Origin of the sequence: Spirosoma taeanense (genome assembly GCF_013127955.1) — a bacterium.
GTDB classification, from domain to species: domain Bacteria; phylum Bacteroidota; class Bacteroidia; order Cytophagales; family Spirosomataceae; genus Spirosoma; species Spirosoma taeanense.
Genome location: NZ_CP053435.1, coordinates 4,030,001 through 4,145,343 on the forward strand (window position 1 = coordinate 4,030,001; position 115,343 = coordinate 4,145,343).

A 115,343-nucleotide genomic window follows, 5' to 3' on the forward strand; every position below is an offset into this window, starting at 1 on the left:
GGCTGATTTGCCGAACTTGGTTCCATCGGCTTTCGTGATTAAGGGGGTTGTCAACGCATAGGCCTGGTATTCTTCCCGGCCTTCCTTACGTCGGATCAGTTCAGTACCAGTTGTAATGTTTCCCCATTGATCAGAGCCGCCCATTTGCAGACGGACGCCTTTGTTCCTGTACAGCCAGTAAAAGTCGTACCCCTGCAGCAACTGATAGGAAAACTCCATAAATGACAGACCGGTCTCCAGTCGCTTTTTCACCGAATCTTTGGCAACCATGTAGTTGACGGTGATGTGCTGACCGGCCTCCCGTAAGAAATCCAGGAAGGTCATTTCCTTGAACCAGTCGTAATTGTTGACCATTTCAGCAGCGTTTCCCCCAGACTCAAAGTCAAGGAAACGGGAAAGCTGTGCCCGAATGCCTTCCTGGTTACGACGTAGCGTCTCTTCGGATAAATAATCCCGCTCTGTAGAACGCCCCGATGGATCGCCGATCATGCCGGTAGCGCCACCCACCAGCGCAAATGGTTTATGACCGGCTCGCTGCAAATGAACCAGTAGCATGATTGCCGCCAGATTTCCGATATGGAGCGACGCAGCCGTGGGATCGAAGCCAATGTAGCCGGCCGTCATTTCTTTCTGGAGTTGTTCTTCGGTACCGGGGGTCATGTCATGCAACATGCCACGCCAGCGGAGTTCTTCGATGAAATTCATAGATAGAAAGAGCGAATGAGTGAAAGAGCAAAACAGTGGTTGAAGCAGACCTGACGCTTGCTCACCTGTTGGCTCGGGACTCTTCAAGGTTGTAAAATTAATGGTTTACGGTAAAAGCAGGGAAGAATCACCGTAACTCAGAAAGCGGTATCCCTGCTCAACGGCTTCCTGATAAACCTGTCTCCAGTCATTCCCAATCAGCGCGGTAATGAGCAGAATGAGTGTAGAGCCGGGCTGGTGAAAATTCGTTACGATTCCTTTACACAGCTTAAACGAATAGCCGGGGGTTATATAGATGCCCGTGTGTGCGACAATGGATTCCTGATTGCGGTTGACGAGATACCGCTCGATGGCCGCCAGCGCGTCTTCTGGAGCAGGTTGCTGATCGGGGGGGAGTTGATAGGCGTAATGCTGATCCAGTTGAAACGGATCGGGTTCCTGCCGCAGGCATTTGACACCCATCCAGTACAAACTTTCCAGCGCCCGCATCGACGTTGTACCAACAGGAATGATTCGACCGAGACTGGCTGACAGATTCTGTATATTCTGCCGGGTGTAAACGACCTGTTCGGTGTGCATGTGATGCTGGCGAACGTCTTCCGTTTTAATCGGCTGAAACGTTCCCGCGCCCACGTGCAGGGTCAGATAGTCGTGCCTGATGTTCCGTTCGGCGAGGGCATCGAACACGGCGGGCGTAAAATGCAGACCAGCGGTCGGAGCAGCAACGGCCCCCTCCTGCCGGGAGTAGATCGTCTGATACGTATCGCGGTCAGCGTCGGTGGCGTCACGTTTCAGATAAGGCGGCAGAGGAATTTCGCCCGCGTACTGAATCAACTGCGCGAATGTCAGGTCGGCAGGCTCCCAGCTCAACCGAACGGCCGACTGCCCGTAGTCCTGCCAACTGGCGGTCAATCTGACTTCGCCAACGGACGTAACCAGGGTTGTTTTGAGAGTTTCAGTCGGTTTCCAGCGTTTGCGATTTCCAACCATTCCCTGCCAGACCGCCGAACCGGTGGTTTCCATAGCCTGACTGATCGGCTGGTTATTGGGAAAGGGACTCAGCAGAAACAGTTCAATAACCGCTCCGGTAGGTTTTGTAAAATGTAGGCGCGCCGGGATAACCTTGGTATTATTAAAGACCAGAAAGCTATCGGGCGGCAGCAGGTCGGGCAGGTCGGTAAAGTGGGCGTGGTCAATACGTCCGTTCCTATAAACCAGCAGTCTGGACGCGTCACGCTGGGACAACGGAAAACGAGCAATGCGGTCGTCGGGCAGGTTGTACTGAAACTCGCTCAACGCAAACTCCTTCGGCTCAGGCATCGGCACTAGGTTTTATGAACAAACGGATTGGCAAGGCAGCCAGCACAATAACCAGGATGGCCGTACTGAGCGGCAACAGCCAGGCATAATCTACCTGCTGAATACCCCGATCGGAGCGATTCAGGAACGAGAGTACACTCAGACCCAGGGCCAGAATCGTATTGATAGCCGCCATCAGGGCATAGAACCAGTTCGTAACTACCTCATTGAGTTCTGAACGGTGACTGGCCCAAACGCTGTGGTGGGGAACCGGAATCTGCGCCGTTGGCAACCGGAGAAACAAACGGGCAACCAGATTAATAAGCGTGTTATTAATCAGAAACAGGGCAACCGCAATATAGAATATCGTTTCGCGGTCGACGTATTGAATCGCAGCGCCCCGCTCATCGAAACGAACCGCTACCTCGCCCGGATAGGAAATATAGCTGTTGAACAAGGCAAACAACAGTCCGATAATGGAGAGAATACGCCAGACACGGACAAAAAAAGTACCAGCTTTCATTATTAACGAGTGAATGAGTGAATGAGCGAATTGTTGACCAAGCTCATTAACACCCCATGAACTATATATTGGTTTTTAAAATCAGGGCGCAAAGGTACGGCCTGAACAGGGGAATTCCGTTAGCTTAGCCGTTTGTCGAGTAATTTGGTTTAGGTAGTGTTATGAAGATTTACACAAAAACAGGCGACAGCGGCCAAACGGCGCTGATTGGTGGCCGCCGGGTGAGTAAAGCCGATTTGCGGATTGATACGTATGGAACGGTTGATGAACTGAACTCCTGGATAGGTCTGGTTCGGGATCAGTCGGTGAACGCCGGGCGTAGAGAGTTGCTGAAAGAAATTCAGGACCGTCTGTTTACGGTCGGGGCCGAACTGGCGACCGATCCCGAGAAAGCGCCGAAACGCGCGATGCCCGCCGTCGTGCCGGACGACGTTACGCTGCTCGAGCAGGCGATGGATGAGATGGATGCTGCCCTGCCCGAACTGCGGGCTTTTGTCTTGCCGGGTGGCCACGAAGCTGTATCCTTCTGCCATCTGGCCCGGACGGTATGCCGCCGGGCCGAGCGGCTGGTCATCGCGCTAAACGACGAGTCACCCGTTGATGCGCTGGTCTTACAGTACCTCAACCGATTGTCTGATTACCTGTTTGTGCTGAGCCGGAAAATGACGCAGGAGTTAAAGGCCGAAGAGGTGGCCTGGCAGCCGCGCGTATGACTGTAAAATAAAAGTTGTTAAGACAACTAAACTAACTCAATCTAATTATTTAGCTTTGTCGCAGGTCGCTCTTTTGCGGCCTGACTTATTAACTAATACGTTGATTATGACGACGGACGCCTTGCAGATTGAATTGCGGAAAGCGGAACGCTCACGCATTCAGGAGGTGGATTTTAACCATCTGCCTTTCGGAAAACATTTCTCGGATCACATGTTTGTGGCCGATTTCATAGACGGTCAGTGGCAGAATCAGATGATTGTGCCCTTTGACAACTTTACGCTAAGTCCGGCCCTGTCGTCGCTGCATTACGGTCAGTCTATTTTTGAAGGCATGAAAGCGTTCAAGAGCGAAGCTGGCGAAGTACAGATGTTCCGTCCATATGCCAATTTCGAACGCATGAACGAATCGGCCCGGCGGATGTGCATGGCGACGCTGCCCGAAGAGGTGTTCATGGGTGGCCTGGAGGCTCTGCTCCGGATAGATGCCGACTGGGTTCCTACGCAGCCAGATAGCTCGCTCTATATTCGACCGTATATGTTTGCGATGGATACATTCCTGGGCGTGGCTCCCTCGAAAACGTATCGGTTCTGCATTTTCACCTGCCCGGTTGGCGCTTATTACTCCAATCCGCCTAAACTGAAGGTAGAAACCGAATACATCCGTTCGGCACCGGGCGGGGTGGGTTACGCTAAATGTGCGGGGAATTATGCCGGTTCGATGTATCCAACCTTGCTGGCGCAACAGCAAGGGTACGACCAGTTGATCTGGACCGACGCCCGTGAACATAAGTATATTGAGGAGTCGGGTACGATGAACATCATGTTCATCATCGACGGCAAACTCGTGACCCCAGCCACTTCGGATTCAATCCTGAAGGGCGTTACCCGCGATTCGATCATACAGATTGCCAAAAGCTGGGGCATGACTGTTGAGGAGCGGCTTGTTTCGATCGATGAAGTTATCAGCGGTATCGAAACCGGTCGGTTGACCGAAGCCTTCGGGGCCGGAACGGCAGTTGGTTCTTCGCCTTACTCGCTCATTGGCTACAACGGCAAGGATCATATGCTGCCCGAGATTGCACCGGAAGAATCCTTCGCGGTGCGGGTCCGACATTATCTGAGCGATCTGCGCACCGGCAAAATCGAAGATACGTTCGGCTGGATGCACACGATATAACCTATTTCAATACGTAAACAGGAAATCCCGGCTATCAGTCGGGATTTCCTGTTTATAGCCGTTTCGTATTATATCCTGAAATATACTGGGCAGTAAGTTCAATTTATACAAGAATAATTTATATTTCGTCGACTTCCTTCCGAACTCAACACCCTTACTCCATGAAGCGGCTCTTACCAATAGTGTTGGCGTTATGTACAATCTTACTACAGGCAAACGGGCAAACCGTTGCCGTAGGGCCCTACAAAATTTATAAAGACGGCAACGGCCAGATTCTGACAACGTTTGATGTGTATTCTTATGGAACAAGTTCGATTATTTCAGCGGCACATAATGAAGTAACTTATTTAGGTAGTCCCTTTCTCACGTTCCCTATTTGGCAAAAGGGAGCTATTCGACTAGACAAAGGGAGCGAAGAACTCGCCTGTGAACTAGCTTACAATCTGGTCACTACAGAAGTTTTTTGTCGGTTTGCAAGCGGCCAGAAAGAGCAGGTCATTGCGCCTGAATTCTTTACGATTCATGGCGTTACTTATGCCCGTCAACTGAATAAACTCGCCGGTGTTGACTATAAACTATACACGTCGATCAAACACGATGGCCCGACAAAGTTGCTGGAGAGCCCAGGCAGTAAGCTAAAATCGATTAGATACATCAATACAGGATATGGTAGAGATCCATCGATAAAAGGGGTTTACGAGCCGCTAACCAATTACTATATTCAGAAAGGGTATGCCCAGCCTGAAATCATAAATCTCAGGAAAACATCAATCTTATCGGTGCTATATGACAAAGCTGAGCAGCTCCGAAATCGAATATCCAAAGAAAAACTGAGCGTTGATGAGGTTATCGGTCTCTTAACCTATTATGACTCATTGGTTACCGCTGACTTCACAGACAAGTCTGCGTTAATGCTTGATCCAGTATTCACAAAGGCCTTGCACCATAACCTTACCTATCCGGCCAGTGCACAAAATCAGGCAATTTATGGCCGCGTTTATGCAGCATTCGACATAAACGAACAAGGCTTGATCAGGAACGTAACTATTTTAAGTCCCGAGAATGCCGGGTATCGGTTTGACCTTATTGTCAAGAAAGCGCTTCAAAAGATATCTCCGGTTGATCCGGCTTTAAACGGTAAATACATCCTGCCAGTTGCCTTCACCTATACGAACACGAACGAAGATGGGGAATCCTATATCCCTGTTAATCGGCTCTCCGGCGACCGGTTATCGGGTCGACAAGTTTTAGAAGAATACATCGTACCCGCGGTTGTTGCTAGGCCTTCTGTTACAGCCAGAGAAGTTTGGGGATATTATAAGTAACGTAGCTACTCCTATAGACACAACTTCTGACCTGGAAGGTTTTTGTTAGAAGATGCCTTTGCAAACAGTTAACTTGTGCAAGATTGGCTCGCTAGCTATCGAACAACTCACTTATCTCTTTTACTTCGCCGATGCTGCCGTAGAACTGCTTCCGGGTGCAATTCTGATTTTCAGGCCGAAATCCTTTCCTTTTGAGACATCTGTCAACGTAATGCTCTCACCTTTGGGTCCGCTCCATACGTTTCCTCCGCTGCCGGGTTTTGGTGTGCCGTAGCGGCTGGTAAAATACGAATTCAGTTCGCGCTGGTAAGCATCTACCGATGCGCGGTTATTGAGAAACAGATCTGCTTCAATGGCCGAGACCTTCCCATTTTGGTGATAGTACAGCACATCGGCAGATTCGAGATTTTTGAATTCGATTGTATAGCCAATATGCTTCTGATCACTTTCAAAAGCCTCGCCTTTTTCCAGTGCTTTTACGTTGGCGAGGTCATCGCCGAGGTTGACCCCACGCCAGTGGCTGTCGGGGGTCAGGCCGAGGTTCGCAACGTGCTCGGCGGAAGTCGTAATCCCGGCGCTTTGTGAATCAGCCTGGGTAGTCGCCATGGAGTCCGGTGCCTGCGAACTGGTCTGTTTACGTGAGTTGCAGGCCTGCTGCGCCAGGAAAAGAACAGGAATAAAGAAGCATAGTAAAGTAATTTGTTTCATGGTGTTTCAGGTCGTTGATTGACCCGCAAAGGTAATGCGCCAGCTAAGCAGAAGGTTTTGTCGACACCCGAACGCCCTATAATTCCTGCGCCAGGTTAAAGAAGAAACCGGTTTTGCCTTGTCCGTTGATTGTTCCGCTAAAGCGAAAAACCAGATTATAGTACGTAACAATGTCCAGGCTCATGCCTGTACCAACGAGCAGCCGATTTGCCAACCGGCTTTGGTACTGCTCAGCCACCGTACTGCTGACGTAACCCGCATCGCCAAAGGCCGTCAGGTAAGCCGCAATCGGCAAGGTGTTGAACTGGCGTATGCGCAACCAGTCGAGCTGCTTTCGAACGTTAAACAGTTGGTAACGTAAACTATTCCGCCAGACGGTCGTTCGCTGTCCATCAACGACAAACAACTCGTAGCCGCGCACCATATCGAGCGAACTGCCTAATCCACGCAGGTTAAAATACGGTTGCCGACTGGGCCAGGTTAACCGGCCACGCAGGCCCGTAGCGGCATAGAATCGCCCGCCCAGCGACCAGTATCGAGTGGCCGACGAGGCCACTTCTGCGAACCGAAAACTGTCGCTGGGCAGTAGTCCCGATACGCCAATACCCGCCGAAAACAGAACGCCCTGCAGGGGATAGACCACATTATCACGCCGGTCGTAGCGATAGCCGTAGCCTATGGCCAGGTACTGCTGCCGGGTTCGGCCATCCAGAAAATAGTCCGGGTTGAGCCGGGCGATCGTATCGGCGATTGTGTTGCGGGTATAGCGCGCATCGAAGCTATGATAATGATACAGGCCGCGCCGATGGGTCAGTGTCAGGCCGGCATACATGCGTTCGCGCAGCAAAGCTTCTGACCTGGCATAAACCCACTTATCGGCCCGCGTACGGTAGGGAATTTCCTTGTTGGTCTGATAGCCAAAATCAACCCGCATACCAATTTTCTGGGCCCGGTCTATGTAGGGCCGGCTATACGAAACAATCGTGCGCGACAGAAATCCCCGTTCAAGAACCAGTTGCAGGCGGTCATTATTCCCCGTCACGTTACGGTAGCTGAGTCGCCCGCCGTAGATCGTTCGGCGCAGGTCACGGCCCCGGTCGTACCACCATTCGTTGAAATTCCGGTCGGCCAGATCAAACACGGGGTAAGCAATCAGATACCAGCGCTCCTTCATTGCGACCGTCAGATCGAGCTGAGCCAGCTGGGTCGTATCGGCGGACGCAGTAACCTGAGTAAGTAGGTCTACCGTCACGAAAAGGTTCGTGTTGTTGATGTTCCGCTGATCCCAGGCAGTGCGGCCCGGCAAATCGCCCAACCGGACGGTATCGCCGGTATGGAGCGTCATTTCGCGCAGGATAATCCGGTCGCGGGTTCGGTAGTTGCCCGTCAGCGTAACGGACCGCACCACCACTGAACGCGTTGAATCAACCGGTTCGGTCGCCAGAGCGTTCTGAACCAGAAATAAACTACCCAAAAAGACCAGTGCAGCGATAAGCCGACATTTCGCAACCATGTTCAAAAATACGGCTTTTCAAAAAAATAAGACAAAAGAATCTCTATATCCTGCAAAGGACTCTGTATTATTGTTATTCATTTATTAAAGCTAATCCGAACGGTTTAATCAGCACGCATATGCAAACCGAAAACATCCAGAAGCCAGCCAGAGCTGTTAAACCAAGGCTCAGTTTCTGGCAAATCTGGAATATGAGTTTTGGCTTTTTTGGCATTCAGTATGGCTTCGGTTTGCAGCAGGCTAATATGAGCCCGATTTTTCGCTACCTGAACGCCGATGAATCGTCTATTCCGGCGCTCTGGCTGGCGGGTCCGATGACGGGACTATTGATTCAGCCGATCATTGGTGCCATGAGCGACCGGACCTGGTCTCCGCGCTGGGGTCGCCGAAAACCTTACTTTCTGATTGGGGCCATTCTGGGCAGTATTGCACTTATTCTGATGCCCAACTCGTCGGCTTTGTGGATGGCGGCCAGCCTGATGTGGATTCTGGATGCGGGCCTGAACGCGTCGATGGAGCCATTCCGGGCCTTTATCGGCGACAAACTGCCCGTTGAGCAGCGTACCGTCGGGTTTGCCATGCAGAGCTTTTTCGTAGGGTTTGGCCAGACGCTGGCGAATCTGATGCCGCGTATTTTACCGCTGTTCGGACTCACGATGGTAGCAACCGGAGCCAACGCCATTCCAGATATTACGCGCTGGTCATTCTATATCGGGGCGGTGGCCATTGTGGCGGCCGTTCTCTGGACCATGTACACGACCGACGAGTACCCGCCCGACGACATGGCTGAGTTTGAGCGCGAGAAGCGCGAAGGTGGTGGGGTTCTGTCGGCCTTTGGCGAAGTGTTTCATGCCCTGCGCGATATGCCCACGACCATGAAGCAGCTCTGGTGGGTAAAGTTTTTTACGTGGTACGGCCTGCCGCTCATGTGGCAGTACCTGTCGCTGGCTATTTCGCGCCATGCGTTCAATGCCCCTACGCCCCAGTCGCCCGGCTTTGAACGCGGTATTGAAGTCGGCAACGACTGTTTCGCTCTGTTCAACATCGGCTGTTTTGGCGTTTCGTTTTTCTTACCGGCCATTGCTAGACGGCTGGGTCGGCGCGGCACGCACGCGACTTTCCTGACGCTGGGCGGGTTAGGCTTCCTGTCCATGCTGACGGGTGAAGACAAAAGCGTGTTTCTGTTTGGTATGGCTCTGGTGGGTCTGGCATGGGGCTCTATCCTGTCGATGCCTTACGTCATGCTGTCAACGTCGGTGCCGGGCGAGCGGATGGGAGTTTACATGGGAATCTTCAATGGTTTCATCGTAGTCCCGCAGATTGTCAACATGGTTACGGTTCCGTTTCTGTACAACACGCTGCTTCAGGGCGACCCACGTAATGCACTGGTTCTGTGCGGAGTTTGCTTGCTGTTAGCAGCCGGTTCCTGCTTCCTGGTTAAAGAAACACCCCGAAGCGAAGCGGCCGCCCTGCCGGTTAATCCGGGTGGTAATTAATGTTCAATCTGTTCCTTACTTTTGTCAATCTGTCCGTTTCTTGCCTTAACGTTGGGGAATAGACAGCCTGATAGCTTATTGATGGAAAACGCTGCCCGCCCTTACGCTCTGCTTTCTGTGGGCGAACTTCTGGCCGACTTCATTGGCCACCACGTATCGCCTAATCTGCTCGATTCACCGGATTTTCGGCGCTACCAGGGCGGAAGCCCGGCCAACATGGCGGCTAATATGGCCCGGCTGGGCAACCAGACGGCTTTGGTCGCCTGCGTTGGTAATGATAACATAGGCCGCTTTCTGACCCGATCGGTCAGCGAAGCCGGGGTTGATGCTCAGTTTATTGGCGTAGACCCCGATGAGCCAACCAGCATTGTTATTGTCTCACGTACCGCCGGAACGCCGGATTTTATCGCCTATCGGACTGCCGACCGTCAGATCAAGCCGGATCAGTTGCCCGACTCGCTGCTGAGCCAGGCGCAGATATTCCACACAACCTGCTTTGCCTTAAGCCGTCAGCCGGCTCAGGCTACCATTGTAGAAGCTGCCCGGCGCGCCCGCCAACTGGGCTGTCAGGTCAGCGTTGACGCTAATTATGCACCCCCTATCTGGCCCGACCGCGATCAGGCATGGCGTGTCCTGACCGATTATTGCTCGGCTGGCGCGCTGGTGAAAGTAAGTGACGACGACATAGCGCGGCTTTACGGTCAGAAGCAGTCGCCGGAAACCGTATTTGCCGATTTTCACCGCATGGGCGCGTCGGTGATCTGCATGACGCTGGGCCCCGATGGGAGCATTGTATCCTATGATGGTGGGGCTAAACAGGGGCAGATAGCGGCTAAGAAAGTGGACGTTGTCGATGCAACCGGCGCAGGCGATGCTTATTGGGCGGGCTTTCTTACGGCTTATCTGGACGGCCAGACGCCGGAACACTGCGCCCATGCTGGTGCCGTAATGGCCCAGATGAAACTCACCCGGCAAGGTCCTCTACCCTCATTCGTAGATCGGCAGCTGCTGTATTAAGCTGATTCGTACCGGCATAAAAAAAGGGGCCAGCCGCCCCTTTTTGGTTTTTACAGGTATCAGGATCTGACTTTTTTCGGGCGTTCCGGTGAGGGTAGAACAACCGGGTTCTGGTAGCTACGAATCAGGAAGTAAACGCCCAGCAACACCGCTGGAATGCTCAGAATCTGGCCCATGTTCAGCGCCATATTGTTCTCAAAAGCAACCTGGTTCTCTTTCAGGTATTCGTATAAGAACCGCAGGGTGAATATCCAGATTAGAAAAATACCGAGCATGCTGCCGCGTGGAGTCCGCTCTTTGTAACGATTCCAGAACCAGAGCAGCAGAACGAACACGACCAGGCAGGAAAGCGACTCGTATAGCTGCGCCGGATGGCGGGGAATCTTCTCATACTCCGGGTTATTGATGAACACAAACGCCCAGGGCACATCCGTTGGCCGGCCAACGATTTCGGAGTTCATCAAATTCCCGAAGCGAATGCAGGCCCCGGCCAGCGCTACCGTGATGGTAATGCGGTCAGTAACCCACAGAAACGTCTGGCCCGTAGCGCGACTTGACTGTCGGCGTGAATACAGCCAGAGGCCAATCAGAATACCAACTGTAGCGCCGTGGCTGGCCAGTCCGCGATAGGGCGGCAGAATTACCTCCAGTGGATTTTTAAACAGCACATCGGGTTCATAGAACAGGAAATGGCCCAGGCGAGCCCCCAGAATCGTGGCCACCACCATATAAATCAGCAGCGAGTCGGTATCGGCAACTGGTTTGTTTTCTTTTTTGAAAATATGGGTCATGATCTGCATCCCGATCAGAAACCCTAAGGCAAACAGCAGCCCATACCAGCGAACCGAGAACGAGCCAATGTGAAAAATTTCGGGATCCACATCCCAGATGACGTATTGCAGCATAGCAAGCTATCGTTCAGAATCGTTTTTTATTGCCCCCGTCTGCCAGAACGATGGCGGGCAAAGATACGGATTGCGGGATAGTTTTCCGGCTTTTTAGTGTTTGGGTATTTATGATGAGGACTATACTGATTGGTCTGGTACGCGTTTACCAGGCCGTCGTTTCGCCGTATTTTCCGAATGCCTGCCGGTATACGCCGACCTGCTCGCAGTTCACCATTGAAGCTATTCGCAAACATGGCGCTATCCGGGGCGGCTGGCTGGGTTTAAAACGCATCAGCCGGTGTCATCCATGGGGCGGTCATGGCTATGACCCTGTTCCTTAGCGTACCGTTTGCAGACTGTCAATTTGTCTTTATTCATCCGAATTTGCCCGAAAGTTGCTGGAGTCCTGGCAACTAATTCACTAATAGCTATTCCTGATTATATGGTCAATATTACCGCCGATAACAAGCTCAAACGCCTGATTGTAGTGGGCGATCGGGTTCTGATCAAACCCAACGATCCAACTGACCGCACCGCCAGTGGTTTATACCTTCCGCCCACTGTACAGGAAAAAGAACAAGTTCAATCCGGCTACGTTATTAAAGTTGGACCAGGCTATCCGATTCCAGTGCCGACCGAAGACGAGCCCTGGAAAGAAACCGAGGAAAAAGTAAAGTACATGCCGCTTCAGGCGCAGGAGGGCGACGTAGCGCTGTATCTCCAGCGAAACGCTATTGAACTGCTATACGAGGGCGAACAGTACGTCATTGTTCCCCAGGCATCTATCCTGATGCTCGAACGCATGGAAGATTTAGCGTAAAATCTGCGGCTTATTAACCGCGTTACTCAAAACACTATGCGACACCGCTGGTTGATAAGTCTGACAGTAATTTTACTCGGACTAATTCTCGTTATGGAAAGCATAGCCAACCAGAAAAAATCGCTCAAGGCGATACTGGACGAAAAGAAAGACCACCGGCGCGTGTTGCTGCTTTACGGCCGCGACGACGCCCAGCACTACCTTCTTGAGCAGCAGGAAAGCCTGAACGAGGTCAGAGACGAACTAAACGAGCGGGAGATGGACGTGCTCGTGATTGTGGCGTCAACCCTTCAGGAGCCCGACCGCCAGTTTTTAATGCAGCATTACAAGCTCGTACCGTCGGAGGATTTCATAGCCTGGCTGATTGGTAAGGATGGCGGCATCAAGCAAACCTTTAAAAAACCCGTAGCTCCGCAGGAGGTGTTCAAACTCGTTGACGGTATGCCTATGCGGCAGCAGGAAATGAAAAAACAGGAGTAAACCTATCGGGTCGGGCAGTACGTATCTGCGCTGCCCGACCCGGTAAGGCTTTATTTTCCAAATTTGCCTTCCTCCGTAATTCCTTTCCACGTATCGGTGCGGAAGGGTACGGCCGGGAAGGCTTCTTTATTATAGAGGTTTGCCTCACTATTGTCGTCAGCCCAGCCATACCGGACCGCTACCGGCGCAGCTACTGAATCGGCCCATACTACCACCGAATCGCCTTGCACCTCAGCTTTGGCGTAATGAAACGTTTTGTCGGCCCCGGCTACCTCGAATCCTTTCAGATACCCGTATTTATCTTTTGCCATTAGACCGCTGCCTACGTTTCGGAACGTAAGCACGGCGCGATTGCCCTGAACAGCCAGTTTATCGAACATCGGCCCAGCACTAACACCCGTTTTTCCATATACAACCCGCATGGCTTCGGCAGCCAGCCGTTTGCCTACGTCCTGTTTATTACGGGGGTGAATATCGTTAGGTTCGCCAATATCGGAGGTTACGGCCATGCCCGTGTTGGGTAATTGAAGCGTCATCGTCTGAGCTTCGCGGAGTTCGGCCCAGCTGCTGCCCCGCTGGCTATTGCCGTTACCGGCATTATAACTTGCTAATTGCACAAACAGAAACGGGAAGTCGCTGCCCCAGCGCTGCCGCCAATCCTGAATCATGATCGGAAACGCCCGGCGGTACTGATAGGCTCGTCCGGCGTTTGATTCACCCTGATACCAGATGGCACCTTCAATGGCGTAAGGAATCAGCGGGTTGATCATGGCGTTGAACAGTTGCGTCGCGTACGTATTCGGGCCGGGCTTGAAGGATGACGGAAACACCTGCTCAACCCGGTACTGCCACTGCCCCGCCAGCGGTAGATCCAGCCGTTCGCCGGACAGTTTGAGTTGTTCGGGCGGACCCGCCAGCCCTCCGGCCCCACTGTTGTCTACGACCCGCACGGCGATTACGTTCCGGCCGGGTTTCAGCAGTCCCTCGGGCAGATTGTACGAACGGGGCCCAATTCCCTTTGTGCTGCCTACCAGCTGACCATTTACGTAGGTAGAGTCCCTATCGTCAATGGAGCCTGCCTGCAAAGTCATTTTATTCAGGTTGCTTCCTTCCGGAATCATCACCTCGCGCCGAAACCAGACAACACCGTCCAGGGTTGGTAAACCACCCCACTCCCAGTCGCCGGGCTGATTCATGGATTTCCACTGGCTGGCGTCGAAGGTTGGGTCGGTCCAGCGGGCCGGTTCGCCAGCTGTAGGTAAGCCGCCCTGCTGCTTTTCTAACAACGCCTGCGTGCGCTCTTTTCCGCTCTGAATCACTTCTTCATACGTAGCGGGCAGTTTCTTAGCTACGGCCCCCAGCTCACTGTCCTGATTCATGGCTTCGCGGCTGGTCCAGGTTTCGGAGTGCGTACCACCCCAGGACGTATTGATCAGGCCAATCGGTACGTTGAGTTCCTGCTGCAGCTGCCGGGCAAAGAAATACCCCACGGCCGTAAAGCGAGGAGCTGTTTCGGGATTGCACACGGCCCATTCCCCTTCGATATCGTCTTTGGGCGCCAGACTAATGTCTTTTTTCACCAGCAGTTGCCGAATCTGCGGGTAGTTCGCGGCTTTTATCTCTTCCTTGGCATTGTTGGCAGCCGCCAGCGGCCACTCCATATTCGACTGGCCGGAGCAGATCCAGACCTCTCCACTCAGTACATCGTCGATGGTAATGGTGTTCGCTTTTCCCTTTACCAGCATCTGATACGGCCCACCGGCTTCCATAGGATCGAGGCTGACCTTCCATTTTCCGTCTTTTCCCGCCTTCGCCGTTTTTGTTTGATTATTGAACAGGACCGTTACTTTCTCGCCTGCATCGGCCCATCCCCAGACCGGCACCGGTTTCCGGCGCTGCAATACCATGTGCGAACCGAACACTTGCGGCAGACGCACATCGGCGAAAGCCCCCTGTACGACCAGCACACTTAACAACAAAGCACTCCATTTAAAACCTTTCATTCGTGTTCACGATTTATTAATACTTGTCAGGATGATAGATTAACGAATAGGTCAAAGGTAATTGAACATCGTCTGTCCTGATAAAGCAAGGCTACTAAAAAAGACCGGTCGGCCTTTTTATTACTACCAGCCAATTATTTTATAACGGACGTGGCAGACGAACGCATTCTGATTACCGGCGCAACAGGCAATGTGGGCCTGGAAACCTTGCGTGCGTTAATGACTCATCCCAATAAAAGCCGGTTTGAAGTCCTAGCCGGGGTTCGTAATCCGGCTCTGGCACAGGCGGCAATGAAGGTGCAGCCGGACGGCTTTGCCCGGCTTGACTTCAGTAACGAACAGCTATTTGATGCGGCCCTGGCGGGTGTTAACCGGGTGCTGCTGGTCCGCCCCCCTAAGCTGGTCGACATAGGCCGTTATTTCAAACCCTTTGTGGAGGCCATGCAACGCGCCGGGGTCCGGCAGGTCGTTTTCCTATCAGTGCAGGGCGTTGAAAATAACCCGGTAGTTCCTCATCATAAGCTGGAGAAGCTGATTGTCGAAGCGGGCTTAGGCTTTACGTTCCTCCGCCCAGGCTTTTTCATGCAGAACCTGTGCAGTGCTCACCGAGATGAAATTCGATTACGTAATGAAATTTTTGTTCCGGCCGGCAACGGTCGTACCAGCTTTATTGACGTGCGCGACGTAGCGGCCGTGGCCGCGCTGGTTCTGTCGAGCCCCACCCGTGAACACCTCAACCGGGGTTACGAACTAACCGGTTCCGAAGCCTTGACCTATGGTGAGGTAGCCCAGATTCTGAGCAGAGTTCTGGCACGTCCCATTACCTACCGCGATCCGTCTATTCCGCAGTTCATCTGGCGAAAATGGCGCAAAGAGCACGTCCCTCTGGGATTTACGATGGTTATGGTCGCGTTATACACTGCCTCCAAACTGGGGAAAGCAGTCAGCCAGACCAGCGAAACCGAGCAGTTGCTGGGTCGGCGACCAATTCTGTTGCGGGATTTTGCAGAAGATTACCGGGCAGCCTGGCAACCTTAACTAGTTATAAAGCAATTCTTACAACTTGATTCGCCCCTTACCCTGCACATCGAGTGCATTGGACAGGTTGCGTCGGACGGCGTACGTATAACGGAGCGTTACGCCATAGCTCATACCTGAGCCGGTGCCCTGAAGTTGAGCGTACTGCGGATCTCGTCCACTGGCCTTGTACGTTACGTCGGTCGTTAGCGAACTACCCAGGCCCCAGTATTTCCGAACGGCAAAGCCCATATCAAATTTATCGCTCAGCCGGACATTGTATTCAGCACCTACCTCGGCCAGACCTGTTGGGGCGGCATTCACATTCGTTTGGCCCAGAATCCGCAGCGTGTCGGGTTTTTCGCCTTGTCGATACCGGTAACTATAACTGGCCAGTGAGAATCCGCCTTTGTTCTGACCACTGTTTGGAATGAGCCATAAGCCCGCGCTCAGCCATAAACCCGACCGGCGCCACGGTCCGCTGGTTGACAGAACCATTCGTCTCGCCCGCAGCACAATCCCTTGCTTATCATTGGTATAGGGGAAACTATAGGCAAAATAACCATTTCGTACGCGAGCTTCTGTGTGGATTGGCATTCGGGCGTAGCCGCCTTCTATGGCCCATTGTTCACGGTAAGTCCAGCCAACCAGCGCGCCAATGCCGGGCTTCGTGACCCGACTACTTCCCAGTAGGCCGTTATAGGAGTTATCCAGTTGAGCGCGGTCGGTACGCACAAACCCGCTGAGCGCTACGTACCAGCGGTCGCGCGTATAAGCTCCGCCATACCGGTTAAGAATCCGGTTATACTGGCTTTGCTGATCCGGCAGACGGTAGTAGTCTGTCATTTGCTGCCCAAAGGTGGGCAATCCAGCCAGGCCCAAAAATAAAAGGAAGAGGTAGCGTTTCATCATGAGGCAGGGCTGGTTTCTGTTTTTAATATAACCCGCTTAAGCGGTTGTCTGTTAATAATTTACGAGCAAATTAATGCATTTGTTGCAAACAAGACACGTTTCTCCCTCAAACCGTTGCTTCGAGCCGGGACGGTACACTAAAAAAATAGCCCAAACCTATTCTATAAGGTTTGGGCTGGAGAAATTTAACCAGTTACTGGCTATAAAATCAGATCAGACTGCCGACCCGAATTAGCTGTTGTGCTTCATAACCGGCACCGACACCGTCATATTATCCCAGGCAATAGTAATGCTGTTGTTTGAAGGCGTAATCGTCAGTTTTTCGATGGGAGTCTTGTTCATCGAAACCGGTACTTTCACCATAGCGACATCCGTGCCTTTGGTTTTTTCATAATCATAGGCTCCCCACTGGCCTAACGTACCGTTCAGGATTACGCTCCATTCTTTCTCACCGGGAATGGTGAACAGCGTGTAGGTTCCAGCCTTAACCATCTTACCGCCGAACATAACGTCGTTTTTGAACGTCACTTCGGTAGCGTTGTTAGCGCCCGTCCGCCACACCTTTCCGTATTTTTCCAGACTGTTCGAGCCTTCTGCCCCAAAAATTACCCTTCCTTTTTTGGAAGGCTGTCCATAGACGACCGTAATGCTTCTATCTGGGCTTTCGGCCGTTATTTTCGGACTCATCGGTGGCTTCTTGTCCTGTGCTTGTACCAGCGATACCATGGCAAACAGGAGGGTAAATACTGCAATCAGGTTTTTCATGTCTAAAAAATTAAATGGTTTGATTACACGTCATATACGTCGCAAAGTAAACGATAGTTTCATGAGAGTAATATAAACATTGACGTAAAAAGCTGGTATTTTTACATCTCTCCTGGCATGTTTGCGTGCCATTTTTCACTCCAATCGTCCCCTATGGCTGCGACTTATTTAAGCAAACGAAATCTGCATTTCCTAGTACACGAAGTATTCAAAGCCGAGGAGCTGGCTCAATATGACTACTTCAGTGCCCACGATCGTGAAACGTTCAACCTGGTGCTTGATTCGGCGATTTATATTGCCGATACCGTTATGCATCCATACCTGAAGGAGGTTGACCGAAACCAGCCCGAGTTAAAAAACGGGCAGGTGACGGTGCACCCTAAAGTAAAAGAGTTCCTGCGGGCCATGGGCGAGGCCGGACTGATTGGTGCGGGATTTTCCTTCGAGCAGGGCGGTCAGCAGCTTCCCCAAATGATCAGTTCGCTGGTTGGCTTCATTCTGATGGCGGCTAATAACGGCATGATGTACACCGGGCTGACCTCGGGAGCCGCGCATCTGATTACGTCCTTCGGCTCGCCGGAACTCAGCGAATTTTACGTGCCGCCGATGATGGCCGGAGTCTGGCAGGGTACGATGGCCCTTACCGAACCACAGGCCGGTTCGTCGCTCTCCGACGTAACGACATCGGCCACGCCCCAGCCCGATGGCAGCTACAAAATCAAAGGTCAGAAAGTGTTCATCTCGGCGGGTGATCACGACGCCGTTGAGAACATTGTGCATCTGATGCTGGCCCGCATCGATGGCGCGCCTAAAGGCACCAAAGGCATTTCCCTGTTCGTCGTACCCAAGTACCGGCCCGACGGGAACGGCGGTTTTGTCGACAACGACGTTACGTCGACGGGTGTGTACCATAAGATGGGTCAGAAAGGTGTACCGGCCATGCACCTGACCATGGGCTCGAATGACAATACCGTCGGTTACCTTGTTGGCGAACCGCACCAGGGCTTACGGTATATGTTCCAGATGATGAACGAGGCCCGTATTGGCGTGGGCATGACCGCAGCCGCCATTGCGACAGCGGCTTATTACGCAGCCCTGCAATACGCCAAAGAGCGTCCGCAGAGCCGACGTCTTAACGAAAAAAATCTGCTGGATGCGCCCCAGACGCCGATCATCAACCACCCCGACGTACGCCGGATGCTGTTGTTTCAGAAAGCCGTTACGGAGGGCTCTCTGTCTCTCCTGCTTGAAGCGGCCCGGCTTTATGATATCAGCCGCGTAGCGGAAGGCGAAGAAAAAGAAAATGCGTTTCTGATACTGGATCTGCTGATGCCGGTCGCTAAATCGTTTCCTTCTGAGATGGGCGTACAATCGGTCAGTCAGAGTCTGCAGACGTTTGGCGGCTACGGATTCACGGAGGATTTCCCGGTCGAGCAGCTTTACCGCGACATCCGCATTACGCCCATCTATGAAGGGACAACCGGCATTCAGGCGCAGGACCTGCTGGGCCGGAAGATGACCATGCAGGGCGGAAAAGCGCCAAAACTGCTCTTTGCCGAAATTGGCAAAACCATTGCCGAAGCGAGCCGATTCGACGACCTGAAACCCTATGCCGACCAACTGACGGCTGAACTCAAGCGCACCCAAGACGTTATCGCCAGCCTGATGCCGCACGCGCTGAAAGGTGATACTGAGCGCTATCTCGCCGACGCTACGCTGTTTTTAGAATTGTTCGGGATTGTAGTTGTGGCATGGCAATGGTTAAAGCAGGCCGATGTTGCCAGACAGGCGCTGCTGACCCAAAATCCGCAGGGCGATGATCTGGCGTTTTACGAAGGAAAAATCCATACGATGAAGTTTTTCTTCCACTACGAAGTGCCTAAAACGCTGGGACTGGCGCAGCGCCTTACCGATACGGAGGTCCTAACGATTGTCTCGGAAAAGGAACTGGCACTTTAACCGAAGGGCTTCCTGATACCTTCAGGGAAGCCCTTCGGTTAGCCTGAATCTGCATAAGCAAAACCAGACGTTGAATCAGGGAAATAACGGGATGAGGGTTCATATCGCTCACTGAACAAAGGCAAATTCAGTAGTCAGCGCAAGGGCAAACCGATGATTTTTAGGGTTTATCAACTGAATCATTCTTAAAAGCAGCCGGGAAACCCTTACCTTTGAGGCTTCAATCACCCGCGTCCCGCAATGCCGCTGATTGCTCCATCCAGTTACCAGCCGCCTGCCCGTTTATGGAACGGCCACCTGCAAACCATCATTCCCTCGCTGTTTCGCAAGGTTGCGGTTCCTTACGTCCGCGAACGCATCGATACACCGGATGATGATTTTCTGGACCTGGACTGGGCATACGGACACCAGATGCCGGATTCAGAATCTGGTTCAAAAACGCTGGCCATTCTGACCCACGGCCTAGAAGGCAGCTCAACGAGCCCGTATCTGGTTGGCATGGCGAAACATCTGGTTCAGAACGGACTGGATTGCCTGGCCTGGCATTATCGTTCGTGTAGTGGCGAACTGAACCGACAGCAGCGGTTTTACCATATCGGCGAAACGGGTGATCTGCACTTCGTCATCAACTATGCCCTCTCAAAAGGGTATCAGCACTTATATCTGCTAGGTTTCAGCGCGGGCGGCAGCGTTACGCTGAAATACCTCGGCGAACAGGGCGAACACACCAACCCGGCCATCCGGAAAGCCGTTGTTTTTTCCGTTCCCCTTGATCTGATGGGGTCGGCCCGGCGGCTCGAACAGTGGGACAGCCTAGTGTATAACTATCGGTTTAACCGGACGCTTAAACGGAAGGTTCTGCAAAAGGCGGAGGTAATGCCGGGCGTTTTTCCGACCGCACAGGTCCGGAAAGCCCGCAGCGTTCGGGAGTTTGACAATCTGTTTACGGCCCCCATGAACGGCTTCCGCGACGTAACGGATTACTATACTCGCAGTAGTTCCCTGCAGTTTATTCCGAAAATCACCGTGCCGACGCTGATTGTGAACGCCAGGAATGACCCCTTTTTATCGCCCGAATGTTTTCCAACCGATCTGGCGCGGGAACTCCCGAACGTCTGGATGGAGTTTCCGGAGCAGGGGGGACATTGTGGCTTCCCACCGAAAGAAGGTACGATAAACAGCACATACTGGTCAGAAGAACGCGCAGCAGTGTTTCTGACCAGCCCAACGTTATCCCCGGACAGGCGTCCGGGGCAATTGATTAACTAAGTAAACTATCAATTGCTCCGGACATGGCTCCGGGGTCCTGAATATGCTCACCAAAGCGCCCGAACAGACTTACTACATCATTGATTTCGACAGCACCTTCACAAAGGTAGAAGCCCTCGACGTGCTGGGCGAAATCTCGCTCGTGGGTCGCCCCGACCGCGACGATGTCCTGAATCAGATCAAAGTCATAACCGACCGTGGTATGTCGGGCGAGATTTCGTTTACGGAATCGCTCGACCTGCGGCTGAACTTACTGAAGGCGCATCGCGATCAGCTGCCCGCGCTCATCGAAACATTGATGGGTAAAATCTCCGACTCGTTTCAGCGGAACAAGCAGTTTCTGACGGAAAACGCCGAACAGATTTACGTTGTCTCGAATGGTTTCCGGGAGTTTATCGTGCCGATTGTTACCTCGCTGGGAGTGCGGGCCGAGAACGTATTTGCCAATACGTTCGTGTTCGATGAAACGGGAAGCATTATCGGGTTCGACCGCGGGAATCCTCTTTCGGCCAATGGCGGCAAATCGCAGGTTATTCGCAATCTGAACCTCGACGGTGAGGTTTATGTGATCGGCGACGGTTACACGGATTACGAAATTAAAGCGTCGGGGCTGGCGAATCGCTTTTACGCGTTTACGGAGAACGTGATGCGCCCCCGCGTCGTTGAAAAAGCCGACCATGTAGCGCCCTCGCTTGATGAGTTTCTGTACCATAACAACCTGAGCCGCAGCCAGTCGTACCCAAAAAGCCGGATCAAGGTGCTACTTCTGGAGAATGTTCATCCGGCTGCCATACAGCTTTTTGAGCAGGAAGGCTTCAACGTTGAAATCCGGAAAGGCGCCCTCGACGAGGATGAACTGATCGAAGCTATTCGGGACGTATCGATTCTGGGTATCCGGTCGAAAACCATGGTGACGCGCCGGGTGCTGGAGCAGGCCAACAAATTGATGGCTATCGGCGCCTTCTGCATCGGCACCAACCAGATTGATCTGGAAGCCTGCACTGAAAAAGGCATCGCGGCTTTTAACGCACCCTACAGCAACACCCGCTCGGTGGTTGAACTGGCCATTGGCGAAATTATCATGCTGATTCGCAACATTGTGCCGAAGAGTAATTCGATGCACAAGGGCGTCTGGGATAAATCGGCCAAGAACAGCTTTGAGGTTCGCGGCAAGAAACTCGGACTGGTCGGTTACGGGAATATTGGCACGCAGCTTTCGGTCGTGGCCGAGGCTCTCGGTATGGAAGTGTATTTCTATGACATCGTCGATAAGCTTGCGCTCGGCAACGCCCGCAAATGCAAATCACTCGATGAACTGCTGGCCGTTTCAGATATTATCAGCCTGCATACCGATGGACGTAAGGATAACAGGAACCTGATCAGTTACCGAGAATTTGCGCTGATGAAAAACGGTGCCATCTTCCTGAACCTTTCACGCGGTCATATTGTGGACATTCCGGCGCTGGTGGATGCGCTGGAACGCAGCAAGGTGGCCGGAGCGGGCATTGACGTATTTCCGCAGGAGCCGAAAACCAATAACGAAGAATTCATTAACGCACTTCGGGGTATGCCCAACGTAATCCTGACACCGCATATTGGTGGCAGTACGGAGGAAGCTCAGGAGAACATCGGCAACTTCGTACCGGGCAAACTGCTCGAATACATTAACAACGGCAGCACCTACGGCAGCGTTAACTTCCCCGAGCTGCAGCTGCCGCTGCTGAAAGGCGCTCACCGGTTGCTGCACATCCACGCGAACGTACCGGGTATTCTGGCCCAGATGAACAGTATTTTTGCAAAATACCACATCAACATCCACGGCCAGTATCTAAAGACCAATGAGCAGATTGGGTACGTAATTACCGATGTGGACAAAGAATACGCCGAAGCGGTCGTAGAAGAATTGAAAGGCATCGACCACACGATTAAGTTCAGACTGTTATATTAATGAGCGAAAGAGCGAATGAGTGACCGAGTGAATGGAGCAGCTAATTGCTCTTTCACTTATTCACTCGTTCGCTCTTTTCTTCGTTCTCTCTATGAAATACACCTACTTTACACCCGGCCCGGCCGAACTTTATCCGACAATCTACGAACATCTGCAAACGGCGATAGACGAGCAAATCGGCTCGATTTCTCACCGCAGTCAACGGTTTCGTGACATTTATAAGTTTGCGGATGAACAGCTACGGACGTTGCTGAGTATCCCCAGCACACACGGCATTTTCTTTACCGGCTCGGCATCGGAAGTTTGGGAACGGATTCTGTTCAACTGCGTCGAACACGAAAGTTTTCACCTGGTCAACGGCTCCTTTTCCCGCAAGTTCTACGACTACGCCAACGCCCTGCACAAGTTTGCGCACTTGTTCGAGAAGCCATTCGGCGAGGGTTTCGACAGCACCGAAATCGAGGTGCCTGACTATGCCGAACTAGTAAGTCTAACGCACAATGAAACCTCCTCAGGTGTGCAGATGCGGCCAACCGAAATGCACAAGCTAAAGCGGAAATACCCGAAAAAGCTGTTCTGTGTCGATATGGTTTCATCGGCTCCCTACCCCGAGTTGGATTTCAGCCTGATTGATTCGGCGTTTTTCTCCGTGCAGAAAGCCTTCGGCATGCCCGCCGGTCTGGGCGTCTGGATTGCCAGCCAGACCTGCCTGGAAAAAGCCGAACGGTTACAGAAGTATGATTCAATGATCATTGGAGCGCACCATACCCTGCCAACACTCTGGAAACATTACCAGACTTTTGAGACGCCCGCGACCCCGAACGTTCTGTTTATCTATCTGCTGGGGAAAATCGTTGAAGACTTCAACAAAATTGGTATTGATACCCTGCGTAAGCAGACCGACGAAAAAGCCCGAATGCTTTATAAATTTCTGGATAGTTCAGATGCCTATGAGCCCTTCGTGAAACAGGAGCGGCATCGTTCACAGACAGTTATCGTCGCCAACACCAAAGAGCCTTCGGCCACCGTCATTGCCAGAGCTAAAGAAGCCGGCATGGTGGTTGGCAGTGGTTACGGTAAATTAAAAGACTCGCAGATTCGGATCGCTAACTTCCCCGCGGTATCGGCCGAACAGGTGAACGCCCTCATCGAGCAACTGAAGCGGTAACGTACAACCCCATCGTTAGTTTCCGACAACGCCTTTCTGCCCCGCCAGGAAGGCGTTTTTTGATTGGGTTTCACCTGGAAACCGGCCTGGTTACGGTATAACCTTATCAACCAGTTTAGAGTTAATAGAGTAGTGAATCTATAGACAGAATCTATTAACTCAACGACGATGAAAACTTTACTGAAAACATTGGCTCTGCTCTCTTGTCTATCCCTGGCGGGGTATGGACAGAACGGGCCGGATTCAACCCGAAGTAATCGACCGCTACTTGACGAAGACACTAAACAGGAAGCGCGCCAGAAAGCAGCTCAGGTAGAAGAGCGACTGGATGACGAACTGGAGCGCTCGCGCAACTACCAGCAGACCCATCAGCTAAGCTGGTTTCAGCCGGGCACTATTTTCGCCGGGGCCGGAATTGGCTTAGGGGCCGCCAACGGCCAGGCCTACACCGCTATCAATACGCGCGTTGGCTACTTTTTTCAGCCCGGATTTGCGGGTGGACTTCGTTATGATTTCGACCGACTGGTTGGCAATAAATACCATTCCCGTCAAGTCGGTATCTTTGCCCGGTACTACCCTTTCCGCACCCGAATCAGCAGCTTTTTAGGCGCGAGCCTAAACTCAGGCCGGGAATTTTCGTCAACGATTCCGGCGGATACAAAGTCGCGTTATACGAGTGTTGGTCTTGAAATTGGTCTAATGGCCTGGATTCTTCGCCGGTTAGGTGCTGAAATAACGTACGAAGGCAATTTTTATAACAAGATTGACCCAACCGCCAGCCGTGGCAAAGGCGGCCGGCTCAAGTTTGGTGTCAACTACTACTTCGGCTCCGTCGGAAGCCGGGGACTGCGGGTCGATCAGTAAAACCGTATTAAACCGTAGACGGCTACGTTTTGCGACGTAGCCGTTTTTGTGTTTCAATCTGACATTTTACGCTCTAATCCGGGTCTGTTCCAGGACATGCAAAGTCCAGAAAATAATTATCAATTAACTGTTAATCAATGTCTTACACAACGATAATATCTTCAACACTGGGATTTTTAAACGCGGCTGGCGTGTTATATCTATGCCTGTTTATGCTATAGTTTGTAGCCATATTCAGGCCTATTCAACGTCTATGACACTTGAACACCCAGTTGCTCTCCAGCCTCTATCCACCCGACCGGAGCCACTCGTTAAGTCAGCAAAATTATGGATGCCGAAGCGTGTCGTCTTTACGGCCGATGCGCTTAAGGAGCCATTTGGGCAGGCTATCTACGAACGGGTTTCTGCCTTTAACCTGCCCATCGAGATTGCCAGGAATAACCGCATTACAGGTCTGCGCGGGGCCGACGAGCGGGAGACGTACCGAATTGCCAAGAATACGCTGGCGGTAGTTAACGCCCCGCCGAGCGCCTTCCGGTTGCAGCCCATTCCCCCTTCAGCCGACTGGCAGATGAACCTGGCCGAAGGCTGCCCGGCCCATTGCCACTACTGTTATCTGGCGGGTAGCCTGGCCGGTCCGCCGGTTGTCCGGGCTTACGCGAATCTGCCGAAGATGCTCGAACACACGGCAACGTACGAGGGCACCTACCCGCCCAACCGAAGCTGGCAGGGCACCGATGCCAGCCGCCCGACTACGTTTGAGGTGAGTTGTTATACCGACGTCTTGGGCATTGAGCACCTCACGGGCAGTCTGGCCGAATGCATCCGCTACTACGGCACCCGCGAGAAAGGCCAGCTTCGTTTCGTCTCTAAATACAATCAGGTAGACAGCCTGCTCGATCTGCCGCACAACGGTCAGACCCGCGCCCGGTTCAGCCTCAACGCCGAATCGGTTGCCCGGCGACTTGAAGGTGGTACAGCCTCCATCGAAGCTCGTCTGCAGGCGATGCGGCAAATGGCGTTGCCGCGCGAATTGGGGGGCGGTGGCTATCCCATCGGTGTCGTGCTGGCCCCGATCATGCTCATCCCGGACTGGCGCGAACACTACACCGATCTGCTTGACCGGATTCAGGCTGTACTCGACTTTCCGTGTGATCTGACCGCCGAATTTATCAGTCACCGGTTTACGCCCGGCTCCAAAGACGTACTGCTGGAGTGGTATCCGAACACGTCGCTGGAAATGGACGAAACTGCCCGCGCCGAGAAACGGAACAAGTTTGGCGGCACCAAGTACGTGTACCGGCCGGAGGAGATGAAAGCGATGAAGGCGTTTTTCTTTGCCGAATGGGCCAAGCGGTTCCCTAACGCGCCAGTGCTGTACTGGACCTGATAGACCCCAGGGCACCGGCCGGTGCCCTGGGAGCAGTTCTACCACACCCTTGCCTGCTGTATTTCGGGTTTATATAACTTCTGACCCGGCTTTACGTTAAAGGCCGCGTAGAACGGCGCAAAGTTGGTTAGCGGGCCGTTGACGCGGAACTTGGCGGGCGAATGCGGATCGGTTGCTACGCCAACGCGCTCGGCCTCGTCGCGGATTTTAATCCGCCAGACTTGCGCAAAGCCCAGAAAGAACCGCTGATCTGGCGTAAAGCCATCAATTTTATCGGTGCTCTGGCCCTGCTTCGTCAGCTTAAATGCCTGATAAGCCAGCGTAATTCCGCCCAGGTCGGCCAGGTTCTCGCCCAGCGTCAGGCGACCATTGAGGTGCAGATTATCAAGCACCGTGTAGTTGTTGTACTGGTTGACAACGGCCTGAGTCTTGGTGTTGAACCGCTCGGCGTCCTGTTTTGTCCACCAGTCGCGGAGGTTGCCATTGGCGTCGTACTGCCGTCCCTAATCGTCGAACAGGTGCGTCATTTCGTGACCAATCACCATACCAATGCCGCCATAATTGATGGCATCGTCGGCATCTTTGTCGAAGAACGGAAACTGCAGAATCCCGGCCGGGAACACAATCTCGTTGTTGGTCGGGTTGGCGTAGGCGTTTACGGTCGGTGGAGTCATGCCCCACTCAGTCCGGTCAACGGGTTTATTGATCTTGGCGAAATCTTCCCTGAAATGATGTTTACGCGCCTGCTGAACGTTGCCGTAATAATCATCGCGCTTTACGTCTACATCGGAGTAATCTTTCCATTTGTCGGGGTAGCCGATTTTTTTGACAAATTTGTCTAGTTTCACCAGCGCTACCTTTTTGGTTTCCGGTGCCATCCAGTCGAGTTTTTCAATCCGCGCCCGATACACTTTCTGCAGATTATCGACCAGGGTCAGCATTCGCTCTTTGGCTTCGGCCGTAAAGTATTTTTTGACCCACAACTGCCCCAGCGCTTCGCCCAGCGACGCATCTACCCGACCGGCTATCCGCTTCCAGCGTTCGGGCTGTTCGGGCTGCCCATACAGCGTTTTGTTATTGAACTCAAAACTCGCCTGCTCAAATGGCTTGCTCAGTAAGTTGGCATTGTTGTCCAGCAGATCAAAGACCAGCCGATCTTTCAGAACGTCGATGGGCGTGGTGGGCAACATCCTGTCCAGGGCCTGGTAGTAAGCAGGCTGTCCCACCAGAACCGTATCAATCCGGGACAGTCCCATCGTGTTCAGCAGCGTCCGCCAGTTCAGGTTCGGCATCTGGCGGGTCAGGTCGGCCACGGCCAACTTGTTGTAGTTCGCCACCGGATCACGCAGGTCAGCGGGCGATTTATGCGATTTGGCTAGCGCCGTTTCAAATTCCAGAATGGCCGTGGCTTTTGTCCGGGCCGAAATGGAATCAGCCCCTACCAGGGTAAATAACTTCGCAACGTAATTCACAAAAGCCGCCCGAATCTTGCGGGTTGGCTCATCGGTTTTGGTGTAGTAATCTTTCTCGGGCAACGAAAGTCCGGCCTGCCCGAAGATGATGCGATTGATGGAACTCTGGCGATCGTCGGCTCCGACGTAAAGCCCGATGAATTCGCCACCCCGGTTGGTTTCGTCGGCCGCGATATAGTCCAGAACGCCTTTATAATCGGTGATGGACGCGATTTTCGCCAGTTCGGCTTTTATGGGTTCGTAACCACGTTTGTCGATCGTGACGGTATCCATACCGCTGGCGTAAAAATCACCGACTTTCTGCTCTACGCTGCCGGTTTTGGCTTCGGCGCTGGCAGCTTCTTCGAGAATACCCTTTGTCTTGAGCTGATTATCGTCATAAAGCTGGTAGAACGATCCCCAGCCCGTCTGGTCGCCAGGAATCTGTGTTTTCTTTACCCAGGCGCCGTTAGCATAGGAGAAGAAATCATCGCCGGGACTAACCGTCGTGTCCATCCCGGACCTATCAAAAAAAGTAGTACGAGCAGGGGTGTCGGAATTCTTCTGGCAGGCAACGACACCGAGCAGACTCATACTCAGCAGCGCCATGCATTTTGAACTAACCATCATGGTTTTTAGTAATGTCAGGAATTAAGTAGTTTTGGAGTAAAGATAACGTCTGCTTATTTATGAAAAACATACTCTTTATCGCCTGCCTGCTTGGTCTGTCTTTTAGTGCGCTGGCGCAGGACAACATCAGCTACCACGGCAAGAAAATTACGCCGACGGGTGCCATTCCGGCTACGCAACTGGCCGCCAAAATGGGCAGTAAAGATCAGATGCCTGCCAAAGTGGAAGGTACCGTTGAGTCGGTCTGCAAGGTAAAAGGCTGCTGGATGAAACTGAAAACCGGCGACGGTCAGACCATGCGCGTAACCTTTAAAGACTATGGCTTCTTTGTTCCGAAAGATATTGTCGGCAAGACCGTAGTTGTTCAGGGCAATGCCGAAACCTCCGTTACGCCCGTTGATGAACTGCGCCATTATGCACAGGACGCCGGCAAGTCAAAGGAAGAAATTGAAAAGATTACAGAGCCCGAAAAAGCGCTCACATTCGTAGCCGACGGCGTAATCGTAAAAAAATAGCATCCAGATTCCAACTGTCCGGGAGTGGTTGCGGTCTTTTTAAAAATGACAGCAATCATATGTTACCATTCGCAAAACGAACTGCCGGTTTTCTCATTGCCGGTACCGCATTCTTTTTCGCCTGCCAGTCGGCCAGCACACCCGCTCCGACCGATTATGTATCTCTTAAATTGAACCAGTCGGCGCGGTTGGCTTCGGACGTGGTCGTTCGCGTTGATTCCATTCAGGACAGCCGATGCCCAACGGGCACTACCTGCATCTGGGCCGGGCAGGCATGGGTTAATATGCTGCTTTCGGCCGGTAACGACGCCAGCACGGTACGTCTGGCGCTGGGTCCGGATGCCAGGGAAGGGTATGCAAAGCGGCTGGACTCAACAAACGTTTCGCTGAACAGCAAAACGTATAAAGTCATTCTCCGCGAGGTGAACCCGTATCCAACGGCGTCGACGGTTGGTGAGCCGCAGACAGCCGTCATTCAGGTGACAAAATTGTAAGGCTTCCTGCGCTTGTTTTCGTACTTTCAGGGCCGCAGCCAACAGGCTGCGGCTTTTTTATATACCAACTAATCATCATGAAGAAATTCTATCTGTTGGCAGGGCTTTCGTTACTGGCCTCACCGCTCCTGGCACAGCGTACGCTGATTCATTGCGGCAACCTCTTCACCGGGACGAGCAATGACCTGCAACACCAAATGACCGTAGTCGTTGAAGGCAACAAAATTACGGCCGTTCAGAAAGGTTACGCAGCCGCTGATGGTCAGGACCGGATCGTTGATTTAAAGAACAAAACGGTTCTGCCCGGCCTGATCGACATGCACGTACATATGGAATCAGAAACCCGGCGCGGTGGTCAGGTCGATCAGTTCACCCAGAACGTTCCGGATGTGGCGTTTAAAGCGGCTAAGCACGCCCGGACTACCCTGCTGGCTGGTTTTACGACCGTGCGGGACCTTGGCGGATCGGGTGTCAACGTTTCTCTGCGTAACGCGGTTAATCAGGGGCTGGTCGATGGGCCACGTATTCTGACCGTTGGTAAAAGTATTGCCACCACCGGCGGCCATGCTGACCCGACCAACGGCTACCGGCGCGACCTCATGGGCGATCCGGGTCCGGCCGAAGGCGTCATTAACAGTCCTGAAGATGCCCGCAAAGCCGTTCGGCAGCGGTACAAGGAAGGCGCGGACCTGATCAAGATTACAGCGACGGGTGGCGTTCTGAGCAATGCTAAAGATGGCTCCGGTCCGCAGTTCACGGAAGAAGAAGTCAAAGCTGTGGTGGATGCCGCCAAAGATTACGGCTTTCCGGTAGCGGCTCACGCCCACGGGGCAGAGGGCATGAAGCGGGCCATTCGGGCAGGTGTCCAAACTATTGAACACGGTACGTATATGGACGACGAAGCCATTGCGCTGTTCAAGAAACACGGCACTTACTTTGTGCCGACTATCATTGCCGGTAAAACCGTTGCCGACTCCGCTCGTATGTTCGGCTATTACCCCGCGCTGGTTCGCCCCAAGGCACTGGCAATTGGCCCCAAGATTCAGGCCACCTTCGGGAAGGCTTATAAGGCCGGCGTAAACATTGCCTTTGGTACCGATGCCGGCGTTTATCTGCATGGCTATAACGCCAAGGAGTTCGAATACATGGTTGAAGCGGGTATGCCACCAGTCGAAGCGTTGAAATCGGCTCTGATGACTAACGCCAGGCTTCTGGGCATGGACACGCAGATTGGTTCCATCGAAGCGGGTAAGCTGGCCGACATCATTGCCGTTGATGACTGTCCGATCCAGAACATCAAAACCCTGCAAACCGTACGGTTCGTCATGAAAGACGGGAAAGTCTATAAACAATAAGCGGCTTACCCAGCTCAAAACCGCGGATCTGCTCACCCGATTGAGTAAAAAACGGCGGTAAACTGCTCTTGATAGAAAGCAGTTTATATACCCATGCGCAAACCCTTATTGTTTCTGTCAGCCGCCCTGCTGTTCGTTGCCGGGCTGGCCTTTACACCCGGTCGGCAAGCCAATGGCTGGGTCAGCATCTTCGATGGCAAGACGTTTAACGGCTGGAAAGTAACCGAAGAAAGCCCAAGCACATTCACAATTGAAGATGGCGCGATTGTAGTCGCCGGACCACGGGCACATCTGTTCTACGAAGGACCGGTTGGCAACCACAATTTCAAAAATTTTGAGTGGAAAGCTCAGGTGAAAACCATGCCCGGCTCCAACTCCGGCATGTTCATTCACACGGAATATCAGCCTAAGGGATGGCCCAGCAAAGGCTATGAAATTCAGGTCAACCAGTCCCATACCGACTGGCGTAAAACTGGCAGCGTTTATGCCCTGCAGGACGTAAAGGAAGTGTTCGTGAAAGACAATGAGTGGTATACGGAACACATCATTGTCAATGGCAAAAACGTGATCATCAAAGTAAACGACAAAGTCATTAACAACTACACCGAGCCCGACAGCATCAGCAATGGCGCTGCCCGCAAAAAACTCAGCAGCGGCACCCTGGCCCTGCAGGGTCACGATCCCAAGAGCAAAGTGTATTTCAAAGACATTATGGTTAAGGTGCTGCCGGATTAATTGGCCTTAATCATCCTTTTGTCGTAAAACATATCGTAAATTTACAGTTGCCTGTCAGCAAGCTTATCTTGTTTGCCGACAGGCAACTTAATTTTAACCGCTCTACGCGTTCTTACTATTTCTCTCAATTTTCATGCACCGCTATTTTAGTTGTTTTCTTCTGGGTCTTTGTCTGCCTATGCTTACCGCAGCAGCGCAACCCAATGAGCTACCATCTACAGCGATTAATCTCCAGAACATGAATGACTTCCGGCCAACCGGTAGCAACTGGAAGATTGTCGGCGACGTGTTTTATGACTTTAACAAAACCGGAAAAGGAAGCACAAAAGCCGGAACCGGTATTCTAGTGAATGACCCCTCCGGCAAAAGTAAAGACCAGCTTTTCACCAAAATGGAACACGGCGACATTGAACTGGAGCTGGATTTCATGATGGACAAAGGGTCGAATTCGGGGATTTACCTGCAGGGGCGCTATGAACTTCAACTCCTGGATAGCTGGGGCGTAAAAACGCCGGGCGCTCATGATTGCGGAGCCATTTATGAACGCTGGGACGAGAGCCGTCCGGAAGGTCAGAAAGGCTATCAGGGGCACCCGCCCACCCAGAACGTCAGCAAGGCACCGGGTCTGTGGCAGCACTACAAAATTGTGTTCCGGGCCCCCCGGTTCAACGAAAAAGGCGAGAAAATTGCTAACGCCCGCTTTTTGAAGGTCATTCAGAACGGCGTAACCATCCACGAAAACATTGAAGTGACCGGCCCAACCCGTGGCCCCGCCCTCCCGGATGAAAAACCGACGGGACCGCTCGTGATTCAGGGCGATCATGGCCCGGTTGCTTTCCGGAATATTCGCTATAAAGCCTACGGGATTGAACCCGTTACGCTAACCAATCTCAAGCTGAACGCCTACGAAGGTAAGTTTGCCTCGGTCGCCGACTTCAACGCACTGACTCCCAAACGGGAAATGGACATCAGCGTGCTAGCGCATCAGGCTCCCGGTAGCCGGGACAAATTCGGCGGCCGGATTACGGGTACGATTCACATCCCCCGTTCGGGCCAGTACCTGCTTAATCTGAACCTGCGCTGGATTCCAGCCGAAACAAATCCCGCCAATCCCAACGGAGCCGGCGAACTGAGTATCGCCAACAAACCCATCCTAAGCATTAGTGGCAAAGACGGCGGTATGGCCTCAGCGCTGGTCAATCTGGAAGCCGGCGACCACCCCATTACGCTGGCTTATTATAAAAACTTTGGACTCTGGTACGCCCGCAGCAACGACATTCTGCTTGGGATTGAAGGGCCGGGCGTTCAGTACACAACCCTCAACCAGGTTATCCGAGCCGAAGACCCGGTTGGGGAAATCTCGGTTATGGCCCGCAATGAACCCGTCATGCAGCGTGGCTTCATCAACCACCACGGCGTTAAGCATACGCATACCATCTCGGTAGGCGAACCGGATCTGGTGAATTACACGGTTGATCTTCAAAAAGGCGAGTTCCTGCAAATCTGGCGGGGCGATTTCCTGGAAACGACGCCGATGTGGTACGGACGGGGCGAAACCCAGCTGGGTGTTCCAATGGGCAGCGTGATTGAGCTTTCGGGCAAGCCCTCGCTGGCGCTCCTCGCCGATCAGAACGCAGCCTGGCCGGATTCCAATGTTACGTATAACAACCTGGGCTATGATATTGATAAAGCGGGCCGGCCGGTATTCAAATACAAGCTGGGCGCGGTCAATGTGCAGGAATCCCTTGCTTCGACCGACGACGGCCGGAAACTGTCACACACGTTCACGGTAACCGGCGATCAGCCGCTTTGGTGCCGGGTAGCCGAAGGGCGTGACATCACCGAACTGCCGAATGGCCTCTACGCCATCAACGACAAGCAGTATTTTATTGAGTTGCCAGATAAACAGAAACCGGTTATCCGCAGCACGGCTCAGAACACCAAAGAACTGTTGCTGCCCGTTAAAGCCACGAATAACAGCGGTACCGTAACGTATTCGATTGTCTGGTAAAGCCCACTCCTGAAAAATCTGATTATGAAAGCATACCAACATAGTTTGAAAAATCTGGCGAAAGCGGGCTTGCTAACGGCCGGCTTCACCTGCCTGGTTTCGTTGACCGTCCAGGCTCAGATTCAATCCAAGACGGGTCAGCCGGTTAGTTCGAGTAGCAAGCAGCCGGCTCCGACGCCCAAAGGGCTCGCGAAAGTTGAAGCCGATCCTGAAAAAGAAGACGACTTTTATAAGCTGATCTCACTGCCGGTGCCGGAAGACATCATTCTGGAAGTCGGTGGCATGACAACCCTACCGGATGGCAGTCTGGCCGTTTGTACGCGCCGGGGCGAAGTCTGGACCGTGTCCAACCCGTATATCAGCGGCTCGGAGCGACCAACGTATAAGCGGTTTGCCTATGGGCTGCACGAGCCGCTGGGTCTGGCGTATAAAGACGGGGATATTTACGTAACCCAGCGCAGTGAAGTTACCCGTCTGCGCGATAAGGATGGCGACGGCCGCGCCGATTCCTACGACAAAGTTTATTCGTGGCCGCTGTCAGGCAACTACCACGAGTACTCCTACGGGCCTACGTTTCTGCCAAACGGTAACATGCTCGTTACGCTGAACGTAGGGTGGAGCAATAGTCTGGGGCATGGCGTTAGTCTGGTTCCCTGGCGCGGCTGGACGCTGGAGATTACGCCCGACGGCAAGATGATGCCGTTTGCGGCTGGTATGCGCTCACCGGCGGGCTACGGTATGAACGCTGCCGGCGATTTCTTTTACACCGAAAACCAGGGCGACTGGGTAGGCTCGGGCCGTATCTCGCAGGTCGAAAAAGGCGATTTCCTGGGTAATGCCGAAAGCTTGCGGTGGACGGGCCTGCCAGGTTCGCCCCTGACCTTGAAGCAGCAGGAAGTTCCTAATACCGGCGAGCCGCTGTATGACGTAGCCAAGCGGGTTCCGGCCCTGAAAGCTCCCGCCGTCTGGCTTCCCCACGGGATTCTGGGCATATCGACATCGGGTTTACTGCTCGACAACACAAAAGGTAAATTCGGACCCTTCGATAACCAGTTATTTGTGGGCGATCAGGGCCAAAGTATTCTTTCTCGGGTTGACTTCGAGAAGGTGAAAGGCGAATACCAGGGGGTTGTGTTCCCGTTCCGGGAAGGCTTCTCGTCGGGGGTATTACGTCTGGTCTGGGGGCACGATGCGTCGATGTTTGTGGGTATGACAAGCCGGGGCTGGTCGTCAACGGGTAAGGAACTGTTCAGTCTGCAGCGGGTGGTCTGGACGGGCAAAATGCCGTTTGAGATGAAAACCATCCACGCTATGCCAGATGGTTTTGAGATCGAATTTACCGAACCGGTCGATGCGGAACTGGCTGCCGATCCGGCTTCCTATAAAGTGACGGGCTTTAACTACAAGTATCACGCTACTTACGGCAGCCCGGTTATTAACCGCGCCGGTTGCCCCATTCAGGGAATTGTCGTCTCAAAAGATGGGTTGAAAGCCCGTTTGGTGGTGGACAGTCTGCGGCTGGGTTATATTCATGAAATCACGACGAACGGCGTTCGGTCGGCCAACGGTCGGGCGCTGCTCCACAACGTAGGGTATTACACCCTGAACAACTTGCCCGATGGCGAAAAGCTGAACATCGCCAGCATAGCGCCCGCGCACGATCACTCAGCAATGATGGCCTCGGCGGCTACGGGATCGGCGGCTAAGATGGTCAGCAAGCCCGCGCCTAAAACCGGAGCTGGGCGTTCAACGTCGGCGAAGTCAGGAGCTGCGACGATGACCAAGCGGGTGACGGAGATGCCCGCATCCTGGGGTGAGCCGGATTATACCATCAATATGGGCACCAAACCCGGTCTGAAGTTCGCACCGGAGCAGTTCCAGGTGAAAGCGGGCAGCAAGGTTCGGGTAGTGTTCAACAACGAAGATGATATGCTGCATAACTTCGTCGTTGTCATGCCCGGCTCGGCCATTCAGGTTGGCGAACTGGCCATGAAATTAGGCCTGGAAGGACAGGAGAAAAACTATATTCCGCAGACTGACAAAGTGCTGCACCACACGAATCTGCTCCAGCCAAATACGAACGAGTCTATTTACTTTATCGCCCCCGAAAAGCCCGGTGATTATACCTACGAGTGTTCGGTCCCCGGACATTTCTACGTCATGCAGGGCACGATGAAAGTCGTTAAGTAATTACTAATCAGCTTATAAACCGATGAAGGCTTTTACTCAGAAAGCCTTCATCGGTTTCGTTTATCCAGCTTTTCATATGCTTTCTTTCTTTTACCGTCTGCCCATCGGGTTCACCATGCTGTTGTCGTTTATAAGCGGCCTACGGGTGTCTGGTCAATCCTTGTCTGAAACCATCCGGCTCAATCAACTTGGGTACTACCCGAATGCGGATAAGATCGCCGTGGTAGTTGGTGATGCACAGGGGCCGTTTCAGCTCACCACCCCGGATGGAAAAAAAGTCGTTTTTACCGGCATTCTGAGTGCCCCCCGGCAGAACGGCATCTCCGGAAAAACGACACGCACCGCCGATTTTTCAGCCTTCACAAAAATAGGCAGCTACGTCGTTGTCATTCCGGGCGTCGGTCACTCCTACCCGTTCGACATTCGCCCGGACGTTCACCGTGCGCTAGCAATTGGAGCCATCAAAGGGTTTTACTACCAACGAACTGGTATCGATCTGCCCGCGAAATATGCCGGACAGTGGGCACGACCGGCGGGTCACCCCGACACGCGCGTGCTGATTCATCCGTCGGCGGCTTCGCCCGGTCGTCCGGCCGGAACGGTCATTTCCTCACCCCGGGGCTGGTATGATGCCGGCGATTATAACAAGTATATTGTCAACTCCGGCATTACGATGGGGACACTACTTTCGCTTTGCGAAGACTTCCCGGATTACGCGAACAAGTTAAACACCAACATTCCCGAAAGCGGCAACAAAATCCCCGACGTGCTCGACGAAGCACTCTGGAATCTGCGCTGGATGTTGACCATGCAGGACCCGGCCGATGGGGGAGTGTACCACAAGCTGACCAACCCCAGCTTCGACGGCATGATTATGCCCGACAAAGCGATTAAAGACCGTTACGTAATCGCCAAGAGTATTACCGCTACGCTCGACTTTGCGGCCGTGATGGCGCAGGCAAATCGCGTTCTGAAGCCGTATACCCGCGAACTCCCCGGCCTGGCCGACTCCTGTTTGTCGGCGGCCGTCAAAGCCTGGACCTGGGCGAAAGCAAACCCGACGATGGCCTATAGCCAGCAGGCTATGAACACCCGCTTCGATCCGGACGTAACGACCGGCGGCTACGAAGATCGCGACGCCAGCGATGAGTGGCTATGGGCCGCTGCCGAGTTATACGTAACTACGAAGGACGACGCTTATTACAAGGCCGTTAACTTCTTCCCGGACAGTCGGACGCCCCTTCCCTCCTGGCCGCAGGTCCGGTCGCTCGCTTACTACACGCTGGCACGTTCGGGCAACAACCTGACGGCCGTTGGCAAAAATGATCTGCCGAAGGTAAAACAGCACCTGACCAGCCTGGCCGATTCGCTGATTGCCGGAGCTAATCAACAGGCGTTTCAGACCGTAATGGGCAAGTCGGCAAAGGATTTTATCTGGGGAAGCAGCGCCGAAGCCGCCAATCAGGGCATTGCGCTTATTCAGGCGTATCGGCTGACGGATTCTCCGAACCGCAATCAATATCTCCGCTACGCGCTGAGCAACCTCGATTATCTGCTGGGCCGTAATGCCGTTGGCTATTCGTTCGTGACGGGCTTTGGCGACAAAACACCTATGCATCCGCACCACCGTCCATCCATTGCCGATGGTATTGAGGCTCCGGTACCGGGACTACTCTCCGGCGGAACCAACGCCAATGCCGCCCGGCAGGACAAATGTCCGGGCTACATGACCACTGTTGCTGATGAGGTGTATCTGGATGCCGACTGTTCCTACGCGTCCAATGAAATCGCTATTAACTGGAACGCCCCGCTCGTTTATCTGACCGCTGCGCTGGAAGCCCTGCAGAAAAACCTGAACGTTACGTCGGTCCAAACCAGTACAAATTCAGTTCGATAAACCTTCGGGAGCTTGTACTACCAGAATCGGCCCCGTTTATCAAAAAAGCTCTGATAAACGGGGCCGATTCTGGTAGAAAACGTTCAGTGTTATAACCTGTGCGCGTTACCGGAAGCGCTGAATGCTGTAATCCCGCGACTGCAGCAGAGCGGTGTTTCCCATGGCCGCACTGATTTCTCTAATTCGGGCATTGAGCGTATAAATCTGATTGTTCACGGCGACGTTAGTGGTTGCCTGGAAGTACCCGTTTTCATCGGTCTTCACTACCGAAGCCGTTTGCCAATTGTCGGCACTCCGTACCTGCGCCACGCGGCTGCCCTGACCCGTCACCACGTAAAGATCATTGTTGAGCAGCGTCAGCCCATCACCGGGCAGACTGGCAATGCCGCCGACTTCCGAGATTGCGTTTCCGTTTTTCAGATCCACCTTATACAGTTTGCCCGCTCCTGTCTGCGCAACAATCAGATAACCGTTGGGGTGATACACAATCCCGTTCAGGCCAAACGTAGCGCTCGCAAAACGGGGATCATTCACCAGAATACTGGCTTGTCCATCGGGCATAATTTTGTAGATAACCGGCGAAAACGAGTCCGTAACGTAAATGGTCCCATCCGGCGACAGAGCGAGGTCATTGGCAAAATGACGGGCATCGGGCAGCAGGTTGTCCATTTCTACCCGACGTTCCAACTGACGCGTATTCAGGTTAAACACCAGCAGTTCAGCCGTTTTAAACGCCGTTTGTGGCGTACTCTTAACCGAAACGCCCTGATCACCCACGCAGACAAAAAGCCGCTCGCCGGCTACTTTCACGCCGATGCCGCTAATCAGCTCGGGCGCACTCAGCAGATCGGCATACCGGCCGTCGGTATCGACCGTTCCAATCTTGCCCTGTGTGATAGACGTAATGACGAACTTTCCTAATAGCGATGAGTAGGCGATCCCCTCGGGATACTGCCGCTCGGCTACAAAGTTAATGCGCTCGGGGAAGGGCGCGTTCGGGCTATTGCGGTGGTCTTCACAGGCAGTTAGCCAGCAGGCTATCAGGACCAATGCGCTTAGAGCCAATGAGTTTTTCATTCGTAACCAGTTGAGTTTAATATAGCTTATATCCGGGACGCTTGTCCGGATAGAGAACGTAATAGGTCTGTGAACGGCTTTGTTTAAAATTTTACAGGCGGGTCCGCTTTAGGCTGGAAAACTATTTTTGACGGGCTGAGTTTCTATGCTACAACCTTGTTTACCCGTACGACGTCATGAAACATTTCACCACCCTAACCGAAGCCATGGAAGACCTTCGGGGACGCGGCTACACGCATGAATTTGGCCCGCAGAATGATGCGCTGGTCGAAAAATCAACGGACACGAAACTCAAAAGTGAAGACTTTAACGTCGATGAGTTTCATCGCTTTGAGGGCACTTCCGACCCCGGCGACGAAATGACGTTGTATGCTATTACGGCCTCTAATGGCATGAAAGGCGTGTTTGTATCCGCTCAGGGAACTTATGCAAACGAAGTGTCACCCGAGCTGATGGCTAAGTTTCACGTTGCTGACCGTGCCCAGGTCAATACTGATGGCGCGGTGAAGCCACTTGATTCCCTGCCAACTGGCCAATAACTCATTTCTTTCATATTTGCAAGAATTAAACCCGGAACATGTCAAATTTTCCGGGTTTTTAACTATATTTGCGGCCTTTACAAAATCGCGACGTTCTTTTTCGTGCTGATAAGCTATGAAGTTATCCGAATTCAAATTTGATTTACCCGAAAGTCTCATCGCTAAATACCCAGTCGAGCGGGGTGAATCGCGGTTAATGGTCGTCGACCGGAAAACCAAATCCATTGAACACAAGAGGTTTTCGGATATACTGAGCTACTTCGACGATGGCGATGTAATGGTCATCAACAACACGAAAGTGTTTCCAGCCCGGCTTTACGGTAATAAAGAAAAAACGGGTGCCAAAATTGAAGTTTTCCTGCTGCGCGAACTGAATCGCGAAATGAAACTGTGGGACGTACTGGTTGACCCCGCCCGTAAAATTCGGGTTGGTAACAAGTTGTATTTCGGCGACAGCGATCTGGTAGCCGAAGTAATTGATAATACTACCTCCCGCGGCCGGACGATCCGCTTTCTCTTCGATGGCAACCACGAAGAGTTTATGAAGGCAGTTGATGAACTGGGCGAAACACCCCTGCCCCGTGAAATTCAGCGCGAAGCCGAAACGGCCGACCGGGATCTGTATCAGACCGTTTTTGCCGAGCACGTTGGCGCGGTAGCTGCTCCTACGGCAGGCCTGCATTTTACCCGCGCTATGATGAAGCGCATGGAAATTAAAGGCGTTCACTTCGCGCCCATTACCCTCCATGTTGGTCTGGGTACCTTCCGGCAGGTAGACGTCGAAGACCTCACCAAGCACAAGACGGATTCCGAAAATTACAAGATTACCGAAGACGCTGCGCAGATTGTCAATACGGCTCTGGATGCTGGCAAGCGCGTTTGCGCCGTTGGCACGACCTCGCTCAAAGCGATTGAATCGTCGGTATCGGCCAACAGCCGGCTTAAGCCGGTAGAAGGCTGGACGGATAAGTTCATCTTCCCGCCCTACGATTTCAAGATAGCCAACTCACTGCTGACGAGTCTGCACCTGCCCGAATCGATCCTGATCATGATGACGAGCGCATTCGGCGGGCATGAGCTGATTAAAGAAGCTTATCAGACAGCCATCAAGGAAAAATATCGCTTCTTCAGTTATGGCGACGCGATGCTGATTCTGTAACGACGTGGCTTCGGCCTTCCTGATTTTATCGTTTGATTGTTTGTCGGTTTGATTGTTTGTTTGCGGTTATGGATGAATTAGCCAACGCGACAACCAGTCAAACCGACAAACGTTTTGCCATTATTGTAGCCGGGGGCAGCGGCAGTCGGATGAAGTCTGACGTACCCAAACAGTTTCTGCTACTCCGAGGAAAACCTATTCTTCAGCATACGCTCGAACAGTTTCTGGCCGTTACGCCCGCCCTTCAGATTATTCTGGTGCTGCCCGCCCGCGACCTGCAAACCTGGTCAGCACTGTGCGAGGGGCATAATTTTCACCAGCCATCCATCCAGACTGTCAACGGCGGAGCTACGCGCTTTCAATCGGTGCGGAACGGTCTGAACGCCATTCTGGCGCTTGATAACGAAGCGGTCGGCACGCCTGATCAGCCCGGCCTGGTGGCGGTTCACGATGGTGTCCGACCCTTTATTTCAGCCGAAATTATCCAGAACAGTTATGAAACGGCCGCTCGTGTGGGTTCGGCCGTAACCTGTGTGCCGGTGAAGGATTCGGTACGGGTCGTTGGCCCTAATGGCGTGAGTCAGGCCGTTGACCGAAGCCAATACCGCCTGGTGCAGACGCCCCAGACGTTTCGCCTGGATTGGTTTCATCAGGCGTTTCAGGTCGAGGAACAATCTTTTTTCACCGACTGCGCCAGTGTGCTGGAGCATGCAGGTTTTCCCATCACGCTTATTGAAGGGTCCTACGAGAATATCAAAATAACTACCCCCGAGGACCTGGCCTGAACCACTGAAGGATTTAGATGCGTTGCTGTGGCAGGGGCTTAATAAATATTGTCAGCCACGTCCGGCGCGCCATCCTGAAGAAAAACGGCGTCAGGAGCACCAGCGTAGGAATGAGGCCCATGAGATAGTAGTCCAGATCAACGCCCAGCCATACAACCACAATCCCGAACGTAATGAGCGTATAGATGGTGTAGAAGGCATAGCTCACGAACATGGAAGCCCAGTAAAAACCCGGTTCGGGCATAAAGTTTTCATCACAATGCGGGCAGTGTTCATGCATCCGGTCGAAATGCCGGCTAAACGCACTGTTTTTAACAAAGAAATCGCCCTGATGACAACGGGGGCATTTATTGAACAAAACGCTGTATAATCGACTATTGGCTAACATATCTCCAAAACAGTTTTGTAACGAATGGATTTACTTAATTCCTGATGAATAAGTCAAATCCACGTAACAAAGGTACTTATAGCCATCTTGTCGTAGAAAGACAAAACAGGCGACCTATGGCACAAATCAACGATTGAGTAGCAAGCCTTGCCGAAATTCGGCGGGGGTTTGCCGGGTGTTTTTCTTAAAGAATCGGACAAAGTAGGAAGGGTCATCGAAACCTAGTTGAAAGCCAATTTCTTTGACCGACTGCGCGGTATGGGTCAATAATCGCTGCGCTTCAATAATGACCCGTTCGTGCCACAACTGACTCGCCGTTTTGCCAAGAACTTTCTTACAGACATGGTTCAGGTAATTTGGTGTCAGATTCATCTGGTCGGCATAGGCGCTTACCTCGCGAACCGTTAGAAACTGCTGCTCCAGCAAATCTTCGTATTGGCGAATACGGTCATATAGCTGCGGTTCAGTACCTGATCGCTGCTGGTTATACAGCCGGTTGGCTATTTCCAGCATGAGATGAACAAACGACAGAAACACCTCGGCCCGGTTTGGCTGTGAATGTTCATATTCAGCATAGGCATACCGAAACAAGTCATGAAATAGCTCGTGCTGATCGGTAACTTCCAGCAGGGGCTGATGCTGATGGGAGTGAAAAAACGGATACTGGTGCAACCGCCCGGCAAACCGACTGCGAAAGAAATTCGCGTCGAAAAACAGATTGAACCCCTGAATGTCGGTTGATAAGTGCCAGCTATGAACCTGTCCCGGTGTCAGAAAATATAGTTGCTGAGCCGCTATGTCGTACGTCCGGAAGTCGATTGTATGCGTACCACTGCCCTGATAGATCCACATCAGCAGGTAGAACGTATGCGAATGAGGCTTGTCAATCCCTTTGAATTCCTGTACCAGCTTTTCCAGCTTAGTCATGTAAAAGAGCGCATTCGGCTCATGCCGTGGAAATGACTGGAGTTTATAAACAGGAACCGGCGAAGCCATAGATTTCAGTTTGTTAGCCGTTAAGCTGAATACGTTGCACTATCCGAATTAGAGAGATTGGTCAAATCAGCGCCTATCCGTTCGATTTCATTCACCAATGCCGTTAGGTGTTCGGTCGTCGTAAGCGGGTTCATCAGCGATACGCGCAGATACACCTGCCCGCGCAGGCTGGTCTGCACAATGAAAAACTGACCGTCTTTCAGAAGTTGCCTGCGAATCTGCGTATTAATTGCGTCGAGTTGATTGGACTGACTACCGTCGCCTATATACCGGAAACAGACGATGTTGCTCTCGGGCGCAACAGCCAGCGTAAAACTAGGTCGACTGCTAACGGCCTGAGCAAACCAACGCGCCAGATCATAAAGCGTTTCTACGTTCTCCGTGAAAATCGCTTCGCCGTAGGTTCGTAGCACGGTATAGACCTTTGCGCTCATCATTAGTTTGGTGCATTCAAACGCCCGCTTGCCGGAGTTGAACCAGTCTTTCGCGTCGGCATCGGCCCAAAGGTACTGCGCCTTCTGCTGGAACGTTCGGAACGAATCGGCATCGCGTCGATACAGCACGGCCGTCACCAGGGCCGGAACCATCATCATTTTGTGAAAATCCACCACAACTGAATCGGCCCGTTCAATGCCCTGTACGAGTGGTCGGTAGGTATCCGACAAAACCGCAGCGCCCCCGTGCGCACCATCAGCATGGAACCACAGCTTATGTTGTTCGCAAAAATCAGCAATGGCAGACAGGTCGTCGTAGGAGCCAGTTGACGTTGAGCAGGCACTGCCAACAACCGCAAATACCGTCAGGCCCTGCGTTTTAGCCCGTTCCAGATAGGTCTCAAGCAGGTCAGTCTGCATCTGGAACCGCTCGTTGGTGGGAATTTTGATAATGCCATCGGTACCGAGTCCCATAATCCGGGCGGCCCGGTCTACGCAGTAATGCGCTTCCTCCGAAACCAGGATGGCCAGACGGTCCGTTGTTCCATGTTCCCATACGTCCGTCGGGGCAAATATAGCCCGCGCCGTCAGGAGCGCTGTCAGGTTCGCCAATGTACCACCCGACGTCAGCAATCCGCCCGCGTCGGACCCCAGACCGAGCTTAGTCGCTAGCCATTGCGTTACGATCCGTTCAAGCGCGTTGGCCGTCATTCCCATTTCATACACGGCCATACCCTGATTAAGCAGACCTGTCAGCAAACCCGTCAGAGCGGTCAGGGGCAGCGGGGGCGCAACCTGGTGGCCCATGAACCGGGGGTTATGCAGATGAATCGAGCGCTGAATCATATCGGTCAGCAACGGCAGCGGATCAGCGTTGACAGGTTTCTCGAAATCCGTCTGCCAATAGGCCAGTTGCTCGTCGGGTTCAGTGTAGTCTAGAACGGGGTTCGTGCCAGACTGGGCTCGTTCCAGATGATCGGCCAACAGGTCAACTAAGGCATGGGCCTGTTGCCGGAATGCCGCAGGTGAATAGGCGGCTGTCAGAGGAGTATTCATGGCGCTACGATTGTCCAACAAAGCAATGGCTTAAATTTGATACCAGGAAATACTTCTTTTGGCAAACAAATACTCGAACGGCCAAAATGGATTCATTGCTGCCCTTAGTTGTCGGATTCAACAACTGGAGCATTAAGTTAATGAGTTACGTAAACCTCAGCACGTCGCGGACATCCCGGCCTAAAAAACCATCAGAACTGACGAATGGCCGTAAAAACTGGGATGCAGATGCGGTGGTTGTTGAAACGTACGACCGTATTAGCACCGTTTTTTGCCCGAATTGACCGTATTTTGTGAACCATGCGCCACCGATTTCCGCCCGACCATTACGCCAACGGTATTCTGACTGGCGACCGACTTACGTTGAGCAGGGCCATTACCCTCGTTGAAAGCACACGGGCCGACGATCAGCAGCTCGCGCAGCAGGTGCTGGAACAGGTGCTGCCGAAAACCGGAAAAAGTATTCGGATTGGTATTACGGGCGTACCGGGCGTGGGCAAAAGCACCTTCATTGAAGCCTTTGGCACTTACCTGACAGGACTGGGACATCAGTTGGCGGTGCTGGCCGTCGATCCCACCAGCCAGCGTTCGGGCGGCAGCCTGCTGGGCGACAAAACCCGTATGGAAACGCTCTCTATGAACCTAAACGCTTATATCCGTCCGTCACCGGCGGGCGATTCGCTGGGGGGCGTAGGGCACCGCACGCGCGAGACCATGCTGCTCTGCGAGGCCGCCGGTTTCGACGTAATCTTGATTGAAACGGTAGGCGTAGGTCAGTCCGAAACGGTCGTTCACGGGATGGTCGATTTCTTCCTGCTGCTGATGCTGGCCGGGGCCGGCGATGAGTTACAGGGTATGAAACGCGGCATTATGGAACTGGCCGACGCCTTACTAATTACGAAAGCTGACGGCGACAATCGGGCAGCCGCCAGCCGCGCGCGTGTCGAGTATCAGAATGCGCTGCACTTGTTTCCGCCAACGGGCAGTGGCTGGTTTCCGCCCGTGCTGACCGGGTCGGCGCTGACCGGTGAGGGTGTAGCCGACCTGTGGCAAATCCTTCAGCAGCATCAGCAGCTAACTATGCAGAATGGCCATCGTCTACAGCGACGGCAGGAGCAGCAATTGACCTGGTTTCGATCTCTGCTGCGGCAACGGCTGGAAGGGCAATTCTATAATCAGCCGGGAATGCGTGAGCGGCTTACCATCCTGGAAGCGCAGGTCCGGGCCGGAACGCTATTGCCGGGCCCTGCCGTCCAAACGCTGCTAGCAACATCGCCTGCGACAGACAGAAGCCAGTTTGAATGAACTGGGTTAAGCAACTCGTTATCCGACCGATTAACGGGTAAGTCTTTTGAAAATTACCGATTAGGGAAAGCGAACCAGGGATGCAGGATGCCGGTCGAACAGGCGAAGCGTATCAATCACAACGTATCGTTGCCCAGCCAGATCCAGGGAGTCGGCGATATAATAGGCATCCGGCCTCTTCTGATCTGTTTTACGTAAAATCTCGTTGCGCAGAGCGGCAATATGAAAGGAGTTGACATCCGTTGCGCCTGTACTGCCAACTGTCTGCCGATATGCATACAGCGGTTTCCCCAGTGATCGACGGGCTATGCGTTCGGATTCGGCTTTGTAGTATTCGCGCGATGCCAATCGACCGGGCAACACCAGCAGGTTCATGCCAATACGCACCGATACCATCACCAGCAACATTCGTCCGAGCCGGTTGTCTACTGCCCGCCACAGCCAGTACGTATTGAAGCTGAGCAACGTAAAGGTTAACGCGGTTTTCCAGACGAGGCCGGTAATTGGACGCGTCTGAGGAAGCCATAGCGCCACCCAACACCCTACCGTTACAATCAGAGCCATGCCCAGCCAGATCTGCTCTACCCACCAACGCGCACGATCATTTTTATTCGTCTGCTCGTAATACAGATAAGCCAGCAACGTAAACAGGGGCGCTAATAACCCAATCAGGTAACGGGCATAGACCTGCGGAGACGACCAGTAGATCAGCACATTCACAATAAATACAAGCGCATTGAACGCTACAAATGGTTCGGCGCGTAGCGTTCTGACTAATCCCTTCCGAAAAAGCAGAACCAGCAATAGCGTGTACGGGGCGAAATGGTAGAGGAACTCAAACGGAAACGTCAGCAGGTGCAGCAGCGTCTCAACGATGCCGAATTTGACGACTGTGCGTTTTGCGCTTTCATCGAACAGCACAGCCGCAACGTCGGTAAATGGAATATGATTGCGGGTGAAGTAAGCCACGTAATAACTGCCCGTAAGGAGCAGAAACAAACCTATTCCCGCAAAATGGGCTGGGTGTCCTAACCGCCGGAACTGGCGTGTATAAAGAAACCAACTGGTCAGCGTCAAACCCTGAAACACTACCGACGGCAGGCCCTTCATCAGAAACCCAAGCGCGGTCAGGCAATACGTAGTCAGGAAAAGCGCCCAGTAATTCCGGCGCCGGTCGAAGTGAAAGACCAGCATCATGGCCGAATACGTTAGCCAGGAAAACGTAATGTCAATCAGCCCGAGCAACGTATCATACAGCAGAACCCGACCATTGGTGAGCACCATCATAGCCGCCACGAACGCCACCAGAAATGCCCGTTCACGCGGCACCGGCATATAACGCCGAACTACCCCAAAGATGGTCAGCCCAAACAGCAGCAGCGAAATCGCCATCGGAAACCGCAACGCAAACGAGGAGTAATTGCCAAACAGCCGGTACGATGCTATAATGATCCAGTTATAGAGCGGAGGTTTGTTAAAATAACGCTCACCGTTTAGCGTTGGGGTAACGTAATCGCCCGACAACATCATCTCGAGCGCTACCAGGGCCCGGCGAGGTTCGTCGGAGCGGGTATCCAGCGGTAAATAGCCAAGGTGCGAGAACAAAGCAATTAAGAGCAGGGCCGTCGTCAGAGCGGGCCAGCCGGTCAAGGAGCGTGCCCATTGGCGATGCGCGACAAAGGAAAAAGACACGGATACCGGTTGTTTACGTTCCAGCCCACAAAAAAAGGCGAACCAACGGCTCGCCCCAATATATTCTCAAAAAACACAAAAAATAATCGTTACGAATTGCCCAGCGTACGATCTGGCTCGTTGGCCCGCGTAGCCGGTATAGCACCTTCGGTTGTGCTGCGGTTCCAGTCAGCGTCGGCTACTTTCGAGTCCGACGACATATTACTGTCCGACGGGTGATAGGCCGTCATCGGGTTATCTTCGTCCGTGGAAGCATCTTCCGCGTCTGCCGGCATTTGTGCCACATTGGTAGCGTTGTTATCGGGTTCGTCGGCCAGCGCTACGGTTTCCTGGTAATCTTCAGGTACATCCGTATCGTTACTGTCGGCCACCCGTGAAGGCAGATCGTTTTCCAGATTTTTATCGTTCAGCTGCGCCAGGCCAAGATCGGGATGAATCCCCATGGTGCTGTGCATCTCCTGAGCCGCATTGGACTCGGTACTTTCTTTCCGGGAATTGCTGCTTACGCTCATAACGTTGGTGATTTTGGGTTGTGTTCGCTTAATACGTGGGCTTGTTGTCCAGCTCGGTACCGGTTTGAGCCAGCTCATCGTCATTATGTTGATCGGCGTCGGTTGTCAGTTCCTCGTCTTCGTCGCCGTCATTCTGCTGCTTGGCTTCTTCCTGCGCTTTTGGAACCCCAACCTGATCGGCTGAACCGTAATCGTCCGGACCGTGAGTTGTTACGTCGACCATGGCGGTATTGGTTTTCTCTGCGCCGGCAACGGCACTGTTGGCTCCTTCGTCGGTTACCTCCATGGTGCTGTTGTCCCGATCATTCATACGGAGAACCCCGTTCTGGCTATCCATATCGGTGCTGCCAATGCCCCGATTGTTACGGCCGTCCTGACCACCCCGAACCTGCATGCTATCAAGCCCGTTAGCCGAGTTCTCCTGCTCAGGCCGGTGTCGATTATCTTCCATTCGTAGATCAGCATCAGCATCGTCCGACCCAAATGGGCCTTCAGTCCGACCGTTTATCTGCGCTTCCTGACGCTCTACGTCTTCTTCGTCGTTATCCATTTTGCTGAGTCTGTTTGTTAATTAGATAACCGACATCTAAACAAAAAGTTTGACTGCTTAACCCTGCCCAAAGCCCAGTAATCAGATGTAACTACTCTGCAATTTTACCCCTGTAGAGCGCTGAATAGACACTAAAAAAAGCCTTAAAAAACCGGATATGACCTAAAAAACACCGCTTAGTAAATAGCATTCCCTTACGATAAATCACCCTAAAAAAAATACCACTGCACCCACAAATCCTTCTACATTTGCGAGCAATTAGTCACTCAACGGTCACAGTCAACTACTTTTTATTTCCGGGCACATGACTAGACAAACAAAGTCAGCTAAATTGCCCGCTCATATTTTCATACAGCAACGATAAATGCTCAAGCCCATGAAGAAAGCATTACCTTTATTACTTTCAACGTTATTAACAATCCCTCTATGGGGTCAAACAATTAATGACGTTCATGTTGTCAACGCGACAACAAAAATCGCCGTCGTCTGCGCAGGCGGAACGTTTGACGTTGCCTTTGAGGTGAACAACTTCAAATGTCCCGGTACTGTATTTACGATTGAGTTGGTTAAGCCCGGTGGCAGCGGGCCGGTAGTTGTAGCCTCTACAACTATTACAGACCCTCCTGTTAATAACGTTGTTTCGCTGACGATGCCAACGGATGCGGCTGAGATGTCGTTGTATCAGGCGAAAGTGTACAGCACCCGTCCTGGTAACTGCAGCAGAGATCCTCTCCGGGCTACGGGTAACACAGTCGATATTCGCGTACGCTCAAGCACCGCTCAGGTCGGCTACCTGCTGCCTCCCTACAACGGAGCGCCCAAAGCCGGACCTTTAAATATCTGCGTAGGTCAGCAGTTCCAACTGTTCGCTTCTCCGAACGATGCCGGTATCAACTATACCTGGACAGGACTGGAAAGCGGCTTTGATCCACTGACCAATATTGACCCGAACGCCGATCGTATCCAGACCACGGCGCGTACTGCCGGCAATTATACAGCAACGGCAACGCCGAGTTTTCCTACCTCGCGCGGCTGTATGGTTACCCCAGGAACCATTGCAATCAATGTTAGTGGCGCAGCAGCGAAGCCAACGATCACAGCTTCACGCCCTACCGTCTGCGAAGGTGGTTCAACCACACTGTCTCTCACCAACAGCTGCCCCGGTACGGTTACCTGGAATAATGGCTCGGGCGATATTGGCACAGGTAACAGCATAACGGTTAGCCCAACGGCTACGACGAATTATACGGCGAAGTGCACGACGACTGGTAACTGCGGTGGCTCACAGACATCGGATCCGCTGACGGTCAACGTAACCAGCATTGTTATCGACATGATTGCTGTTGGCGTTACGCCCAGCAGCCCGACCTCGGGTCCCCGCACGGGTGATATTAAGCTGAACCTGTCGAACGGTGATGTGCTGACGTACCCGGCACCCCGGATGTGGACGGCATTGATCATGCCAAACTGCCCCGGCTCGGAGTCGGTACAAATGCAGTTGAATGGCCCCGGCCTGAGCTTCAGCACGGTAGAAAACTATGAGCCTTACGCGTTGTTCTTCAACCAGGGTACCAGCACATTCTACACGATCAACGACCCGGATCGGGGTATTGGTCCAGCTTACAACAACGGCTGGCCAACTGGTAATTACACCTTAACGGTTACTCCCCGGGATCAGGATGGTTCGCAGTCGGGTACCTTACCAAAAGATCGGACTCCGCAAGGAAACGCACTGGGTACCAAAACGGTGAACTTTACCATCAACGATCCGGGCGGCAGTTCGCGTGTTGGTTCGTTCGTTACGGAGAATGTTCGCGTTCATGCTTACCCGAACCCAACCATCGATCGCCTGAGTGTTGATATCAAAGCGGGTGTACGCCAGTCCGTATCGGTTCTGCTGACCGACCTGCAGGGCCGCTCAGTCTACCAGAATACGGTAACGACGAGCGAGGATACGCACCACGAGGATATCAACATCTATAAGCAACCTTCGGGTATCTACCTGCTGAAGGTTGTAACGCCAGAGCGCGTTGAGATGCTGAAGGTCATTAAGCCAAGCAATTAACTTAATAGTTGGATAAAGCGTAATGCGAAAAGCGGGCTGACTGTGTCGGCCCGCTTTTTTGTTGCTGGTATAACTTCCTTTCTAAGACAGGCAGGCTACAATCTTTGGTGTTAACATCAATCTGCAACTTCGTCCAGAACTCTACCCAACCCCAAAAACAATATCTTGCTTACGTCCAGAGCCGAAGTTCATAATCAGCATGAAGCATCGATCTTGGGCGACGGCTTGCCTGATACAAATCAGAATAATCCTGCTTTGCACACAGTTTATTATCAGGCAGGTTTTTCTCTTATAAAAAAACAGGGCCATCCTTGATGGCCCTGTTCACAAAATAAACGTTCAGGATGGTTTAGTCAACGTCCCAGAACAGTCGGCTGGTAAATACATCAATGGTGCCCTGGCCGGTTACATTAGCGGTGTTTGATCCGGCTTCCGTATTCGGGTAGAATAGGCGTACAGGACGCCGGGCGTCGGTCACCTGAACACTTTGGGGCGTCACCGGCAAGCCTGTTTTCCGATACTCCGACCAGGCTTCAAAGCCGCTCAGATTAGCATATGCCAGCCACTTCTGGATGGCAATAGCCGCCAGCTTATCGGTTGAAGCGTCCCAATCATAGTTATTAACTTTGCTGCCTTTGTAAACATCGGCACCGGCCGGGTTAGCGCCCAGCGCCCGGAACGATTGCTTGATACCTTCTTCGAAGTATGACTTGGCTGTGCCCGGCAGCGTAACGTCCGGAAAGCGCTGTTTGGCTTCGGCCAGGTTCAACTGCACTTCAGCCGCCGTCATGATAATAAACGGCCGGTTAAACTGCCCCCGTATCAGCAGGCTCGGACCAAGGGCGCTGGTATTACCAGGCAGATAGCCCGACGAAGCTCCGAATGGCGTACCGACGTAATTAGCCGCTACTTCACGAGCCGTGCTGACACCCGGATTTGACTGGTTTTCATTCCCAACGGCATAAGCAATGCGCTTTAACCGGAGCGTGTCGCCCGATGCTTTCAAGCTGTTGACCAGGAACTGGGTAACGCGCGGAAAATTATTCAAGGCCCGACGGGCACCTGTTTCGCTGTAGCCCCAACGGTCATAGATTGGGTTGATTTTACCGGCAGTGGCTACATAGAAGTTCGGTCCTCCAACGGCAACGTCTTCGCCGGTAATGAAACCAGCGCCACCCGTTACGATCTTGTTGATCTCGGTCCTGATATACGACTCCCGACCCGCCACGCGGGCCTGCCGCATCAGAATCCGCATTTTTACCGAGTTGGCAAACTGCGCCCATTTAGTCGTGTTACCACCAAACATAATATCCGACGAGCCGAGGGTACCCGTAAAGGCATTGGCTTTGATATCCGTAATGGCTTCGTCCAGCAGCGTAATCAGTGATTCGTACACAGCCTTCTGGTCATCGAACTTTGGGGCCAGTACAGCGTTTGCTTTCAGCGCTTCCGTATAGGGAAGGTTACCGTACATATCCACCAACTGCTGATAAATCATGGCTTTCATCACCTTAGCCGGACCTTTCAGAAACTTCTGATTGTTGGCATCAGCATTGTCGATTACGTACTGATAGTCATAAAGATTATCGTAATAACCATCCCAATAGTTGAAATCACCGTTGGTAAAGTTATAGCCGAACTGCGTCGTGCTGATGATGTACCCGTTCGATTGCGTCCACTGACCCGCCCAGTACGAACCCAGTTCATTAATACCCAGCAGGTTCTGCGTCGTCGTGTTCTGGGCATTGGTAAACACGTAGTTAGGCGTGGCCGTCGGCAGCGTGTTCGGGTTGGTGTTTATATCAAAAAAGTCCTCCTTACAGGCACTATTGGCCAGCGTTAGAGCGGCTAACAAAAAAGCTACTTTTAGTTTCATATCGGTCTGAATGACGGATGATTAGAATGTCAGGTTAAGATTAACACCGTACTGACGTACCGGTGGCGTTTGCAAGGTATTGTTGATACCAATACCAACTGCTGTGCTCGTCGACGGTAAACCGATGTCGCCCGGAGACGGACTGCCCTGATAGCTGAATTCCGGATCCGTGTAATAGTTCTTCTTGTCGACAATCGTCAATATGTTACGACCATAAAGAGCAATGCTGCCGCCGGTGAAGAGCCGCGTTTTAGACAAGAGGCTTTGCGGCAGAGAGTACGACAGGTTGATGTCCCGGAGCTTGATGAACCAGGCCGGAGCCACGAAGTTCTCGGAAATCAGCCGGTAGCTATCTACCCACAGAGCATATTCAGCCTCGCGCACCTGAACCGTGGTGTTTGGCGTGACCGTTTTTCCGTCGCTACCCAGAATTGCCGAGTTGGGGTAGAGGTGCGGGAACCGGTTTTCAGTCCACTTGCCCGAGCCGGTAAAGGTCATCTGACGGCCCAGATCACTGAACATTACGTTGCCACCCCGGTATTCGAAGTTAAACGTGAACCCAAAGTTACCGTACTCCACCTTCGAACCCAGACCAGCGATATGGCGGGGCAGAGTTCCTCCACGCGGTGAAAGCGTCGTCTGGCGCAGCGGATAACCCGTAGTGGGGTTAACCAGTACGTAACCCGAACCGTCCGGCGCATACTGATAGCCATCGGTTTTCAGGATCGGGAACCGCTCACCTTTAATTACGTTCGTGTTGGCGTAAGAGTAGCCGCCGTACTGGAACTCATTGATGCCCGGATACAGGTCAATTACCTTGTTGTCGTTGTATGAATAGCGCAGACTGGCATCCCAGGTAAACTTGCCACCGCGGGCGATGAGGTATTTCAGTTCGGCTTCATACCCCCAGTTCTTGGTTTCGCCGACGTTGATCAGCAGGTTGCTGAAGCCCGTTGTGTTCGGTATGCGAACCGTGATTACCTGACCTTCCGAACGCTGAGTATAGGCCGATACGTCGAGGTTGATCCGGTTGTTCAGCAACTGAAACTCGCCCCCAACTTCAGCAGAGTACACCACTTCAGGCCGCAGGTTTGCATCGGGCAGGCGGTTACCAACCGTCAGACCAACCGTGTTGCCATATGGGAAACCGGCCCCGTTACTGTAGACCAGATCGAGCCCATAAAGCGGAATGTTGTCATTGGCATTTTTGTTGTAGTTCGCCCGAATTTTAGCGTAGTTCAGGAACGACGACTTGATAGGCAGTGCATCGGTAGCAATGAACGAAACGGCCGCTCCATAGTATGGGTACGACCACGAATTGGTCGGCCGCGTCGACTTATAGAATCGCGACGTCTGGTCATAGCGGAACGATCCGTTCAGAATCAGCCAGTTCTTGTAGTTCGAGCTCAGGTCGGCGTAGTAACCCACCCGGCGTTCGAGTGTATTGTTCTCGCCACCTGTTAATTCGCCTTGCCGGTTCGCTACGTTGTACACATCAGGCACAACGATGGAGCTTGACCCAACGGCTATTCCTTTCGTCGTACGCTGATATACGCTGTTACCCAGAATCAACTTATTCTGGAACGCACCGAATGTTTTGTCGGCCTGAATCAGGAACTCGTTGTTCACTACGTTCTCCGTACCGGAGTAATCCAACACAGCGCCGAGAACATCGGAAATGGCCCGGTAGATGCCTGTACCGTCACCTTCGCGGAAGAAAGGCTCAGGAATAAAGGATTTCGTCTTGGCCCAGTCCGTGTAGGTGAACTTACCCGTGGTATTCTTGCCCGTCCGGGAGTTGTTCATCACACCCAGCCGTTCCGTGAACGTAAGCCAGGGAGTTGCGCGCAGGTTCAGATTAATGTTTCCGTTCAGGTTCGCGTCTTTGTACTTAGCCCGGTTATTATCAGCGTTAAAATAAGGGTTGTTATAATAATCGTTATAAAAACCATTCGGGTTAGCCAGTGGATCGGTCTGCCAGTCGCGCAGATCACTCAGCGGCAGGTTAGCCGGCTGGTTGATCACGTCATTGTAGAAGTCAGACGTAGTCCGGTCGTAGGCAGCCTGAATATAGGCAGCGTTAAAGCTGGCTGTCAGTTTGCCGTATTCTTTAGTACCAGACAGACGGGCACCCGTCCGCTCGCTTTTATCGTGGGGAACAATACCGGCAATCTTCTGATTCTCCAGCGACAGATAGAACGAGCTGGTTTCATCGCCCCCCTGGAAGTTGATCTGGTTGTTCATCGACACGCCCGTATTAAACGCTTTCCGCCGACCGTTCTTAATGGCTGCGTAAGGAACTATCAACTGACTACCGTCTTCAGCTGTGCGACCCATGATCCGCTGCGAGCCATCGAACGGATCACCAAATTGCTGGTTTTCGTATGAACGCCAGTTGCCCTGCATCCGTACCAGCGGATCGTTGCTGTAACCGGCTGAGCCAAAAGCAGGATAATAGTGCGAACCCGATCCAAACTTATCCTGGAACTGGGGCAGAAAGCTGACCTGCTCAATGTTAGTGCTGTTCGAATAGCTAACGCGCAGTTTGCCTTTAGTGCCTTTCTTGGTTGTGATAAGAATAGCGCCGTTGATACCTGCCGAGCCATATAGTGTAGCCGCCTGACCACCCTTCAGAATCGAGACACTCTCAATGTCGTTGGGGTTAATCGTAGCCAGAATCGTCGAGGTAGTCTGCATACCGTCCAGCACGACCAGGGCTTCGTTGTTACCCGTCAGCGACCGGTAGCCCCGCAGCACGACCTTTACGGAAGGGTCCACGCTGTTGTTAACGTTGTAAACCGCCAGGCCCGTTACCTTACCCGAAAGTGCCTGCGCCAACTGGGGCGAACGACCCACGGTGACGTCGCCGGTTTCCACCTTCGATACGGCATACCCAAGTTCACGCTGGCTTTTCCGGATGCCCTGCGCCGTCACCACAATCTCCTGCAGTTGCGATGCGTCGGGTTTCAGAGCCAGGCTTACAGTTGTCTGGTTTTCGATCTTAACGCTTTCCGATCGGAAACCGATAAAGCTGATTTGTAGTACAGCTCCCTTAGCGACATTAATGCTGTAAGTTCCGTCCGCGCTGGTTGTAGTGCCCTGGGTTGTTCCTTTTACAACGATACTAACCCCTGGGAGAGCAGAGCCGTCTTCTGATGAAGTGATCTTTCCAGAGATGGCCCGATCCTGAGCCAGCAAGGGAATAGCAAATAAACACAGTAAGAACTGCGTCAGTAAAAATTTACGCATAGGATATTGTTTAAGTTAAGAATAAATAATGCTTCTCTGGAGCAAATATACCAAGGAATCAAAGAAAACAAAATTTGGCATTTTCTCCCCCTGACCTGGACGAATAAATCGCTCAACGAGTTGCTGGGCAATATTATTCTGATATACTCAACACATTTCCCTACAAATTACCTAGACAAAAAAACCGCTATTTTAAATGTCTTAGCGTATACCGTCTTACACTGGAGACAATTTACCATCGGGACAGCCTCCCACCGATAAGCACATCAACGCATTGATATTTTCAAACGTAACGCGACGTTCTGAGAGGGGGCTTTCCTTTACCATACGCTAACAAACAGAAGCAGTGGTTTATGGGGTTGACCGGAACACACGAGCGATCTCCCGAGCCCGAATTATTACTTAGAGTGAGGGTAAGGGCTGGTTTGCTAAGCCAGAAAACTTTTTTCTGAATTTCAAGTTTCAGCCCTATAAGTCACTGTAATCTATCTGCTTGATCTATTTGTGTTTACCGTTGACGGCATAGTGCCTCTGATAACTCATCAAGGCCTAAGGAAAGTACTTAAGCGCCACTCGATCCAATAGGTAAAATCACCTAAAAGTATAATTTCTTAATAATTCGGATTCATTACGAATCAGACCTCATTTCTTCACCATAATACTCAGTCGTAACGTATTTACCTAAGTTTTAGAGCTATGTTCAGCCGAATTAGCGTTTGTTGCGTTTAAAAAATGTTAATTTTGGCTTAACTTAAATTTCTAGTTCAAATTAATCTCCATCAACTTTTATGAGAAAAGTTCTAATTGGAAGCTGGCTTCTGTCGTTGCTGTTCTGCCTGCCACTGATGGCGCAGGATGCAGCTGTGACCGGGCGCGTTACTTCATCAGATGACGGCTCTGCGCTGCCGGGGGTTAGCATCGTCGTGAAGGGAACTAGTCGCGGGACCACAACCAACGCCGATGGAACCTACCGGATCAACGCCGGTCCTAACTCAACGCTAACGTTTTCATTTGTCGGGTTTAAAACCCAGGACGTAGCGGTCGGCAACCGCAGTACGATCAATATAACTCTGGAGACGGATGCGTCGACGCTGAATGAGGTAGTTGTAACGGGATTTGGTATACGTCGGACCGAGCGCGAGATTGGTACTTCCATCACCAAAATCAATAGCGCCCAGATCAACCAGGCGGCTCCGGTCAATATCGCAAACGGCTTGACAGGTAAAGTCGCTGGTCTGCAGGTCAATCTGACCAACAACGCCGTCGGGGCCTCCCCCCGTCTGACAATTCGTGGTAACCGGTCGTTCCTGGGTAATAACCAGGCGTTGCTGGTTGTGGATGGGGCTCTGACCGACATCAGTTTTCTGTCGTCAATCAACCCCAACGACATTGAAAGCACGACGATTTTGAAAGGCCCCAGCGCGGCAGCTCTGTATGGATCGGATGCCTCAAATGGCGTGCTGGTTATCACCACCAAACGAGGAACCACCAACAACCGGCCGCAGATTTCGTACACCAACAACACCCAGTTTGAGAGCGTTTCGTACATGCCTACGCTTCAGAACAGATACGGGTCGAACGGTGGTGAAGGAGCTCCGTTCCTCGATGCCAATGGTCAGCGACTTTACGTTCCTTACGAAAACCAGCAGTTTGGTCCGGCTTATGATGGTTCCATGCAGCCGCTGGGTTACGGCGTACAGGTGCGGAACCCCGATGGGACGATCTCGCTCGATACGCTGATGGTTCCTTATCAGGCGCTGGCAAAAGATCCCCGCAAGGCGTTCTTTAACACGGGTGCTACTATTCAGCATGATCTGTCTTACCGGGTAGGCGATGCCCAGAACTTCTTTGGGCTGGGTATCCAGCGGGTTGACCAGACGGGTATTGTCCCGAATGACCGCTTCAACCGGACGAACCTGCTGATCAACGGCGGCCGGACCATCGAGAAATTTACGGCTACGGCAAAAGCAAACTTTACCTATCAGAATACCAACATTGAAAACGGCGACTTCGGTCAGGGCCGTCCGGTTTACTGGAACCTGCTGAACCAGCCGGCACATGCTCCGCTGACCGATCCCCGGCTTAAGGACATTACCTCGCCCTATGGGGATGTAAACGGTTATTTCAACGCCTATTATCCGAACCCCTGGTGGCAGGTAACCGGCGACAATTCGCGCCAGGTTAGCAACCAGTATAACTTCCAGGGATATACAGACGTAGCGTATCAGTTCACGCCCTGGCTGAACGTACTGTACCGGGTGTCGGGGCAATTGTCGAACCTGCAGTACAAATCCCACGTGGCCGACGTGACCTTCAGCGATTATGCCATTGGCGACCCCTGGGGCGCGGGTAATATCGCGTCGTCGGTTCGTCACCGCAGCGCGACCGTTACCGACCAGACCGACACACGGACCCGCTTTACCGGCGACCTGCTGGTCACGTTGAGCCCAACATTTGGCAACTTTACAACCAGGCTGATCCTGGGTCAGCAGACCCGCACGGATTATCGTCGGTACACGTATGCCAACGCAGCAGCACTTGTCATTCCGGGCGTTTACAACATTTCGAACCGACTGGGTGAACCGAACGTACAGGAATATAATTCGCAGAGCCGCCTGCTGGGTGCCTTCGGCGATCTGACCTTAGGCTACCGGGACTTCCTGTTTCTGCACGCCACGGGCCGGAATGACTGGACCTCCCTGCTGGCACCAGGCAACCGTTCGTTCTTCTACCCTAGTGTTGATGCGTCGGTTATCCTGACTGAGGCCATTCCCGCGCTGAAGAACAACAACACGCTGACGTACCTGAAACTGCGCGGGGGCGTAGCCAAGGCCGGTAACGTAAACGTGGCGGCTTACCAGTTGCAGAATGTGTTTAACCCCGGCACGAATCAGTCGACGGGTGGTAATCCGGCTTCGGGCGGTACGCAGTTCCCATTTGGCAGCCAAGCTGGCTTTGAACTGGGCAACCAGCAGAACGACCCCAACCTGAAACCCGAATTCACGACTAACCGCGAAATAGGTTTCGAAATGGGCCTGTTCAGCTACGTAAACCTGGAAGCCGTGTACTACAACACGACGACGATTAACCAGACTGTACCAATCCAGATATCGCGGGCTACGGGCTATACGTCGGCGCTGATCAATACCGGTACAATGGAAAACCGGGGTGTTGAGCTGGAACTGCGGACCCTGCGCCCCATTGTCAATGCCGGTGGCTTTACGTGGAATATCAATACAAACTATACCTTCCTCGACAACAAGGTAACGGCCGTATATGCCGGTCTCGACCGGATCAATATTCCGCAGAGCAGTGGCGCGGGTTCTTCGGTTTATGCCGCTGTTGGTCAGCCTTATCCAGCCCTATACCTGTCGGACATTCAGCGGGTGGCCGACGTAAACAGCCCGTATTATGGTCAGCCGATTGTTAATTCAACCACGGGTTATCCAATCCTAGACGCCAATATCAAGTATTTCGGCACCACCCAGCCCCGTCACCGTTTTGGCCTGACCAATACCTTTGCATACAACGATTTTACGCTATCGGCAGTGGTTGAATATCGGGGCGGTAACGTAATCTACAACGCGCTGGGCAATGCCCTTGAATTTACGGGAGCGGGCATCCGGTCAACGTACAACGGTCGGCAGAATTTCATTTATCCAAACTCGGTTATTCAGAATCCCGACGGGTCGTTTTCACCCAACACGAGCGTATCGACCCGCGATGGCAACCTCGAATTCTGGACAAACTCAGGTTTCCACAACGCCGGTTCGAGCTACGTAACCAGTGCGGCTTTCTGGAAGTTGCGTGAGGTCGTTCTTGGCTATAACGTGCCGGCTGCTTTCCTGAGCAAGCTCAAAGTGTTCCGGTCGCTGAACGTTGCCGTAACGGGCCGTAACCTGCTGATGCTGCGTCCGAAAACAAACGTCTTCTCAGACCCCGAGTTTTCGCTCGATAATAGTAACGCGCAGGGTACAACCAACGAATATCAGACGCCCCCCACCCGTTTCTATGGTTTCCGGGTAAGCCTTGGGTTCTAACACTTAATCAACAAATTCCAATGTTCAATATAAAGAAGACAACTGTTGGGGCTTTGGCAGCACTGCTTCTGGTAGCAACGAGCTGTAAAGAAGATTACCTCAACATCAATAATAACCCAAACCAGGCTACGTCGGCAACGCCGGAGCTGGTTTTGCCAGGTGCACTAGCCTCGTCGGCCAGCTACATTCAGACCCGGTTCCCGTTTCTGAACCTCTGGATGGGCTACTGGAACTGGAGCGGTAACTACTCCATCGGTACATCGGACAAGAACTATCAGTTCACGAACGCGTTTGGAGCGGGTATCTGGGACAATGGCTACCTGATCCTGAAGAACTATAATTACATCGACACGCAGGGAGCCGCCCTGAATCAGCCCGTGGTGCAGGCCATGGCCAAAATCATGAAAGCCTTTCACTTTCAGATTCTGGTCGATACCTATGGCAACGTTCCGTACACCGAAGCACTATCGGGCGTAAGCACGGCCTCGCCCAAATACGACGATCAGGTAGCGATTTACGAAGACCTGTTTAAACAGATCGATGCCGCACTGGCACTTTTTGACCAGGCCGACAAGCTCTCTGAACAGGGCGGTACGGTGCTGAACCCGGGAACGAACGACATTATGTTCCACGGTGACCTCGACGAGTGGCGCCGGTTTGCCAATACGCTGAAGCTGCGGATGCTGCTGCGCCAGTCCGAAAAACCGGAACGTCAGGCGTTTATTCAGTCGCAGCTGACTGTGCTTAAAGCTTCGCCATATGGCTTCCTGGAGGCTAGGGAGAACGCTGCGGTTAACCCTGGTTATACCAACTCGGCCAACCGGCAGAATCCGTTCTATGGCAACTTCGGCAGCACCGTAACCGGTACGCCAACTGAGCTGAACAACCAGTACAAGGCCAATAAATACGCCATTGACTTTTATCAGCAGACCAACGACCCGCGTCTGGGCCGGTTCTACTTTCCGGTAGGAGGAACGGGAACCAATTTTAACGCTACGTTCTTTGGCACCATTGCTCCGCTGGTAAACAGTCAGGTATCGGCCATCGGTCCGGCCCTGATTGCTGCTCCTGATCAGGATGCGGTCATTCTCTCGTCGCACGAAGCGTTATTCCTGCAGGCCGAAGCGGCTCAGCGCGGCTGGATTACCGGCAACGCCAAAACGCTGTATCAGCAGGCCATCACCGAATCGTTCCTGAACGTGGGCCTGACGGCTGCGCAGGCCGCAACTTACTACTCGCAGGCAATCAACAATGTAGGCTGGGATGCATCGCCCAATAAACTCCAGGCAATCATTACGCAGAAATGGGCGTCGCTAAACGGGTTCTCGCCGTTTGAAGCCTGGTCGGATTACCGCCGGTTAGGGTATCCGAACGTACCGATCTCGCAGGACCCAAGTACCACCATCCGGCAGATTCCGATTCGGTTGCTGTATCCGCAGAGCGAGTATAACTACAACCAGACCAACGTGAACGCGCAGGGAACGGTCAGCCAGTTTACAACGAAGATTTTCTGGGAGAAATAAGACGTCAACACTCGTAAAGCTATTACTATGAAAAAGTTTTTATACGTTGTCGCAGCTGCGGGCCTGACGGCCAGTCTGAGCTCGTGCCTGAACGACGACGAACATTACGTTGATTTCAAGAATGTAGGCGCTATTGCGGAGATTCCGTCGTCGGCTTTTTACGGCATCGAAGACGCGCGCAGCTACCTGCAGGTGGCAGCCGCTACCGATTCGTTCGACGTAAACATTGCTTCGCCGAACATGCCATCGCAGAATACCGACGTAACGGTTGCGATTGATCCGGCTGCGCTGACGGCTTACAACACGCAGAATGGCACGAACTATCAGATTCTTCCTGCATCGCTGTATAAGCTGCTCACGCCAACGGTAACGGTAAGAGCTGGCACCCGGCTGGCCCCGGTGGCTTTTCAGCTGAACACCACCACGCTGAAGTTTACGGATAACTACGCGGTTCCGTTCGTGCTGAAAAGCGCAACGAACGGCGTAACGGTGAGCAGCAACTACGGCACCAAGATCATAGCGATCAAGCTTCGGAATAACTACGAAGGAACGTATCAGGCAACGGGGCAGTTTGTTCACCCAACGGCGGGTACCCGGGCCATTAACCGGTCCAAGACGCTAAACAGCATCGACGCCAACACCAGCCAGACCGAATACGCCGATCTGGGGGGTAGCGGCTTTCTGATGTGGCTGCGGGTGAATGCAGATAATACGGTTACCATTATCCCCAGGGGCAGCACGCCAACTACGGTGCAGACAGGTACGAATTCGTATAATCCGGCTACCCGGACCTTTACGCTGAGTTATCAGTATGCCGGTGCCGGTGGGAACCGGGTAATTACCGAAACCATTCGACGCGTTAACTAACTGGCGTTACGTTCATTAACAGAAAAGGCAGCTCAAACGAGCTGCCTTTTCTATTTAAACTTTTCCTGCGATTAGCGGGCAATATCTGCCACCAGTTCGGGCTTAGCCTTGCCCGTCAGCTCGGCCAGTAGCTCGTCGACATTGACAGTAGCAAAACTGCTGGCGTAATCCGACATGGCGTACGGGATAATCAACTCGCGGCCGTTAATAAGTCCTCCGCAGCTATAGACGACATTGGGTACGTAGCCTTCGCGCTCATTTTCATCCGGGCTCAGAATCGGCTCGGTGGTTCGGCCAATGACCTTGCTGGGATCATTCAGGTCGAGCAGAAATGCGCCAATGGCGTATTTACGCATGGGGCCGACGCCGTGGCTCAGTACCAGCCAGCCTGCTTCCGTCTCAATTGGCGAGCCGCAGTTACCGAGTTGCACGTACTCCCAATGGTAGGTTGGCTTCATGATCAGTTCTTTCGTCTGCCAGAAATACAGGTCATCCGAATACATCAGGTAGATATTCTCGCCGTCCTGTCTCGAAATCATGGCGTATTTGCCATTAATCTTCCGCGGGAACAGGGCCATTCCCTTGTTCGCAACCTCGGCTCCGTTAAGCGTGCTGACGCTAAAGTGCGAAAAATCTTTGGTAGCCAGCAGCTGCGGAAACGTAACACGACCGTTATAGGCCGTATAGGTAGCGTAGTAGGTTACTTCGTCGTTATCCTCAGTGAACTGCACGAACCGGGCATCTTCAATACCGTTGGTTTCGTTAGGCGAGGTAGGAAAAATGCAGCGTTCATCGAGGCTCTGATCGTCATCAAAATCAATCTCGTAGTTCGACCGGGCCAGCGCCAGCAGTCCGCTGGCAATGGTCTCATACTCCGCATTGTAACGATACTGCGCCGATATACGCTTTATCTGTGCTTCCAGCTCGGGCAGACTAAACTCCTCGCCCAGGCCGATCATCATTTTTTCCTGAATGCTGTTTTCGAGTCGCAGTTCATAGAGCTTACGCTCAAACTGAGTCCGGTTGAAGCGGTGGTTTGGTACAATTTCGGGCGATGTTACGTAGCGCGACGGTTTCCGCAACACGATCTTGCCTTCTTCGTCGATATAGCCCATTCGGAACGAGATAGACGATACGTGCCCCTCTCCCGTTGCCCGCAGGCTGAGAATGAATCGCTTGTAGCCCGGCGGCACGTTGGTCTGATCGGGATGCCAGATCATCGACGGGTTGAACAGAGCCGCTGATTCGAGCGAATACTCCATCGTAAAATAAGCTCCGAGCAGCAGTTTACGTTCGAGGCTCAGCGGTTCGTCGGTCAGCAGCTGGGGTCGTATCTGCTCGAACCGCTGGAGGAGAAACCGCTCCAGTTTATAATGACGACCGCCAAATTCCCGGATAACTTCGTTGAGTTTAACTTCTACCTCGGCATCCGACATAGCATTGACGCGGGCAATAATTTTCAGCGTCCGGGTGCTGCCCAGCTCAAACGGGCGGAATAAAACGCGGGTGGGATCGGGCCGTAACACAATTCCGGTGCGGGTGGCTTTTACACTCATAGGTAATACGATACGGTGTTGTTACTCTACTAAACGAAAAGGGTTAACAAATTCCGTTCCACAAGCGATTCACAGTTGCCCCTTCTTCATTTCGACATAAGGTTAAACGAAGAAGACGCCGAAAACAAGATAGCTCATCGGTAAATTGGAGCAGTTTGTTTTTGGCGTCTTCCCGGTAAATGTCTGACTACTCAGTTAGCCGTTAACGAGTGATGAAATCGCTACCTGCACCGATTTCTTTTCTGTATGCTGTTTCTGAACGTTGTATAGCTCAGCCAGGGCCAGCAAATACGAAAGCGTTGATTCGGCACCCTGGTTCTGGTTTACCCGGTCTATATGCAGGCCATCGCGGCAACCGCCTGTCTGCTGGTCATAGATCGGCAGGCCCAGGTCATTCAGGCCCAGGAACCACTTGAATACCCGGATGGCGGTACGGTGCCATTCTTCATCGCCCGTTACAACATAAGCCGCCAGCGTGGCCGCAACGGTGCTCTGGGCTTCCAGCGGCTGCTGATCAAAATAGGCCCGGGTCTGCCCTTTGGTATAGAACCCATTTGATCCGATAGGCTGGAAATGACCCCGTTCGGATGTCTGTAGGTCCACCAGCCACCGCAGCGACTGAAGGCCAATCTTCACCAGGCGCTCATCACCGGAGCGAATCAGCACATGGGCCAGCACAGCGTTGTCGTAGGTGAGCTTATCCTCAAACCACGGCCAGTCTTCCGTTGCCGTTTCGGTATACCGGAACATGAGTTTATCGAGCAGTTGCCGCTGGATGGTTTTAGCCAGACGGTCGTCGTTAAACTTCTTCTGATACTCATAGATACCCAGCAGCGCAAATGCCCAGGCCCGGGGCGAGGTCATCTCGACAATTGTGGGCAGGACTTTCTCAAGCATACTCATCGCCCAGGTTACCGTGTTGCGGTCGGTAGCCCGGCCAATGCAGACGCCCAGCGCCCAGATGGTCCGCCCGGTGCTATCGTCGGATCCGACTTCCTCAAGCCAGCGCCGATCATAACTCATAAAGTTGCGGAACCGATGGTGATCTGGCGAGTAGGCATGGTTCAGAAACGCACAGTAGTTGTCGGCAGCCTGCGCCAGCTTCCGTTCGCCCAGTCCGGTTTCCTGCAGCATGACGGCCAGAATGAGCGCCCGTGCATTGTCATCGGTGCAGTACCCTTCTTCATAGAACGGCAGGTGATAGCGGGCATGCTGCACGATTCCCGTCGAATCGGTCAGCCGGTAGAGATGATCCAGCCGCAGCGCCGGTAGTTTGAATGCTGCCCGACCGTTACCGCCCATATCGTAGGGGGTCTGGTTGTTGATGGTAGTCATCCGTTCCCGGCGAGCCTTGGCAAACGAGTCGGCATAGTGCTGAATAACCCGCTCCCAGATCATATCGCGTCCCATCATATAGCCCCGCTTGCGCATGGCGTGACGCATTGGCTCGTCGGTAAGCAGATTGATGACCTGCTCGGCAATGGCATCGGAATCGTTAAAGGGCACCAGCACGCCCCGTTCATCGGCCAGTAGTTCTTCAGCGTGCCAGTAAGGTGTTGAAACAACGGCTTTCCCCACGCCAAACGAGTAAGCCAGCGTTCCGGAAGTGATCTGGGCTTCGTTTAGATAAGGCGTAATATAGATATCGGCCGCCCCTAGGTATTCGCGCAGGTCGTCGAGTTCAACAAACTGATTATAGAACCGGACATGATCGCGAACGCCACAATCGGCGGCCAGCTTTTTCAGACTATCGCGATAGGCCTCGCCCTCGTGCCGAACCAGATGCGGATGCGTAGCACCCAGGACCATATACACTACATTCGGGCACTTCTCTCTAATACGCGGCAAGGCACGGATTACATTCTCGATGCCTTTATTGGGGGAGAGCAGACCAAACGTCAGCAACGTCTGCTTGCCTTCCATACCGAACCGGTCCTTATAAAAGTGCGGGTCCACAAACGGCATGTCCGGAATACCGTGTGGAATGATATCAATTTTCTCTTCGGGAACCTCGTAAATGTTAATCAGGAAATCGCGCCCTTTTTCAGACATGCAGATCACCCGTGAGGAAAGATCGGCAATGCTTTTCAGAACCAGCAACTGCTCTTCGCTGGGCGTTTTCAGAATCGTGTGGAACGTTGTCACAACGGGCATGGTCAGGTTCCGCAGCAGCGTCAGAATGTAGCTGCCGGCGGGACCGCCAAAGATACCGTACTCATGCTGGAGGCATACGACCTCCGTATCTTTCGAGTTCAGAAATTCGGCGGCTTTCCGATACGCTTCCTGATCGTGCTGGTAAAAATCGTACCGAACTTCATTGGGGTAATTATACCCGTCGGGCGTATCGTTGACCGATACAACCATGGCTCTCGAATCAGGAATGAACGAATCGTATGACTTGTAGAGGTCAGAGGTAAACGTAGCAATACCGCATTGGCGCGGAAGGTAATCGCCAATAAAAGCCACATTTTTCGGGTTGCGGTTCCATACCGTCGAGTCGTTCATATACGTTGTCATAGGCTTTACATGTATTTCTGAGGAACAGGGGCCGGATTGGTTTTACACATTCCGGTTGCCCGCCCTGTAATAAGCAACTAAAGCTCTATTTTGTTTGGCTAAACGAAATATTTAATAACCTTGTTAGCCAATACGTAACATTCAACGAATATTATACATATAAAATAGTATTTTTACCACAATTTGTATGGCTATATAGACTAAGCGAAGCAATGCTTTTAAATGAATAAATCTCTCCTTTAATGAGAAAGTGAGGTAAATAATGTATTAACGTTTTCTCAGCCGTTTAACAGTTTGCTGTAGTTTGTGGTTTTGCCGCCGAAGCTGATCGACTTCGTGCTTAAGCTGAATAACATACAGCATCGTTTCTTCTACTTTTTCGAGCAGTTTGGCGTCCATTTTGCCCACATCCACACCATCTTTCATTACTTCAGCGGCTGAGGGTACGCCCGGCAGGTGCCGGTTCGTTCTAATAAACTGCTCAACCTCGGCTAACGGCCGTAGTCTATACGTTGGGGCAAACACGAAGTCGCTCCAATCGCTGCTGTTCCGTACCGCTACTTTCACGCGCTCCGTCAGAATGCCATCTTCCACAAAGAGTTTGTAGCCTGTTGGAATTTTGCCAACATGGTTGCCGATGATGACTTTTCCACCGGCTGTATTCTGCAGATGCTGTCCGTTTAATTGCCATAGCGACTCCCCGGCTGCATTAGCAGCATCCGGTAGTCGGGCTCCGTTTACGTAGTTGGCCAGAACAACGTTGCCGCTGCCGTCGACCGTCAGGAACTTGCTGGCATTCATAACGCCACTATTGGCAGAAGTCAGGTTAGTGAATCGAAGCCCGGAGATACCGCCTGTACCGCTGGCTACTTCGAGCCGGGTAGCGGGGGCCGTGGTACCGATACCCACGTTAACATTATTACCCAGCACCAGTGCGTTAGAAGTCGTTACACGGGCGTTGGCGCCAATAGCCGTCGCATTCGTCAGACCAGCCGCTCCTGCATCAGCCCGGAAACCCAGATATGTGTTGGTATTACCACCGCTGTTGGTTCGGCCGCTTTCAAATCCAATCGCTACATTATTACTGCCATTAACCCCCACGCCATTGCCCGCATTGGTGCCCAGATATACATTGAAGCCGCCCGTGGTGTTCTGCCCCCCGGCATTATCGCCCACAAAGAAGTTGGCCGAACCGCTCTGGTTGGCCGAACCAGCGTTTACCCCAATCATCAGGTTTGAGGAGCCGGTGGTGTTGCTTAGCCCTGCCTGCACGCCGATGAACGTGTTGAAACCACCATCCGTATTGTTCAGGCCGGCGTTATAGCCAATCAGGGTGTTGGCGCCACTGCGTGACTTGAAGCCTGCCCGACTCCCAATGAATGTATTCTGCGCTCCGCTTACATTATCGTGACCCGCCGAGTTGCCAATGAATGTATTATGACTGCCCGTGTTGCCGCTGACACCGACATCGTTTCCCATAAAGGTGTTGTTGCTGCCCGTCGTGTTTTCGTAACCGGCCTGATACCCCACAAACGCATTGCCGGAGCCACTGGTGTTGTTGTAGCCAGCATAGGTTCCCAGAAACGTACTGGCGCTGGCGTTATTGATCAGTCCGGCCGCGTAGCCAACCAGTACCGAGCCGCCCCCATCTGTATTGAACTGCCCGGCAAAAGCACCCAGCATCGTATTCGATCCGCCCGTTGCGTTCGATACGCCTGCCGAGGCTCCCAGAAAGACATTGAATTCACCGTCGGTATTCTGCCGACCGGCCTGCGCGCCAACAAAGGTGTTGTTACTGCTGTACTGATTGGTTACGCCCGAACTAGCACCCAGAAAGACATTATTGATCCCTTCCGTGTTGTTCAGGCCCGCCTGATAACCCAGGAATGCGTTATCATTTCCCGTTAAGTTCTGATTACCAGCCTGATAGCCTACAAACGTATTCCGATTGGCATTCATGGCCGGATTACCGGCCAGAGGCCCTATTAACGTATTGAACGTTCCGGGCGTAGTGGCGTTTGCCGTACGAACCACGTAGTTTGTTTGTGCTGCTGCGGCCAGGGGCATTAGCAACAGGCAGAGATACCATTTTTTCATAGCGTAAGAAAAGGCAGACAGCCAGAAGCACCCGGCTCTCTGAGGGTAAACGGTTTGGGTCAGCTAGCTTGGTAGTTCAAATATCCCTAAAAAAAAGCAGACTGGTTGTCCAGTCTGCTTTAACGGTAACCCAATATAGCGTAACGGATATGAACAAATTGTTACATATGTATATTCAGTAGTAAATATGACCACTGAAACTATCTCCGAATGGATTTTAACGTCGGCTGATTTTAGCCTTTTTCTTCACAGCCGCCAGTTCCCGCTTGAGTTGCTTGATTTCCTGGGTATGCTGCTCCTTCATCTGGAGCATGTAAAGCGTTAGCTCTTCAATTTTTTCGAGCAGCTTGGCGTCCATCCTGCCCACGTCCACACCTTCCTTAACGACTTCGTCGGCCGAAGGAACCCCCGGCAGGTGGTGGTGCTCTTTAATGAACTTGCCTACTTCGCTGAGTGGCCGCAGGTTGTAGGTCGGAGCGAACACCTTATCCGACCAGTCGTTGGCGTTTTTAATGGCAACCTTTACTTTTTCGGTCAGAATTCCTCCTTCTACAAAGAGTTTATAGTCAGCCGGAGTTTTCCGAATGCCGCTGCCAATGATGATTGCTTCACCACCCTTGCTTTGCAAATACTGCCCATTACGTGTCCAGAGCAGATCAATCGTTTCGGCATCGGCCACCTGACGGGCACCGTTGGCGAAGTTAGCCAGAATCACATCGCCATTTGCGTTTACCGTTAAGAATTTAGTGGCATTACTGCTGGGTGTACTCGCCGAGGTCAGCGGCAGACGCAGCCCCGCCGTATTGGCTAATCCACCCACAATTTGCAGTTTATTGGCGGGAGCCGTGGTACCGATACCCACGTTGGCGTTATCGCCCAGCACCAGGCTGTTGCTGGCCGTTACGCGCGCGTTGGCTCCAAACGCACTCGCATTGGTCAGGCCCGATGCCCCGGCGTCGGCCCGGAAACCCAGATACGTGTTGGTACTACCGGCACTATTGCCCCGGCCAGCTTCAAAACCAATGGCCACGTTATTGGAGCCGTTAACGCCTGTTCCGTTGCCAGAGTTCGTACCCAGGTAGACATTATAGCCGCCTGACGTATTTTGCCCCCCGGCATTGTCGCCCACAAAAAAGTTGGCCGTGCCGGTCGTATTGCTCGAGCCCGCGTTGGTCCCCAGCATCAGGTTTGAGGAACCAGTGGTGTTATTCAGCCCGGCCTGTACGCCGATGAACGTGTTGAAACCGCCACTCGTCGTAGACGCCCCGGCCTGAAATCCGATCATGGTATTCGCCGAGGCCGTAGCCGATACGCCGGCCCGATGACCAACGAGCGTGTTCTGCGCAGCGGTCTGTGCAGCCGCGCCCGCTGAATACCCCATCAGAACGTTAGTGCCCCCTGCCTGCGGAAGGGTCAGAAAGCTACTTCCATTTGCCTGAATAGATTTACCGGCGGGCAGGTTCAGATCACCCTCTATGGTCAATGGGGTATTGGCCGGAGGAGCGATCGACTGGGCGTACAAGGCGGGGGTTAGCAGACCAGCCAGCAAAACGGAGGGCAGTAAATTTTTTTTCATAAAGCCTGACAACAACGGGATGGATGCGTCCTGAATTAAACAGTTTTTCCTAACCCATCTTATGAGCTTGGCAATCGATGGATTAGGTTCCGGACCAAAGTTAACATTTTTCGCAAATCATTAACAACGGTCATTTTTTTCAGCGCGCTTTTTTTACAAAACTTTTATTGGTCATACTATCAGTTAGGAAAGAAAATGAACCAATAAGCCCGTGGAGTGTGCCGGATTGACTCCACGGGCCTGATTCAAAATTACGTAAAGCGACCGCGTTTAATCCATTAAAAATTTTTAACCCGGTTTTCTTCCAGTTATCGCCCGATTTTCTTTCCGGAAAGCCGCCGTTTCAGGGCGCGGTTTTCGCTTGCCAGCTGTTCGACCTTTTTGTTGATCTGCACTACATACAGGGTTAACTCTTCAATTTTTTCCAGAAGTTTGGCGTCCATGCGGGCCATATCAACTCCCTCCTGAACCACCTGCTCCGCCGAAGGTACGCCTGGCAGATGCTGGTTGGCTTTAACGTACCGCTCCACTTCTGCAAGCGGCTTGAGCTGATAATCTGGGGCAAATACGTAATCGCTCCAGTCACGGCTATTCCTGACCGCCACTTTCACCTTCTCGGTCAAAATTCCTTTGCTTACAAACAGATTGTACTCGGCCGGAGTACGGCCAACACCCGTGCCGATTATCACTGCATCGCCTTCCCGACTTTGCAGGGTCCGCCCCGTACGGACCCATAAGCCTTCGGCGCTGGATGCGGTAGCTTCAGCACCAGCGCGAGCGCCACTAACGTAATTGGCCAGAATTACATTGCCGGTTGCATCGACGGTCAGGAACTTGCTACTGTTAATAGCAGAGGTGTTGGCGGAGGTCAGGTTAGTGAACTTGAGACCAGACAAACCGTTCGTGCCGCTGGCTACTTCCAGTCTGGCCGTTGGCGCTGTCGTGCCAATACCCACACTGGCGTCGGTTGCGCCCAGAACAACCGCGTTGGAAACGGTTACTTTCGCATTGGCCCCAAACGCACTGGCATTTTGCAGGCCCGAAGCTGCGGCATCGGCCCGGAAGCCGATGAAGGTATTCGTCAGCCCGCCACTGTTGGTCCGGCCGCTTTCGAAGCCAATGGCTACGTTGTTATCACCATTAACGCCCGCGCCATTCCCCGCGTTGGCGCCCAGATAGACGTTGAAGCCACCCGAAACATTCTGCCCACCGGCGTTATCACCCAGAAAGTAATTGCCCGATCCGGTGGTATTGTTCAACCCGGCATTAGTACCCATCATGTAATTACTGGAGCCGGTGGTATTGCTGGCCCCGGTCTGAACACCGATAAAGGTATTGAACTGACCCGTGGTATTTCCATAGCCCGACCGATAGCCGATGAACGTATTGGCCGTACCGACGTTGTTATAGCCGGTGTTAAAGCCCAGGAACGTATTCTGGACGCCGGTCTGGTTCAAATACCCCGCCTTACTGCCGATCATTACGTTTCCGTTGACGCTCGTATTAGCCCCCGCTGAGTCGCCAAGCATTACGTTATAACGGGCCGTCTGCAGATTGTAGCCCGCCCGAACTCCATACGCTACGTTGGCATAACCAGTGGTGCTGTTATACCCCGCCTGAAAACCACCAAAGGTGTTGTTGAAACCTGTTTTGTTGTTAAAACCGGCCTGTGCGCCTTCAAACAGATTCTCCCGGCCCAGCGTATTGTTACGCCCGGCCTGCGCGCCCACAAACGTATTGTTGATAGCCGATGAGTTCAGCACGCCCGCGTAATAGCCAATAAAGGTATTATAGGTTCCCGTGGTGTTGCTCAGGCCTGCCTGGCCGCCCACAAACGTGCTGTAGCTGCCGACCGTCATGTTTTTGCCCGCCGACCGACCCAGCAGAACGGTGTACCCCGCCGTCATGGACGAATTGCCGGCGTCAATACCAGCAATAACGTTGTTATTACCGGGCGTAGGTGAATTGGGTGAAGTGACAACGATGTTGTCCTGAGCCTGTACTTTCAAGGTGACTAGTGAACTGAACAGACCCACAAGGGCTAGAAATGAATAGGTAGAGCGTAGTTGCATACACATGAATCTGAGGTGATAGTGGTCAAAAGTACCGAACCCATTCTGCACTCGCTACGCCGGTCGACCGACATTTACTGACTGGTAGCTGAACGGCCCGGCCGGCGTAGCGAGGGGCTTCCATGCGTTTGCTGAATTCAGTTGCCTGAACGTATAATCGGCGGCAGGACAATAGGCGAATGAAAGCAAACAACCGCCCGGCCGAAGCCAGGCGGTTGTGTTGTAAGCTTCATTACGTAAGCAACTAATGACGGTTTTTCAGTTGCTGTCTGATCTGCTGGTTCTCCTTCTTAAGCTGCTGGTTTTCTTTTTCCAGTTGCTCCAGACGTTTGTTCATCTGCATCAGGTACAGCATGGTTTCCTCTACTTTTTCGAGCAGTTTGGCATCCATCTTACCCACGTCCACGCCGTCTTTCACCACTTCAGCCGCCGAGGGTACGCCCGGTAGGTGACGGTGGGTTTTTACGAACGCTTCTACTTCGGCCAGTGGCTTCAGGCGGTAGCCGTTGGCAAAGACGTAGTCGGCCCATTCGCTGGTGTTGCGGATTGCCACTTTCACCTTTTCGGTCAGGATACCATCCTGTACAAACAGCCGATAACCGACCGGCGTTTTGCTGATCTTATCGCCAATAACAACGCCGGTTCCGGTATTCTGCAAATATTGACCGTTCAGTTTCCAGAGTCCGTCAATGGCGGCTTCGCGGCTGCCGCTGGCAAAGTTGGCCAGAATCACATTACCCGTCGCGTCAACGGTCAGGAACTTGCTGACGTTCAGGCTGGCGGGCGATGCACTTGTCAGCTGGGTCAGTTTCAGGCCCGAGCTGTTGGTGGTGCTGCTCACCACTTCCAGTTTAGCCGTGGGGGCCGTGGTACCGATACCCACGTTGACATTACTGCCCAGCACCAGGGCGTTGGAAGTCGTTACCCTGGCGTTGGCACCAATGGCAGCCGCATTTTGCAGTCCCGACGCGCCCGCATCGGCCCGGAAGCCCACGAACGTATTGGTGATACCGCCGGTGTTCGTTTTTCCACTCTCAAAGCCAATGGCGACGTTGTTATCGCCGTTGACACCCACTCCGTTACCGGCGTTGGTGCCCAGATAGACGTTGAAGCCACCCGAAACATTCTGCCCACCGGCGTTGTCGCCCAGGAAGAAGTTGGCTGTACCCGTGGTGTTGCTCACCCCGGCATTGGTGCCCATGATAAAGTTCGATGAACCCGTGGTGTTGTTCAGACCCGCCTGCACGCCCATGAAGGTATTGAAGCTTCCCGTGGTTGTACGCAGACCCGCGCGGTAACCGATGAACGTATTCGCACGCCCGTTGCTGAAATAGCCCGCCGAGTCGCCCACAAAGGTCGCCTGCACGCCTGTTGTGTTTGAATAACCAGCTTTTGAGCCGATAAAGGTATTCCAGGAAGCCAGGTTCTTATAACCGGCCGAATCGCCCACGGCTACGTTATTGGTGCCGGTCTGGTTCGAGAACAGGGCTTTTGGCCCCAGAGCCACGTTGCTACCCCCGCTGGTGTTCGAAGCCCCGGCGCCGGTCCCAACGAACAGGTTTTCGCCAGTGCCTGCCGAACCACCCGTTACCGTCACCGACGTAATGGCCGTAGCCGTCTGGCTGGCTGCATCCGATACCTTTACCGTGAACGACTGAGCGCCGGTAGCGGTCAGGTTCGTTACCGTAGCGGTGTTGCCATTGGGCGTGATCGTACCCGGTCCGCTGAACGTATAGCTATACGGAGCCGTACCACCCGATACCGTTGCCGACAGCGTAGTCGAACCCGCCGACGTAACCTGCGTAGGATTGGCAGTAAGCGTAACGGCCAACGGACTCGAATCACCCGGCAGAGCCGCTAAGTTAAAGCGTGCCGATACCGGATTGTGGTCTGAAGTCGTTGCCCCATACGGTCCCTCGATGCCGGTAGCCGGTAACAGAACATTGGTCGAGTTGCCGACATAGGCAGGAGCCAGCTCATTCGAGATGGTGATATGATCAATGAAACTCGCCGATGAGTTAAACGTTACGCAGCCTGTGGCTTCAAGGGGTTTGGTGATGACCTGGTAGTTGGCCGCATCCTGATCGAAAGCGGCATAGGTTGATGGCTGCCCCGACGTAATCGACGTCAGAATCTGGTCGTTGTAGTCACCAAGCAGGATAATGTTTGCATTGGGATAGTTCTGATCCAGTTCAGCTTTCAGATCCAGAATGTCCTGTTTCCGGCGGTTATAATCGGCCGTAGCGCTGCCCGATTTGGCGTGGATACCCACGACGTGAATCTTGCGCGTAACGCCGTTGATAGTTACGTTCGCTACGAACAGGTACGGTAACCGGCCCGACGCCCAGCCGTTTGAGGACGGATATGAGTACTTATCCATCAGTAGAGGCTTGCTCTCCGCCAGCACCGGCGTTACGGTTGCGGTGTTATACAGGACGCAAACCTTCTGCGCGTATCGGGTTGGACCAAAGACAGTTCCGTCACTGTTTACGGTCTGATCGCATTCGTTCTGGAAGTAATATGAAAATCGGTTCGAGCACACGTAGCTATAACTGCCCGGCAGCGAACTAACAACCTGGGCGTAGCGAGCCTCATCACTTACTTCTTCGTCAACAATGATGTCGGCGTTCAGCTTCTCGAATACAGCCTTTACGTTCCGGGCCTGCTTGTCTTCATCAACCGGTCCCTGGTCGGCATACGGCCGGGTAGTTGGTGCGGTGGGACAGGTAATTGAACCCGCATCAGCTCCAAAGAATTCTACGTTCCAGGTGCTGATATCGAAGGTCTGATCGCGGGTCAGTTCCGAGCCACCCGTACCGCCACAAATCTGATCCGCCAGCGTAGCTCCCGGCACGTCGGACAGAATCCGGGGAAACAACTCTGTGATGTTCGTTGCCCCACTCGTAAAATGATCGCTGATACCGACGATATCTACCGGGCCCGAAGGCTTGGTCGCCCCGTTCAGTTCCGAAGCACCTTTGATGTACAGCGTACCGGTTGATGAACCCGCCGTCAGCGTGTACGACGTACTGCTGAAGGTGGGAGCCGTGCCACTGATGGTTACGCCCAGCACTTTTACGAGCAAACCTTCATTGGCGGGCAGCTGATCGAGCGTCACCACTTTCGGCTCGGGAATTCTGGGCGTTCCCGCCACGACGGTATAACTGGTTATATCCAGTTCCCGGGCGCCCTGATACGTATTGATGACACCGGCCACCTGAATGGAATCGCCCAGCTGTACCTGGCTACCTACGGCTGTGGTGCTGTTGAAAACCGAAATGCCCGCCGTTGCGTCCTGAATGTAAAACTGCTTACCGCCAAACTGGCTGCTGACCGTAACGCGTCCGGCGACCTTACCACCCGGCAGCGATGCCGTAGAAGTTCCGTTGGGTTGCGCCCGGGCCACCGCGATAGTTGCAAAAGGAGCTGCCGGATCATTTACGGCCCCGCTTACCGTTACGTTCACCGACAGCGGTCCCGCTGTCGTACTGGTTGCATTTGAAACGGTCGCGCTCACCGGCCCGGCGGTGGCACCCGTCAGACGGACCCGAATAACGGCATCAACGTTACCGCTGGCGGGCGTAATGGAGAGAGTCGGTGTGTAGATACTACCATCATTGCTGATTTCAACGCCCGCCGTGGCCGAGATGTTGACGGGCTGCGTCAGGTTTCGTCCCGTCAGCGTGTACGAGCCTGGCGCCGAGGTAGTCCCCACATTGGTCATCAGGTTGGAGATGGTTACCGGGGTGGCCGTTAAGGTCGGATTTGTCGATGGTGCGTCTGTAGTCGGAACAATCGATACGTCGTCGATAGACAGGCCATGGTCACTCCCGGTCTGGTCGGCATCGTACCAGCGGAGCATAACTTCCTGCCCGTTCGCCACAGACAGGCCCGTAATGGTATACGTCTTAACGGTGCGGTTATCAGCAGCGTTTCCGTTAAGCGCGCCTGAGGCAACGGTTGTACCCGAAATCGGACTGGTAAAGTCCAGCGATGGCACGGCCGTGTAGCCCGTTGGTACAGCGCCCGCGGCTACGCTCAGGCTCGTGATGGGCGAAGCCGAAACCAGATACGAGAAAGTGACGGTTTGAGCCGCAGCCCCGCTGTTGCGCCACTGCTCGCCTGCGTAAGTTACCTGCAGCGACGTGATTGTGAAACCCGTATTATTCTGCAGCCGAATACCATAAGCAAAGCTACCGGCTGCCGCTCCGCCCGAGCCAACCGAACCCAGCGCCCGGTCGGTTTCCGTACCTGTTCCGAAGCTATAAAGAGCGCCCGCATTCGAACCTCCATTACTAGCGGTAATAGTGGTTCCTGTTCCGGTTCGCTCGGCATAGACGCCGGGAATCGTCGTATTCTGCTCATAGGTAGCAGTTCCGCTGGTTACCAGCGTATTGAACGTTTCGGTAAGGGTTGTGCTGGAAGGCGTGACCGATACCTGCGCCAGAACAGGCATCGCCAGACTGAGCCCGCAACACAGCATAACGAAGAGTCGGTTGTAAAACCGTTGGTAGAATTTGGACATGATTCCTCCATATGAGTTGTTGATGCCGCAAAATTACCGACTTAAAACCTGTTTTTTGTTTCCGGAATAGGATGTCTGGAACACCAATACCCGATTCGTTTAATTACGGATGTCATTACGTTGTTAACTCCTTAAGGGATAATGCCTTTGCGGAGTCCCCGCTCAGAAAAAATTATTGAGCGGGGAGACACAATCCGGATTAATTACCGACGCTGACGACGCAGTTCAGCAACCTGCCGGGTTAACCGGCGATTCTTCTGATCCTGCAACTGAGAGCGTTTTTCGAGCGCAATGACGTAAAGTGTCAGCTCTTCAATCTTTCTGAGTAGCATCGCATCGGTCTGGTGGAGATCGTTACCCTGCTCGACCATGCCCTCGGCCGAGGGGACACCCGGCAGGTGCTGGTTGGTCTTGATGAACTCCTCGACCTCAGCCAGCGGCTTGAGTTGATAGGTTGGGGCGAACACGTAATCGCTCCACTCGGCAGTGTTTTTCACCGCTACCTTCACCTTTTCAGTCAGAATCCCCTTACTCACAAACAGATTGTAATCGGCGGGCATTCGGGCGATGTCCTGTCCAATTACGACCCGGTCGGCATTTCGGCTATGCAGAATCTGACCATTACGTTCCCAGAGGGCGTCGGCCGCTACGCGACCACCACTGCCGTAGTTGGCCAGGATCACCGTGCCCGTTCCATCCACCGTCAGAAACTTGCTGGCGCTACCCGCTGCGGGCGAGCTACTGGTCAGGTTCTCCAGCCGCAACCCCGAGCTATTGGCTACCCCACTGGTGACATGGAGCCGGACCGAGGGCGCCGTGGTACCGATACCTACGTTAGCGTTGTTGCCCAGCACCAGCGCGTTGTTCACCGTTACGCGGGCGTTAGCGCCAATGGCAGCCGCATTTTGCAGTCCCGACGCGCCCGCATCGGCCCGGAAGCCCAGGAAAGTATTAGTAGTGCCGCCACTGTTGCCCCGGCCAGCTTCGAAACCAATAGCCAGGTTGTTGGAGCCATTAACGCCCGTGCCGTTACCGGCGTTGGTGCCTAAGTAGACGTTATAGCCGCCGGTCGTGTTACCGGCCCCGGCGTTGTCACCCACAAAGAAATTGGCCGTACCGCTGGTGTTGGCGTAACCCGCGTTCGTACCGATCATGACGTTGGAATTACCGTTTGTATTATTCTGCCCCGCCTGTACGCCCAGAAAGGTGTTGAACTGACCCGTGGTGTTGCTTAGCCCCGCCTGAAACCCCAGCATGGTGTTTGATCCGGCGGTCGTATTCGTTCCGGCCCGAATGCCAATCAGGGTGTTTTCAGTTCCATTAAAATTGGCTAATCCGGCTTTGCTGCCGATCATGATATTATTCCAGGCCAGATTATTCAGTCCGGCACTGTCGCCAATCATGATGTTGTAAGACGCGCTTTTATTATTGTAGCCCGCCCGCATACCAATAGCGATATTGCTGGACCCCGTACCATTGCCAAACCCTGCCTGAACGCCCATGTACTGATTCTGCTTGCCGGTGGTGTTACCAGCTCCGGCCTGCAAGCCCAGGAAAACGCTGTTTACGCCAGCCGTATTATTACTGCCAGCGCCGTAGCCCAGCATGACGTTATTTAGCCCGGTGGTGTTGGACGCCCCCGCCCCCGAACCAATGAAGGTGTTGTTTACCCCTATAGTATTCTGAGTACCGGCGCTGGCCCCCACAAAGGTGTTGTCCTGCCCGCCCGTGTTGAGCCGCCCCGCCCGGTACCCAACGAACGTATTAAACCCCGACGTATTCTGTATGCCAGCCCCGGCGCCAACAAATGTATTCGCCGATCCACCACCCGTATTGTATCCGGCACTATCACCTACCATTACGTTATAAACCCCGGCGTATTGGGAGTAATACGCAAAAGCGCCCACCGCCACGTTATTCGATCCTCCCCGATGCCCAAAGGCTCCGGCGTATGAGCCAATGTACACCGTATTCCGATTACCATACGTAGAACTCCCGCTGCCCGCCGAATACCCCAGGTACGTATTGTAGGGAGCCGCCGGATCATCAAACGCCTTGTAAGATCCAATGCCGACGGTTTTAGTCAACGTAGAAGAAATCGGGAGCTGGAAACGGTAGCGCTGCTCACTGTTCGCGCGCAGGTTATAGGTAGAGAGCGGTACATTGATGGCTGGTCCCGTCTGCGCCAGTGCAGTCTGTCCAACCAGCAGCAACAGGAGTACGTATTGATTTTTCATAACCGGATTGTTTTGCCAGGGCAGTGGTTTGAAACGATAAAAGCACGGCTCAACTAAGCCGTGCTTAAATATCTGGATTGATTACTTAACCTCAATCCTATAGACAATCATTCGTCTGATTTCGACTAACCGGTAGCTATTACTTCTTTTTCAGATGCTGCCGGATCAGCCGATTCTCTTTTTTAAGCTGATCTATTTCCTTCTGTTGCTGCTCGTTACGCCGACGCGCTTCAATCATATAGAGGGTTAACTCTTCGATCTTTTCGAGCAGTTTAGCGTCGGTTTGGTGGAGATCGTTGCCCTGCTCCACCATCTGCTGCGCGGAGGGCACGCCCGGCAGGTGCTGGTGCTGCTGAATGTAGGTTTCCACTTCGCCTAAACTGCGCAGCTTGTAGGTGGGCCCAAACACGTAGTCGCTCCACTCAGCGGTGTTCCTGACGGCCACCTTCACCTTCTCAGTCAGAATGCCTTGTCCCACGTACAGACTGTAGCCCGAAGGGGTTTTGCTCACGCCCTGGCCGATAATGATAGCCTCGCCCTTGAGGCTCTGCAGGTAGTCCCCTTTTCGCTGCCATAACGCTTCGACCCCCTCACCGTCGGCCCCTACCCGCGCCCCGGCGACGTAGTTGGCTAAGATTACATCTCCGTTCACATTGACCGTCAGAAACTTACTGGCGTTGGCAACCGGCGCACTGGCCGACGTAATGGGCAGGCGAATCCCTGCTGAGTTAGGAATACCACCTACAATGTGCAGTTTGTTAAGCGGAGCATCCGTGCCAATGCCTACATTAGCGTTGTCGCCCAGCACCAGACTGTTGCTTTGGCTGACCCTGGCGTTGGTGCCCAACGCACTGGCATTGGTCAGACCAGCCGCCGTGGCATCGGCCCGAAAGCCGATGAACGTATTGGTATTACCGCCGTTATTGCCCCGACCAGCCTCAAAACCAATGGCCGTGTTGTTGGAGCCGTTGACGCCTGAGCCGTTGCCCGCATTGGTGCCCAGATACACGTTATACCCCCCGGAGGTATTGGCAGCCCCGGCGTTGTCACCCACAAAGAAGTTGGCCGTACCGCTGGTATTGCTGCTGCCGGCATTAACGCCGATCATCACGTTGGAGCCGCCGGTGGTGTTGTTCAGACCCGCCTGCACGCCCAGGAACGTGTTGAACTGCCCGGTGGTGTTAGCCCGGCCACTCAGATAGCCCAGAAAGGTGTTGGCCCCCACTGTCGTGCTGTAACCAGCCTGATAGCCTACAAACGTATTCTGAGTACTGCCAATATTAGAAAAACCTGCTTTGGAACCCAGAAAAACATTATTTGAGGCATTATTACTGTAGCCCGCCGAATCGCCTACGGCTACGTTGTTACGGCCCGACTGGTTGTTATAAGCGGCCCGTCCGCCCAAAACAGCGTTGCTATAGCCTGACGTATTGTTCCGACCTGCATTTTGCCCTATAAATGTATTATTCGTGGCCGTTGAGCTATTATAGCCAGCCTCCCTTCCAACAAACGTATTGCTACTGCCAGTTGTGTTAAAGGCTCCGGCATACAGACCCAAAAAGGTGTTAAAACTGCCGGTTGTGTTGTAGTAGCCCGTCTGATAACCCGAAAACACGTTGTTATTTCCACTCGTTGTATTGATCCCGGCCTGAAATCCAGAAAATACATTCCCAGTTCCCGACGTATTGTTTACGCCGGACCCGTAACCGGTAAACACATTATTGGCTCCGGTAGTATTGTTGAATCCAGATTGAAAGCCCATGAAAACGTTTCCGGCCGCGCTCGTGTTATTTACGCCCGCCTGGTGTCCAATGAAGACATTTCCATTAGCCACATTATTACCCCCGGCTGCCCGGCCCAAAAATACATTCTGAGATCCTGCAGTGTTGTTCAAACCAGCTTCAAAGCCTGCAAATACATTGTCTGTACCGGTCGTGGTAAATTTACCTGCATCGACGCCGAAGAATGAGTTGCCTACGCCAGAAGTCAGGAAATAACCAGCATTGTAGCCGACTACGGTTCCGCGATTGCCGGTAATGGAACCATTGCCCCCTGCACCGGGGCCTACCAGCGTGTTGAACGTGCCCGGAGTGCCGGAGTTGCTGGTGTTAGCTACGTAGTTGCCCTGGGCCAGCAGGTTCAGGGGCAGTAAAGCGATACAAAAGTAGAAGACAAGGCGCATAGGAATAAGACGATAGGTGAACGGATATTTGTCTGGAAAAGATAGAGTTATCTTTCCCAGATGCTCTAATTCCTTGAGCAAACGGTAAACTGTTTATCGTCTGTTTCGCATTGGGTGCTTAGACTTCTGTTCCAATCGCCGGATACGTGCGGCCTGCTGTTGATTTTCACGCTTTAACTCAATCATGTAGAGGGTTAACTCTTCGATCTTTTCGAGCAGTTTAGCATCAGTCTGGTGGAGGTCGTTGCCCTGCTCCACCATCTGCTGAGCGGAGGGCACGCCCGGCAGGTGCTGGTGTTGCCGAATGTACGTCTCGACTTCATTCAGGGAACGTAACAGATAAGTCGGAGTAAAGACCTTATCTGCCCATTCAGAGGTGTTCTTCACGGCCACCTTTATCTTTTCGGTCAAAATGCCATCGGCCACATACAAGCGGTAGCCGGCGGGCGTCATGTTGACATGCTGACCAATGATCACCGCATCGTTTTCCCTACTAGCCAGATACCGGCCAGTACGCTGCCACAGACTCTCAGTGGCCGCTTCTCGACCTCCGCTGGTAGTGCTGGCCAGGATGAGGTTGCCACTGCCGTCGACGGTTAGAAACTTGGTTTGGTTGGTCAGGCTAGCCGGTGAAGCGCTGGTCAGATTCTCTAGGCGGACACCTGACTGGTTAGCGGTGCCCGTCGTTACATGGAGCCGGGCCGTAGGCGCTGAGTTGCCGATGCCCACGTTGGCCCCACTGCCCAGCACCACCGCATTGCTGACATTGACCCGGGCGTTGTTGCCAATGGCCGTTGCATTGCTCAATCCGTTGGCGCCGGCATCAGCCCGGAAGCCTAAGAAGGTGTTGTTGATGCCAGCCACGTTAGCCCGACCAGCCTCAAAGCCGATGGCTAGGTTGTTGTCACCATTGACGCCAGCCCCATTGCCTGCGTTAGCGCCGAGATAGACGTTAAAGCCGCCGGTAGTGTTCTGGCCCCCGGCGTTGTCGCCCACAAAGAAGTTCGCCGAGCCGGTGATGTTGGCCGCGCCGGCGTTGACGCCCAGCATCAGATTCGATGAGCCGGTGGTATTGGCTACACCAGCTCGTACGCCGATGAAGGTGTTGAACTGGCCGGTTGTAGTGGCCTGACCCACCGAGTGACCAATGAACGTGTTAGCCTGAGCCGTGGAGTTGAGTCCTGCCCTGTAACCGACGAACGTATTCTGCGTACCGGTTTGGTTAGCATACCCAGCCTCGTTACCCAGAAAGGTGTTCTGCGAACCGGTGGTATTTCTGTTGCCCGCAGCATTACCCAGAAAAGCATTGGCCGATCCCGTCGTGTTTGAGAACCCTGTCTCATAACCGATGAAGGCATTATAAGAACTCGCTGTGTTTTTATTACCGGCCTGATACCCCATAAAGACATTGCCGATACCAGTTGTATTCTGCTCGCCCGCCCGGTAGCCCAAAAACGCATTAGCCGAACCCGTCGTATTGGCACCACCGGCTGCAAAACCCACAAAGGCATTGTCAGAGCCTGTTGTATTATCACTACCCGCAGCCGTTCCTATAAAGGCGTTGGCTGACCCCGTTGTATTTTTACTACCCGCCCCATTGCCCATAAAGGCATTAGAAAACCCTGTCGTATTGTAGAAACCAGCAGAATAGCCTATAAACGCATTACCACTACCTGTTGTATTGGAAAAGCCGGCCTGATAGCCTACAAATACATTGCTATTACCTGTTGTGTTGGCTCGCCCCGCCAGACCGCCGATAAACGCATTGTCAGAGCCAGTCGTATTGGAGAAGCCCGATTGATGGCCTATGAATGCATTTCGAACGCCTGTTGTATTGGAGAAACCGGCCTGGTAGCCTACAAACGCATTGCTGGAACCCGTCATGGTGTTGTTTCCTGCGCTGATCCCGACGAGTACATTCTCGCTGCCCGGAGTGGCCACAGCCGGGGCTGTAGCTACGTAATTGTTCTGGGCTATCACCAATGGTGACAGTAATATTAACCAAGTTAGAATCAAGTATAATCTGGTCATACCAATGAAAATTATAGTGAATAAGAAAAACTTTTCCAACACGGAGGATGCCACCAAGCTACTGACTTTCAGCTTATGTCTCACTATTTCATCCAGGTGATCTATGTAGTATATTAGTTATGGTATAGGCATTGACCCAAGAGCAGATAACAGGGACATAGTTTAGGGCTGAGCTGGCTAAAATCCGTACGCAGTCCAACAAAACGGGCAGGTTACCGATTTATTGGACTGCGTACGGATTTTGAATCTCTCCACAAAAAATGCTACCGGCGAGGTGGCTTTTCTAATAAATTAAACGGTCTCTACTCTTTCTTTAACAGACGTAACGTCTGGCTTTCATTGCCCTGCTCAATGCGATATAGGTAGGAGCCCACCGGTAAGCCGACTCTTTCTAACTGCGTCTGATGCCGACCGCCCGATTCCCCAGTCACTCCGTCAACCTGACGTACCACCTACCTTTGCCGTTCAGCAGCGTGTACTGTACCCGGCCCGTCGTCGGCAGGTTGTACTCCACGGTTGTTTGCTCAACGAAGGGGTTCGGATGGGTCCTCACCCACAGACCCGGCACATCGGCGGCCGGTCGCACCGAGCTGAACGGCCGTGTAGAGGGCCGTGACGCCCCGGTCGACGGCGTTACTGGCCCGGATGGTTTCCTCAGCTTTCTGTTCGCTAATACAAGCCGTCACCGAGCAGTTGATGACCATATTTTGGGGATTCTGCTGAGCCAGCACTATAGGTGCAGTCAGCTGGAAACCCAGGGATAATATTGGTGTTTTATAATCGAAGCGGTTTAACGCTTCGGTTTAGCTTCAAGTAAAGATAACCGTTTTTTCATTTGCTTGTTCTGCGCCTGAAGCGCCTTTAATTCCGTCCGCTGCTCAATCATATAGAGAGTCAACTCTTCGATCTTTTCGAGCAGTTTAGCGTCGGTTTGGTGGAGATCGTTGCCCTGCTCCACCATCTGCTGCGCGGAGGGCACGCCCGGCAGGTGCTGGTGCTGCTGAATGTAGGTTTCCACTTCGCCTAAACTGCGCAGCTTGTAGGTGGGCCCAAACACATAGTCGCTCCACTCAGCGGTGTTCCTGACGGCCACCTTCACCTTCTCAGTCAGAATGCCTTGTCCCACGTACAGACTGTAGCCCGAAGGGGTTTTGCTCACGCCCTGACCAATAATGATAGCCTCGCCCTTGAGGCTCTGCAGGTAGTCCCCTTTCCGCTGCCATAACGCTTCGACCCCCTCACCGTCGGCCCCTACCCGCGCCCCAGCGACGTAATTAGCCAGAACAACATTGCCGCTGCCATCCACCGTCAGAAATTTGCTGGCATTGGTAGCCGCTGGTGAAGCACTGGTCAGGTTCTCCAATCGCAGACCCGAATTATTAGCTACTCCACTGGTCAGATGCAGCCGGGCGGAGGGCGAGGAGTTGCCAATGCCGACATTGACCCCGCTGCCCAGCACCAGCGCGTTGCTGATATCCACCCGGGCATTGGTACCCAATGCCGTCGCGTTAGTCAGGTTGCCGAAGCCAGCATCGGCCCGGAAGCCCACAAACGTGTTGGTGTTGCCTCCGCTGTTGAGTCGGCCAGCCTCAAAGCCGATAGCGGTATTGTTAGACCCGTTAACCCCCGATCCATTGCCCGCGTTGCTGCCCAGGTACACATTAAAGCCACCCGTCGTGTTGGCCGCTCCGGCATTATCGCCCAGAAAGAAGTTGGCGGAACCGGTTGTGTTGGCCGAGCCGGCGTTGGTACCCATGATAAAGTTGGAGCTACCAGTCGTGTTGCTGACACCGGCCTGCACGCCCATGAACGTGTTGAACTGGCCGGTGGTGTTGCTGGCCCCGGCGCGGTAGCCCAGCATGGTATTGGCCGAAGCGGTGCTGGCCATGCCCGCCTGATAGCCGATCAGCGTGTTCTGGTTACCGGCGTTGTTAGCCATGCCCGCCTGATGGCCTGTGAAGACGTTAAAACTACCCGTAGTGTTGTTACGTCCGGCATCCAGACCACTGATGACGTTGAAGCTACCGGTGGTGTTCGTGTAGCCGGCGTAAGCACCGGTGAAGACGTTAAAGCTGGCGTAGTGCTGGAGAAACCAGCCTTGGAGCCCACAAAGACGTTGTTGGAAACGGTGTTGTTGAAACCAGCCGAGTCGCCGATAGCTACGTTGTTGTGACCAGTCTGGTTGACAAAGCCAGAATAAACCCCTATGTAAGCGTTACTGTAACCCGTTGTACTATAAAAACCTGCAGAATTGCCAACGAAAGAATTATTATTTCCTGTCGTATTAGAAAATCCAGCATTTAAGCCAGTAAATACATTATAACTGCCCGTTGTATTGTAAACCCCCGTTTGATTACCAGTAAACACATTATCGTGCCCTGTTGTGTTTCTACAGCCTGCACAATAGCCAGAAAAGACGTTATTAAATCCTGTTGTATTGGAAGAGCCCGCTTCAATACCAGTAAATACATTATTGATGCCTGTTGTATTAGCATAGCCAGCCCGGTCGCCGAAAAATATATTCTGATTAGCCGACGTATTGGTGTAGCCTGCCAAACTACCTATAAATATATTTTTCTGCCCTGTTGTGTTTGAAAAACCAGCCTGATTACCAGAAAATATATTATTACTACCTGTTGTATTATTCTGACCAGCTTGAGAGCCAAAGAATGCATTGCCGATACCCACAGTATTACTCGATCCGGCTAGGCCACCCATAAAGGCATTACCAGAGCCTGTCGTGTTATTCAGCCCGGAGTAGGCCCCCAAAAAAGCATTATTGTTCCCTGTTGTGTTGTTAAGGCCTGCCTGAGCCCCCACAAACGCATTGGTACTTCCCGTCGTATTTGATGTACCGGCGTGTTCACCGAGGAAGACGTTCTGAAAACCCGTCGTGTTACTTTTAGCGGCTTCATAGCCTACAAATACATTAGAACCACCTGTCATGCTACCGTTGCCCGCATTGATTCCGACGATTACATTATTAACACCCGGTGTGGGAGAAGCAGGCGAGGTGGCTACGTAGTTGTTCTGGGCCAGCAGCGGCATAGCGGGCAAGAGCAGCAATACTACGCCCCAGCGAAAGGATGAAAAATTTGCCATGATCAGATAAGGGTTTAGAGAGAAGGAGATTACTAATGACCAGACAGTTAATAAGGGAAAAGAGTTGTCTAACAATTAACGGATTTAGACAAAATATTATAACTATTGTCCTATAAATAAATGTTAATTGGCCCATTGGTCGCCAGTAGAATCTGTGTTGTGGCGCCTTAGTCAAGCATTCGAATTAACGTTGGAACGACTGTCCGTTAATTGGTGGATCAGCGTTTGGAATACAGCGCCCTGCCTCACCCCACTCATTTTTTCCCTAACTTGCGGGCCTTCATTACGCTTATTCTTCGTTGATGATTTGGCATCGCATCTCCTCATTTATTCTTGCGAATCGGGTGGCCCTCGTGGCGGTTATTCTGCTGGGCACGGTCTTCATGGGCTATCAGGCGAGCCGCGTTAAGCTCTCCTACGAAATCGCCAAAATCCTGCCCGTTACCGACCCCGAATTCCAGCGTTACGAAGCCTTTAAAAGCCGCTTCGGACAGGACGGTAGCGTAATGGTGCTGAGCATCGAAACCGACAGCATGTACCAGCTTGGTTTCTTTAACGACTGGTATGCGCTGAGCCGCAAAATCAAGAATATTGAGGGTATCAAAGATGTGGTATCCAACGCCAGTCTCTACAACGTTGTTCGCGACGATTCGGCGCATACGTTCCGCGTCCGGCCGTTAGTCCCCAGGGCGCTGACAACGCAGGCCGACGTGGACAGCCTCCGTAAGCAGATTACGTCGCTCCCGTTCTACCGGGGTCTAGTGCAGGATAGCACCGCAGCCGCCACGGGCCGTGGAGCACACCTGATGGCCGTTACGTTCGATCAGAAGGTGGTTAATACCAAGAACCGGATTACACTTGTCCGGCAGGTCGAAGCGGTGGCGGATTCGTTCGGTACGCGGCATAAGCTGTCGGTGCATATGTCTGGGATGCCGTATATCCGAACCGAGTTTACGGCCAAAGTCAGCAGTGAAATGGGCCTGTTTATGGGCCTGGCGTTTCTGGTAACGGCCCTGATTCTGTTCTATTTCTTCCGATCGCTGACGGTCGTGCTGACGGCCCTAGCCGTGGTGGGCGTGGGCGTTATCTGGGCAACGGGATACATCGTTTTACTGGGCTACGATATTACCCTGCTAACGGGACTGATTCCACCGCTGATTATTGTGATCGGTGTTCCGAACGCCATTTTTCTACTTAACCGCTACCACGAAGAACTAAATCGGGGCCGCGACCAGTCGAAGGCGCTGCGCATTGCGGTCGAAAAAGTAGGCGAAACGACCTTCTTTGCCAACATCACGACGAGCATCGGTTTTTTTGTGTTTTACTTTACCGGCAGCCCGCTGCTGCTGCAGTTTGGTCTGGTGTCGGCCCTCGGTATAATGACGACTTATGTGGTTTCGCTCGTTCTGATCCCGATTATGTTCAGTTATTTAGTGGCCCCTTCGCCGAAGCAGCGTGGCCACATGGATAGGCGGCAGGTGAACCGGTTTCTGTCGTGGGTAGATCACCTTGCTCATACCCGCCGAACCGCGATTTATGTTTTCATTGTCATTGTGACGGCCATTTCGGTGATCGGTGCCCTACGTATTAACGCCATTGGTTATGTAGTAGACGATCTGCCCAAAAACGACCCGATCTATACCGACCTGAAGTTCATTGAAAGCCGCTTTAAAGGCGTAATGCCGTTTGAGGTAAGCATCGATACCAAACGTGCCGGCCGGGTGCTGACGCCCCAGACGATGACCAAAATCCGGCTGCTGGAACGGGAGTTCAGCAAGTATGGCGAGTTTACACGGCCGTTGTCGCTGGTCGAAGCCGTCAAGTTTTTCTACCAGTCGTACCGGGGTGGCGATCCAAAGTATTACGCCCTGCCCGGTGCCCTCGAACTGAGTCAGCTGGCCAGTTACGCCCCTCAGCTAAAAGGGTCAGAAGGCCAGTTTAAAGCTTACCTGGACAGTACTCGCCGATATACCCGCGTCAGTTTCCAGATGCCCGATGTCGGTACGGTCCGCACGACCGAACTGCTGAACACACTCCAGCCCAAAGCCGACTCTATCTTCAATATTGACCGCGAAACCGGGAAGCGCGTTGCGCCTGATGAGCAGTATGACGTGCATGTTACAGGCAACAGCGTGGTCTTTACGAAAGGAAACGATTACCTGCTGAAAAACCTCGCCGAGAGTACAGTACTGGCGATTCTGTTGGTCTCGGTCATTCTGGTCATTTTGTTGCGCGACGTCCGGCTGAGTTTAATCGCGATTCTGCCGAGTGTAGTGCCGCTCATCGTCACGGCGGGGATTATGGGCTTCTGCGGGATTCACCTCAAGCCCTCCACAATTCTGATTTTCAGCATTGCATTCGGTATCTCCTCCGATGGCACCATCTACTTCATCACCAAATATCGCGATGAACTGAGGCATAGTAAGATGCCACTTGCCCGGGCCGTGTCAGAAACAATCCGGTACACGGGACTAAGCATGTTCTACACGGCAATGATTCTGTTTGCGGGCTTCGCCATCTTCACGGCTTCGACTTTCCAGGGCACCGTTGCACTGGGTATTCTGGTGTCCATCACGCTTCTGATGGGCATGGCCTCCAACCTGATCCTGCTGCCCGCTTTCCTGCTGACGGTGGATAAACGCAGAAGCAGAGCCAGCGTAAGTGCCGGTCAACAGAACAGTGCAGGTTAGTCTCCGCGCTCCAGCCTGCAACTCTGGCGAACTCTACTGTTTCACTAAACGCGCCGTACCAAGTACCCTGCTGGTTTTATCATAGAGCGTCAGGACATACTGGCCCGCCGGTAGGCTCACTATAGCTATGTCGGGGCCCGTAACGCTGGTGCTCATCAGAACCTTTCCCGAAAGGTCGGCGATCCGCACTGACGTCGGTATCGGCCTAGTCGATACGATTCGCACGGCGTCCCGGGCCGGATTGGGATACAGCTGAATTACATTCTCTTGGTCAGGCTCCACATGTAGTACGGTCGGCTGGCCAGTTTGGTAGGTGTTCAGCGCGGCTTTCATGCACGGCATAAGCTGCGTTGTCCCTTTTTCAAACATGGCAAAACCGCCGTCCCACTCCCACCAGGCCGAGGGAATCTGAAGCTTACCCAGCGCGACATAAATCGCTTCGGCATGCCGGCAGCGGCTGTCAGCATCAGCGTTCAGATTGTATGAGCCAAACTCGCCCAGAAAGATAGGAACGCTCTTCGCCACTGACCAGTTTTTGGCCAGTTCGAGCCGACGGTACATATTTTCGTAAGTCGCTTCGCTGGCATAGTTATTAATCGCGCTTTCCACCCAGGTTCCTTTTGCTGATGCCGGTACGTTAATTTTGGTTGTGGCCGTAGCCGGAAAAACAATTCCCTTCAGATCGGGCAGACCCGACCCCGCCCAACTGGCTCCCTGGTGCGTAAACACAAACGGATCATAAAAGTGGAAGGTGTAAATAAGGTTCGGGTCAGCGAAGGGCTCGGAGCGAATCAGGGCGTCGAGTCCGTTCCAGTCATGAAATCCCACGAGGAGTGTATGCTGAGGGGCAATACTCCGTACCGTCTGAATCAGCTGGGTAGCCTGCGCCCGCCAGGCGGCTGCCGTCATATCGTGCGGCTCATTACGAAGTTCGAGGATGACCCGCTCCGGATCGGTGCCTCTGTAGCGCTCAGCAATCTGCTGCCAGAGCCAGGCCAGTCGTTCTGGTGCATCGGCTCCTTTCACGCTCCCGTCAAACTCAATGTGGTGCAGATCGATAATAACGTTCAGGTTGTTAGCCAGGGCCCACTGCACGAGCGAATCAGGAGCTGCCAGAAACTCCGGCGTCTCCCATCGATAAGGGGCATCAATACTGGCCCAGGCGCCAAAACTAACGGGGATTCGGACAGTTTTGAAACCAGCCTGCGCTATATCGGCCAGCCGCTGTTTGCGAATCGGCACCTCGTTCAGTTTAACAAAATCGCGGAAATGTCGGCTCTGCGTACCATTCCAGTAGCCTTCCAGATACGACAGATTCATGCCCAGACCCAGCCTGGTAGCACGCTTCTGGGCAACGGTCTGGCCAAAGCTCACCAGAGCCGAGAAGGCCAATGCAAAAAAGAAAAGAAAGAATCGCATACCGCCAATTAGCCAGCCCTCAATCAATACCCACCGGATTTTCCCGCTTTGCCAGTTTACTCTGTCGGTAGCCGTAAGAGAAATACAGAACCAGCCCGATTACCAGCCAGATACCGAAGATCTGCCAGTTGCTGGCCCCAAGTTCCGTCATTAGGTAAAGGTTCGTCAGAACGCCAATAACGGGTAACAGGGAAAAGTTATGCTGGAATCCCAAAACGGCAAGCACGGCCCAAACAAGCCAGAATACACCCAGCAGCGGCTTACTTTCCAGAGTTTGCAGCAGGTTGCCGCCGGTCAGTGCGTAAGCCAGCGCGACAAGAAATACCAGCCCGATAATGTACTTGCCATTTACGTAAGGTACTCTGAATTTCGACTGTGCCGAGAGCCCTCGTGCGTCCAGATATAAAATGCCGGCGCAGACCAGAATAAAGGCAAAGAACGTTCCGACGCTGGTCAGATCGACAAAGAACTTGAGGTCCATAAACAGCGAGGGCACCGCCACCAGAACGCCCGTTATGATGGTAGCGAACGAGGGCGTTTTATATTTCGGATGGATGGTCGAGAAGCGTTTCCAGAGCAGTCCGTCGCGGCTCATAGTCATCCAGATACGCGGCTGACCGAGCTGATAGACCAGCAGAGCACTCGTGATAGCCACCACCGCACTCACGGAAATAACTCCGGCTACAAAATCCAGATTGACTTTCTGAAACACGTAGGCCAGCGGATCGCTCACGCCCAGTTCCTTGTAGTTGACCATGCCCGTCAGCACGAGTGTAATCAGAACGTATAGCACCGTACAGATCGCCAGGCAGTACAGCATGGCGCGGGGCAGGTCGCGCTGGGGGTTTTTGCACTCCTCGGCAGTCGTCGAAATGGAGTCAAAACCAATAAAGGCAAAAAACACGGAAGCCACCCCACTTAGCACACCCGCTACGCCGTTTGGCGCAAAGGGTGACCAGTTGGCGGGCTTCACGTAGAAGGCACCTACGGCAATAACTAATCCAATCACGCCTAGCTTCAAAACCACCAGAATATTGCTGGCGGTACGGGATTCTTTGATGCCAATATACACCAGCGCCGTAATGAGAACCGTAATGGCACCGGCGGGCAGGTTGGCAATCAGTTTCAGGTCACCGAGCATGGGGGCGCTGGCGTAAGCGTCGGCTAAAATACGCGTGTTTTCGGGCAGCGTCATTACGTCGGTACCGGCCTGACGGGTTTGCTGCATCAAATCGAAAGCGCGGGCTGCCGACCCGTAATCAGTAGCCAGATACTTCGGAAATGTAATACCAAAACCGCTCAGCATAGACGTAAAATACTCCGACCAGGAAATAGCCACTACCATATTGCTGACCGCATATTCCAGGATGAGCGCCCAGCCAATTACCCACGCAAAAATCTCTCCGAACGCTACGTAAGCGTAGGTATAGGCACTACCGCTGACGGGAACGGTGCTGGCAAACTGGGCGTAACTGAGGGCTGTAAAGACGCAGGCGATGGCCGTAAAAACAAACAGTAATGACACGGCCGGTCCGCCGTTATAACTCGCCAGTCCGATTGTACTGAAAATACCAGCTCCGATGATGGCCGCAATACCAAATGAGGTCAGATCGCGAACACCCAGCGTCTTGACTAGCTTGCTGGACTCGCCTTCGTTGGCATCACGCAGGATTTGGGATACGGTCTTTTTTCGAAGAAGGGACATGTATAAATCCGAGAAAAACGGTGTCTATTCGCGTTAAACCGCTAAAAATAGAGATACTTTCCGGTTTTTTGTGCGTTATTACACTAAAACCACAGTCGCATGTCTATCCGGGTTCAGAACCTGACTAAAGAGTACGGTCCGCAGCGGGCTGTCAATCAGATTTCTTTGACTGTACAGCCCGGTGAAATTGTCGGCTTTCTGGGTCCCAACGGTGCAGGCAAGTCTACGACGATGAAAATCGCGACCGGATACCTTCCTCCCACCGAAGGCACTGTTGAGGTGAATGGGTTTGACGTTCAGACGCAGCCGATGGACGTACGCCGGAGTGTAGGTTACCTGCCCGAACACAACCCGTTGTATCTGGATCTATACGTGAAAGAGTATCTGCGCTTTGCCGGCTCACTGCATGGCCTGCGCGGGGCGGACCTTAGCCGACGTATTGCCGACATAATTGAGCTGGTCAGTTTGGGGCGCGAGCAGCACAAACGCGTTGGGCAGTTATCAAAAGGTTACCGACAACGCGTTGGTCTGGCCCAGGCTCTGCTCCATAACCCACCCGTGCTGATTCTGGATGAGCCCACTACGGGGCTTGACCCGAATCAGCTAACCGAAATCCGGCAGGTAATTCGCGACGCCGGGCGTGACAAGACAGTGCTATTCTCCACGCATATCATGCAGGAGGTCGAAGCCGTCTGCGACCGGGTGGTCATCATTAACCGGGGTCAACTTGTGGCCGACGGCCCGTTGAGCCAGTTACGAACTGCATCGGCCGGTGAGGGCGTGGTTGTCGTGGCCGAGTTTGAAACTGAGTTAACGGCCCCTGAAGTGCTGGCAACGCTGCCGGGTGTGGAGCGGGTTGAGCCGCTAGGTAAAGGCCAGTACCGGATTACAGCCGGCCCCGCTACCGACTTACGGGCGGCCATCTTTCGCCTTGCCGCCGATCAGAACCTGACGCTCGTGGGTCTGCGCCAGCAGGAGAACTCACTGGAAGGTATTTTTAAGGAGTTAACGAAGTAGAGCGAACAGGCTGTCCGCTCGTGAGAGAAAGCTCCATTAAGTTACGTTGGGACCGGAAAATCGGCCAGATAAGTCAAAAAAAAGCGGACAATCTGTCCGCCCTACATTCATCGAACCGTTGCCATCAACGGGTACTGGTCGAAGATGGATCGGACTATGCCTTTGAAGTAGTTATTCTTGAAATTGGGATTGCGCATCATCTTCGATGCGTACCCTTTCCAGATCACCTGATAGGATTCAGCATCAATGAGCGAAATCATCAGCGTGCCTTCGTCGAGGTTATAGTCGATACGCTTGTAGGTCGCGTCGTCGTCTTCACGGACAACCCAGTCCTTAATGACCGGCTGCTGGTAGCCCCGGAAACGCAGATCTGACCGGAAAATATTATAGGAAATCAGCAGGTTCGGATTGCGGTTGCTGACGCGGTAGCCGCGGGCTTCCATCTGGTGCCGAATTGCATCCTGAATATCGGAACAAAGCAAGGTGGAATCAACAAACTCGCACTCCAGAAAATTGAAGGATTCATAATTTTTGAAGTGTCCTTCGTAGCTGTAATCGTGCTCCACAAACAATCGACTCGGCGAGCAACTCGCCAGAACGACGACAGCCAGCGTAAAAAGGATTCCAACAAGCGTTTTCATACTGCGGATTGTAAAGGTTTTTAATAATAGATGCTGTTAAAATAAAGTGATGGTATGTATTGGGTCGAACCCAAATATAAACGTAAATGTTTGGCAAACAATAGTATCATACCAAATTTTTACTTACGCTCCAACCGGCTCAATCCGCCCGATCAGCACTTACCGCCTTCACAGTCAGCTCACGCTACTCCGCCGTAAAATACCAGTCCACGGCGCATTTCGGCAGCCGTAACAGGCACGTCGAATGTGCAGCTGCCCGGCCCGTCCAGTAAGGCCATCCGCACCTGATTGCCCCGGTTCTTTTTATCCTGCAACGTCAGAGATAAAATCGGCTCGATATCGGCTTCGACCAATCGTACCTTTCCATATACGGCGAAAATATATTCTTCGATTTGGGTCAGCCACGTTTCGTCAATCATCTTTTTCTGAAAAGCAATAAACGCTTCGGCGACCATCCCGACCGCGATGGCCTCGCCATGCAGCAGCCGTTTACGGGGCTGAGTTAAAAAGTAGGTTTCAACGGCATGGCCCAGCGTATGCCCGAAGTTCAGAATCTTGCGTACTCCTTTTTCGGTCGGATCCTGTTCAACCACGCGCTGCTTCACCGCTACGGAATGCGCCACAAGTGCGGACCAGTCCTGCTCGTCGAGATCGCGCCGACGGATTTCGTTCCACATGGCCGCATCGGCAATCAGGCAGTGCTTGATTACTTCGGCGAAACCCGACCGCAGTTCGCGTTCGGGCAGGGTGCTCAGAAACGAAGGGTCAATCAGTACGGCATCGGGTTGCTGAAAAACGCCGATGTGATTTTTAAATCCCCGAAAATCAATGCCCAGCTTGCCGCCCACGCTGGCGTCTACCTGCGAAAGCAGGGTGGTTGGCAATTGCACAAACGAAATGCCCCGCTTGTAGGTAGCCGCGCAGAAACCACCCATGTCGCCGATAACGCCCCCACCCAGGTTCAATACCAGCGCATGGCGGTCAAAGTTGGCCCGCGTGAGCGCGTCCCAGATCATTTCGCAGGTAGCAATGTGCTTCTGCTCCTCGCCGGCTTTAATGCGTACAAGCGTGTGTTTGGGCAGCAGCGGTTTCAGATCAGGGTAACAATACTTGAAGGTATGATTGTCGGCAATGACGGCAATAGCCGAAAAATCGGATGAATCGAGGAAAGCAGGCAGGCTTTCGGTGAGCGGGGCAATCGTTACGGTTGACATTGGGCAAATGTACGGAACCGACCCGAAATCTAAGTTGGTTGACTAATTGGGTTCAGCAAAACGCTCCATCAACTGACTGAAAAATTGTTTGTGGGATTATTCTCTCCGCGCACTGAATATCAACGTGGGTATCTAATTTCACGGTTTCCACAGCCCATTTCCTACCAGCCCATGAACGTTCGCTACCGGGTGCTTACCGTCCTGTTCCTGCTCTCAACCATTACCTACCTCGACCGCGTCTGCATGAACGTTGTCAGCAAATATGTTAAATCGGATTTAGGGCTGGACAATCAGCAGTTTGGCTGGGTGCTCGGGGCGTTTTCGCTGGCGTATGCCCTGTTCGAGATTCCGACCGGGTCGATGGGTGACCGGCTGGGGCCGCGTCGGGTATTAACCCGCGTGGTGCTGTGGTGGTCGGGGTTTACGATGCTGACCGGCACGACCACCAGCTTTCTGTATCTGCTCGTTGTGCGATTTTTGTTTGGTATGGGCGAAGCAGGTGCTTACCCCAACGCGTCGATTGTTATTTCGCGCTGGTTTCCGGCCGTTGAAGTCGGTCGGGCGCAGTCGGTCATCTGGGCGGCCGGTCGGCTGGGCGGTGCGCTGACGCCCCTGCTGGTGATTCCGCTGGTCCACTGGGCCGGCTGGCGCTGGGCGTTCGCCGTCCTGGGATTAATTGGTGTCGCGTGGGCCATCGGCTGGTACGTCTGGTTCCGCGATGAACCCGCCGAAAAAGCTAGTGTTACGACCAGTGAGTTGCAGACTATTGAAGCCGGCCGTAAGCTACGCGCGTCGGATCACCGCATTCCGTGGCTGGCCATTCTGCGTAACCCCGACCTGTGGGCTCTGATGCTGATGTGCCACCTGTTTTTTTACGGTTCGTATTTTTTCACCAACTGGTCGGCAACCTACTTTCAGGAGGGCCGGGGTATGACCGAAGACGACACGAAAAACTTCATCTCGCTTTCTTACTTTCTGGGCGCCATTGGTTGCGTAATCGGCGGTTTACTAAGCGACGCCCTGAGCAAACGCTACGGTCTGAAACTGGGCCGTCGGGCGGTGGGCATGGGTGGTCTGGGGCTGTCGAGCGTGTTCTTTCTCTTTGCCGGATTGGCGACCGACAATCAGACGGCGGGGTATCTGCTGGCAACCTGCGTTTTACTGAAAGATTTGGCCCTGCCGGTAGCCTTCGCTGTTTGCGTGGATATCGGGCAACGGAATGCCGGGGCCGTAACAGGTTCCATGAACTTCGCCGGACAACTGGGCGGGTTTTTCATTACCATCCTGTTCGGCACAATCGTCGAGCAGACTCATAACTTCAATTATCCCTTATTTCTAATTGCGGGCTGCCTGCTGGTAAGCGCCCTGCTATGGCTAAAGATCGACCCGACTAAACCCGTAACCATTCAGGAATGATTTGGCGGGATGACCTATCGCCGGTTCTATCATCAACATCTGACCTTGTATACATCCCGTTTAATCCGATTAATTTTAATATAAACCCTTTAAAAAACTTAATTCTATAGGCTTAGTTGGTAGTTAGTTAACCAGATCCTTTCAAACTAACTCAATCATCATGATCTTAAAAATGGATCGGCTGCCTATTGAGCTGCCCAGACCAAATAATCCTTCACCCAATAGCGCGGCTGCTGTGCAGGAACTTCTAGGCGGGAAGTTTGGGGAGATGTCAACCCTTATGAACTACACCTATCAGTCATTCAACTTCCGGGGTCGAAAAAAACTGCGCCCATTTTATGATTTGATCTGCTCAATTGCAGGCGAAGAATACGGTCATATTGAAGTGGTAGCCTATACCACGAACTTGTTATTGACAGGCGCCAGCAAGCGCGGGATGGATCCGACCACTACTCCGCTGGCTAATGGCGTCGATGCCCGGAATACAAGCCACTTTATTGCTAGCGGGCAGTCGGCTTTGCCAATGGATTCGATGGGCCGCTTCTGGTCGGGTGAGAACGTTTTTAGCAGTGGCAATCTGAAACTGGACCTGCTACACAACTTTTTCCTGGAATGTGGCGCGCGGGCCAACAAAATGCGGGTCTACGAGATGGTCGATGACCCAACGGCTCGTACGATGGTTGGTTATCTACTGGTACGGGGTGGGCTGCACGTAGTGGCTTATGCAAAGGCACTTGAGAAACTAACGGGCGTAGCGGTAACGAAGTTACTACCGATTCCTGACCTGAGCAACAACGCGTTCCCGGAAGCGAAGAAGTTCATGGAACAGAAACTCCACCTCGAATTATATACCTTCAGTCAGGAAGATTATAAACAGGCGGGTTTGATTTGGAATGGTCCGCACCCCGACGATGGACAGGAATGTTACGTAGTCGAAGGGCCCATTCCGGGTGTGCCCATTCCTGACCTTGAGGAAGAGCCTCAGCTTAACGCCCCTGGATCCGATGAGTTCGATCCACAAATGTTCGCCGATATGGCGAAGAAAATGGGGATTAAATACGAATATTGATACTGATTGATAGATGCAACGCGGCTGAACCGGTAGACCGGTTCAGCCGCGTTGCATTTTCTTACGAAATTACTTTCAGCCCCTGGGCGAACGCCTGCATCTGAGGCATCGTACCGAGACTGACGCGGCACCAGTACTGGCCATCGAACTTCCACTGGCGGATGCTGACGCCCTGCTCCATCATCCGGCTCACGAAATCATCGCCCTTCATCCGAATTGGGAACAGCACAAAGTTAGTGCCCGATGGCAGATACGTATAGCCGTTCGCTTTGAGCGTTTCGTACAGAAACTCGCGTGCTTCGAGTCCCTTGGCCAGCGAGTATTTGATAAACTCCTCGTCGGTGTAGCAGGCCAGACCGGCGCGCAGAGTCGTCATCGTCAGGCCACCGGGACCGCCCCCCCACTTGCTGATAGCGGCCAGCGTTTCGGGTTGCCCCACCAGATAACCCAGCCGCAGACCGGCCATGCCGTATATTTTTGAGAACGTCCGGGCCACCAGCACATTCTGGCCTTTCCTGATATTTTCAATCACCGAGAACTTCTTCGGGTCGCTCGTATAGTGGATATAGGCTTCGTCTACAAACACCGGCTTTTTCACCGACACCCGATCCACAAAGGCCCGCAAAGCAACCGGATCAATCGTTACGCCGGTTGGGTTGTTCGGGTTGTTTACGTAAACCAGATTGGTTTCGTCCGAAATCCGCTTCTCCATTTCGGCGAGATTATGGTCGTAGCCACCAGCGGTAAGGGGGACTTTCTCCCATTTAGCACCGTGCTGAACGGCCGCCCGCATGAGCTGCTCATACGTAGGATCGGCGGAAATGATGCTGCCCCCCGGCTTCAGATAGGTGTAATACATCGCAGCCGCTGTCAGCAGGGAGCCCGAGCCCGGTGCCAGCAGAATCTGCTCTTCGGCAACGCCTTCCTGCTCAGCGATCATCTTGCGGAGCTGTCCGGCATAGCTGAATGGATACAGGAATCCGTCCGAAGCCGCTTCTGAGATAGCTTTCAGCGCTTTGGGCGAAGGACCGTATGGATTTTCATTAGCCGACAAGCGCGCTTTCATCATGCCTCCTTTTGGCGGCATCACCATGGATACGCTGGCTTCGGTGTCCAGCCAGGGCTCACAAAAAGCAGAGGTAGTAGCGGCCAGACCCAGGCCAGACAACATACTGGTACGGAGCCAGTCGCGACGATTAATAGACATAGGGATGAGAAAAGTTTTCTAGTTAATTGATTGCCTGTACACGCGACAGCCGCGCAAATGCCTGTCCTTTGTATTCACCTCGCCAGGTCAGCGAAACGCTACTGCCCGCTTTGGGTTCGGCTACGCCAAGTTCGGCCCAGGTCTTTGAAATGCTGGCCTTACCAGCTCCATCGGTTTTCAGTTCGCCAAGCGCCGTTCCATCGCGTTTGGTGAGTTTGATCGCCAGCGAGGTGACGGGAATCGAATCGATACCCACTTTATAGTCCAGAATTCCGCTCTTGTCGAGTTCGTAAATCTTCACGGCCAGGGTTACTGGCCCGGCTACCTTCTGCGATACGACCGGCTCACCCGTCATTCCCCCGCCGTCGCCGGTTGCGTTATCAATCACCACCAGCACCGGCGCAACTACGCGATCGACAAAAGGGTCATCTACTTTCTGACAACCCGCCATCGCCAGCAGGCTGCAAACAAGAAGTGCTTTATATTGCTTCATAATCTCTTATCCTTTTTCAGTACGATGGGGCCGTTACTTCTCAGCCCACCATAATTTAGTTTTCATTGTGTCGTCGCCCCCGTTGATGCTGACGCCCTTACGGACGTTGGCTTCGTTGAGCGAATACTCCGACGTTGGGTACTTGATGCGGGTTGGCAGAACACCATCGTTTTCGAAAATGGCACGGGGGTCTTTGGCAGGCAGCACCGGTAAACCCGTCCGGCGATACTCTGTCCAGGCTTCTATTCCCTGACCGAACAAAGCGATCCACTTCTGTTCCATCACCTTTTCTTTGGTCGCTTTACCGATAGTTTTCAGGTACGCATCAGTAATTTTCAGGATGTATTGATCGAAGGAAGCGGTCATGCCTTTCTCAAAATAAGCCTGCGCGTCGCCAGAGATGTCACCGTCGAGGGCGGCTTCGGCCAGCGTCAGGTTCAGTTCGGCATAGGTCATCAGCACACTGGGCGTGGTCGTCTGCGTGAAATACGAACCCAGCACCGAACTGGTGGCGAGATACGTAGTCGCGATAGCATCCGGCAGACCATTGGCGTGCCCAACGTATTTACCTTCTTTGTTTGGCTGGGCGTAGACCGTGATGCGGGCATCATTCAGTTCATTGAGTTTATCGGCCAGCGTCTTGCTGATATTCCAGTCGGTACGGCTACCGAACACCATCACTTCGTTCCATTCATTGTTGCTAGGCCGCGTTGCCGTATGCTTCAGCGTGGCATTGTCGGCGTTGCTCGTGAAGATAGGGTACTTAGTAGCATCCCCCAGAATCTCGGCCATAATGGCTTTTGATTCGGCGGGTTTCTTGGCGGCCTGCCGGTTGGCCAGCCGAAGCCGGAGCGAGTTGGCAAACTTTTTCCATTTCAGAATATCGCCCCCATACAGGATGTCGCCCGCTACCGCCGGACCGCTGGTGCTCAGCTTCTCATTAGCCGTTTTCAGATCCGCCAGCATACCCGCGTAAACCTGATCCATCGAATCATAGGAAGGCGTGTAGATCGGTGCTTCGGCGGTGCCTTTGATAGATTCCGCGTAGGGTACAGCCCCGTACACGTCCGTCAGCAGCGAGTACACCCAGGTCCGCATCACAATGCCGATTCCTTCGTAGTTGGTATTCGCGAATTTGCCGCCCGGCTGCGACAGAGTAATGATCCGCTGGAAATTCAGCAGGCCATCGTTGTAAAACCCCTTCCAGTTGTTGTTGTACAGGGCTACGGATACGCCGTAGTTATCACCCTCATTGGAGTAAATATTCCGGGTCAGGTACTGCATCCACAGCATGGCCCCGTCGAGGTTGAGCCGCTCGAAGCGAATGTTGCTGCCCCAGTAGCGATCCACCGACGCTTCGATGGCATACGGCAGCAGGTACTGCGGGCCCACGGCCGTGGGGTTATTCGGGTCCACGTTCATCGTGTCGAATTCCCGGGTGCAGGAGCCGACCGTTAGCAGCGTGGGTATCAATAGCAGGAGGATTCGTTTCATAGGTTTGTCTTTGGGGTCATTCGATAGTCATTACCAGTTATTTCGTGTAGAGCGAGGCCCGCTCGTGATGACTATTGAATGACAGTTTAGAACGCCAGATTCAGGTTTACGCCCATGCTGCGGCTGCTTGGCAACTCACCGTAGGCAAAGCCCTGCGAGTTACTGCCGTAACGGTCAGCCTCCGGATCGATGTGCGGAGTGTTTTTGAACAGCATCAGCACGTTGCGTCCCACCAGCGAAATCTTTGCTGAGCGAACCTTGATCCGGCTCAGCAGAGCCGCCGGAATCTGGTAGCCCAGCGTCACTTCGCGCAGCTTTACGTAGCTGGCATCGAAAATGGCGGCTTCGTGGTACCGGCGGGGGTTGTTGTAGCCATAGAGCGCGTTGGCCGGAACGATGGTCGTGTTTGGTGCGTAGTTAGGCTGTTCGGCGGTGCCGATGTTGACGACCCCTTTCCCAATAATACCTTCTTCGCGGCCAATAGCGGTTTCAGCATATTGCCCCGTCCAGCGGGCCGTGCCGGTACCTTCGTCGAACAGGTTGCCCCCCGACCGTACGTCAACGAGCGCCGATAAGACAATACCTTTGTAGCTGAGGCTGTTCTGCCAGCCGCCCGTCCATTTGGGCTGGATGTTCCCCAGCACCCGCGGGGTGGTCGAGACGACCGGATACCCATTGGCACCGTAGATTACCTGACCGTCGGGCGCGTGTTCAAACCCGATGCCGTATAAGGTTCCGTATGGCTGACCAACGCGGGCTTCGGAGTTGAGTCCCTGACGGCTGTAAAGCACGTAGGTTGTCAGCCCTTCGGCCAGTTCGAGTACGCGATTGCGGTTCCGCGAGAAGTTCACCGTTGTTTCCCAGTTAAAGCCGTTCGGCAACCGGACCGGCGAACCCGTCAGCACAATCTCCAGACCTTTATTGGAAATCTTACCGGCGTTCAGCACGCGGGAGTCGTAACCACTGGCTTTGGAGATTTCAACGCCAAGAATCTGGTTGCGGGACACCTGATCGTAATAGGTTACGTCGAGACCAACTCGGCCTTTCAGGAACCGAATATCCAGACCCAGTTCTGTACCGGTTGTGATTTCCGGCTTGAGTGTCGAGTTGGCAATTTTCTTGTTTTCGTAAAACTCCGGCACGGAGCCGTTCCAGGAGCCGTTCGCGCGGAAGGTTTGCAGGAGCTGGTATGGATCCGCATCGTTACCAACCTGTGCCAGACTCGCCCGGACCTTCGCAAACGACAGCACCGAGCTTTGCACGTTCAGCAGTTCGGTCAGCACGCCACTGACCGAAACCGACGGGTAAAAGTACGAGCGGGCTTCTTTCGGCAGCGTACTCGACCAGTCGTTACGGGCCGTTGCATTGACGAACAGCGCGTTACGCCAGCCAAACTCAGCCGAACCAAAAAGGCTGTTAACCTGCGATTTCTCAATGGCGCTCAGGGCCGTGTTCTGGCTCGGATTGGCGTTTCCGGCGTTATACACCCCATCCACCACCAACTGGCCAACGGTCAGTTTATTCTGCTTGTAGTAGTTGGTCCGGTTAATGCCACCGGCCTGCACATTGATTGAAAAGTCGCTGGCAATATTCTTGTTGAACGTAAAGATGAAATCGCTGTTCGTTTCCTGCCGACGCAGCACCTCCTCGGAGAAAGAGCCGTAGGTTGTGTTACCATTCCGTACGCGTTCGAAGTTCAGGATATTGATGCGCGTATCGGTCCAGACGTCGGTACCCGAGCGCAGGAGCAGGCTCAACGACGGCAGAATCTTGTAGTTCAAGGCAATGTTGCCCACCAGACGATCTTTGTCGTTGCCGTATGGCAGCCGCTTCTGGGTGAAATACGGATTGGTGAAATAGGTGTGCTGCCAGTTCGGCGGATCGGTGTCCGCCGGTTTGCCCGCCACCGCCCGGTTGATACTGATGTTCTGGTAGTCTTCGTAGTTGCGGAGCTGCGCCCACGAAACGTGCCGGTGCGACCAGATGAACTGCTGGCCTTCGGTATAGCCCCGGTTCTTCGAGCCGGATTTGATGTACTCGGCGGAGAGCGAGACGTTCAGTTTAGGCGTGAAATTATAGCCCGAGTTGAATTTGAAGTTGTTGCGATGGAAATCATTGTAATACATGATTCCCTGCTGATCCAGGCGTCCGATGCTGAGCCGGAAATTGCCTTTATCGTTACCGCCCGATAAAGCGATGTTATTGGTGAAGGTCTTACCGGTTTGCCAGTACTCGTTCCAGTTGTTGGGCTGGGGCGTCAGGGGCGCTACGTCCTTGCCGGTCCACCACTGCCGCACGAGCCGGCCATCCATGGGTGCGCCCCAGCTCTCGTCGGTGCCTTCGGTGCCGTTGAGGGGTGCAGTGGGCCCATAAGCCGCCCGATACTGACTGATTTCGAGCGGGTCGGTGATGGAGCCGCTCCAGCCGTCGTTATACCAGGTCCGGTAGCCGTTACCTCCACCGTAGGTATTCTGAAAGTTGGGCTTGATCCAGGGCTGCTCGAAGGTTGTGTTGGAGTTGATCTCCACGCCGATCCCTTTGGTGCCCGCTCCCGTTTTGGTCGTAACAAGAATAACTCCGTTAGCCGCCCGCGAGCCGTAGAGCGCAGCTGCGTTAGGTCCTTTCAGAACGGTCAACTCCTGAATGTTATCGGGGTTGATTTCCGCCAGCCCCGAACCGAACTGCTTGTCGAAGGTCTGCTGGATCGGCACCCCGTCAATAACAACCAGGGGCTGGTTATTGCCTGATACCGACGAAGCGCCCCGAATCTGGATCGTTGAGCCGCTGCCGGGGCCACCATTGCTGCTCACCCGCAGACCGGCCACCTTACCCGACAAACCATTGACAACGTTCGTCGTCCGCGCTTCGGTGAGTTGCTGGCCTTTAATTTCCTGCACACCGTAGCCGAGTGATTTCACTTCTTTTTTAACCCCGAAGGCCGTTACGACTACTTCGGAAAGCGACCGGATGTCGGTTCGCAGCGTAAAGTCCAGCGCCGACCGGTTACCCACTTTTGCTTCTTCGGTCGTAAAACCGATGGAGCTGAACGTAACGACGGCATCGTCGCCGGGAATATTAAGCGCGTATTTACCTTTAGCGTCGGTCGTCGTGCCGATGGTAGTTCCTTTCAGCACGACATTGACCCCCGGAAGCGGGCCTTCTTCGGCTGAACTCACGGTCCCGGTCAGCAGGCGAGTCTGCGCGTGGGCCGCCACCCCCGTGCAAATCCAGCATAAGACCCAAATAAGTAGTCGTTTTGGCATAATTGTCAACAGATTACGACAGTTACGTGCTCCCGGTCATTCGGGCAGTACCGAATACTGGCCGCCCGATCCGAACCACCCGAACGAGCCGGGCGCAACGCAACTGCCCTCGCCGACCGTTAGGTCTGCGGGTGGAACACAGAAGTAAATGCAGGTAGAACGAAATACTCTAATTGCCACAGCCGGCCGGGCCGACCCTGGCAACTCAATTGTTAAGCTGGGAGTCAAACTGATGCCCGCTGGCTCAGTTGCTCAAAGCTCAGATTCTGAACCGTAGATGGTGGATCGACGAATTCAGACAAAACTGATTGCTTCACAAGTGCGGCCAGTAAGCAATCAGTTAAAGAAGTTTATTTTGTTGTACTCAATTGATACACCAAATATAGGACATTAATTATTCAACCAAAGCCTATTTTGAACATTTTTTATTTCACCTCCATAAAATTTTACATAATCACAATAAATCAAAATATAATATAACTTTTACAGAAAATTTTTTCTTGCTTTTATCCTAATTATATTCCTATCCTCATTCATGGCTATTTGTTGCTTCTCTGCCTGTTTAAAGGCAATTTTGAAGCAGTTTTCGATTATTTTTCACAACAAACTCTTCTGCTTATGCAGCTTTTGCACGTCGCATGCTTCTGCTGTTGCTTGGTTTGGTAGCAATAGTAGAAACATACACCCAGGACCGCACCCTTACGGGAACGGTCACCTCAACGGAAGATAATGCGCCGATTCCCGGCGTCGGTGGTGGTGCGCGGTACGACGCGAGGCACCACCACCGACGCCGACGGTAACTTCCGCATTCAGGGACGCTTCGGGTCAGCTTCATCGGCACGGCGACACAGGACATTAAGGTTGGCAACGCCGACATCATTAATGTTGCGATGAAGCAGGAAACCAACGCACTCAATGAGGTCGTTGTAACGGCGCTCGGTATCAAGCGCGAGAAGCAGGCACTGGGCTATGCCGCTACAGAGGTTGCCGGCCCAGACCCAGCGTGATAACTTCCTGAACGCCCTGCAGGGGCGCGTAGCGGGTGTGCAAGTGGCTACCACGAGTGGTCTACCGGGGTCGTCGTCGCAGGTGATTATCCGGGGGGTCAACTCCATCAGTGGCAACAACCAGCCGCTGTACGTCATTGACGAGATGCCGATTGATAACAACTGAATCGATGAGCAATCCGCTCCAGACGCCTATAGCCCCGGTCAATAGCATGGCCGGGGCTATCTTGTTTCAGGACCCCTTCAGCTGGACAAAATCGACCGCAGCCGGTTAGTCGTATATACCACTCTATCTTGTGACGATTTCATGCGAGTCCAGTACGCCCTGTTTCTGACGCTGTTTACGTTTTTCCGGTGGGTTGTCCTGTACGCTCAGCCGGCTGATTCGGTTAAGAAACCGGTCAGTATTTTCCCGTTTCCTATCGTTTACTATACGCCCGAAACACGCTTTGCCTACGGAGCTGTTTTATCGACCACATTTCGGTTCCGGCGTGATTTTCGGCTTCTTCGGCAGGATTCCGCCCGCCTGAAGCTGCCCGGCACTGACTGGCCCCGCCCCTCCAACATTCAGCTTCTGGGCGCTTATACCCAGAATAAACAGATTCTGCTGTTTGTACCCTTCCAGCTTTTTTATGACCACAACCAGTATTACGTCTATGGCGAAGCTGGTTACTACCAGTACAGCTATAATTTCTATGGTGTAGGCCTGCGTGAGGTTCCGGCTGAAAACTACGCGGTAAACTACCCCCGCATCCGGCTGAATGCCCTGCGACGAATCTGGCCCCATCTCTATGCTGGCTTACGCTACGAATACGAAAACTACAGGATTACGTCGGTCAAGCCGGGTGGTCTGCTGGCCAGCGGAACTGTGCCCGGCGGATCGGGCGGCCGAATGGCGGGTGGCGGCACCGGCCTTTTCTACGATACACGCGACAACGTATTTTACCCGACTCGCGGCTTTCTTGCCGATTTATCTTACCTGGCTCACGGCCAGCTAGTTGGCAGCGAGTTTAGATTTAATCGGTACGTGGCCGATCTTTCTTCCTATTTTAAACTTAACCACCGGGCAATCCTGGCGGTTAACTATGTCGTAAGTATAACCGGTGGTCTGGCGCCCTTTAGTGCTCTTTCACTGCTGGGCGGAGGCCGACGTCTGCGGGGCTATTATGAAGGCCGATACCGGGATAAAAACATGACCCTGCTGCAGGCAGAAGGTCGGTTCACGATCTGGAAGCGCTTGACGGCGGTGGCCTTTGGGGGCATCGGTTTCATGGGCGACGACAATCAATTGTTCCGGCTTAATGCACCGAAAGGTGCTTACGGAGCAGGTTTACGATTTCGCATGAACAACGACGGACTGAATATTCGGGCCGATTACGGTTTTGGAAAACAGTCAACCGGCCTTTATCTGACCATTGGCGAGGCTTTCTGATCAGTTACCAGACCACTGGTTCGTCTCACAACGACCTTCTATGACGCTAAGTGTGATCATACCAGCCCTGAACGAAGCCGACAATATTGGCCAGCTCGTGCGCGACCTGCAAACATGCGGTCATAACCAGTTGGCGGATATACTCGTAGTCGACGGCGGCAGTACTGATAACACGGTCGAGCAGGCCCGGCAGGCGGGTGCGCGGGTGGTTTTGTCTCCTCAGACCGGCCGGGCTAACCAGATGAACTATGGAGCAGAGCTGACTTCGGGCGAAATTCTGTATTTCGTTCATGCCGACGTGCGGGTTCACCCGGATTTTGTGCAGGACATCCGCCAGTCGGTCGCTCAGGGTAATGATGCGGGCTGTTACCGATTCCGGTTTGCTTCGTCTCATCCTCTCCTGCGGTTAAACAGCTACGGAACCCGTTTCTCTGGTTTGATGAGCCGCGGGGGCGATCAGACCCTGTTCATTACCCGTACTCTCTTCAACCGGCTGGCGGGCTTTCGGGAGCGGTACGTCATTATGGAAGATTTTGACATGATTGCCCGGATACGGGCAGTGGCCCGGTTCTGTATCATTCCCAAGGATGTGATCGTTTCGGCCCGAAAATACAAAGCCAACAGCTGGCTACGGGTACAACTGGCCAACCTGACCGCTTTTGGGCTTTTTTTCATGAATGTTTCTCCTGTTCGCATCGCGCAGACTTACAGGCGAATGCTTAAATAAATCGTTTTATGGCCAATTCGTTACCAGTCGGGGTAGTCAATGCAGTAATCAGCCGTTATCCGATCTGAGGTATGAAAACAGTGCTGGTGACGGGGGCAAATGGCTTTCTGGGCGGGCATCTATGTCGGGAACTGCTCCGGCGGGGGTATGCCGTGCGCGCGTTTATCCGACCCGACAGCGACCGGCGCGCACTTAACGATCTGCCTATCGATATCTGGACCGGCGATCTGCGCGACACGACCAACGTGAGGGCGGCCATCTACGGTTGCGACTATGTGATTCATGCAGGGGCCATGACCCAGGTAAACCCGGCCCGCTCACGACTGGTTATGGATATTAATGTTGGCGGAACGGCGGCCGTACTGGCCGCTTCTGTCCAGGCTAAAATCGAGCGACTTGTTTTCGTCGGCACGGCGAACGTATTTGGTTTTGGAACAAAAAAGAAGCCCGGCGATGAGCGGTTTCCGTACATGGGCAAACGTTACGGTCTGGACTACATGGACAGCAAGCGGATGGCTACCGACCTGGTTCTGAAGGCCGTGCGGGATGAGCAGCTGCCCGCCGTGCTGGTCCACCCGACTTTCATGCTGGGGCCACTGGACTATAAACTCACGTCGAATGCGCTCCTGCTGGCGCTGTACCGGGGTGAGGTTATGGGCGTTCCGATAGGCGGCAAAAACTATGTTCATGTTGATGATGTAGCCGCAGCCACGGTCAATGCGCTGAGCCTGGGCCGGATCGGCCAATCCTATATCCTGGGACACGAAAACCTAAGTTATAGAGAAGCGTTTACCCTAATGGCCGGCGTGATGAACGTCAGGCCCCCTGTATTACCCGTTCCGGTTCCGCTGGCCTCGGCGATTGGAAGAGCCAGCGACTGGAAACAGCAGTTAACCGGCCAGCCAGCTCAGCTTAACTCGGCCATGACGGCCGTTGCCAGCGACGGCCATTATTTCAACGTGACGAAAGCAATTCATGAACTTGACTTACCCCAAACCCCCGTCCGGGTCGCCGTCGAAGAAGCCTTCCACTGGTTTCGTACCAACGGCTGCCTCGTCAGTAACTGACGCCAGCCTGCCTGTGTCCGGCACCGTCCGGGGTAATCTGATCGGCAAGGTCGCCATCGTCACGGGTTCAGAGTCGGGGATTGGCCGGGAAACGGCCCGCGCGCTCTGCCAGCAGGGGGCTCAGGTGGTGCTCAACGGGCTGCATCCGGAACGGCTGGAACAAACGCAGTGTGAACTGCGCCAGGCGGGCTATTCGGTGGTCAGTTGTCTGGCCGACGTAACGGACTACAGCCAGTGCGAAACGATAGTTGAAACGGCGATTCGCAGTTACGGACGCATCGATATCCTCATCACAAACGCCAGCATTTCCATGCGGGCTTACTTCTCCGACCTGCGCCCCGAAGTTTTTCGGCGCATTCTGGACAGCAATGTTTATGGATCGGTTTACCCCCTCAAAGCAGCGTTGCCTTACCTTACGGCATCGGCAGGCTGCGTTACGTTCATTTCCAGTATCTCGGCGCTGAACGGTATGCCCAGCGGGTCGGCTTACTGCGCCGGCAAAGCCGCGCTTGTCAACCTGGCCCATACGCTCCGGCTCGAACTCTACCCCACGGGCATTCACCTGGGGGTTATCCATATCGGCTTTACGGCTAACGACCCCGACAAGCGCGTGCTCAACGCTACCGGCCAGCCCGTGCCGATTGCCTACCGGAATCCACGGTGGCAAATGACCCAGGCCGAGGTCGCGCAGGCTATTCTGCGGCATATCCGTCAGCGTCGGCAAAAAACGATCCTGTCGCCGGCGGGTAAACTGAACTACTATATGAACCGCTATTTCCCCCAGCTGGCCGATCGGATTGTGCTCTGGACCATGAAGCACTGGGCACGGTTCTATGAATAAAAACCGCTGCAGGTAACGGCACCCATGCCCCCGGCAAGGAACGCTGAAACCTATACGCGTTATTCCAGTTCCGCAAGCTCAGCCACTGAGATGCTCCAGGCGCAGCGAAAATGCCCCAGTGGGCAGGCCGACCGACCATGCAGGGTACAGGGTTTACAGTCGAGTGGTTCAAGCGTTTCTACAGTCCGCGATACGTCGGCCAGCGGGCCAAATCCGAACTCGGGTACGGTTGAGCAGAATATCGCCGTCGTAGGAGCGTTCATGGCCGAACAAAGGTGCAGGGGTGCTGAATCATTGACGTAATTCATCCGTGCGCCCTGCTGCAGAGCCGCCGACTGCAACAAACTTAGCTTTCCAGCCAGATTCTGAATACCTCCTGTTCGTTTGGACAGGGCGATAATGGCATCGCAGGCCGGAGCGTCAGATGGCGCCCCCAGCAGGTATATTGTCGTGTCCTGCGGAAAACGGGCGATCAGCTCGGCCCAGCGATCGGTAGGGTACTGTTTGGTAAACCAGACCGAGGTCGGCGCCAGACAGATGTAAGGTCGATCTTGGTAGGCTTTTATAGCGTCATAGTCGGCCGGAGATGGGTATAGTTTAGGGCGCACGCGCTCCAGGACGGTTGGCGCAAACTTAAATGGGCGCAGAAAACCAGCATTACGGTCTACCTCATGAATGCCCGGCTCGATCCGGTGCTCTATCTTATAGGTAAAGAAACGCGAGAATGGGTTCTTGGCGAAGCCAACGGTCACACCCGCCTGCGACAGGGCCGTTAACAAACCAGTGGCCCCAAAGCGCTGGAGATTGAGAACAGCATCGTACCGGCGCGCCCGAACGAGCCGGATCAAACGTAATAAATCCCGGTACTTACCGCCTTTCTTATCCCAGATCAGCACCTCGCCAATGAACGGGTGGTTAGCCAGCAGGCTCTCGTTACCTTTGCGCACCAGCACGTCTAAAACCGCGTCGGGCTGCAGGCGGTGAAGCTGTTCGAGAAGCGCCGTTGCCAGAATCACATCACCGATGAAAGCGGTTTGAATAATCAGGAACCGGGGCGGATTGGTTGCGGTTATCATCAGTACGACAAACGCATCTCAATGACTGCGTTAATGGTAAAGAATGGAAGATTACGAAGTTTATACCTTACCCAACGGAATTCGGATTGCTCACAAACAAATACCGCATACGCAGATTGCCCACTGCGGTGTTATGCTTGATATCGGGAGCCGCGATGAGCAACCCCATCAGCAGGGACTGGCTCATTTTTGGGAACATATGGCTTTCAAAGGTACGGAGAAACGCAAATCCTACCACATCATTACCCGTTTAGAAACGGTGGGGGGTGAATTAAACGCATATACGACTAAAGAGAAAGTCTGTTTCCATGCATCGGTACTGGCCGCTCATTTCGAGAAAGCGGCCGAACTGCTGGCCGACATTACGTTCCATTCGGTTTTCCCGGAAAAACAGATTGAACGCGAACGGGGGGTGATTCTCGAAGAAATGGCGATGTATTACGATTCGCCCGAAGACGCCATCCAGGACGATTTCGACGAGCTGGTTTTCCCGAACCACGCCCTGGGCGGGAATATTCTCGGTACAGCCGAAACGGTCAGTTCGTTCGGGCGCGAAGACCTGCAACGGTTCATTGCCGAAAACTACGACACCAGCCGGATCGTGTTTGCGTCGGTGAGTAATCTGCCGTTCCGGCAGGTGGTTAAGGTCGCCGAAAAATATTTCCGCGACGTGCCCACGCAGTACTCGGCCCGCCGACGCCAGACGCCCACGGATTATCTGCCGCGCCAGACCCGCGTGGAGCGGCCCATCACCCAGGCTCAGTGCGCTCTGGGTCGGCCCGCTTATGGCCTCACCGATCCGCGACGGCTGCCGTTCTTTATGCTCGTGAATCTGCTCGGCGGCCCCGGCATGAACTCCCGGCTCAACCTGAATCTGCGCGAGAAATACGGTCTGGTGTATTCAATCGATGCTAGCTATACGCCTTATCTGGATACGGGCTTTCTGGGTATTTATTTCGGGACCGATCCAAAGAAAGTAGAGAAAGCCCACGCCTTGATCATGAAGGAACTGAAACGGCTGCGCGAACAGCCGCTCACGACGCTGCAGTTGCACCAGACGAAAGAACAGCTGATTGGGCAACTGGCGATGGCCGAAGAAAGCAACAACAGCTTCATGCTGATGATGGCCAAGAGCCTGCTCGACATCAACCGCGTCGAAGCCCTGAACGATATTTTCAACGACATCAAGGCCGTTACGGCCAGTCAGCTGCAGGATATGGCGCAGGAAGCCTTCGTGGAAGATCAGTTCAGTTCGCTCACCTTCGTGCCGGAGAAATAGATTTCGATAAGCCTTCAATTATGACGTTACGCGACGCGCAGGACACCGTTGACGACTGGATCAAAACCGTTGGCGTTCGGTACTTCAACGAACTGACCAACATGGCCATGCTGACCGAAGAGGTTGGCGAAGTGGCCCGCATCATTGCCCGGCGCTACGGTGAGCAGTCCGAAAAAGAATCCGACAAACATAAAGACCTGGGCGATGAGATGGCCGATGTACTTTGGGTTCTGCTCTGTCTGGCCAACCAGACTGGCGTTGATCTGACGGAAGCCTTTCGGAAAAATCTAGAGAAAAAGAATATCCGCGATGCAACCCGGCACCGCGACAATGAAAAGTTGAAATAAGCCAGATGAATAGTCTGGCTTATTTTGATGACTGGCTGAGGTACCCGGAGCCCCAGTAAAACTCTACCCGCTGCGTCCGGCCGTCGCGGTGTTTGACCAGCCGGTAGCGCTCTTGCGGCCGGGCGGGCTGGGGCTTAACAGGTGTCTTTGGTTTGAGGAGCTGAACCGGGCCGTTATTATTGGAAACCAGATACCAGAGTTCCTCTCCTATCGAGATAGCCGCGAGGGCTTTGGCGTCCTGATCGGCGTGGATGCCCGCTACGTCGGGTGAAACGGCGCGAAAATGGCCCTGTCCATCGCCTAGCAGCAGACAACCCCGCCCGGCATCGTACCAGCCTGAGTACGTCTCCGATGCGTAGGAATTGCCCACCAGTAGGGCATCGGTCAGTCCGTCGCCATTAAAGTCGCCGGTCTGCATCCCGAACACGGGCGATACCTGCGCCAACATCGGCAGCGGATGAAGCGCAAACTGGCCTTTGCCTTTGTTTTCCAGGTAACAACTGCTGAGTTCATCGGCGGTCAGGACGGTAGCGCCATCCAGATCATTGCGATCGAACGCCTGCTTAAAACTCCGATTCGCATAAGCCTGAAAACTGGTGAAGCGTTTGCGGGCAAACGTCGGCATCTGGTCGTTCAAGACATCGCGGATGGGAGCAATATGTTCTTCACCCTGTAAATAATGGGTCAGGATTGGATCGAGCTGACCATTTCCGTCGAAGTCTTTGGCGTAAAGCCGCAGGGGCTGATCGGCAGACACCCGGTAGCGCGTGTTCTGGCCAAGGTTACCTACGAGGTAATCAATGTCGCCGTCGCGGTCAAAATCAGCCCCCGTCAGCGAATTCCATAAACCAGACTGGGGTTGCTCACCGGCCAACGTTATCCGTTCGGCTGCCAGTTTTCCGTGGGTATTTTTGAGCAGCGTTATGGGCATGAACTCGCCAGCCAGCAACAGGTCGGGGTCAGCGTCGTTATCGTAATCGGTCCACAGAGCCGCGCAAATCATACCCAGCGTCCGTAAACCGGGTGCCAGTTGATCGGTTACGTCGGTGAACCGGGCCATACCCTGAACCTGATCGTTTCGAAACAGGTAACTGCGCGGGGCCATCGGATACTGGCCTACTTTAACGCGCCCGGCTCGAAACAGATCCAGATCCCCGTCACCGTCAAAATCGGCAGCGACTACGCACGAGCCGGACGAAGTGGTTATGGGCAAAGCGCCCGCTGACCGCGTTAATTTACCCGTACCGTCGTTGAGGTAGAGCCGATCCTGATACACGGCGCTGCTGTCGGGCTGCTGGCTGCCCCCGCTGACCACGTATAAATCCTGATCGCCGTCGCCGTCGGCATCGAAAAACAGCGACCCCATATCTTCCAGGTCGTTCGCGCCCTGAACGCGTTCGGTAAACCGACCGGGGCTGGTTTGCAGAAACAAACTGCGCGTCTGCTCCGGATCGGCTCCGACAAATACGTCGTCGAGACCGTTTCCGTCGGCATCGGCAATGGCCAGCGCAGGGCTGTTCTTGCCGTACACCTGCGGCAGCAGGGGCGTTCGTTCAAAGTCGTTCAGGACTGATTCCCGATGCCGGAAGGTCAGCCCGACTGCCGCTGCGTCGAGGGTGGAAAACAATGTTGGCGTTACAGCCGGAGCTGGGGGTGAAGCCAACGTAGGCTGGTAAGTTATCCGATGCAGCCGGTCGGCGGTGAGCGAACCGAGTTCCTGATACGTGCCATCGGCCCAGCGCACCGAGACGGTTGCGGTCGTATGCTTATCCAAACCAGTGTGAACAAACGGCTCTATTGATGATGCGTAGCCCCGTACTGGATGCACCTCTACGGTTTGCATCATGCCGTCGGGCGTGCGGACGCGGACCTGCGCTCCCAGCCCATGCGCATCGGCGGGCAGCTGTAGACGAATTGAATGCCGGGTGATTGGCTTATCGGGCTGCACCGTTTCGTTACGATATAGCCCGGCCTCGTCGTCCATGTTGTTAACGACCAGATCCAGATCACCATCGTTATCCAGATCGGCATAGGCAGCTCCGTTCGAATAGGTCGGCTCGCCCAGTCCCCAGTCTTCCGACTTGTCTTCGAAGGTCAGATTTCCGCCGTTGTTCCGGAATAGGTAGTTGTGCAGTTTAACGTCCGGCAGTTTATACAACTCCGCCAGCGTTTGCTTTTGAGAGCTGCCCCCGGCCACCAGCCGACCAAAGCTCGACGCCTGGCTATTGAGGTAAGCGACGTAATCGAGGTTGGTGATATCGCGCCGGTAGCCATTCGTCACGAACAGGTCCTTAAAGCCGTCGTTGTCAAAGTCAGCGAGTAGGGGTGCCCAGCTCCAGTCGGTGCGGAATACGCCCGCCAGCTGCCCAATCTCGCTGAACACCGGCTGCCCATCCGGCGCGACGCCCTGATTCAGCTGCAGCGTGTTGCGAACGTACTCGTCCTGGTACCCCTGCTGACGCGCCAGATGAAAAAACTCCCAGTTGGTCTTGATGAGCATCATCTTCTGGCGCGCGTTGGACTCAGGTAGCATATCCACCACCATGACATCGGGGCGGGTATCATTGTTGATGTCCTGAATATCAACCCCCATGCTGTTGTAGCTGGTGTGCTTGAAATACGTAGCCGCCCGGTTCGTAAAGGCAGGACCGCCAACCCCGCCGTTGCGATTGTTGATATACACGATGTCGTTCGACAGAAAATCGTTGGCGCAATAGATATCGGGCCAGCCATCTTCGTTCAGATCTGCAATGGTCAATCCCAGTCCATAGCCCTCGGCCAGGATACCGGCCTCGCGGGATACGTCCGTGTAGTGTACCGAGCGTTGGTTTGAGGATTGGGTCGATTGGTTGCCTGCGCCATCGCAGCGATACAGCCGGTCGGTGCTGGGGCCTTCCCCGTTCAGACGCCGGGGCCGGATAGTGTTCCGGCCGGTGCGCTCCACAGCATTGTTCAGAATATAACAGTCCAGGTCGCCATCGCGGTCGTAGTCAAAAAAAGCGGCCTGGGTGTTCATACCGCTGTCGGCCAGGCCATACTCAGCAGCCATCTCGCGAAAAGTTGGTAGCGAATCCCGCTTTGCGCCGGCAGACCGTACGCCCTGATTGATGAACAGCAGATTATGCCGAACCGCCCGGCTGGTATCCGGACCGGCAACACTAACGTAAATATCCGGCCAGCCATCCTGATTGACGTCGGCCACCGATACGCCCGTACACCAGCTCGTTGTCGTTACGCCCGCGTTTGTCGTTACGTCCTCGAACCGAAAGGTTTGCGAACCGCTCGTTGTTCGATTCAGATACAGCCGACTCGTTACCCGGTTCCCAGCAAAGAACACATCCTGCCGACCGTCGCGGTCAAAGTCGCCCACGCCTACACCCGCGCCATTGTACATCGGATCGTACGTATTGGCGTTGAGCGTATCGTTCTCAAACGGATGAATCTGGTTATTGAACGTAATGCCGGACTCGGCCGAACGGATGGGCGTAAACAAGAGGTCGGGTTTAGAGCCGGTCTGACAGGCCATTGCGCCCCCGATAAAAATACTTAACAACGTAAGCCGGTAATTCATGAATACAGCAGCAGAATCGGTTCGTTTCGGGTGGGTTCAGGCGGTTGGTGAGTTGTTGAGGAAATCCATCTGCCCTTTTCAGCCAGAAGAAATCTTCGCAGTGTTCTATCCCTTGTTAAATGGTAGAATAAAAAGATATTTTAGTAAAAATACACACAAAAGACCGGAAGTTTGCGCCTAAAAAATTGTAGCTTTACCCATCCTTTTTTCTCTCGCCGACCGTGGATAGCCTCCTCAATTATCAACAGGCAACCGACGCCCAGATCTGGGACGATTTTTTGCTGGGTAATAAATTGGCCTATTCATTTATGTACGAGAAATACGCCAGGGCGCTTTACAATTACGGGTATAAAATCGCTCAGAACCGGCAGCTGACGGAAGACTGCCTGCAGGATTTGTTCCTGGCTATACTGGAAACCCGCGAACGGCTGGGCCATACCGACTCGATCAAGTTCTACCTGATGCGCTCGCTTCGGCGCGACATCGTCCGGAAACTAAACAGCCAGCACCGTTTCCTGGACGAGCCGAACCACGAAATAGACTTTAAAATAGAGTTTTATTACGAGCCAACCTGGCTCGATTCGCAAATCAGCAAGGAGCGCTCGGAAGCGGTGCTGCACGAACTGAACCAGTTGCCCGCCCGGCAGAAAGAAGCCCTGTTTCTGAAGTTTTTTGATAACCTCAGCTACGACGAAATCGCGGGCATCATGGGCATTGAAACTACGTCGGCTTATAAAGTCATTTACAAGGCCATTGCTTCTCTCCAGAAACGCATCCCCGCCGATTTGCTGACCGCCTTGCTGGTAGTGTCACTTCGGGAGCTGCCCTAATTTACAACAGTTTATCATTTTACCAGCAAAATTTTTCCCATTTTCAAGGGATAGTTTCCGGCGTGCTTTCCTTCTGGTGGTAAATGCCTGATCCACCGCATGCAGCAGCAATACCAACAGTTTACTGTGCGTGATTTTGTGCTGGACGATGCCTTCCGTCGATGGGTTTTTCAACCCGATGAGCAGAGCATGACGTTCTGGCACACGTTCATGCTCAAACATCCCGGCCAGCAGGTCGCCATTGATGAAGCCGCTTCCCTCCTGCTCCATCTGGGCACAACCTATCACGACCTG

The 115,343-nt window shown here is 53.3% G+C and carries 84 protein-coding genes and 1 pseudogene (2 of these 85 running past the window's edge); 44 read left to right on the forward strand and 41 right to left on the reverse strand.

The window, feature by feature from the left end; genetic code table 11:
* The 3 genes from tyrS to HNV11_RS16915 form a co-directional block, all read right to left on the reverse strand.
* Window positions 1–705, reverse strand: partial view of a tyrosine--tRNA ligase gene (tyrS, locus tag HNV11_RS16905; protein ID WP_171740780.1) — the 5' portion only. The gene continues 582 nt to the left of window position 1, outside the view; 705 of the gene's 1,287 nt are visible here — the first part of the coding sequence; its start codon is at window positions 703–705; the stop codon falls past the left edge of the window.
* A gap of 105 nt (window positions 706–810) precedes the next feature.
* Window positions 811–2,025: an S-adenosylmethionine:tRNA ribosyltransferase-isomerase gene (locus HNV11_RS16910; protein ID WP_171740781.1), complete on the reverse strand. Its 1,215-nt coding sequence runs from the start codon at window positions 2,023–2,025 to the stop codon at window positions 811–813.
* Window positions 2,018–2,527 (reverse strand): hypothetical protein, encoded by a 510-nt coding sequence (locus HNV11_RS16915; protein ID WP_171740782.1) that lies wholly within the window; start codon window positions 2,525–2,527, stop codon window positions 2,018–2,020. Before HNV11_RS16915 ends, HNV11_RS16910 begins: the two co-directional genes overlap by 8 nt.
* A 161-nt stretch (window positions 2,528–2,688) precedes the next feature.
* Here HNV11_RS16915 and HNV11_RS16920 point away from each other — a divergent pair, with 161 nt between their 5' ends.
* The 3 genes from HNV11_RS16920 to HNV11_RS16930 all read left to right on the forward strand — a co-directional run bounded on the left by HNV11_RS16920 (window position 2,689) and on the right by HNV11_RS16930 (window position 5,742).
* The gene (locus HNV11_RS16920; protein ID WP_171740783.1) at window positions 2,689–3,240 is read left to right on the forward strand and encodes a cob(I)yrinic acid a,c-diamide adenosyltransferase; all 552 of its coding nucleotides are present in this window, start codon (window positions 2,689–2,691) and stop codon (window positions 3,238–3,240) included.
* A 106-nt stretch (window positions 3,241–3,346) separates the two neighbouring features.
* Window positions 3,347–4,417 (forward strand): branched-chain amino acid aminotransferase, encoded by a 1,071-nt coding sequence (locus tag HNV11_RS16925; RefSeq protein WP_171740784.1) that lies wholly within the window; start codon window positions 3,347–3,349, stop codon window positions 4,415–4,417.
* A 161-nt stretch (window positions 4,418–4,578) separates the two neighbouring features.
* Window positions 4,579–5,742 carry an energy transducer TonB gene (locus HNV11_RS16930; RefSeq protein ID WP_171740785.1) on the forward strand — a complete coding sequence of 388 codons (1,164 nt, stop codon included), beginning with the start codon at window positions 4,579–4,581 and terminating at the stop codon, window positions 5,740–5,742.
* 120 nt (window positions 5,743–5,862) lie between these two features.
* Here the strand turns inward: HNV11_RS16930 and HNV11_RS16935 are convergent, their stop codons facing one another.
* Complete coding sequence (locus HNV11_RS16935; RefSeq protein ID WP_171740786.1) at window positions 5,863–6,450, reverse strand: hypothetical protein; 588 nt, start codon at window positions 6,448–6,450, stop codon at window positions 5,863–5,865.
* Between the two features lie 76 nt (window positions 6,451–6,526).
* Window positions 6,527–7,963: a BamA/TamA family outer membrane protein gene (locus HNV11_RS16940; RefSeq protein WP_171740787.1), complete on the reverse strand. Its 1,437-nt coding sequence runs from the start codon at window positions 7,961–7,963 to the stop codon at window positions 6,527–6,529.
* 119 nt (window positions 7,964–8,082) lie between these two features.
* Between HNV11_RS16940 and HNV11_RS16945 the strand changes: the two genes are divergently transcribed.
* Both HNV11_RS16945 and HNV11_RS16950 read left to right on the forward strand, forming a co-directional pair.
* Entirely contained in the window at window positions 8,083–9,459 is a 1,377-nt protein-coding gene (locus HNV11_RS16945) for an MFS transporter (RefSeq protein WP_171740788.1), read from the forward strand.
* A gap of 81 nt (window positions 9,460–9,540) precedes the next feature.
* Window positions 9,541–10,476, forward strand: coding sequence for a carbohydrate kinase family protein (locus tag HNV11_RS16950; RefSeq protein WP_171740789.1), 936 nt, complete (start codon window positions 9,541–9,543; stop codon window positions 10,474–10,476).
* A 59-nt stretch (window positions 10,477–10,535) separates the two neighbouring features.
* Here the strand turns inward: HNV11_RS16950 and lgt are convergent, their stop codons facing one another.
* Entirely contained in the window at window positions 10,536–11,381 is an 846-nt protein-coding gene (gene lgt, locus HNV11_RS16955; protein ID WP_171740790.1) for a prolipoprotein diacylglyceryl transferase, read from the reverse strand.
* A gap of 113 nt (window positions 11,382–11,494) precedes the next feature.
* Here lgt and yidD point away from each other — a divergent pair, with 113 nt between their 5' ends.
* The 3 genes from yidD to HNV11_RS16970 all read left to right on the forward strand — a co-directional run bounded on the left by yidD (window position 11,495) and on the right by HNV11_RS16970 (window position 12,663).
* Window positions 11,495–11,704: a membrane protein insertion efficiency factor YidD gene (yidD, locus tag HNV11_RS16960; RefSeq protein ID WP_171742218.1), complete on the forward strand. Its 210-nt coding sequence runs from the start codon at window positions 11,495–11,497 to the stop codon at window positions 11,702–11,704.
* Between the two features lie 101 nt (window positions 11,705–11,805).
* Entirely contained in the window at window positions 11,806–12,183 is a 378-nt protein-coding gene (locus HNV11_RS16965; protein WP_171740791.1) for a co-chaperone GroES, read from the forward strand.
* Window positions 12,184–12,276: 93 nt separating this feature from the next.
* On the forward strand, window positions 12,277–12,663 hold the full coding sequence (locus HNV11_RS16970; protein ID WP_240163509.1) for a DUF4174 domain-containing protein: 387 nt from the start codon (window positions 12,277–12,279) through the stop codon (window positions 12,661–12,663).
* Window positions 12,664–12,713: 50 nt separating this feature from the next.
* On the opposite strand, the gene HNV11_RS16975 is transcribed toward HNV11_RS16970, so the two are convergent.
* Window positions 12,714–14,666, reverse strand: coding sequence for a sialate O-acetylesterase (locus HNV11_RS16975; RefSeq protein WP_171740793.1), 1,953 nt, complete (start codon window positions 14,664–14,666; stop codon window positions 12,714–12,716).
* Window positions 14,667–14,816: 150 nt separating this feature from the next.
* Between HNV11_RS16975 and HNV11_RS16980 the strand changes: the two genes are divergently transcribed.
* Window positions 14,817–15,704 carry an SDR family oxidoreductase gene (locus tag HNV11_RS16980; RefSeq protein WP_171740794.1) on the forward strand — a complete coding sequence of 296 codons (888 nt, stop codon included), beginning with the start codon at window positions 14,817–14,819 and terminating at the stop codon, window positions 15,702–15,704.
* Window positions 15,705–15,722: 18 nt separating this feature from the next.
* Here HNV11_RS16980 and HNV11_RS16985 read toward each other — a convergent pair whose 3' ends face one another.
* A complete protein-coding gene (locus HNV11_RS16985; protein ID WP_171740795.1) occupies window positions 15,723–16,595 on the reverse strand; it encodes a hypothetical protein in 873 nt (290 codons plus the stop codon).
* Window positions 16,596–16,826: 231 nt separating this feature from the next.
* On the reverse strand, window positions 16,827–17,360 hold the full coding sequence (locus HNV11_RS16990; RefSeq protein WP_171740796.1) for a DUF2911 domain-containing protein: 534 nt from the start codon (window positions 17,358–17,360) through the stop codon (window positions 16,827–16,829).
* Between the two features lie 153 nt (window positions 17,361–17,513).
* On the opposite strand from HNV11_RS16990, the gene HNV11_RS16995 reads away from it, so the two are divergent.
* The 6 genes from HNV11_RS16995 (at window position 17,514) to HNV11_RS17020 (ending at window position 25,958) form a co-directional block, all read left to right on the forward strand.
* Window positions 17,514–19,319: an acyl-CoA dehydrogenase gene (locus HNV11_RS16995; protein ID WP_171740797.1), complete on the forward strand. Its 1,806-nt coding sequence runs from the start codon at window positions 17,514–17,516 to the stop codon at window positions 19,317–19,319.
* 240 nt (window positions 19,320–19,559) lie between these two features.
* Window positions 19,560–20,588 (forward strand): YheT family hydrolase, encoded by a 1,029-nt coding sequence (locus tag HNV11_RS17000; RefSeq protein ID WP_171740798.1) that lies wholly within the window; start codon window positions 19,560–19,562, stop codon window positions 20,586–20,588.
* A 43-nt stretch (window positions 20,589–20,631) separates the two neighbouring features.
* Window positions 20,632–22,536 carry a phosphoglycerate dehydrogenase gene (gene serA, locus HNV11_RS17005; RefSeq protein ID WP_171740799.1) on the forward strand — a complete coding sequence of 635 codons (1,905 nt, stop codon included), beginning with the start codon at window positions 20,632–20,634 and terminating at the stop codon, window positions 22,534–22,536.
* Between the two features lie 91 nt (window positions 22,537–22,627).
* Window positions 22,628–23,704, forward strand: coding sequence for an aminotransferase class V-fold PLP-dependent enzyme (locus HNV11_RS17010; protein WP_171740800.1), 1,077 nt, complete (start codon window positions 22,628–22,630; stop codon window positions 23,702–23,704).
* A gap of 168 nt (window positions 23,705–23,872) precedes the next feature.
* Window positions 23,873–24,568 (forward strand): hypothetical protein, encoded by a 696-nt coding sequence (locus HNV11_RS17015; RefSeq protein WP_171740801.1) that lies wholly within the window; start codon window positions 23,873–23,875, stop codon window positions 24,566–24,568.
* A 253-nt stretch (window positions 24,569–24,821) separates the two neighbouring features.
* On the forward strand, window positions 24,822–25,958 hold the full coding sequence (locus HNV11_RS17020) for a spore photoproduct lyase family protein (protein ID WP_171740802.1): 1,137 nt from the start codon (window positions 24,822–24,824) through the stop codon (window positions 25,956–25,958).
* A 38-nt stretch (window positions 25,959–25,996) separates the two neighbouring features.
* On the opposite strand, the pseudogene HNV11_RS17025 reads toward HNV11_RS17020, so the two are convergent.
* A pseudogene (locus tag HNV11_RS17025) lies at window positions 25,997–28,039 on the reverse strand (M13 family metallopeptidase).
* Between the two features lie 59 nt (window positions 28,040–28,098).
* Here HNV11_RS17025 and HNV11_RS17030 point away from each other — a divergent pair.
* The 7 genes from HNV11_RS17030 (at window position 28,099) to HNV11_RS17060 (ending at window position 37,236) form a co-directional block, all read left to right on the forward strand.
* A complete protein-coding gene (locus tag HNV11_RS17030; RefSeq protein WP_171740803.1) occupies window positions 28,099–28,554 on the forward strand; it encodes a DUF4920 domain-containing protein in 456 nt (151 codons plus the stop codon).
* Between the two features lie 59 nt (window positions 28,555–28,613).
* A complete protein-coding gene (locus HNV11_RS17035; protein WP_171740804.1) occupies window positions 28,614–29,048 on the forward strand; it encodes a hypothetical protein in 435 nt (144 codons plus the stop codon).
* A 77-nt stretch (window positions 29,049–29,125) separates the two neighbouring features.
* Window positions 29,126–30,403, forward strand: a complete 1,278-nt coding sequence (locus HNV11_RS17040; RefSeq protein ID WP_171740805.1) for a metal-dependent hydrolase family protein — start codon at window positions 29,126–29,128, stop codon at window positions 30,401–30,403.
* 93 nt (window positions 30,404–30,496) lie between these two features.
* Window positions 30,497–31,138, forward strand: coding sequence for a 3-keto-disaccharide hydrolase (locus HNV11_RS17045; RefSeq protein ID WP_171740806.1), 642 nt, complete (start codon window positions 30,497–30,499; stop codon window positions 31,136–31,138).
* A gap of 133 nt (window positions 31,139–31,271) precedes the next feature.
* Window positions 31,272–33,149: a 3-keto-disaccharide hydrolase gene (locus HNV11_RS17050; RefSeq protein ID WP_171740807.1), complete on the forward strand. Its 1,878-nt coding sequence runs from the start codon at window positions 31,272–31,274 to the stop codon at window positions 33,147–33,149.
* A 24-nt stretch (window positions 33,150–33,173) separates the two neighbouring features.
* Window positions 33,174–35,339 carry a plastocyanin/azurin family copper-binding protein gene (locus HNV11_RS17055; protein WP_171740808.1) on the forward strand — a complete coding sequence of 722 codons (2,166 nt, stop codon included), beginning with the start codon at window positions 33,174–33,176 and terminating at the stop codon, window positions 35,337–35,339.
* A 115-nt stretch (window positions 35,340–35,454) separates the two neighbouring features.
* Window positions 35,455–37,236, forward strand: a complete 1,782-nt coding sequence (locus HNV11_RS17060) for a glycoside hydrolase family 9 protein (protein WP_171742219.1) — start codon at window positions 35,455–35,457, stop codon at window positions 37,234–37,236.
* 105 nt (window positions 37,237–37,341) lie between these two features.
* On the opposite strand, the gene HNV11_RS17065 is transcribed toward HNV11_RS17060, so the two are convergent.
* Window positions 37,342–38,313, reverse strand: coding sequence for an SMP-30/gluconolactonase/LRE family protein (locus HNV11_RS17065; RefSeq protein WP_171740809.1), 972 nt, complete (start codon window positions 38,311–38,313; stop codon window positions 37,342–37,344).
* A 176-nt stretch (window positions 38,314–38,489) separates the two neighbouring features.
* Between HNV11_RS17065 and HNV11_RS17070 the strand changes: the two genes are divergently transcribed.
* The 3 genes from HNV11_RS17070 to HNV11_RS17080 all read left to right on the forward strand — a co-directional run bounded on the left by HNV11_RS17070 (window position 38,490) and on the right by HNV11_RS17080 (window position 40,796).
* The gene (locus HNV11_RS17070) at window positions 38,490–38,852 is read left to right on the forward strand and encodes a hypothetical protein (protein ID WP_171740810.1); all 363 of its coding nucleotides are present in this window, start codon (window positions 38,490–38,492) and stop codon (window positions 38,850–38,852) included.
* Window positions 38,853–38,967: 115 nt separating this feature from the next.
* Window positions 38,968–40,011, forward strand: coding sequence for a tRNA preQ1(34) S-adenosylmethionine ribosyltransferase-isomerase QueA (gene queA / locus HNV11_RS17075; protein ID WP_171740811.1), 1,044 nt, complete (start codon window positions 38,968–38,970; stop codon window positions 40,009–40,011).
* Between the two features lie 68 nt (window positions 40,012–40,079).
* Window positions 40,080–40,796, forward strand: a complete 717-nt coding sequence (locus tag HNV11_RS17080) for a 2-C-methyl-D-erythritol 4-phosphate cytidylyltransferase (RefSeq protein WP_171740812.1) — start codon at window positions 40,080–40,082, stop codon at window positions 40,794–40,796.
* Between the two features lie 13 nt (window positions 40,797–40,809).
* Here HNV11_RS17080 and HNV11_RS17085 read toward each other — a convergent pair whose 3' ends face one another.
* The 3 genes from HNV11_RS17085 to HNV11_RS17095 form a co-directional block, all read right to left on the reverse strand.
* Window positions 40,810–41,184: a DUF983 domain-containing protein gene (locus HNV11_RS17085; protein ID WP_171740813.1), complete on the reverse strand. Its 375-nt coding sequence runs from the start codon at window positions 41,182–41,184 to the stop codon at window positions 40,810–40,812.
* 126 nt (window positions 41,185–41,310) lie between these two features.
* Window positions 41,311–42,180, reverse strand: coding sequence for a helix-turn-helix domain-containing protein (locus HNV11_RS17090; RefSeq protein WP_171740814.1), 870 nt, complete (start codon window positions 42,178–42,180; stop codon window positions 41,311–41,313).
* Window positions 42,181–42,200: 20 nt separating this feature from the next.
* Window positions 42,201–43,670: a pyridoxal phosphate-dependent decarboxylase family protein gene (locus HNV11_RS17095; RefSeq protein ID WP_171740815.1), complete on the reverse strand. Its 1,470-nt coding sequence runs from the start codon at window positions 43,668–43,670 to the stop codon at window positions 42,201–42,203.
* 86 nt (window positions 43,671–43,756) lie between these two features.
* Here HNV11_RS17095 and HNV11_RS17100 point away from each other — a divergent pair, with 86 nt between their 5' ends.
* Both HNV11_RS17100 and meaB read left to right on the forward strand, forming a co-directional pair.
* On the forward strand, window positions 43,757–43,954 hold the full coding sequence (locus tag HNV11_RS17100) for a hypothetical protein (RefSeq protein WP_171740816.1): 198 nt from the start codon (window positions 43,757–43,759) through the stop codon (window positions 43,952–43,954).
* Window positions 43,955–43,970: 16 nt separating this feature from the next.
* The gene (gene meaB / locus HNV11_RS17105; protein ID WP_171740817.1) at window positions 43,971–44,975 is read left to right on the forward strand and encodes a methylmalonyl Co-A mutase-associated GTPase MeaB; all 1,005 of its coding nucleotides are present in this window, start codon (window positions 43,971–43,973) and stop codon (window positions 44,973–44,975) included.
* Between the two features lie 60 nt (window positions 44,976–45,035).
* Here the strand turns inward: meaB and HNV11_RS17110 are convergent, their stop codons facing one another.
* The 3 genes from HNV11_RS17110 to HNV11_RS17120 all read right to left on the reverse strand — a co-directional run bounded on the left by HNV11_RS17110 (window position 45,036) and on the right by HNV11_RS17120 (window position 47,729).
* Window positions 45,036–46,667, reverse strand: a complete 1,632-nt coding sequence (locus HNV11_RS17110; protein WP_240163511.1) for an ArnT family glycosyltransferase — start codon at window positions 46,665–46,667, stop codon at window positions 45,036–45,038.
* A gap of 89 nt (window positions 46,668–46,756) precedes the next feature.
* Window positions 46,757–47,179, reverse strand: coding sequence for a hypothetical protein (locus HNV11_RS17115; RefSeq protein ID WP_171740818.1), 423 nt, complete (start codon window positions 47,177–47,179; stop codon window positions 46,757–46,759).
* 28 nt (window positions 47,180–47,207) lie between these two features.
* On the reverse strand, window positions 47,208–47,729 hold the full coding sequence (locus HNV11_RS17120) for a hypothetical protein (RefSeq protein ID WP_171740819.1): 522 nt from the start codon (window positions 47,727–47,729) through the stop codon (window positions 47,208–47,210).
* Between the two features lie 376 nt (window positions 47,730–48,105).
* On the opposite strand from HNV11_RS17120, the gene HNV11_RS17125 reads away from it, so the two are divergent.
* Window positions 48,106–49,794 (forward strand): T9SS type A sorting domain-containing protein, encoded by a 1,689-nt coding sequence (locus tag HNV11_RS17125; protein ID WP_171740820.1) that lies wholly within the window; start codon window positions 48,106–48,108, stop codon window positions 49,792–49,794.
* Between the two features lie 349 nt (window positions 49,795–50,143).
* On the opposite strand, the gene HNV11_RS17130 is transcribed toward HNV11_RS17125, so the two are convergent.
* Together HNV11_RS17130 and HNV11_RS17135 are read right to left on the reverse strand one after the other, a co-directional pair.
* Window positions 50,144–51,670 (reverse strand): SusD/RagB family nutrient-binding outer membrane lipoprotein, encoded by a 1,527-nt coding sequence (locus tag HNV11_RS17130; protein WP_171740821.1) that lies wholly within the window; start codon window positions 51,668–51,670, stop codon window positions 50,144–50,146.
* Window positions 51,671–51,691: 21 nt separating this feature from the next.
* Window positions 51,692–54,919 (reverse strand): SusC/RagA family TonB-linked outer membrane protein, encoded by a 3,228-nt coding sequence (locus tag HNV11_RS17135; RefSeq protein ID WP_171740822.1) that lies wholly within the window; start codon window positions 54,917–54,919, stop codon window positions 51,692–51,694.
* A gap of 788 nt (window positions 54,920–55,707) precedes the next feature.
* Between HNV11_RS17135 and HNV11_RS17140 the strand changes: the two genes are divergently transcribed.
* From HNV11_RS17140 to HNV11_RS17150, 3 genes are read left to right on the forward strand one after another with little or no spacing between them, the layout of a single operon-like run.
* The gene (locus HNV11_RS17140; RefSeq protein ID WP_171740823.1) at window positions 55,708–58,959 is read left to right on the forward strand and encodes a SusC/RagA family TonB-linked outer membrane protein; all 3,252 of its coding nucleotides are present in this window, start codon (window positions 55,708–55,710) and stop codon (window positions 58,957–58,959) included.
* A gap of 53 nt (window positions 58,960–59,012) precedes the next feature.
* Window positions 59,013–60,482: a SusD/RagB family nutrient-binding outer membrane lipoprotein gene (locus HNV11_RS17145; protein WP_240163513.1), complete on the forward strand. Its 1,470-nt coding sequence runs from the start codon at window positions 59,013–59,015 to the stop codon at window positions 60,480–60,482.
* Between the two features lie 27 nt (window positions 60,483–60,509).
* Window positions 60,510–61,349, forward strand: a complete 840-nt coding sequence (locus HNV11_RS17150) for a BT_3987 domain-containing protein (RefSeq protein WP_171740825.1) — start codon at window positions 60,510–60,512, stop codon at window positions 61,347–61,349.
* 71 nt (window positions 61,350–61,420) lie between these two features.
* Here HNV11_RS17150 and HNV11_RS17155 read toward each other — a convergent pair whose 3' ends face one another.
* The 12 genes from HNV11_RS17155 to HNV11_RS17210 form a co-directional block, all read right to left on the reverse strand.
* Entirely contained in the window at window positions 61,421–62,905 is a 1,485-nt protein-coding gene (locus tag HNV11_RS17155; RefSeq protein ID WP_171740826.1) for a glycoside hydrolase family 130 protein, read from the reverse strand.
* A gap of 195 nt (window positions 62,906–63,100) precedes the next feature.
* A complete protein-coding gene (locus tag HNV11_RS17160; RefSeq protein ID WP_205402737.1) occupies window positions 63,101–65,422 on the reverse strand; it encodes a glycosyltransferase family 4 protein in 2,322 nt (773 codons plus the stop codon).
* Window positions 65,423–65,689: 267 nt separating this feature from the next.
* Window positions 65,690–67,519, reverse strand: a complete 1,830-nt coding sequence (locus tag HNV11_RS17165) for a TMF family protein (protein ID WP_240163515.1) — start codon at window positions 67,517–67,519, stop codon at window positions 65,690–65,692.
* Between the two features lie 217 nt (window positions 67,520–67,736).
* Entirely contained in the window at window positions 67,737–69,095 is a 1,359-nt protein-coding gene (locus HNV11_RS17170) for a bZIP transcription factor (protein ID WP_171740827.1), read from the reverse strand.
* A gap of 308 nt (window positions 69,096–69,403) precedes the next feature.
* A complete protein-coding gene (locus HNV11_RS17175) occupies window positions 69,404–71,167 on the reverse strand; it encodes a beta strand repeat-containing protein (RefSeq protein WP_240163517.1) in 1,764 nt (587 codons plus the stop codon).
* Window positions 71,168–71,411: 244 nt separating this feature from the next.
* Window positions 71,412–75,692, reverse strand: a complete 4,281-nt coding sequence (locus tag HNV11_RS17180; RefSeq protein ID WP_171740828.1) for an endonuclease/exonuclease/phosphatase family protein — start codon at window positions 75,690–75,692, stop codon at window positions 71,412–71,414.
* 203 nt (window positions 75,693–75,895) lie between these two features.
* Window positions 75,896–77,929 carry a beta strand repeat-containing protein gene (locus HNV11_RS17185; RefSeq protein WP_240163519.1) on the reverse strand — a complete coding sequence of 678 codons (2,034 nt, stop codon included), beginning with the start codon at window positions 77,927–77,929 and terminating at the stop codon, window positions 75,896–75,898.
* Window positions 77,930–78,068: 139 nt separating this feature from the next.
* Window positions 78,069–80,111 (reverse strand): TMF family protein, encoded by a 2,043-nt coding sequence (locus HNV11_RS17190; RefSeq protein WP_171740829.1) that lies wholly within the window; start codon window positions 80,109–80,111, stop codon window positions 78,069–78,071.
* A 93-nt stretch (window positions 80,112–80,204) separates the two neighbouring features.
* On the reverse strand, window positions 80,205–82,091 hold the full coding sequence (locus HNV11_RS17195; RefSeq protein WP_240163521.1) for an autotransporter outer membrane beta-barrel domain-containing protein: 1,887 nt from the start codon (window positions 82,089–82,091) through the stop codon (window positions 80,205–80,207).
* A 575-nt stretch (window positions 82,092–82,666) separates the two neighbouring features.
* Window positions 82,667–82,828: a hypothetical protein gene (locus HNV11_RS17200; RefSeq protein WP_171740831.1), complete on the reverse strand. Its 162-nt coding sequence runs from the start codon at window positions 82,826–82,828 to the stop codon at window positions 82,667–82,669.
* A 104-nt stretch (window positions 82,829–82,932) separates the two neighbouring features.
* The gene (locus HNV11_RS17205) at window positions 82,933–84,081 is read right to left on the reverse strand and encodes an autotransporter outer membrane beta-barrel domain-containing protein (protein WP_240163522.1); all 1,149 of its coding nucleotides are present in this window, start codon (window positions 84,079–84,081) and stop codon (window positions 82,933–82,935) included.
* Window positions 84,048–85,244 (reverse strand): hypothetical protein, encoded by a 1,197-nt coding sequence (locus tag HNV11_RS17210; protein WP_171740832.1) that lies wholly within the window; start codon window positions 85,242–85,244, stop codon window positions 84,048–84,050. The genes HNV11_RS17205 and HNV11_RS17210 overlap by 34 nt, the downstream gene beginning before the upstream one ends.
* 302 nt (window positions 85,245–85,546) lie before the next feature.
* On the opposite strand from HNV11_RS17210, the gene HNV11_RS17215 reads away from it, so the two are divergent.
* Window positions 85,547–87,934, forward strand: a complete 2,388-nt coding sequence (locus HNV11_RS17215) for an efflux RND transporter permease subunit (protein ID WP_171740833.1) — start codon at window positions 85,547–85,549, stop codon at window positions 87,932–87,934.
* Between the two features lie 33 nt (window positions 87,935–87,967).
* On the opposite strand, the gene HNV11_RS17220 is transcribed toward HNV11_RS17215, so the two are convergent.
* A complete protein-coding gene (locus HNV11_RS17220; RefSeq protein WP_171740834.1) occupies window positions 87,968–89,353 on the reverse strand; it encodes a cellulase family glycosylhydrolase in 1,386 nt (461 codons plus the stop codon).
* A 19-nt stretch (window positions 89,354–89,372) separates the two neighbouring features.
* Entirely contained in the window at window positions 89,373–91,058 is a 1,686-nt protein-coding gene (locus tag HNV11_RS17225) for an amino acid permease (RefSeq protein WP_171740835.1), read from the reverse strand.
* A 99-nt stretch (window positions 91,059–91,157) separates the two neighbouring features.
* Here HNV11_RS17225 and gldA point away from each other — a divergent pair, with 99 nt between their 5' ends.
* Entirely contained in the window at window positions 91,158–92,075 is a 918-nt protein-coding gene (gldA, locus tag HNV11_RS17230; RefSeq protein ID WP_171740836.1) for a gliding motility-associated ABC transporter ATP-binding subunit GldA, read from the forward strand.
* 107 nt (window positions 92,076–92,182) lie between these two features.
* Here the strand turns inward: gldA and HNV11_RS17235 are convergent, their stop codons facing one another.
* Both HNV11_RS17235 and aroB read right to left on the reverse strand, forming a co-directional pair.
* Complete coding sequence (locus HNV11_RS17235) at window positions 92,183–92,716, reverse strand: DUF4136 domain-containing protein (protein WP_171740837.1); 534 nt, start codon at window positions 92,714–92,716, stop codon at window positions 92,183–92,185.
* A gap of 179 nt (window positions 92,717–92,895) precedes the next feature.
* Window positions 92,896–93,930, reverse strand: coding sequence for a 3-dehydroquinate synthase (aroB, locus tag HNV11_RS17240; RefSeq protein WP_171740838.1), 1,035 nt, complete (start codon window positions 93,928–93,930; stop codon window positions 92,896–92,898).
* A 171-nt stretch (window positions 93,931–94,101) separates the two neighbouring features.
* Between aroB and HNV11_RS17245 the strand changes: the two genes are divergently transcribed.
* On the forward strand, window positions 94,102–95,346 hold the full coding sequence (locus HNV11_RS17245; RefSeq protein WP_171740839.1) for an MFS transporter: 1,245 nt from the start codon (window positions 94,102–94,104) through the stop codon (window positions 95,344–95,346).
* Window positions 95,347–95,506: 160 nt separating this feature from the next.
* Complete coding sequence (locus HNV11_RS17250; RefSeq protein WP_171740840.1) at window positions 95,507–96,415, forward strand: manganese catalase family protein; 909 nt, start codon at window positions 95,507–95,509, stop codon at window positions 96,413–96,415.
* Window positions 96,416–96,476: 61 nt separating this feature from the next.
* On the opposite strand, the gene HNV11_RS17255 is transcribed toward HNV11_RS17250, so the two are convergent.
* The 4 genes from HNV11_RS17255 to HNV11_RS17270 all read right to left on the reverse strand — a co-directional run bounded on the left by HNV11_RS17255 (window position 96,477) and on the right by HNV11_RS17270 (window position 102,872).
* A complete protein-coding gene (locus HNV11_RS17255) occupies window positions 96,477–97,622 on the reverse strand; it encodes a pyridoxal phosphate-dependent aminotransferase (RefSeq protein WP_171740841.1) in 1,146 nt (381 codons plus the stop codon).
* Window positions 97,623–97,644: 22 nt separating this feature from the next.
* Window positions 97,645–98,115, reverse strand: a complete 471-nt coding sequence (locus HNV11_RS17260) for a hypothetical protein (protein WP_171740842.1) — start codon at window positions 98,113–98,115, stop codon at window positions 97,645–97,647.
* A 33-nt stretch (window positions 98,116–98,148) separates the two neighbouring features.
* On the reverse strand, window positions 98,149–99,609 hold the full coding sequence (locus HNV11_RS17265; protein ID WP_171740843.1) for a SusD/RagB family nutrient-binding outer membrane lipoprotein: 1,461 nt from the start codon (window positions 99,607–99,609) through the stop codon (window positions 98,149–98,151).
* Window positions 99,610–99,695: 86 nt separating this feature from the next.
* Window positions 99,696–102,872, reverse strand: coding sequence for a SusC/RagA family TonB-linked outer membrane protein (locus HNV11_RS17270; protein WP_171740844.1), 3,177 nt, complete (start codon window positions 102,870–102,872; stop codon window positions 99,696–99,698).
* A 969-nt stretch (window positions 102,873–103,841) separates the two neighbouring features.
* Between HNV11_RS17270 and HNV11_RS24020 the strand changes: the two genes are divergently transcribed.
* The 5 genes from HNV11_RS24020 (at window position 103,842) to HNV11_RS17295 (ending at window position 107,946) form a co-directional block, all read left to right on the forward strand.
* A complete protein-coding gene (locus HNV11_RS24020) occupies window positions 103,842–104,045 on the forward strand; it encodes a TonB-dependent receptor plug domain-containing protein (RefSeq protein ID WP_240163524.1) in 204 nt (67 codons plus the stop codon).
* A gap of 141 nt (window positions 104,046–104,186) precedes the next feature.
* Entirely contained in the window at window positions 104,187–105,311 is a 1,125-nt protein-coding gene (locus tag HNV11_RS17280; protein WP_171740845.1) for a BamA/TamA family outer membrane protein, read from the forward strand.
* A 40-nt stretch (window positions 105,312–105,351) separates the two neighbouring features.
* Window positions 105,352–106,038: a TIGR04283 family arsenosugar biosynthesis glycosyltransferase gene (locus HNV11_RS17285; protein WP_171740846.1), complete on the forward strand. Its 687-nt coding sequence runs from the start codon at window positions 105,352–105,354 to the stop codon at window positions 106,036–106,038.
* Window positions 106,039–106,109: 71 nt separating this feature from the next.
* The gene (locus HNV11_RS17290; protein WP_171740847.1) at window positions 106,110–107,105 is read left to right on the forward strand and encodes an NAD-dependent epimerase/dehydratase family protein; all 996 of its coding nucleotides are present in this window, start codon (window positions 106,110–106,112) and stop codon (window positions 107,103–107,105) included.
* A gap of 13 nt (window positions 107,106–107,118) precedes the next feature.
* Window positions 107,119–107,946: an SDR family oxidoreductase gene (locus HNV11_RS17295; protein ID WP_240163526.1), complete on the forward strand. Its 828-nt coding sequence runs from the start codon at window positions 107,119–107,121 to the stop codon at window positions 107,944–107,946.
* Between the two features lie 59 nt (window positions 107,947–108,005).
* Here HNV11_RS17295 and HNV11_RS17300 read toward each other — a convergent pair whose 3' ends face one another.
* Window positions 108,006–109,022, reverse strand: coding sequence for a glycosyltransferase family 9 protein (locus tag HNV11_RS17300; RefSeq protein WP_171740849.1), 1,017 nt, complete (start codon window positions 109,020–109,022; stop codon window positions 108,006–108,008).
* A gap of 43 nt (window positions 109,023–109,065) precedes the next feature.
* On the opposite strand from HNV11_RS17300, the gene HNV11_RS17305 reads away from it, so the two are divergent.
* Entirely contained in the window at window positions 109,066–110,301 is a 1,236-nt protein-coding gene (locus HNV11_RS17305; RefSeq protein ID WP_171740850.1) for a M16 family metallopeptidase, read from the forward strand.
* A gap of 20 nt (window positions 110,302–110,321) precedes the next feature.
* Window positions 110,322–110,648, forward strand: a complete 327-nt coding sequence (locus HNV11_RS17310; RefSeq protein ID WP_171740851.1) for a nucleotide pyrophosphohydrolase — start codon at window positions 110,322–110,324, stop codon at window positions 110,646–110,648.
* Window positions 110,649–110,667: 19 nt separating this feature from the next.
* On the opposite strand, the gene HNV11_RS17315 is transcribed toward HNV11_RS17310, so the two are convergent.
* Entirely contained in the window at window positions 110,668–114,219 is a 3,552-nt protein-coding gene (locus tag HNV11_RS17315) for a VCBS repeat-containing protein (RefSeq protein WP_171740852.1), read from the reverse strand.
* 221 nt (window positions 114,220–114,440) lie between these two features.
* On the opposite strand from HNV11_RS17315, the gene HNV11_RS17320 reads away from it, so the two are divergent.
* Together HNV11_RS17320 and HNV11_RS17325 are read left to right on the forward strand one after the other, a co-directional pair.
* Window positions 114,441–115,049, forward strand: a complete 609-nt coding sequence (locus HNV11_RS17320; RefSeq protein ID WP_171740853.1) for an RNA polymerase sigma factor — start codon at window positions 114,441–114,443, stop codon at window positions 115,047–115,049.
* Between the two features lie 99 nt (window positions 115,050–115,148).
* Window positions 115,149–115,343: the start of a FecR family protein gene (locus tag HNV11_RS17325; RefSeq protein ID WP_171740854.1), read on the forward strand. Its footprint extends 858 nt past the window's final position; only the first 195 of its 1,053 coding nucleotides appear in the window; its start codon is at window positions 115,149–115,151; the stop codon falls past the right edge of the window.

Excerpts from the sequence above, each read along its gene's own strand:
- HNV11_RS16995 (WP_171740797.1), top strand. The coding sequence starts at position 17,514 with ATGGCTGCGACTTATTTAAGCAAACGAAATCTGCATTTCCTAGTACAC.
- HNV11_RS17040 (WP_171740805.1), top strand. The coding sequence starts at position 29,126 with ATGAAGAAATTCTATCTGTTGGCAGGGCTTTCGTTACTGGCCTCACCG.
- HNV11_RS17190 (WP_171740829.1), bottom strand. The coding sequence starts at position 80,111 with ATGCGCCTTGTCTTCTACTTTTGTATCGCTTTACTGCCCCTGAACCTG.
- HNV11_RS17100 (WP_171740816.1), top strand. The coding sequence starts at position 43,757 with ATGGATTCATTGCTGCCCTTAGTTGTCGGATTCAACAACTGGAGCATT.
- HNV11_RS16930 (WP_171740785.1), top strand. The coding sequence starts at position 4,579 with ATGAAGCGGCTCTTACCAATAGTGTTGGCGTTATGTACAATCTTACTA.
- HNV11_RS16985 (WP_171740795.1), bottom strand. The coding sequence starts at position 16,595 with ATGATGAAACGCTACCTCTTCCTTTTATTTTTGGGCCTGGCTGGATTG.
- HNV11_RS17065 (WP_171740809.1), bottom strand. The coding sequence starts at position 38,313 with ATGAAAAACTCATTGGCTCTAAGCGCATTGGTCCTGATAGCCTGCTGG.
- HNV11_RS17205 (WP_240163522.1), bottom strand. The coding sequence starts at position 84,081 with ATGGCTAACAACGCCGGTAACCAGAACACGCTGATCGGCTATCAGGCG.
- HNV11_RS17060 (WP_171742219.1), top strand. The coding sequence starts at position 35,455 with ATGCTGTTGTCGTTTATAAGCGGCCTACGGGTGTCTGGTCAATCCTTG.
- HNV11_RS17125 (WP_171740820.1), top strand. The coding sequence starts at position 48,106 with ATGAAGAAAGCATTACCTTTATTACTTTCAACGTTATTAACAATCCCT.
- HNV11_RS17280 (WP_171740845.1), top strand. The coding sequence starts at position 104,187 with ATGCGAGTCCAGTACGCCCTGTTTCTGACGCTGTTTACGTTTTTCCGG.
- HNV11_RS16945 (WP_171740788.1), top strand. The coding sequence starts at position 8,083 with ATGCAAACCGAAAACATCCAGAAGCCAGCCAGAGCTGTTAAACCAAGG.
- HNV11_RS17085 (WP_171740813.1), bottom strand. The coding sequence starts at position 41,184 with ATGTTAGCCAATAGTCGATTATACAGCGTTTTGTTCAATAAATGCCCC.
- HNV11_RS17315 (WP_171740852.1), bottom strand. The coding sequence starts at position 114,219 with ATGAATTACCGGCTTACGTTGTTAAGTATTTTTATCGGGGGCGCAATG.
- HNV11_RS17185 (WP_240163519.1), bottom strand. The coding sequence starts at position 77,929 with ATGAAAAATCAATACGTACTCCTGTTGCTGCTGGTTGGACAGACTGCA.
- HNV11_RS17305 (WP_171740850.1), top strand. The coding sequence starts at position 109,066 with ATGGAAGATTACGAAGTTTATACCTTACCCAACGGAATTCGGATTGCT.
- HNV11_RS17300 (WP_171740849.1), bottom strand. The coding sequence starts at position 109,022 with ATGATAACCGCAACCAATCCGCCCCGGTTCCTGATTATTCAAACCGCT.
- HNV11_RS17180 (WP_171740828.1), bottom strand. The coding sequence starts at position 75,692 with ATGTCCAAATTCTACCAACGGTTTTACAACCGACTCTTCGTTATGCTG.
- HNV11_RS17265 (WP_171740843.1), bottom strand. The coding sequence starts at position 99,609 with ATGAAACGAATCCTCCTGCTATTGATACCCACGCTGCTAACGGTCGGC.
- queA (WP_171740811.1), top strand. The coding sequence starts at position 38,968 with ATGAAGTTATCCGAATTCAAATTTGATTTACCCGAAAGTCTCATCGCT.
- HNV11_RS17245 (WP_171740839.1), top strand. The coding sequence starts at position 94,102 with ATGAACGTTCGCTACCGGGTGCTTACCGTCCTGTTCCTGCTCTCAACC.
- HNV11_RS17020 (WP_171740802.1), top strand. The coding sequence starts at position 24,822 with ATGACACTTGAACACCCAGTTGCTCTCCAGCCTCTATCCACCCGACCG.
- HNV11_RS17140 (WP_171740823.1), top strand. The coding sequence starts at position 55,708 with ATGAGAAAAGTTCTAATTGGAAGCTGGCTTCTGTCGTTGCTGTTCTGC.
- HNV11_RS17000 (WP_171740798.1), top strand. The coding sequence starts at position 19,560 with ATGCCGCTGATTGCTCCATCCAGTTACCAGCCGCCTGCCCGTTTATGG.
- HNV11_RS16935 (WP_171740786.1), bottom strand. The coding sequence starts at position 6,450 with ATGAAACAAATTACTTTACTATGCTTCTTTATTCCTGTTCTTTTCCTG.
- gldA (WP_171740836.1), top strand. The coding sequence starts at position 91,158 with ATGTCTATCCGGGTTCAGAACCTGACTAAAGAGTACGGTCCGCAGCGG.
- yidD (WP_171742218.1), top strand. The coding sequence starts at position 11,495 with ATGAGGACTATACTGATTGGTCTGGTACGCGTTTACCAGGCCGTCGTT.
- HNV11_RS17050 (WP_171740807.1), top strand. The coding sequence starts at position 31,272 with ATGCACCGCTATTTTAGTTGTTTTCTTCTGGGTCTTTGTCTGCCTATG.
- HNV11_RS17175 (WP_240163517.1), bottom strand. The coding sequence starts at position 71,167 with ATGCAACTACGCTCTACCTATTCATTTCTAGCCCTTGTGGGTCTGTTC.
- HNV11_RS17130 (WP_171740821.1), bottom strand. The coding sequence starts at position 51,670 with ATGAAACTAAAAGTAGCTTTTTTGTTAGCCGCTCTAACGCTGGCCAAT.
- HNV11_RS17035 (WP_171740804.1), top strand. The coding sequence starts at position 28,614 with ATGTTACCATTCGCAAAACGAACTGCCGGTTTTCTCATTGCCGGTACC.
- HNV11_RS17225 (WP_171740835.1), bottom strand. The coding sequence starts at position 91,058 with ATGTCCCTTCTTCGAAAAAAGACCGTATCCCAAATCCTGCGTGATGCC.
- HNV11_RS17010 (WP_171740800.1), top strand. The coding sequence starts at position 22,628 with ATGAAATACACCTACTTTACACCCGGCCCGGCCGAACTTTATCCGACA.
- HNV11_RS17290 (WP_171740847.1), top strand. The coding sequence starts at position 106,110 with ATGAAAACAGTGCTGGTGACGGGGGCAAATGGCTTTCTGGGCGGGCAT.
- HNV11_RS17215 (WP_171740833.1), top strand. The coding sequence starts at position 85,547 with ATGATTTGGCATCGCATCTCCTCATTTATTCTTGCGAATCGGGTGGCC.
- HNV11_RS16920 (WP_171740783.1), top strand. The coding sequence starts at position 2,689 with ATGAAGATTTACACAAAAACAGGCGACAGCGGCCAAACGGCGCTGATT.
- HNV11_RS17310 (WP_171740851.1), top strand. The coding sequence starts at position 110,322 with ATGACGTTACGCGACGCGCAGGACACCGTTGACGACTGGATCAAAACC.
- HNV11_RS17030 (WP_171740803.1), top strand. The coding sequence starts at position 28,099 with ATGAAAAACATACTCTTTATCGCCTGCCTGCTTGGTCTGTCTTTTAGT.
- HNV11_RS17160 (WP_205402737.1), bottom strand. The coding sequence starts at position 65,422 with ATGACAACGTATATGAACGACTCGACGGTATGGAACCGCAACCCGAAA.
- HNV11_RS17115 (WP_171740818.1), bottom strand. The coding sequence starts at position 47,179 with ATGAGCGTAAGCAGCAATTCCCGGAAAGAAAGTACCGAGTCCAATGCG.
- HNV11_RS16970 (WP_240163509.1), top strand. The coding sequence starts at position 12,277 with ATGGAAAGCATAGCCAACCAGAAAAAATCGCTCAAGGCGATACTGGAC.
- HNV11_RS17135 (WP_171740822.1), bottom strand. The coding sequence starts at position 54,919 with ATGCGTAAATTTTTACTGACGCAGTTCTTACTGTGTTTATTTGCTATT.
- HNV11_RS17015 (WP_171740801.1), top strand. The coding sequence starts at position 23,873 with ATGAAAACTTTACTGAAAACATTGGCTCTGCTCTCTTGTCTATCCCTG.
- aroB (WP_171740838.1), bottom strand. The coding sequence starts at position 93,930 with ATGTCAACCGTAACGATTGCCCCGCTCACCGAAAGCCTGCCTGCTTTC.
- HNV11_RS17260 (WP_171740842.1), bottom strand. The coding sequence starts at position 98,115 with ATGAAGCAATATAAAGCACTTCTTGTTTGCAGCCTGCTGGCGATGGCG.
- serA (WP_171740799.1), top strand. The coding sequence starts at position 20,632 with ATGCTCACCAAAGCGCCCGAACAGACTTACTACATCATTGATTTCGAC.
- HNV11_RS17090 (WP_171740814.1), bottom strand. The coding sequence starts at position 42,180 with ATGGCTTCGCCGGTTCCTGTTTATAAACTCCAGTCATTTCCACGGCAT.
- HNV11_RS17070 (WP_171740810.1), top strand. The coding sequence starts at position 38,490 with ATGAAACATTTCACCACCCTAACCGAAGCCATGGAAGACCTTCGGGGA.
- HNV11_RS17255 (WP_171740841.1), bottom strand. The coding sequence starts at position 97,622 with ATGTCTATTAATCGTCGCGACTGGCTCCGTACCAGTATGTTGTCTGGC.
- HNV11_RS17235 (WP_171740837.1), bottom strand. The coding sequence starts at position 92,716 with ATGAAAACGCTTGTTGGAATCCTTTTTACGCTGGCTGTCGTCGTTCTG.
- HNV11_RS17120 (WP_171740819.1), bottom strand. The coding sequence starts at position 47,729 with ATGGATAACGACGAAGAAGACGTAGAGCGTCAGGAAGCGCAGATAAAC.
- HNV11_RS17220 (WP_171740834.1), bottom strand. The coding sequence starts at position 89,353 with ATGCGATTCTTTCTTTTCTTTTTTGCATTGGCCTTCTCGGCTCTGGTG.
- HNV11_RS17045 (WP_171740806.1), top strand. The coding sequence starts at position 30,497 with ATGCGCAAACCCTTATTGTTTCTGTCAGCCGCCCTGCTGTTCGTTGCC.
- HNV11_RS17155 (WP_171740826.1), bottom strand. The coding sequence starts at position 62,905 with ATGAGTGTAAAAGCCACCCGCACCGGAATTGTGTTACGGCCCGATCCC.
- meaB (WP_171740817.1), top strand. The coding sequence starts at position 43,971 with ATGCGCCACCGATTTCCGCCCGACCATTACGCCAACGGTATTCTGACT.
- HNV11_RS17095 (WP_171740815.1), bottom strand. The coding sequence starts at position 43,670 with ATGAATACTCCTCTGACAGCCGCCTATTCACCTGCGGCATTCCGGCAA.
- lgt (WP_171740790.1), bottom strand. The coding sequence starts at position 11,381 with ATGCTGCAATACGTCATCTGGGATGTGGATCCCGAAATTTTTCACATT.
- HNV11_RS16915 (WP_171740782.1), bottom strand. The coding sequence starts at position 2,527 with ATGAAAGCTGGTACTTTTTTTGTCCGTGTCTGGCGTATTCTCTCCATT.
- HNV11_RS24020 (WP_240163524.1), top strand. The coding sequence starts at position 103,842 with ATGCCGCTACAGAGGTTGCCGGCCCAGACCCAGCGTGATAACTTCCTG.
- HNV11_RS16990 (WP_171740796.1), bottom strand. The coding sequence starts at position 17,360 with ATGAAAAACCTGATTGCAGTATTTACCCTCCTGTTTGCCATGGTATCG.
- HNV11_RS16975 (WP_171740793.1), bottom strand. The coding sequence starts at position 14,666 with ATGAAAGGTTTTAAATGGAGTGCTTTGTTGTTAAGTGTGCTGGTCGTA.
- HNV11_RS16965 (WP_171740791.1), top strand. The coding sequence starts at position 11,806 with ATGGTCAATATTACCGCCGATAACAAGCTCAAACGCCTGATTGTAGTG.
- HNV11_RS17170 (WP_171740827.1), bottom strand. The coding sequence starts at position 69,095 with ATGAAAAAAAATTTACTGCCCTCCGTTTTGCTGGCTGGTCTGCTAACC.
- HNV11_RS17055 (WP_171740808.1), top strand. The coding sequence starts at position 33,174 with ATGAAAGCATACCAACATAGTTTGAAAAATCTGGCGAAAGCGGGCTTG.
- HNV11_RS17150 (WP_171740825.1), top strand. The coding sequence starts at position 60,510 with ATGAAAAAGTTTTTATACGTTGTCGCAGCTGCGGGCCTGACGGCCAGT.
- HNV11_RS17165 (WP_240163515.1), bottom strand. The coding sequence starts at position 67,519 with ATGAAAAAATGGTATCTCTGCCTGTTGCTAATGCCCCTGGCCGCAGCA.
- HNV11_RS17285 (WP_171740846.1), top strand. The coding sequence starts at position 105,352 with ATGACGCTAAGTGTGATCATACCAGCCCTGAACGAAGCCGACAATATT.
- HNV11_RS17270 (WP_171740844.1), bottom strand. The coding sequence starts at position 102,872 with ATGCCAAAACGACTACTTATTTGGGTCTTATGCTGGATTTGCACGGGG.
- HNV11_RS16910 (WP_171740781.1), bottom strand. The coding sequence starts at position 2,025 with ATGCCTGAGCCGAAGGAGTTTGCGTTGAGCGAGTTTCAGTACAACCTG.
- HNV11_RS17210 (WP_171740832.1), bottom strand. The coding sequence starts at position 85,244 with ATGGCAAATTTTTCATCCTTTCGCTGGGGCGTAGTATTGCTGCTCTTG.
- HNV11_RS16940 (WP_171740787.1), bottom strand. The coding sequence starts at position 7,963 with ATGGTTGCGAAATGTCGGCTTATCGCTGCACTGGTCTTTTTGGGTAGT.
- HNV11_RS17080 (WP_171740812.1), top strand. The coding sequence starts at position 40,080 with ATGGATGAATTAGCCAACGCGACAACCAGTCAAACCGACAAACGTTTT.
- HNV11_RS16950 (WP_171740789.1), top strand. The coding sequence starts at position 9,541 with ATGGAAAACGCTGCCCGCCCTTACGCTCTGCTTTCTGTGGGCGAACTT.
- HNV11_RS17250 (WP_171740840.1), top strand. The coding sequence starts at position 95,507 with ATGATCTTAAAAATGGATCGGCTGCCTATTGAGCTGCCCAGACCAAAT.
- HNV11_RS16925 (WP_171740784.1), top strand. The coding sequence starts at position 3,347 with ATGACGACGGACGCCTTGCAGATTGAATTGCGGAAAGCGGAACGCTCA.